Annotated in this window: 80 protein-coding genes, 4 tRNA genes, 3 rRNA genes and 1 riboswitch (1 of these 88 running past the window's edge); of the genes, 63 read left to right on the top strand and 24 right to left on the bottom strand. The window is 43.6% G+C overall.

The window, feature by feature from the left end; all coding sequences use genetic code 11:
* The 9 genes from HXT55_RS00435 to HXT55_RS00395 all read left to right on the top strand — a co-directional run.
* Positions 1-174: the 3' portion of a hemolysin family protein gene (locus HXT55_RS00435; RefSeq protein ID WP_004573593.1), read on the top strand. 1128 nt of this gene lie to the left of the window's left edge; the window shows 174 of its 1302 coding nt (coding positions 1129-1302); its start codon lies beyond the left edge, outside the window; it ends in the stop codon at positions 172-174.
* Between the two features lie 50 nt (positions 175-224).
* Positions 225-704, top strand: a complete 480-nt coding sequence (locus tag HXT55_RS00430) for a Dps family protein (protein ID WP_004573592.1) — start codon at positions 225-227, stop codon at positions 702-704.
* Positions 705-801: 97 nt separating this feature from the next.
* Positions 802-875, top strand: a tRNA-Ile gene (locus HXT55_RS00425).
* Positions 876-907: 32 nt separating this feature from the next.
* Positions 908-980 (top strand) — tRNA-Ala (locus tag HXT55_RS00420).
* A gap of 273 nt (positions 981-1253) precedes the next feature.
* Positions 1254-3596 (top strand): heavy metal translocating P-type ATPase, encoded by a 2343-nt coding sequence (locus HXT55_RS00415; protein WP_285067660.1) that lies wholly within the window; start codon positions 1254-1256, stop codon positions 3594-3596.
* 260 nt (positions 3597-3856) lie between these two features.
* Positions 3857-5338 (top strand): FAD-dependent oxidoreductase, encoded by a 1482-nt coding sequence (locus tag HXT55_RS00410; RefSeq protein WP_285067661.1) that lies wholly within the window; start codon positions 3857-3859, stop codon positions 5336-5338.
* Positions 5339-5514: 176 nt separating this feature from the next.
* Positions 5515-6588: a M48 family metalloprotease gene (locus HXT55_RS00405; protein WP_421792218.1), complete on the top strand. Its 1074-nt coding sequence runs from the start codon at positions 5515-5517 to the stop codon at positions 6586-6588.
* Positions 6589-6662: 74 nt separating this feature from the next.
* Positions 6663-6736, top strand: a tRNA-Gly gene (locus HXT55_RS00400).
* Positions 6737-6919: 183 nt separating this feature from the next.
* Entirely contained in the window at positions 6920-7228 is a 309-nt protein-coding gene (locus tag HXT55_RS00395) for a peptidase A8 (RefSeq protein WP_101891679.1), read from the top strand.
* Between the two features lie 239 nt (positions 7229-7467).
* Here HXT55_RS00395 and HXT55_RS00390 read toward each other — a convergent pair whose 3' ends face one another.
* Together HXT55_RS00390 and HXT55_RS00385 are read right to left on the bottom strand one after the other, a co-directional pair.
* Complete coding sequence (locus HXT55_RS00390; protein WP_004116510.1) at positions 7468-8358, bottom strand: Fic family protein; 891 nt, start codon at positions 8356-8358, stop codon at positions 7468-7470.
* Between the two features lie 744 nt (positions 8359-9102).
* Positions 9103-10293 carry a lipase family protein gene (locus HXT55_RS00385; protein WP_421792216.1) on the bottom strand — a complete coding sequence of 397 codons (1191 nt, stop codon included), beginning with the start codon at positions 10291-10293 and terminating at the stop codon, positions 9103-9105.
* A 583-nt stretch (positions 10294-10876) separates the two neighbouring features.
* On the opposite strand from HXT55_RS00385, the gene HXT55_RS00380 reads away from it, so the two are divergent.
* From HXT55_RS00380 to nagA, 10 genes are all read left to right on the top strand, one after another.
* Positions 10877-11809, top strand: a complete 933-nt coding sequence (locus HXT55_RS00380) for a DUF4862 family protein (RefSeq protein ID WP_421792214.1) — start codon at positions 10877-10879, stop codon at positions 11807-11809.
* Positions 11810-11852: 43 nt separating this feature from the next.
* Positions 11853-12854: an ROK family protein gene (locus HXT55_RS00375; protein WP_421792212.1), complete on the top strand. Its 1002-nt coding sequence runs from the start codon at positions 11853-11855 to the stop codon at positions 12852-12854.
* A gap of 24 nt (positions 12855-12878) precedes the next feature.
* Complete coding sequence (locus HXT55_RS00370) at positions 12879-13547, top strand: N-acetylmannosamine-6-phosphate 2-epimerase (protein WP_004113937.1); 669 nt, start codon at positions 12879-12881, stop codon at positions 13545-13547.
* A 289-nt stretch (positions 13548-13836) separates the two neighbouring features.
* Positions 13837-15402, top strand: a complete 1566-nt coding sequence (locus HXT55_RS00365; RefSeq protein WP_004116517.1) for an ABC transporter substrate-binding protein — start codon at positions 13837-13839, stop codon at positions 15400-15402.
* Between the two features lie 198 nt (positions 15403-15600).
* A complete protein-coding gene (locus HXT55_RS00360; protein WP_004113928.1) occupies positions 15601-16506 on the top strand; it encodes an ABC transporter permease in 906 nt (301 codons plus the stop codon).
* Position 16507: 1 nt separating this feature from the next.
* Positions 16508-18532, top strand: coding sequence for a dipeptide/oligopeptide/nickel ABC transporter permease/ATP-binding protein (locus tag HXT55_RS00355; protein WP_004116521.1), 2025 nt, complete (start codon positions 16508-16510; stop codon positions 18530-18532).
* Positions 18529-19389, top strand: a complete 861-nt coding sequence (locus tag HXT55_RS00350; RefSeq protein ID WP_004116524.1) for an ABC transporter ATP-binding protein — start codon at positions 18529-18531, stop codon at positions 19387-19389. Before HXT55_RS00355 ends, HXT55_RS00350 begins: the two co-directional genes overlap by 4 nt.
* A 171-nt stretch (positions 19390-19560) precedes the next feature.
* Positions 19561-20520 carry a dihydrodipicolinate synthase family protein gene (locus HXT55_RS00345; RefSeq protein ID WP_116439746.1) on the top strand — a complete coding sequence of 320 codons (960 nt, stop codon included), beginning with the start codon at positions 19561-19563 and terminating at the stop codon, positions 20518-20520.
* Between the two features lie 171 nt (positions 20521-20691).
* Complete coding sequence (gene nagB, locus HXT55_RS00340) at positions 20692-21504, top strand: glucosamine-6-phosphate deaminase (RefSeq protein WP_004116530.1); 813 nt, start codon at positions 20692-20694, stop codon at positions 21502-21504.
* 75 nt (positions 21505-21579) lie between these two features.
* The gene (gene nagA / locus HXT55_RS00335) at positions 21580-22839 is read left to right on the top strand and encodes an N-acetylglucosamine-6-phosphate deacetylase (RefSeq protein ID WP_421792209.1); all 1260 of its coding nucleotides are present in this window, start codon (positions 21580-21582) and stop codon (positions 22837-22839) included.
* A 509-nt stretch (positions 22840-23348) separates the two neighbouring features.
* Here the strand turns inward: nagA and HXT55_RS00330 are convergent.
* The 4 genes from HXT55_RS00330 to tgt all read right to left on the bottom strand — a co-directional run bounded on the left by HXT55_RS00330 (position 23349) and on the right by tgt (position 28812).
* Positions 23349-24146, bottom strand: a complete 798-nt coding sequence (locus HXT55_RS00330) for a FadR/GntR family transcriptional regulator (protein ID WP_004137759.1) — start codon at positions 24144-24146, stop codon at positions 23349-23351.
* The gene (locus HXT55_RS00325) at positions 24130-26853 is read right to left on the bottom strand and encodes an exo-alpha-sialidase (RefSeq protein ID WP_421792207.1); all 2724 of its coding nucleotides are present in this window, start codon (positions 26851-26853) and stop codon (positions 24130-24132) included. Before HXT55_RS00325 ends, HXT55_RS00330 begins: the two co-directional genes overlap by 17 nt.
* A gap of 169 nt (positions 26854-27022) precedes the next feature.
* A tRNA-Leu gene (locus HXT55_RS00320) sits at positions 27023-27105 on the bottom strand.
* A gap of 384 nt (positions 27106-27489) precedes the next feature.
* On the bottom strand, positions 27490-28812 hold the full coding sequence (gene tgt, locus HXT55_RS00315; protein WP_004137640.1) for a tRNA guanosine(34) transglycosylase Tgt: 1323 nt from the start codon (positions 28810-28812) through the stop codon (positions 27490-27492).
* A gap of 341 nt (positions 28813-29153) precedes the next feature.
* Between tgt and HXT55_RS00310 the strand changes: the two genes are divergently transcribed.
* Together HXT55_RS00310 and HXT55_RS00305 are read left to right on the top strand one after the other, a co-directional pair.
* Positions 29154-30992, top strand: a complete 1839-nt coding sequence (locus HXT55_RS00310) for a S1C family serine protease (protein WP_421792204.1) — start codon at positions 29154-29156, stop codon at positions 30990-30992.
* Between the two features lie 9 nt (positions 30993-31001).
* Entirely contained in the window at positions 31002-31712 is a 711-nt protein-coding gene (locus tag HXT55_RS00305) for a nitroreductase family protein (protein ID WP_421792202.1), read from the top strand.
* A 24-nt stretch (positions 31713-31736) separates the two neighbouring features.
* On the opposite strand, the gene HXT55_RS00300 is transcribed toward HXT55_RS00305, so the two are convergent.
* Both HXT55_RS00300 and rlmB read right to left on the bottom strand, forming a co-directional pair.
* A complete protein-coding gene (locus HXT55_RS00300) occupies positions 31737-33446 on the bottom strand; it encodes an ABC transporter ATP-binding protein (RefSeq protein WP_285085068.1) in 1710 nt (569 codons plus the stop codon).
* Positions 33447-33478: 32 nt separating this feature from the next.
* Positions 33479-34474, bottom strand: coding sequence for a 23S rRNA (guanosine(2251)-2'-O)-methyltransferase RlmB (rlmB, locus tag HXT55_RS00295; RefSeq protein ID WP_019261477.1), 996 nt, complete (start codon positions 34472-34474; stop codon positions 33479-33481).
* A gap of 213 nt (positions 34475-34687) precedes the next feature.
* Here rlmB and HXT55_RS00290 point away from each other — a divergent pair, with 213 nt between their 5' ends.
* The 12 genes from HXT55_RS00290 (at position 34688) to HXT55_RS00235 (ending at position 50890) form a co-directional block, all read left to right on the top strand.
* Entirely contained in the window at positions 34688-37645 is a 2958-nt protein-coding gene (locus HXT55_RS00290; protein ID WP_421792200.1) for a cation-translocating P-type ATPase, read from the top strand.
* Positions 37646-37735: 90 nt separating this feature from the next.
* Positions 37736-38317 (top strand): dCTP deaminase, encoded by a 582-nt coding sequence (gene dcd / locus HXT55_RS00285; protein WP_014554278.1) that lies wholly within the window; start codon positions 37736-37738, stop codon positions 38315-38317.
* A 326-nt stretch (positions 38318-38643) separates the two neighbouring features.
* Positions 38644-39465 (top strand): alpha/beta hydrolase, encoded by an 822-nt coding sequence (locus HXT55_RS00280; RefSeq protein WP_020759756.1) that lies wholly within the window; start codon positions 38644-38646, stop codon positions 39463-39465.
* Positions 39466-39494: 29 nt separating this feature from the next.
* Positions 39495-39926: a nucleoside deaminase gene (locus tag HXT55_RS00275; protein ID WP_042711297.1), complete on the top strand. Its 432-nt coding sequence runs from the start codon at positions 39495-39497 to the stop codon at positions 39924-39926.
* 485 nt (positions 39927-40411) lie between these two features.
* Complete coding sequence (locus HXT55_RS00270) at positions 40412-41422, top strand: substrate-binding domain-containing protein (protein WP_032836323.1); 1011 nt, start codon at positions 40412-40414, stop codon at positions 41420-41422.
* Between the two features lie 262 nt (positions 41423-41684).
* Positions 41685-43178 carry a sugar ABC transporter ATP-binding protein gene (locus HXT55_RS00265; RefSeq protein WP_004137724.1) on the top strand — a complete coding sequence of 498 codons (1494 nt, stop codon included), beginning with the start codon at positions 41685-41687 and terminating at the stop codon, positions 43176-43178.
* 162 nt (positions 43179-43340) lie between these two features.
* Positions 43341-44342, top strand: coding sequence for an ABC transporter permease (locus HXT55_RS00260; RefSeq protein ID WP_004116562.1), 1002 nt, complete (start codon positions 43341-43343; stop codon positions 44340-44342).
* Positions 44343-44641: 299 nt separating this feature from the next.
* Positions 44642-45580 carry a D-ribose ABC transporter substrate-binding protein gene (locus tag HXT55_RS00255; protein WP_004116565.1) on the top strand — a complete coding sequence of 313 codons (939 nt, stop codon included), beginning with the start codon at positions 44642-44644 and terminating at the stop codon, positions 45578-45580.
* Between the two features lie 389 nt (positions 45581-45969).
* Entirely contained in the window at positions 45970-46365 is a 396-nt protein-coding gene (gene rbsD / locus HXT55_RS00250) for a D-ribose pyranase (RefSeq protein WP_004116568.1), read from the top strand.
* A 68-nt stretch (positions 46366-46433) separates the two neighbouring features.
* Positions 46434-47498, top strand: a complete 1065-nt coding sequence (locus tag HXT55_RS00245; RefSeq protein WP_004116570.1) for a ribokinase — start codon at positions 46434-46436, stop codon at positions 47496-47498.
* 257 nt (positions 47499-47755) lie between these two features.
* Positions 47756-48724, top strand: a complete 969-nt coding sequence (locus HXT55_RS00240) for a ketopantoate reductase family protein (protein WP_004113883.1) — start codon at positions 47756-47758, stop codon at positions 48722-48724.
* A gap of 213 nt (positions 48725-48937) precedes the next feature.
* The gene (locus HXT55_RS00235; protein WP_064623157.1) at positions 48938-50890 is read left to right on the top strand and encodes an alpha-glucosidase; all 1953 of its coding nucleotides are present in this window, start codon (positions 48938-48940) and stop codon (positions 50888-50890) included.
* A gap of 28 nt (positions 50891-50918) precedes the next feature.
* Here HXT55_RS00235 and HXT55_RS00230 read toward each other — a convergent pair whose 3' ends face one another.
* The gene (locus HXT55_RS00230; protein ID WP_009994495.1) at positions 50919-51701 is read right to left on the bottom strand and encodes an SIR2 family NAD-dependent protein deacylase; all 783 of its coding nucleotides are present in this window, start codon (positions 51699-51701) and stop codon (positions 50919-50921) included.
* Positions 51702-51739: 38 nt separating this feature from the next.
* Between HXT55_RS00230 and HXT55_RS00225 the strand changes: the two genes are divergently transcribed.
* The 7 genes from HXT55_RS00225 (at position 51740) to HXT55_RS00195 (ending at position 62195) form a co-directional block, all read left to right on the top strand.
* A complete protein-coding gene (locus HXT55_RS00225; protein ID WP_116285251.1) occupies positions 51740-52081 on the top strand; it encodes a hypothetical protein in 342 nt (113 codons plus the stop codon).
* A gap of 190 nt (positions 52082-52271) precedes the next feature.
* A 16S ribosomal RNA gene (locus tag HXT55_RS00220) occupies positions 52272-53799 on the top strand.
* Positions 53800-54172: 373 nt separating this feature from the next.
* A 23S ribosomal RNA gene (locus HXT55_RS00215) occupies positions 54173-57232 on the top strand.
* Between the two features lie 164 nt (positions 57233-57396).
* Positions 57397-57513 (top strand): 5S ribosomal RNA (gene rrf / locus HXT55_RS00210).
* Together the 16S, 23S and 5S rRNA genes form the textbook arrangement of a ribosomal RNA operon.
* A gap of 376 nt (positions 57514-57889) precedes the next feature.
* Positions 57890-57982, top strand: a riboswitch (TPP riboswitch).
* The gene (gene thiM / locus HXT55_RS00205) at positions 57970-59487 is read left to right on the top strand and encodes a hydroxyethylthiazole kinase (RefSeq protein WP_064623153.1); all 1518 of its coding nucleotides are present in this window, start codon (positions 57970-57972) and stop codon (positions 59485-59487) included. Its footprint overlaps the riboswitch before it by 13 nt.
* Positions 59488-59492: 5 nt before the next feature.
* Positions 59493-61190, top strand: a complete 1698-nt coding sequence (locus HXT55_RS00200; RefSeq protein WP_013399395.1) for a bifunctional hydroxymethylpyrimidine kinase/phosphomethylpyrimidine kinase — start codon at positions 59493-59495, stop codon at positions 61188-61190.
* Positions 61191-61781: 591 nt separating this feature from the next.
* On the top strand, positions 61782-62195 hold the full coding sequence (locus tag HXT55_RS00195; protein ID WP_004113737.1) for a transcriptional regulator: 414 nt from the start codon (positions 61782-61784) through the stop codon (positions 62193-62195).
* A gap of 180 nt (positions 62196-62375) precedes the next feature.
* Here HXT55_RS00195 and HXT55_RS00190 read toward each other — a convergent pair whose 3' ends face one another.
* The 3 genes from HXT55_RS00190 to HXT55_RS00180 form a co-directional block, all read right to left on the bottom strand.
* Positions 62376-62747 (bottom strand): hypothetical protein, encoded by a 372-nt coding sequence (locus HXT55_RS00190; RefSeq protein WP_004112863.1) that lies wholly within the window; start codon positions 62745-62747, stop codon positions 62376-62378.
* Between the two features lie 161 nt (positions 62748-62908).
* Positions 62909-64069, bottom strand: coding sequence for a hypothetical protein (locus tag HXT55_RS00185; protein WP_004113739.1), 1161 nt, complete (start codon positions 64067-64069; stop codon positions 62909-62911).
* Positions 64066-64737, bottom strand: a complete 672-nt coding sequence (locus HXT55_RS00180) for a response regulator transcription factor (protein ID WP_004113741.1) — start codon at positions 64735-64737, stop codon at positions 64066-64068. Before HXT55_RS00180 ends, HXT55_RS00185 begins: the two co-directional genes overlap by 4 nt.
* 476 nt (positions 64738-65213) lie before the next feature.
* Between HXT55_RS00180 and HXT55_RS00175 the strand changes: the two genes are divergently transcribed.
* From HXT55_RS00175 to HXT55_RS00160, 4 genes are read left to right on the top strand one after another with little or no spacing between them, the layout of a single operon-like run.
* The gene (locus HXT55_RS00175; protein WP_064623616.1) at positions 65214-66116 is read left to right on the top strand and encodes an efflux RND transporter periplasmic adaptor subunit; all 903 of its coding nucleotides are present in this window, start codon (positions 65214-65216) and stop codon (positions 66114-66116) included.
* Entirely contained in the window at positions 66113-66823 is a 711-nt protein-coding gene (locus HXT55_RS00170) for an ABC transporter ATP-binding protein (RefSeq protein WP_020761632.1), read from the top strand. Before HXT55_RS00175 ends, HXT55_RS00170 begins: the two co-directional genes overlap by 4 nt.
* Complete coding sequence (locus HXT55_RS00165; protein ID WP_004118109.1) at positions 66807-68018, top strand: ABC transporter permease; 1212 nt, start codon at positions 66807-66809, stop codon at positions 68016-68018. Before HXT55_RS00170 ends, HXT55_RS00165 begins: the two co-directional genes overlap by 17 nt.
* Before the next feature lie 27 nt (positions 68019-68045).
* On the top strand, positions 68046-68570 hold the full coding sequence (locus tag HXT55_RS00160; RefSeq protein WP_004118111.1) for a hypothetical protein: 525 nt from the start codon (positions 68046-68048) through the stop codon (positions 68568-68570).
* A 44-nt stretch (positions 68571-68614) separates the two neighbouring features.
* Here the strand turns inward: HXT55_RS00160 and HXT55_RS00155 are convergent, their stop codons facing one another.
* On the bottom strand, positions 68615-69877 hold the full coding sequence (locus tag HXT55_RS00155; protein ID WP_009994082.1) for an MFS transporter: 1263 nt from the start codon (positions 69875-69877) through the stop codon (positions 68615-68617).
* Positions 69878-70340: 463 nt separating this feature from the next.
* Between HXT55_RS00155 and HXT55_RS00150 the strand changes: the two genes are divergently transcribed.
* The 6 genes from HXT55_RS00150 (at position 70341) to HXT55_RS00125 (ending at position 76256) form a co-directional block, all read left to right on the top strand.
* On the top strand, positions 70341-70466 hold the full coding sequence (locus HXT55_RS00150) for a hypothetical protein (RefSeq protein WP_004113751.1): 126 nt from the start codon (positions 70341-70343) through the stop codon (positions 70464-70466).
* A 207-nt stretch (positions 70467-70673) separates the two neighbouring features.
* Positions 70674-71945 carry an ABC transporter substrate-binding protein gene (locus HXT55_RS00145; protein ID WP_004113753.1) on the top strand — a complete coding sequence of 424 codons (1272 nt, stop codon included), beginning with the start codon at positions 70674-70676 and terminating at the stop codon, positions 71943-71945.
* 84 nt (positions 71946-72029) lie between these two features.
* Positions 72030-72935 (top strand): carbohydrate ABC transporter permease, encoded by a 906-nt coding sequence (locus HXT55_RS00140; protein WP_004118115.1) that lies wholly within the window; start codon positions 72030-72032, stop codon positions 72933-72935.
* Positions 72935-73756: a carbohydrate ABC transporter permease gene (locus tag HXT55_RS00135; RefSeq protein ID WP_004112888.1), complete on the top strand. Its 822-nt coding sequence runs from the start codon at positions 72935-72937 to the stop codon at positions 73754-73756. Before HXT55_RS00140 ends, HXT55_RS00135 begins: the two co-directional genes overlap by 1 nt.
* A gap of 32 nt (positions 73757-73788) precedes the next feature.
* A complete protein-coding gene (locus tag HXT55_RS00130; protein ID WP_421792193.1) occupies positions 73789-75168 on the top strand; it encodes a glycoside hydrolase family 13 protein in 1380 nt (459 codons plus the stop codon).
* A gap of 29 nt (positions 75169-75197) precedes the next feature.
* Positions 75198-76256, top strand: coding sequence for a LacI family DNA-binding transcriptional regulator (locus tag HXT55_RS00125; protein WP_004113759.1), 1059 nt, complete (start codon positions 75198-75200; stop codon positions 76254-76256).
* 142 nt (positions 76257-76398) lie between these two features.
* Here the strand turns inward: HXT55_RS00125 and HXT55_RS00120 are convergent, their stop codons facing one another.
* Positions 76399-77928: an aminotransferase class I/II-fold pyridoxal phosphate-dependent enzyme gene (locus HXT55_RS00120; RefSeq protein ID WP_080968790.1), complete on the bottom strand. Its 1530-nt coding sequence runs from the start codon at positions 77926-77928 to the stop codon at positions 76399-76401.
* 471 nt (positions 77929-78399) lie between these two features.
* On the opposite strand from HXT55_RS00120, the gene HXT55_RS00115 reads away from it, so the two are divergent.
* The gene (locus HXT55_RS00115; RefSeq protein ID WP_103013388.1) at positions 78400-78666 is read left to right on the top strand and encodes a hypothetical protein; all 267 of its coding nucleotides are present in this window, start codon (positions 78400-78402) and stop codon (positions 78664-78666) included.
* Positions 78667-78690: 24 nt separating this feature from the next.
* On the opposite strand, the gene HXT55_RS00110 is transcribed toward HXT55_RS00115, so the two are convergent.
* A complete protein-coding gene (locus HXT55_RS00110) occupies positions 78691-79521 on the bottom strand; it encodes a nitroreductase family protein (RefSeq protein ID WP_421792190.1) in 831 nt (276 codons plus the stop codon).
* Positions 79522-79594: 73 nt separating this feature from the next.
* A complete protein-coding gene (locus tag HXT55_RS00105) occupies positions 79595-80179 on the bottom strand; it encodes a hypothetical protein (RefSeq protein WP_004113769.1) in 585 nt (194 codons plus the stop codon).
* Between the two features lie 183 nt (positions 80180-80362).
* Between HXT55_RS00105 and HXT55_RS00100 the strand changes: the two genes are divergently transcribed.
* The gene (locus HXT55_RS00100) at positions 80363-81121 is read left to right on the top strand and encodes a histidine phosphatase family protein (RefSeq protein WP_004113771.1); all 759 of its coding nucleotides are present in this window, start codon (positions 80363-80365) and stop codon (positions 81119-81121) included.
* A 154-nt stretch (positions 81122-81275) separates the two neighbouring features.
* Complete coding sequence (locus tag HXT55_RS00095; RefSeq protein ID WP_013399402.1) at positions 81276-82619, top strand: ABC transporter substrate-binding protein; 1344 nt, start codon at positions 81276-81278, stop codon at positions 82617-82619.
* A gap of 239 nt (positions 82620-82858) precedes the next feature.
* Here HXT55_RS00095 and HXT55_RS00090 read toward each other — a convergent pair whose 3' ends face one another.
* Positions 82859-83878, bottom strand: a complete 1020-nt coding sequence (locus tag HXT55_RS00090) for a LacI family DNA-binding transcriptional regulator (RefSeq protein WP_014554296.1) — start codon at positions 83876-83878, stop codon at positions 82859-82861.
* 349 nt (positions 83879-84227) lie between these two features.
* Here HXT55_RS00090 and HXT55_RS00085 point away from each other — a divergent pair, with 349 nt between their 5' ends.
* The 3 genes from HXT55_RS00085 (at position 84228) to HXT55_RS00075 (ending at position 86675) form a co-directional block, all read left to right on the top strand.
* Complete coding sequence (locus HXT55_RS00085) at positions 84228-85082, top strand: carbohydrate ABC transporter permease (RefSeq protein WP_014554297.1); 855 nt, start codon at positions 84228-84230, stop codon at positions 85080-85082.
* On the top strand, positions 85079-85912 hold the full coding sequence (locus HXT55_RS00080; protein ID WP_004113778.1) for a carbohydrate ABC transporter permease: 834 nt from the start codon (positions 85079-85081) through the stop codon (positions 85910-85912). Before HXT55_RS00085 ends, HXT55_RS00080 begins: the two co-directional genes overlap by 4 nt.
* Positions 85913-86060: 148 nt before the next feature.
* Positions 86061-86675 carry a YesL family protein gene (locus tag HXT55_RS00075; RefSeq protein ID WP_009994403.1) on the top strand — a complete coding sequence of 205 codons (615 nt, stop codon included), beginning with the start codon at positions 86061-86063 and terminating at the stop codon, positions 86673-86675.
* A gap of 336 nt (positions 86676-87011) precedes the next feature.
* Here HXT55_RS00075 and malQ read toward each other — a convergent pair whose 3' ends face one another.
* From malQ to HXT55_RS00045, 6 genes are all read right to left on the bottom strand, one after another.
* A complete protein-coding gene (gene malQ, locus HXT55_RS00070; protein ID WP_421792187.1) occupies positions 87012-89261 on the bottom strand; it encodes a 4-alpha-glucanotransferase in 2250 nt (749 codons plus the stop codon).
* A gap of 243 nt (positions 89262-89504) precedes the next feature.
* Entirely contained in the window at positions 89505-92297 is a 2793-nt protein-coding gene (locus HXT55_RS00065) for a hypothetical protein (protein ID WP_421792185.1), read from the bottom strand.
* Between the two features lie 445 nt (positions 92298-92742).
* The gene (gene pulA / locus HXT55_RS00060) at positions 92743-94734 is read right to left on the bottom strand and encodes a type I pullulanase (RefSeq protein ID WP_421792183.1); all 1992 of its coding nucleotides are present in this window, start codon (positions 94732-94734) and stop codon (positions 92743-92745) included.
* Positions 94735-94839: 105 nt separating this feature from the next.
* The gene (locus tag HXT55_RS00055) at positions 94840-95760 is read right to left on the bottom strand and encodes a sugar ABC transporter permease (protein WP_004113786.1); all 921 of its coding nucleotides are present in this window, start codon (positions 95758-95760) and stop codon (positions 94840-94842) included.
* On the bottom strand, positions 95757-97160 hold the full coding sequence (locus HXT55_RS00050) for a carbohydrate ABC transporter permease (RefSeq protein ID WP_004113788.1): 1404 nt from the start codon (positions 97158-97160) through the stop codon (positions 95757-95759). Before HXT55_RS00050 ends, HXT55_RS00055 begins: the two co-directional genes overlap by 4 nt.
* 160 nt (positions 97161-97320) lie before the next feature.
* Positions 97321-98550 carry an extracellular solute-binding protein gene (locus tag HXT55_RS00045; RefSeq protein WP_014554834.1) on the bottom strand — a complete coding sequence of 410 codons (1230 nt, stop codon included), beginning with the start codon at positions 98548-98550 and terminating at the stop codon, positions 97321-97323.
* A gap of 544 nt (positions 98551-99094) precedes the next feature.
* Between HXT55_RS00045 and HXT55_RS00040 the strand changes: the two genes are divergently transcribed.
* Positions 99095-100804 (top strand): alpha-amylase family glycosyl hydrolase, encoded by a 1710-nt coding sequence (locus HXT55_RS00040; RefSeq protein ID WP_421792181.1) that lies wholly within the window; start codon positions 99095-99097, stop codon positions 100802-100804.
* Positions 100805-101113: 309 nt separating this feature from the next.
* Positions 101114-101887 carry a TraX family protein gene (locus HXT55_RS00035; RefSeq protein ID WP_004118141.1) on the top strand — a complete coding sequence of 258 codons (774 nt, stop codon included), beginning with the start codon at positions 101114-101116 and terminating at the stop codon, positions 101885-101887.
* Here HXT55_RS00035 and HXT55_RS00030 read toward each other — a convergent pair.
* Positions 101871-102887 (bottom strand): LacI family DNA-binding transcriptional regulator, encoded by a 1017-nt coding sequence (locus tag HXT55_RS00030; protein WP_004118143.1) that lies wholly within the window; start codon positions 102885-102887, stop codon positions 101871-101873. The genes HXT55_RS00035 and HXT55_RS00030 overlap by 17 nt on opposite strands.
* A gap of 258 nt (positions 102888-103145) precedes the next feature.
* Here HXT55_RS00030 and HXT55_RS00025 point away from each other — a divergent pair, with 258 nt between their 5' ends.
* The 5 genes from HXT55_RS00025 to HXT55_RS00005 form a co-directional block, all read left to right on the top strand.
* Positions 103146-104534: an extracellular solute-binding protein gene (locus HXT55_RS00025; RefSeq protein ID WP_004118145.1), complete on the top strand. Its 1389-nt coding sequence runs from the start codon at positions 103146-103148 to the stop codon at positions 104532-104534.
* Between the two features lie 70 nt (positions 104535-104604).
* Positions 104605-105540 carry a carbohydrate ABC transporter permease gene (locus HXT55_RS00020; RefSeq protein ID WP_014554831.1) on the top strand — a complete coding sequence of 312 codons (936 nt, stop codon included), beginning with the start codon at positions 104605-104607 and terminating at the stop codon, positions 105538-105540.
* The gene (locus tag HXT55_RS00015) at positions 105537-106370 is read left to right on the top strand and encodes a carbohydrate ABC transporter permease (protein ID WP_004113800.1); all 834 of its coding nucleotides are present in this window, start codon (positions 105537-105539) and stop codon (positions 106368-106370) included. The genes HXT55_RS00020 and HXT55_RS00015 overlap by 4 nt, the downstream gene beginning before the upstream one ends.
* Positions 106371-106385: 15 nt before the next feature.
* Positions 106386-109181 (top strand): TIM-barrel domain-containing protein, encoded by a 2796-nt coding sequence (locus tag HXT55_RS00010; protein WP_421792179.1) that lies wholly within the window; start codon positions 106386-106388, stop codon positions 109179-109181.
* Positions 109182-110277: 1096 nt separating this feature from the next.
* The coding region (locus tag HXT55_RS00005; protein WP_421792177.1) for a peptidase at positions 110278-115343 on the top strand (5066 nt) is incomplete at its 3' end.

The following is a 115343-nucleotide window of genomic DNA, read 5'->3' as shown; positions in this document are numbered from 1 at the left end:
GAGCTAGAGGATGGACCTTATGAAACTGTTGCAGGCTATTTCCTTGCTCACACTGGCTCAATGGGCAAGGTTGGAGCTATTTTGCACGATGCGGATGGCTACGATATGACAGTTACGGAGGTTGATGGGCGTAGAATAGCTACGATTGAAGTCAGAAAAACCGAAGTAAATTAAAGATTTGAATAAAATTAAACAAAAATAAACAAAAAATGGAGGATACTAATATGGCTTTAACTCATATTGTGCCAGGTCTTGACGAATCGGCTAGTGAGAAAGCAATCGATATTTTGCAGAATCGCTTAAGCCATGAGCAGGAAGCTGCTTTAGTCTTAAAGCATGCACATTGGAATGTTACGGGTCCAGACTTTATTGCGGTTCATGAAATGCTTGATCCTCAGGTTGCAGAAGTTTTAGCTCAAGCCGATGAAACAGCTGAGCGAATTGCAACGCTTGGTGGATCCCCACTTGGTCGCGCAGACGATGTTGTAGCTTCGCGCACTTGGAAGCGTTTTGCTCTTAGTGGTAGAAAGTCCACCAAAGAGTATTTGCAAGCATTAATTGAGTATTACAACGATATGATTGCAGATGATCGTAAGGCAATTTCTCAGCTTGATGATCTTGATATTGTTAGCTCTAATATTATTCAAGATCATGTTCAGCAGCTTGAAAAGTTCCAGTGGTTTATGCGCAGTCATTTAGAATAATTTTGTAGAATAATTTTGCGACACGCTTAGATTTGCTATTTGACATTTTTGTTTCATGTGCTAATCTAACTACTTGTATGTTTTCGACATACAAGTTGGGCCCGTAGCTCAGGTGGTTAGAGCGCATCCCTGATAAGGATGAGGTCGGAGGTTCAAGTCCTCCCGGGCCCACGAAATTGAGCATTTTGTTCTTTTTCTCCAATGGGGCTATGGCGCAGCTGGTAGCGCATCTGCTTTGCAAGCAGAGGGTCAGGAGTTCGAGTCTCCTTAGCTCCACAAATAGGGTTTCTAGCCGATCGCTAGAAACCTTTTTTCATATATTCGTATTATCGTCTTCTTTCGCGTGTTTCTTGTTCTTGCGCGCATTTTGTTATATGAGAATGTTTCTCATCAAGGTGTTTTGCTAAACTGAATACCAATAAATGAATATAGATATCTTTACGCCGTGTATTGCGCATGCTTAAGTGGATGCTCAATGGGTTAACAAGGCGTGAAATCGTGTGTTAGCAGCGTTTAGCGCAGTTAACCTGATCAGCGTAAGGAAAGTGTATGCGTAAACTTTTATCGTATTGCCGTCGTGCTCCTCAATTAGTAATAGTTTTAGTTTTGTTCCCGTTTATTGCGGCGTTTTATTCTAGAAATCTGACTTTTATACTCGATTTTTGCAAAGTTATGAGCAAGACGTTAAATTACCTATTTTCATTGATAAATTTTGATTTTAATGTGCAAATAAGCCTTACAATCGGGCAAAGTATAATAACATGTTTAGTTTTATACACATGTGTTAAGTCGCTTTTAAGTATGATTGATGATTTAATGCATGGCACACTTGGAATTGACTTGCTTGCGTTTGTTGCATTGCTTGCAACGCTTTGCATAGGCGAATTTTGGGCAAGTTATTTGATTGTTGTAATGGTGTTTACAGGCGAAGCAATCGAAGACTTTGCGCAAGATGCAGCGCAGAAAAATCTATCTCTTTTAGTAAATGCGTCTCCTCAAACCGCGCATTTAATGACACTTCCTGGAATAGTGTGTGGTGAATCTTGTGAGCAATGTGCTCTGCTTGATCATAGTCATTTTAGAAAAGTCAGCGATGAATCTTCGCTAGAGGCATTGCAAGAACATAAAGATTTTACTAGTTGTGAATCGTGTAAAAAATGTAACAATAACTCTAAAGAATGCCCAATATTGCAAGAGGTAAAGTCTTCTAGCCAATTGCAAAGATACAAAACAGTTCCAGTTGAAGATCTAAAAATCGGCAATGTAATAGTTGTTCTTCCAGGAGAAACAGTTCCTGTAGACGGTGAGCTTTTAAGCGGTTCTGCTGTTCTAGACACAAGCGCAATAAATGGCGAGTCGCTTCCGCGCGAAGTGTTTGCTGGCGCACAAGTGTTGTCTGGATGCGTAAATGGTGGCGTTGTGTTAATTATGCGCGTAACTAAGTTATCGCAAAATTCGCAATATCAAAAAATCATGAAGTTGGTTGAATCTGCAAGAAGTTCCAAGGCTGCAGTAGTACGATTTGCGGATATGCTTTCCGTTCCTTTTACGGTGATTTCTTTTGTGATTGCAGGCGTTGCTTGGGCTGCATCTGGTCAGGCTTTAAGATTTGCGCAAGTGTTGGTGCTAGCTACTCCTTGCCCACTATTAATCGCTGTTCCAGTGGCGTTTATGGCAGGAACAGGAAGACTTGCAAAACTTGGTATTGTGGTAAAAAGCCAAGATGTTTTAGAGCAGCTAAGCCGAGTAACAGATGTGTTCTTTGACAAAACGGGAACGCTTACTGTTAAACAGCCTCAAGTTGTTAGAGTGGATTTAGCGAATCATCAAAATAGCGAAAATCAGGAAAATCAAGAAAATAGTGGGTTGCAAAATAGGATACTAATGTTTGCTGGTGTTCTGGAAACATACTCACAGCACATTCTTGCAGGAGGAATTGCAAAAGCTGGATCGGATCTTTGGCAAAACACTCATCCATCTGCCGTTCCGCAGCTTCCAAGCGTGCGTGAATACCCAGTTATAAGCGGTGTTAAAGAAACTGCTGGTCAAGGTATATGCGCAAGTGTGGATGGTGTAAACGTTAGAGTAGGTCGCAAAAAATACGTTTTGCAGGCGTCAGCTGGCAATCCCGAGGATAAGTCGCCAGCAACCGAAGATAAAGCCAAACGTGCAAATATAGAAAATATAGAAAGCAATTTTGAAGAGCTTTCTGCCGACGAAATGGCGACATATGTTTCTTTTAATGGCAAACTTGTTGGGCGAATCGTTCTAAAAGACGTGCCTAGAGAAAATGCAAAATCTACGATTCAAAAACTCAGAAAACTTGGTGTTCGTTCAATAAGCATGCTTACTGGAGATGGTCTGCAAGCTGCTCAAACAATAGCAAAAAGCGTTGGTATTGAGCGAGTAAATGCTAATTTGCTGCCACAAGACAAGCTTGAGTGCATAAAACAGCACTATAGTGATTACAAAAGCGAAGAAGATTGCGGCAGATTTGGCAGTTTTGGCATCTTTGGCAGCTTTATGGATAAGAAAAAAGATAAGCGCGTAACAATGATGGTTGGAGATGGCGTAAACGATGCACCAGTTTTGGCTGCAGCAAACATTGGAGTGGCTTTGACTGATGGAACGGATACAGCGGCTTCGGAGTGCGCGCAAGTTGTGATTATGAACAACAACATTTATGCTGTAGCAAACGCAGTTAGTGTAGCCAAACGCACAAAGCGTGTTATGGTTCAGGCTGTTATGTTGGGAATCGGTTTAGCTGTTATAAGCATGATTGCGGCGGCTTTTGGGCTGATTCCTGCAGTTCTTGGAGCTATGATGCAAGAGATGATTGATGTTGTGTCAATTTTATGGGCGCTTACAGCGTTGAAAGGAAAGCGCGCGTAAGAGTAAATGTGCATATGTGCATAAGTCACAAGTTACAAGCACGCATAAGCAAAAATGTATATAAGTGACAATATTCACTTTGGTCTTTTCTTGAATGAGTCAAGGCGCTAGTCTAAGTAGTGGAGCATTTAAGGAAGCGACTTATAAAACAGTTTACAAAAAGAGTTCAAAATGCTTAAGAATGCTCGAAACACGCAAAATGTAATGTTTTAAATAACAACATTGAATAACAAAATTTGAATAACAACATGGGAAAATTTATGGAAACGAATTATGATGCGGATTCGCACGAATTGCGAATCGCAGTTATTGGTGCGGGGCCTGCCGGAATATACTCGTCAGATATTTTTCTTCGTCAGCTTAAAAAATTGGGTGACGAAATGGGATTAGGTACGAGCGCTAGAATCGATTTATTTGAAAAACTACCAGTTCCATTTGGGCTGGTTCGATATGGAGTTGCGCCAGACCATCCGAGCATAAAATTCATTGCAGATGCTTTGGCTAAAACGCTTGATAATCCAAATATTCACTTGTATGCGAATGTTGAATTTGGCAAAGATATTACATTAGACGATTTGTTGCCTCGCTACGATGCAATTCTGTTTGCTACGGGCGCTGTAGAAGATAAGCCGCTTAGTATTCCAGGAGCATCGTTAAACGGCGTGTATGGCGCTGCAAAATTTGTGGAATGGTACGACGGGTATCCTACCAGTGAGCGCACGTGGCCGCTTGATGCAAGCGAAGTGGCTGTTATTGGTGGCGGAAACGTTGCTATGGATGTTGCGCGCGAGCTTTTGCGAGACGCGAATTATCTTAGAGAACACACGGACATTTCCGACGACGTTTACAATGGTTTGCTTAAAAACCAGGCTAAAACATTGCACTTGTTTATTCGACGAGGCGTTGCTCAAGCTAAATTCTCTGTGCAAGAATTGCGCGAGATGGAAAAGCTTTCTGGCGTGCAAATAGTTGTAAATGAAAACGATTTTGACTTGGATGACGAAACGATTGATGTTGCTGGAAAAGACAAATTGACTCGTCAAATGGTAGAAGAACTTTTTGCTATACGCGATTTGAGCGAAGATATGGAAGATAGTGGAAACGTTGATTTTGAAGGCAATCCTGCAAATCGACGCTATATTATTCACTTCAATTCTGATCCAGTTGAAATTCTGGGAGAAGATGGGCGAGTGTGCGCTATTCGAGTAGAGCGTACAGTTACAAGCGCGGACGGGAAAATGACTCGTACTGGAGAGTTTGAAGAATACCCTGTTCAAGCGGTTTACCATGCGATTGGATATAAGCCTGCTAAGGTTTCTGGCGTTGCTTACGATGAGAACAAAGCTCTTCTTGCGAATAAAGATGGTCGCATAGTAACTGATCCAGATGGTGATGTTGTGCGTCCACGCTTGTATGCAACTGGCTGGGCTAAGCGAGGACCTGTTGGATTAATTGGTTCCACAAAGTCAGACGCTTTGCAAATAGTGGCAAATATGTTGGAAGATTTAGCAAAAAGCTCGCTCGAAGAATGTGAATCCGCACTTCCTGGCAGATTGGCAATAGATAGAGAGCCTAAATCTATCGAAAATCTTCTCGCTTCCAGAGGCGTGGATGTAGTTGATTTTGATGGGTGGAAAAGAGTTGACGATTTTGAAGTTGAATCTGGTATGGCAGAAAATCGCGCTCGCAAAAAAGTTGTATCTAAGCAAATGCTTATAGATATAGCGAATCATCAACAATAGTTTGTTAATTTTTAGTGGTCGCTTACGTTATGCACATTTGCAAAACGTTTAGTGACCACTTGTTAACAGATTATAAATCTTAAATACACTAATTAGCATTAATCTTAAACATATTAATTATAAATATACAGTTTTCATTCAGCAAAATTACAGTTCCGATTATTAGAATCGTAAACATGTTCAGCAATATAGGAATGCGATGCAGCAATTATATGAAAACAGCAGCACTGTTCTCAGTAATCTGGTTGATTCTTGCCTTAATTTGGGCTTCCTGTGGATTGCGCTTACCTATGCTGATTTGGTTTGTAGTTTTAGGAATAATTCTCAGTGTGTGCGCATATTGGCTTTCTGGCAAGCTCGCAATTCGCATGGTGAATGCTATAGAAGTCAGTGAAGATGAAGAGCCAATCTTGTATGGTATTGTTCGCGAGATTTCTGCGAGAATCGAAAGACCGATGCCGCATCTTTACGTTGCTCCAATGGATAGTCCTAATGTTTTTGCAATTGGTCGCAGTGAAAGACATGCTGTTATTTGTTGTACGCGTGGACTCTTAAACATTCTGAACGAGCGTGAGTTGCGTGGAGTTGTAAGTCATGAGCTGATTCATATTTATAATCATGATATTTTGAATTCCACTATTGCTTCAGCTATTGCGACAATTATGACTTATGTTGGCTATGTTCTTACGTATTCCAAAAAGAAGCATACTGCTGATAGTGAGTTTGCTGTTAGATCAGAATCTTCTAAAAGCCGTTGCCCAGTGTTAAAGATTGTTGGTCAAGTTTTAAATGTGATTTTTGTGCCAGTTGGAGCATTGATGATTAAGCTGGTGGTTTCTAGAAGCCGCGAATTTGACGCAGATAAAAGCGCTGGAATGCTTACGGGAGATCCTGCAGCTTTGGCTTCTGCTCTAAATAAAATTTCTTACGGTGCAAAAATACATGAGATGAGTAGAGCCGATGGATTGCAGGCAATGTCTTCGCTGATGATTGTAAATCCATTTGAAGATGATAAATCAAAATTATTGAAGATGTTTTCTCATCAGTCAGCTGTTAAAGAGCGAGTTAACTTCTTGAGACTAATGGCTAAGTCGCAAGAGGATAATGCTGAGTATTCTGGGTATGCGGAAATGTCTTATGAAAATGAAGCTGCTGCAAGACCAGATGAATTTGATAAGTCTGAATCTGTATTCAACATCCGATATGGGAGAAGATTTCCTAGTGGAGTTGTAGCCGTAAGCGGAGCATGATATCCTTATATGGTTTGTTGTCTAGATTGATTAATCGAGTCATTTGAAGGTATTAATCGCCAGCAGCCGAACATGCGGACATAGTTCATCGGTAGAATGGAAGCTTCCCAAGCTTCAGAGGCGGGTTCGATTCCCGTTGTCCGCTCCATGTGGGGAGATCTGATATATCAACGTTCTTCGCCTGTTATTGCACCTTAAAAATAGTCTAAATGTGAAAATAATGTGCGAAATTCTGTAATTTTTTTTTTTAATATTGACACGAAAATCTTAGTTAAATTAAAATTATATTGAATCCGCTATGGAAGAGGATTTAATTGGGCAGGAGGGTTTTATGTTAGATATGTTGTTTGCACTTGTTGCTGTTGCATCAATGTTAATAGGCTTGGTTCTATCTGTAATTTTATGGGTTAAAAGCAGCAAATCAGCTAAAGAGTTGTATAAAGATGCGTACTCATATGCAATTATTGATGTTGTATTAGGCGTATTGTCGTATATTTCTTATGCTGCGACTATCAATTCCGTAGATGTTGATGTGCGTGAATTCTACACAAATTATTTCACGGCGCCATTGATTGTTCTTGCTGTTCTTGTTGTAAGTATTGCTGCTATAACTTTTGCTAAGTCTAGAAAAATCGCATAAATCGTATTTTTTGTACATTGGATGTATAAAAAATTGTACATTGAATGTACAAAAAATATGTTTTTTGTGTATACAAATTTTATAATCGCGCGCTTACAACGCAATGCATTTGAGTTATAGGTCAAACAGAATCTGTGACCAAGTCGGAGATTCGACCACAGTACTGTCAATAATTCAGTCAACTATCTGAGAGAATAACAGTAAAGACAATTGCGCGTAGCTTTAATTAAAAATGACCATTACTCTAAAATAGACAAATACAAATCAAGTCTTTGATTTAAATATCTTGCAAACAAGTTTGCCATGGCAGACACGTTATGCTTTGCGTGATACTCATCAAAAGCTTCATAATATTTCAAGCGATCAGTAAATTTTATATCTATTGGTGGGTACCCTGCTTTCATCAACTCCAAATTGACCAGCAGTCTTCCTGTTCTTCCATTTCCATCAATAAAAGGATGAATGCTTTCGAATTCTATATGAAAACGAGCAAGTTTAGTAACAATATCTTCATCGCTGTTTTTGTATTTTTTCAATAATTCTTCCATTTTTGAAGCGATTAAATATGGTTGTGGTGGCTCATGTGTAGATCCCATAATTCGAACGGGAACTTTTCTATAAACGCCTCTATCTTTTCTCTTATTGGCTAAAACTAAATAATGTATGTCTTTTATAACTTTTTCATTTATCTGCTTATTTTCGCTAACAAGCTGCTTTACGTAATCAAAGGCTTCTTTGTGTCCAATAACTTCTAGGTGCTCTTTTAATGATTTTTGATCAACAGTAAGCCCTCTAAGAACCATGTCTGTTTCGCGCAGTGTTAAAGTATTTCCCTCAATTGCATTTGAGTTATATGTATATTCTATTAGAAATTCTTCATTAAGTCTTTCTAATTCTCCCTCAGTTAAGGGTCTTCTTGTTTTAAGGGTTTCTAATTTAGTTTTTATGATTGGAATTAGAGATTCACTAATTTTATATCTTCCGTCGGTTGGCTTTGATGCGTCATGTGGTATTTTCCAGGATCTTCCTTCCCGATATGCTCCTGGAATTTTTCCTTCGGAGCATAGAATTCTTACTCTTCTATCTGATATGCCCCATTTTTCAGCAGCTTGGTTTACTGTTATATACATAAAATACCCTTAATCATTGTTGCATTTTATTATATTTTAACGTTTTATCGGAATAACATAAACAGTAGCGGAATAACATATTTAATTTATCGGAACAATAGTGATTGATAAAACCAGTAACGTGAAGCTGTGTTAAATATTGGGATATCTTTGTTTAGAATGATTTTGCAAGTAAAGAATAAGCACATTTGATACGCTATAAGCCTCACTGCAACAAGGGCTATGAGTTTATTTTTTTTTACACACTTTTGGCGTTTTGGACCCTTGATTTCAGTCTGAATTCTGTGTGTGATATTTAGACAAAAGATGTGTAAGTCGTATTTTTTGTACATTGGGTGTATAAAAAATTGTACATTGAATGTACAAAAAATACGTTTTTGTGTATACAAGTTCTTATAAGCATGCTGTGGGAATGCGATGCGTTTGAGTGAATATTGCATAAGTTTTATATTGAAGAAAGTTTTAGTTTGGTCTTATCTGGATGCTGGAATACTAGACAATAGTTCAGCTCGCCTGAGTCTTCTCGGTGTGGGATGATTTTCTTTCTCCACTAGGATGTTCTTGTGCCAGATAAAATCTTTGTGAAATAACCCAGAATAGTTGGATTAATCAATATAAAAAGCGCTGACTTATTTATGCGTTAATACACATTTTGTAAGTCAGCGTTTAGTTTATTGTTAGTAAATTACACGAACCAGTTACCTATTGCTAATTACAAATCACTAATTAACAATTAGCAATAAATTAGAACGTGCGAACATTGTAGAAATTATTAAGCTCTTCCATCCAACGCCCAGTACCAGATATATCTCCTCTAGTTCCTACGGTAAACCCTGGGAAATTGTTCATTCGTGGTTCAAAGTAGCTTCGAGAGCCATGCCCTTCTGCAGAATTGCCAACACTTATAGCTCCTGCAAAATTGCCGACAGAACGAATAACTCTGTCGTTGTCTACTTTGTAATGAACAGCATAACCTTCGCGAGTCAGACGATTCCCTGCGTTTGCTGCAGTGCGAAGCCAACGGTTGAAGATATTTCCCCAAATTTGAGGAGCATTGAAAGTGTAGATTTTCTTAAGCCAAGAATATCCTTTACCGTCTGCACGAATCAAAGCTCGTTGAGCCAAATAGCCTCCAAGAGAATGACCAGTAATATATAGATTATTTACAGTGTGTTCTCTGCCATAACGCTCAATAAGTTGTTCAACATCGTAAGCCTGATCTGGATTGCGACCTACAGCTATTGCAAGATCATCGTCATAATCATTAAATTGAGAAGTTCCACGAATTGCAAGAACTTGAACAGTTCCTTGCTCTAAGAACGGATAAGGACTTACATTTTCAAACAAGACAGCGTCAAAACCACCCCTATTGTGGTAGGTTTCTTTAACTTTCCAGAACGGGGCTATCTCATTGTGCATAAGATGATATTCATTGCGGTTCTTATAAATGTCATGAAGTGGTTTAGTGTAATCAAGAACCTTGTTTATATAACTATCATCGCGATAAGAAAGTTCAGAAAATAGCGTCATATCTCGTGGGCTTATATCCCATCTGCGAGGATTACTGTCTTGATTATCTGGAATACCATCGCCATCGGTGTCATTCATCATAGGGTGAGAATTGTACCCATAATAAGTTTTACCGTTTTTAGTATAAGTGTAAATTTCTTGTCTATTAGTTAAGCCGTCGCCATCTAAATCAGCATTTGGGTCTAAAGGCTTTTTATGATACAAAGCCATGTCTAAAGCTCCGGGAAGCTCCAGCTTTATATCTCCATTTGAAATCTGTTTAGCTGTTTTCTCTGTAATAGGAGTGTGTCTTTCTGTAAGCTGCTCGTTTTGAGTATATGCCATCGCTGGTGTAGTGATGCTTAACATGCTTAGCATAAGACACAGGCTTGCAGATAAGCCTATTAGTTTGAAGCTTTTCTTCATGATTCCTCCTACTTTTGTCATTTATTTTGGGAATTAACCCGAATTAACTCGTTTTGTGAATTAATCCTTTGTTTTTTTACTATCTTGTTAGCGCGTTTTACGCTTAAAAGCTACAAATAGCAAGTTATGTAAACTGCACCTTCGCTTAATTACAATTACAGTAATGCTTAATTTTCTTCAATAACTCTCTGCAATCAACTTTGACGATATGAGTTCGATTAAGAAAATCCTAGATGCTGCTAAGTGTTCTTATATGCTCAAATCCGCGCTTGATGTGCACAAATCTACGCTTGTATTGGTGTAGCTTATATGACCATGCTACAGCATTAATCAATTAAATACATCATTAATTAGCATAAAATAAGTGAAAATTGTTGCGTTAATGTTGTTATGACTTTATTACATTAAGCTGCTTTAGTTTGAAAACAATTTAGTCGCAAGTACAAAGATTTATCAGACGTCTGACGAATTGTAGTGATATTGGTGTAATCTACAAATCAAAAGACGAATCAAAAGACGAGTCGAAATGCAAGTTAAAAGATAAGTCAAAAGATAAATCAGCTACGATTTCAAGGAGGATATCATGCTGAAAGCTAAATTCGTTGTAGGTGCATACGCATCGTTGCCAAAAACTCGCGAAGATCAAGAAAAATACTACGATTTGCTGGGTAAACAAAGCTGGATTGCTGGAACAGAGATCCCGTACCCAGGAGATTTGGCAGATTCACAAAATCGCACGTGGCTAGCATCTGCAATACCTGCGCATTGGCATGCTAACACTATAACCGCAATACCTGGGACAATGAGGCACATAAACTTTGACCCAGATCCAGAATTTGGACTAGCAAGCCCAAGCGAAGAGGGCAGACATCGTGCGCTCGCATTCTTTAAGGATATTCGCGAAGCCATAGCTGATGTTGCAGATAAACGAGATAGTTGTGATATATCGCACGTGGAAATACACACAGCGCCAACTCGAATAGCACAAGCAGACGCAATGAAAAAGTCGTTGGAAGAACTAGCACAACTAGATTGGTGTGGAGCAAAGTTGGTGATTGAGCATTGCGACCGATATATCGAAGGACAGAATCCAGAAAAAGGATTCTTATCACTAGAAGAAGAGATTCAAATTGCTAAAAATGCTGGGATTGGAATCACAATAAACTGGGGAAGAAGCGTTGTAGAAGAGCGAAATGCTCAAGCTGCTATAGAACATGTGCGTGCGTCAAGGCAGGCGGGAGTATTGCAAGGATTAATGTTTTCGGGAGCTGGACCAGAAGCAACGCAATACGGATATGAGTGGATTGATGGTCATTTGCCAATGAACCCAGATGAGCCAACGTCATTAATGACGTCTAAAGAAATTCAAGAAACTACTCGCGAGGCGCTAAAAGACGATTATGCAATCGACTATTTGGGTGCAAAAGTGTGCGTTCCGCAAGACGCGAGCGTTGAAGAGCGCTTGGGGTACCTATCGCGTATTCATGACGCTGTGAGCGCTGTCCAGGGTGAGTAAATAGGCAAAGTCGCAAACGCAAGAAAGAAAACGGAAATTACTTATGAATGAAACAAAAGATTCTCGCTCTACATATCTTGCTTTTGACATAGGCGGAACAAAAATCGCCTATGGATTAGTGACTTTGCCGGATTCTAATATTCGCCAAGAAAGTGCAGATTACATTTCTCCAACAGTGCAAGAGCATGGTTCAATGCCAACAGAAGCTGCAAAAGGTGGAGAAAATATAAAGAATCGCCTAGTGAAAAAAGCGTCGCAAATCATAGAAGAAGCGCAGAAAAATGGCAAAACTATTAGCGGAATTGGAATAGCGGCTGCGGGAGTGCCAAATAGCAAAACTGGCGAAATTGTAGCTGCTACAGACATTCTGCCAGGTTGGCGAGGGCAGCAAATTTATGACGCATTTAAGAGCGTAACTGACTTGCCAGTTTATATGATTGGCGATGTTGGTGGACACGGTTTAGGCGAAGCAATTTACGGCGCGGGTCTCGGAAAGTCGATTGTATTTTCTGTTGGCATAGGCACTGGAATTGGTGGGGCGATTATTATAAACGGCAAGCTGTTTACAGGGGCACACGGAGTTGCTGGTCATGCTGGTCACGTTGTTAGTGACTTAGGAGTAGGTTTTGACTGCTCGTGCGGAGCGCGTGCGGGCCACATTGAGCCAGTGGCTTCTGGAACGGGGCTTGCGACTCTTTACAATCGAAATCTTCCAGCTGGTACTCAAGAAGCCCAAAATGGTTATGATGTTTGCGTAAGAGCAAATTCTGGTGAGGAATATGCAAAAGAAATTCTTGCTAGAAGCGGTAAGGCTTTGGGTGAGTGCGTAGCTGGAATGGCTAATCTTATAGATCCAGATGTGATTGTGCTTTCTGGGTCTGTTGTAGAAGCTGGTGATATTTGGTGGAATGCTATGCGAAGTGGATTTGAAGATTCTGCTTTGACATTGATTAAGAACACCCCAATTTTAAAGGGTCAACTTGGAGGATCTGCTCCTCTGATTGGCGCTGCTTGGGCTGTTCATTTAAGTTTGAACCATTTTTAATCATTTTAAAAAGGAGGAATCTATATGAATCCTGTAATTGAAAAAATTAAAGGTGGCTTAGTCGTTAGCTGCCAAGCTTATCCTGGAGAGCCGCTAAGACACCCAGAAACAATGGCACAAATGGCAATGGCTGCCGTAGAAGGTGGTGCTGTTGGCATTAGATGCCAAGGATTGTCGGATATTTCAGCGATTAAAGGGCAGGTAGATGTGCCTGTAATCGGAATCTGGAAAGACGGTCATGAAGGAGTTTATATTACGCCAACTTTGCGCCATGCACGCTGCTGTGCTGCTGCTGGGGCAGATATTATTGCGATTGATGCTACGGATAGACCGCGTCCAGATGGTTTGACTTACGAGCAAACTGTTCGCGCTTTGCATGACGAAGGCATAGTGGTTATGGCTGATTGCGGAAACTTTGATGACGCTAAGCGCGCGGCGGATTGTGGAACAGATATTATATCTACCACTTTGGCTGGCACTTCTCCCGGAAGGCCAAAGACTGATGGTCCTGATTTTGAGCTTTTAGGTCAGATTTTGCAAGCTTTCCCAAACTATCCGATTATTTGCGAAGGTCGTATCCACACTCCTGATCAGTTGCATAAGGTTATGCAAATGGGAGCTTGGGCTGCGGTGGTTGGAACTGCAATTACACATCCAACGTCGATTACGCGCTGGTTTGCGGCAAAGTTGTAGGCGGTGCATTGTAGGCGGATTGGTCGCCAGTAACCGTACTGGATAAAGTAAACAAATAAATAAAAGTATTGATTATATGTGTGTTGATTTTGTGCGATTTTGTGCTAATTTAATGACTTCAAAAATTAAATCAAAATTTTCACAAATTCGACACACTTATAACTTGACATCAGACATCAGACCTCTTATGTTTAAAGTAACGCGAAAATAACGCACGCGCTATAATTTAAAACGTTTTCGCATTCGAGGATGAAATGCGAAGAAAACAACTCAATGGTGAGGAGAAAATATGGCACGAATTAACTCAAAGCTAACCGCGGTAATCGCTGCAGGTGTAGCCGCATTAATGATGCTTTCTGGCTGTGGTGGAGCAAAATCCCACAAGGCAGCAAAAGCAAAGACTGCTGTTAAAGATACAATCACAGCTCAAGTCGCATACGCAAGCCGTGACTTTGCGCCATCCACTACTTCGGGCGCATTGCCAATGGCAGCAAACTGGCATGTGACAGAGCCGCTCTATGCTCTTGATTACAGCAATTTTAAAGTCTTCAATGCTCTTGCAAAAGGTGAGCCAAAGAAGATTTCCGACACCGAATATGAGGTAACAATTCGCGATGCTGCAAAGTTCTCTGATGGAACTGAAGTAACAGCAGGAGACGTAGTATCTTCCTTCAAGCGCACAACTGCAAAAGGCAGCCTCTATATATCTATGCTCGACTTTATTGATTCAGTTGAAGCAAAAGACAATCGTCATGTAATCTTCAAGCTAAAGAAAGCATTCCCACTGTTCAAGCAGCGTCTTGCTTTAATCCAGATTGTTCCAACAGCAAAGTCTGACGCAGATCTTAAGAACATGCCAATCGGCTCTGGTCCATGGAAGTATGTGTCCATTACAGATAACCAAGTAAAGTTTGAGCGCAACGATCTTTATAACGGCAAGTACAAGGCACAGACCAAGAAGATGGTTTGGAACGTAACCGTTGACGATACTGCTCGCGTAACAGCAATGCAAGGTGGAAAGACAGACGTAATGGAAATGGTTCCAGCACAAGCATTCAACACTTTGAAGGCGTCTGGTTCCGAGCTTAAGACCGCACAGGGCTTCACGCTTCCATTCGTTATGTTCAACACAAAGCAAAAGCCATTTGATGATAAGCGAGTTCGCCAAGCAGCTCTCTACGCGATTGATGTGAACAAGCTCATCACCAACCAAATGAGCGGTCAGGGCGAGCCAGCAACAAGCTTCTTGCCAAAGAACTATGCAAACTACCACAAGGCAAAGAACGTTTACACCAAGAACATTGCTAAGGCAAAGAGCTTGCTTAAGGAAGCTGGTGTAAGCGGTCCACTAAAGTTCACTCTTTACACAACAGACCACACTTGGATTACTCAGCTTGCTCCACAAATCAAGAACGATCTTGCGGAGATTGGTATGGATGTAGAAATCAAGTCCATGAAGTCTTCTGCACTTTACCCACAGATTACCGACCGCGACGACGCAAACTACTCCATGGTTCTTGCTCCAGGCGACCCATCTGTGTTCGGCAACGATCCAGATTTGCTTATGAGCTGGTGGTACGGCGACAATGCTTGGACTCGTCAGCGCACGTTCTGGAAGAACTCCGAAGGATACGCAAAGCTCCACAAGCTTATGGATGAAGCTCTTGAAGCGTCCAAGCCAGCAGATCGCCAGAAGTATTGGAACCAGTGCTTCGATTTAATTAGCGACGAAGTTCCTCTGTACCCACTCTTCCATCGTAAGACTACGACTGCTGTAAAGAAGGGCGCATTGGCTGAGTGGAACGCAATCGGCTCCACTGGCATCAACCTTGTAAAAGCAAAGCTAACAAAGTAGGTGCAAGCTAAAAAATAACAAACTTCATTTTCCCTAACCTCTAACCGCAAAACCGGCCCGGCTGTTTACCTTTCTCGCCTTTGTGCAGATGGGCCGGTTTTGTTATGCCTTAATAACAAATTTCTTCAATGGATGTGTGGATGTCTTATGAGTAATTTTCTTAGACTTTTAGGTAGGCGATTAATCGCACTGCCATTCATGGCATTCGGTGTTACGTTCCTCGTATTCTTCCTTATGTCATTTTCAAAATATGATCCAGCAGTTGCAGCATTAGGTGAAAACTCATCGCCAGCAGCACTTGCCGCATTCCGCCATGAAATGGGTTACGATCGTCCGTGGTGGGAGCAGTTTGGATCTTACATAGTTGGACTATTCCAAGGAAACATGGGTGTTTACGGCGTAAACAAGGATTCTGTAGCTCAGAGAGTGGCAGATGCCTTCCCAATCACCTTGCAGCTAACCTTCATTGGTTTGTTGATAGCAATAATCTTTGCAGTAATCTTCGGCGTTTTTGCAGCTCTTTACCGCGACACTTGGGTTGACCAAACAGTCCGCGTGCTTTCGATTATTGCAATCGCAACTCCATCCTTCTGGCTCGGCGTTCTTTTGATTTACGTCTTGCAAATCAAGCTTGCATGGCTCCCAGGATCTGGCGATTTTGTGCCGTTCTTTGAAGATCCAGAAGCTTACATCGCTAGAATGGCAATGCCTTGCTTTGCATTAGGTCTCCCAGTAGCAGGTCAACTTACGCGAATCATACGAACCTCGATGGTAGAAGAATTGGATAAGGATTATGTGCGAACCGCAATCGGCGCAGGTATTCCAAAGAGTGTGGTGGTTGCTAGAAACGTGTTCCGCAACGCTCTGATTACACCAATCACGACTCTTGGTATGAAGATCGGTTACCTTATGGGTGGTGCAATCGTTATCGAAGTTATTTTTGCACTCCCAGGAATGGGCACTGCAATGTTCGACGGCATTAATGGCAACCAACCAATGCTTGTTCAAGGTGTTGTTTTGGTTGTTGCAATTGCATTCATCTTCATAAACATTATTGTTGATTTGCTTTACGTGTTAATCAACCCAAGAATTAGGACGGTGTGACATGCTATTCGGAAAGAATCAGGTAGTAGATGCCGCATCTAAGCCAGGCATCAAATTTAACAGATTTAAAAGCATGAGCTTAGGTTCTAAAATATCGCTTATTGTGATTGCAATACTGGCATTCTGCGCAGTATTCGCGCGATTCCTAGCTCCATGCGACCCAGTAAAGATTACGCAAAACTATCAGCCGCCAACAGGAGCGCACTGGTTTGGTACCGATAACCTTGGTAGAGACGTGTTCTCGCGCGTTATGTACGGCGCTCGCTACTCGTTGGTAATCGGCTTGTCGTCTGTGCTCTTTGCATTAGTGATGGGCGCAATAATCGGCGCAATCGCAGCTGTAAGCCGCACTTGGATATCTGAGCTTATAATGCGACTGATTGATATAGTAATGTCAATCCCAGGAATCGCATTAGCGGCTGTGTGCCTTGCAATTCTTGGACAATCCATGATTGGTATCATCATTTCCATCGGCGTGCTTTACGTTCCACAAATCGCAAGAATTGTGCGAGCAAACATAATAAGCGAATATGGAAAAGACTACGTTCGTGCAGTAATCGTTTCTGGTGCTCGCGCACCTTGGATTTTACTCAAGCACGTAACGCGTAATATTGCAGCTCCAGTTATGGTGTTCACAACGCTTTCTGTTGCAGACGCAATCGTGTTCGAAGCTTCTCTTAGCTTCATCAACGCTGGTATTCCAGAGCCAACGCCAACATGGGGCAACATTTTGTCTTCCGCTAAAGCAGGCGTTATCTTCGGATACTGGTGGCAGGCATTGTTCCCAGGCTTAGCAATCATGATTACTGTTTTGTGCCTAAACATTCTTTCTGAAGGCATTACGGACGCAATGGTTGCTGCTCCAACTGCTCCAGTAGCTAAGAGCGCTGCAGATGCGGATGCAGCTCGCAAGGAAGATAGGATTCTCACCGACCCAGTGGCAGCTTACAAGGAGCAGCACGACGCTTTGGTTGAGTCTTTGGCAAAGCTTCGCGAGGCTGAGTTAAAGCGCACGGATCGCTTGCAGCCAACGTCTACGGAGCCTCCAGTTATTGAAGTTAAAGACTTGTGCATTCAGTTCCCACGCTACGGCAGCGTAAATGTTGTAGATCACTTGAGCTTCTCTGTTCGTCCAGGCGAAACGATGGGCTTGGTTGGCGAATCTGGTTGCGGTAAGTCAATCACTTCGCTTGCGATTATGGGCTTGCTCGATCCAAAAGCTAAGATTAGCGGACAAATCCTCTTTAATGGCAAGGATCTTGTAAAGCTTAGCCCAAAGGAGCACAATGCTTTGCGCGGACACGAAATCGCAATGGTATACCAAGACGCGTTGTCTTCCTTAAACCCATCAATGCTGATTAAAGCGCAGATGAAGCAGCTAACTTCTAGAGGTGGAACTCGTAGCGCCGAAGAGTTATTGGAGCTTGTAGGCTTGGATCCAAAGCGCACGCTTGAATCCTACCCACACGAGCTTTCTGGTGGTCAGCGTCAACGCGTGTTGATTGCAATGGCACTTACGCGAGATCCAAAGTTGATAATCGCAGATGAGCCAACAACCGCTTTGGATGTTACTGTTCAAAAGCAAGTGATTGACCTTCTTAACGAATTGCGCGAAAAGCTTGGATTCGCAATGGTGTTTGTAAGCCACGATTTGGCTCTTGTTGCAAAGGTTGCACACTCGATTACCGTAATGTACGCAGGCCAGGTTGTTGAGCAAGGCTCCACTAAGGAAATCCTCACTGATCCGCATCATGAGTACACGCGTGGCTTGCTTGGCTCCGTAACTTCCATTGAGGCTGGTGCTCCAAGATTGCATCAGGTTCCAGGAACTGTTCCAAGCCCATCCGACTTCCCTAAGGGAGATCGATTCGCACCGCGTTCTTCTCATCCAGATCAAGGACTTGACGTGCGCCCAGTAATGAAGCGCATTCCAGGAACGTGGCACTTCTACGCTGCGCCTCCAGAGCCAGAATCGGATGTGCCTTCCGCAATTTTGACCAACTCCGATAAAGGAGATGTGCGATGAACATGAATGTTAACGAAACAAACAAAACTCAAAGCGAAAATGGCGATGTTCCAATCATCGAGTTGCGCGACGCCGAAGTGGTGTTCACTACTCGAGCAGGATCTGGCTTATTCCACAAGAACAAGATTACAGCCGTAAACAAGGTGAATCTTAAGCTTATGCCAGGCAAGACGATTGGTATTGTTGGCGAATCTGGTTGCGGAAAGTCTACTACTGCAAACATTATGTGCGGTCTTCAGCAAGTAACAAGCGGCAAGGTTTTGTTCAAAGGTCAAGACGTTACGCATAGAACTGCAAAAGAGCGCATGGATATTGGACGTGTGGTTTCCGTTGTGTTCCAGGATCCAGCAATGGCTTTGAATGCGCGCATGAGTGTGATTGACCAGTTGATTGACCCGCTTGTTGTGCACAAGATTGGAAGCAAAGCTGAGCGCGATGCTAGAGCCAAGGAGCTAATCCGAATGGTTGGTTTGCCTCACTCTGTTCTTGGCGCTTTGCCAGGTCAGCTTTCTGGCGGCCAGCGTCAGCGCGTGGCAATCGCTCGTGCGCTTTCGCTTAACCCAGATGCAATAATCGCAGATGAGCCAACTTCCGCTTTGGATGTTTCTGTGCGTGCTCAGATTTTGAATCTTCTTTCCGACTTAAAGAAGAAGCTGAATCTTTCCATGGTGTTTATTAGCCACGATATTCAAACAATTAGATACATATCCGACGAGGTTGTTGTTATGAATCATGGAACGATTGTTGAGCGTGGCGAAACTCACCAGGTGATTAACAATCCGCAAGATGAGTACACAAAGATTTTGATGGGCGCGGCGCCTTCGCTGTTGCACCCAACGGAAGAAGAGTGCAAGTAGTGCAAGCAGTGCGAGCAAGCGCTAGTCGTTAGTCGCTAGCTTGAATGCGAGGGCGGTCTGTTAAGACCTTGCAGTAAATCCATGCAGGCCGCCCATTAATTCCAAAATCTAAAGTCATAAATCATAAATCAATAAGTCATAAATAATAAAAAATACGAAAGAAGTTTAATCATGGCAGAAAAATTCCACGGCGTTATTCCACCAGTAGTTACGCCATTAACGGCAGACGGCGAAGTAGACGTTGTTAGCTTTGAGCGTTCGCTTAACCGAATGATTGAAGCAGGCGTAGACGGCCTGTTTACGCTTGGATCTTCTGGCGAAGTTGCGTTTAGCACAGATAAGCGCCGTCGTGAAATCATTGAAACCGTAATGCGCATTGTTGATGGTCGCGTGCCAGTGTTGGTTGGGTGCATCGATACGGAAACAAACCGTGTTATTGAGCATGCAAAAGAAGCTAAGGAGCTTGGAGCGGCTGCAATCGTTGCAACAGCGCCATTCTACGCACTCGGCGGCATGGCAGAAGTTGAGCGCCACTTCCGTCTTATTCACGAAGCTGTTCCAGATTTGCCACTGTTCGCTTACGATATTCCAGTTTGCGTACACACAAAGCTACCAGGCGCTTTGCTTGTAAAGCTTGGTAAAGATGGCGTACTTGCAGGCGTTAAGGATTCTTCCAACGATGACGTGTCGTTCAGGTTCCTTGTAGACGACAACAATAAGGCTGGCCACCCATTGACTTTGCTTACGGGTCAAGAGGTTGTTGTTGACGGCGCATACATGGCTGGCGCAGACGGTTCTGTTCCAGGACTTGCAAACGTTGAGGCAACTGGCTACGTGCGCATGTGGAAGGCTGCTCAGGCTGGCGATTGGGCAACAGTTAAGAAGGAGCAGGATTGGCTTGCTGCTTTGATGCGAATCGTTACTGTTCCTAGCGGAGTGGCAGGCTTCGGCGCAGGAGTTGGAGCATTTAAGACCGCAATGGCGTTGCTTGGCGTGTTTGATACAAATCAGATGCCAGACCCAGTTTGCCCACTTGAGGGAGAAAACGTTGAAGCCGTGGCTCGCGTTCTTAAGGAAGTTGGCTTGACTTTGGCAAAGACCCCAGAAGAAGTAAGCGCTTCTACTAAGTGAGTATTTTTATCAGATAATTTAAGCAAATAATTTAAACAAAATCGTTTATTCATGGTGCATAGTAAATAAATGGTATTGCGGCGTACGCTTAAACGTATGCCGCAATGCTAATATTTGCTTGGAGTATTTGCAGAATCAAAAATCACCAAAGCTTTAAAGGAGAAGCTAAAGATGGCTGAAGTTATTATTGTAAAAGATCAGGATGAGGCAGGCGAGCTATACGCCGAATCTGTTGTAGATTTGATTAGTCGCAAGCCAGATGCAGTACTAGGGTTGGCAACAGGATCAAGCCCATTAAAAGCCTACGAGCATCTTGCAAAGCTTGTAAAAGACAAGAATGTTGACGTGAGCCGCGTACGTGGATTTGCGCTTGACGAATACATTGGATTGCCATTAGAGCACGAACAATCTTACCACAGCACAATCCGCAGAACTGTAACAGATCTAATAGGCCTAAACCCAGATTTAGTTCATGTTCCAGGAGATGTTCTTAATGGAGCGCCATTAAGCGAAGGTGATAAGATTGCGCACGCTGGAGCAGACTACGACGCTGCTATTGCTGCCGCTGGCGGAATCGACGTGCAAATCTTGGGAATCGGCTCCGACGGTCACGTTGGATTCAACGAGCCAGGATCTTCTCTTGCATCTGGTACTCGCGTTAAAACACTAACCGAGCAGACTCGCGTAGACAACCGCAGATTCTTTGACGGTGATATTAACCAAGTTCCAACTCACTGCATAACACAAGGAATTGGAACGATTTTGCGCGCTCGTCATCTCGTGCTTCTTGCGTTTGGTGAAAATAAGGCAGATGCGGTAGCTGCAACAGTAGAAGGTGGAGTAAGCTCGCTATGCCCGGCTTCTGCGCTTCAAATGCATCCTCATGCAACAGTGATTATAGATGAGGCTGCTGCAAGCAAACTTAAGCTTGCTGACTACTATCGTTGGGTGTATGCAAATAAGCCATCTTGGCAGGGGATCTGATACACAAGTCTGAAATTTAAGATAATAAATTTAAGATAATAAGATATCAAATAAGCACAAGCATAGGTGAATGAAATGTCAAAAGATGTGTATTTAGATGCCGTAAAGAAGATTGATGATTCACTAAAATCAAACGAAGAGCGCAATTTTGTAGTGCGCAACGTGAACGTTGTAGACGCTCGAGGAATTGTACCCAATTCGTGGATTTTGGTTAGTGACGGCGTAATTCTAGAGACTGGCATTTTAGACGAAGACCTTGCTTTAGCTATTAGCACTCGCGGCTTAAGCGCATCTGATTTAAGTGTTGTGGATGGGTGTGGCTGTTTTGCTACGCCAGGGTATATTGATCTGCACGCTCATGGAGCCTGGGAGCATTCGTTTGACGATGGTGCCGAAGGTATTGCTATAGCGCGCGCGTATCACATGCTTCATGGAACAACTAGGCAAGTTCTTAGCTTGATTACAAACCCTCTTGACGTAATGCAAGAGAATTTGCGTACTGTTAAGCGTGTTATGCAAACGCGTCCAGATGTGCTTGGGTCGCATTTAGAGGGTCCGTTCTTGGCGTTGTCTAGAAAAGGCGCGCACGACCCTAATTGCCTAGTGGACCCTACTCCAGAGCGCGTTGAGGCGTTGCTTGAGGCGGCAGATGGAACTTTGCGCCAAATTACTTTGGCTCCAGAGCGAGAACACGGCATGGAAGCGATTAAGCGTTTTGTAGAAGCTGGCGTGATCCCAGCAGTGGGGCATTGTGATGCAGATTATAAAACCGCGCGCGCGGCTTTTAATGCTGGCTCTACGCTTATGACTCACATGTTTAACGCTATGAACGGCATTCATCACCGTAAGCCAGGTCCAATTCCTGCTGCTTTGGAGGATTCACGCGTAACTATTGAGCTTATTAACGATGGTTTCCACGTTGAAAACCCAGTTTTGCGAATGGCTTTTGATGCTGCTCCTAATCGCATTGCGTTTGTAACGGATGCTATGGCTGCAACAGGTTGTGCGGATGGTGCTTACAAGCTTGGTGCTCTAGACGTTACTGTTACAGACGGTCACGCAAGGCTTGTTTCTAATGGAGCTATTGCAGGATCTACCCTGATCTTGGAAGTGGCAGTTGAGCGCGCTGTTAAGGAACTTGGCATTGGTTTGCCGGCAGCTATTGCGGCTGCAACTCTTATTCCTGCCCGCGCACTTGGAGTAGATAAGCCGAATGCTATAACTAGCGCTCCTTTGGGCTTAGTTGAAAAGGGGTACGCAGCCGATTTGCTTTTGCTTAATCCAGGAACTTTGGCAGTTGAGCATGTTTGGTGCGACGGTCATAAAATTTCGTAACGTAAATCGTATCGTTGCGATTAATCGTGATGCTGTAGTACTCAGGCATCACCATTGAAGATGAAAGAACCGCTCCCTAAACTAGAGCGGTTCTTTCATCTTATGCACACCAAGCTAGGTGGAGATTCGAGATTTTTCGCAGCGGATGAAGCGAACCTCAGCATGAAATGGTGATTCGCTGAAGCAGCAAGAAAAATCGAGAATCTCGGTGATTAAGTAATACGCAATTGTTCAAGCACGTAAGAGGGCTGGGTGATTCTTGGTCGAACAGTATAAGAGCGGCAGCCGATACCAAATAATCCAAATGATCAACCACTACAAATAAACTTCAACCAAAAAACGAAATCAAAGCCAAAACGGAACAACCGCAACAACAGACTACGCGTAAGAGGCAGAGCGTTGTGAGACAAGAAACACCCAGCCCTCAGCAACTCTAAATAGGAAAATCGCGCAAGACCAAGCTAAGTCACAGCGCTCATGCAAGTCGATTCGTAAGAAAATTATGCGATTTAGTGCTTATGCAGTCTATTAAGCAAAATAGACTGAATTGGCTCGTAATGGTCGTTTACAGCCTGTCTGTATCCATCTGCGTCTCCCGCAATAGCCGTTTTTAGCATAAGCTCGTGCGCTCTAGCGGTTTTTTCAAGCTCGTCCGAAACTTCCAACCCCAATTGTGGCAAAACCGCCATATGCACAAGCCACAAGCATCGCACGAATTGCTCTGCAATCGTATTGTTTACCGCGCGCAAAATACCAGTGTGGAAAGCAATGTCTTGTTCCAAGAACGTTTTTCCAGCATGTGCTTCTTTGGTCATTATTTCCGAAAGCGCCTCCAATTCTGGCTGCTGTGTTCCTTTAAGTGACTCAACCACCTTATCCGCGCATCCAAGGTCTAGGAATTTTCGCATTTCTACAACATCGCTTAAATCTTCAAAATTCTTATTAATGGATATTAAGGAGCGAAAAGCGAGTGTTTCCACCATTGGATCAAGCGATAATGAGCCAACAAACATGCCTTTTCCTTGCTTAACTTCCACAATATTAAGCGCTTCCAGCTTGCGAATCGCCTCGCGCACCGATGACCTTGATGCACCAATCAAGTTGCAAAGCATTGGTTCTGTTGGCAGCATATCTTTTGGCTGCAAGCGTTCTCTTAATATGAGCGACCTGATTGCATCCATTGTTTCATCGCAGCGTTTTCTAGCTGTGATTGGAGCGGAGTTTGAGTTTGAGCTTGCCTGTAAGAAAGATAAACGATCTAGTGTTGTCATCTCGTCGTCTTCATGGCTGCTAAATGTCTCTTCCATGTTGGCTCCTTTCAGTTCGCGTAAGGATTCCTTCTTCTAAATCTTTCATTTTTTCACTTGTGTTTATTTTATTTTTTATACAATCTAAGTCTGTATTGTTTAAACTTTTTGCATTGCTTTTAAAATCTATTTGTAAATTATCCTGCTTCCAAAGATTGGAATCTATTGCTGTTATATAAATTCCAGTAGTCTCTCTTTCCCACAGTAGTTGCAAAGTTCGTTTATTGCTAGAGCTAAGGCATTGATAAACGTGGTGGAATGGGTTTATGCACACGTTTTTTGCCCATGTTTTTCCGCCGTCGTAGCTAAATCTCACAACTCCGCGACCGCGATAAGGCATCATTTGGCTTGCGTTTGCAAACGCTATGCAGTCTGCGTTGTCTGCATTTTCGCTGTTAAAACAGGTTGCGCTCGGCTGGCTGAATATCTCTGGCAAACTTGTGTCAAAAATTAGCTCGCTCCAAGTTTCTCCGCAATCATGACTAATGGCTTTGCCTACACATCCCGAGCGATTTTGATTGCGGAAGAAAGCCAGAATATCGCCATTTTTGCGCTCAACAAACACGGTTTCGGAGCTTGTTGCATCGTCGTCTTGCATTGTTACAGGATCCACGATTTTTCCGTTGATCAATCGCCCTTCGTTAATCATTTTGCCTCGGCTCCATGTTTTGCCCTCGTCGTCCGAAATAAGCGCTCCCGAAGAATAGTGCGATTTGCTTTGGCCGCTGCAATAGAATGGCGCGAGTATTCTGCCGTAATGTTTCTCGCTTTGTCTAATAACTATTCCGTTCCCTGGGCATACTCCAGCGAAGCTCATCCATGGCTCCTTAACAATGTGGTCGATTAAGCGTGGCACACTCCATGTTTTGCCGTCGTCGTCCGAGTAGATTTGAGCTATATAACACGTTTTTTCGGCAAATAATGGCTGACTTTCGCTTGCAATTTCTTGCGATTTCCATATGTTCCACGTGGAACTGTCGCAAGTTTGTTTACTGTGCGAGTTATTGCGTAAGTCATTGTGCGAATCGCAATTTTTTATACTTCCGTCTGGGAAAACTAGCCACTTTGTTGCGCATTCTTTTTCGCTAGAATCGCATGGCAATTTTACGGCCGCGCTTCCATCCATTGCTGCCGCGTAGTTGCCGCCTAAGCGGTCTATAAGCTTGATTCTTCCGCACGCGTCTACGCCTACAGCGGTTTTGCAATTTGTTAGCCCAATTCCGCTAGGATTAAGGTCTATTAATACGTTAATTCTTTCGCTTTTTCCCGCTGGATCTAAAATGGGGCAGGAGTCGATTGCGCTCGCGCCTAGTTTTCCAAGGTTTTTGCCAGGCATGTTGATTACGGTTTGCAAAGGACCCCACGTTTTTCCGCCGTCCGCAGACCTGCGAATTACAAAGTTTATGTGGTTTGGAGCGTCGTTTGAAACGCTTGTTCGCTGGTCTGCTCCTGCGATTAGCGTTCCCATGCGCGTTTTTACAAGAGACGGTATTCTGTAGCTGCGCGAGCCAGCATATCCCGTATCGAATAATGCGGTTGTTACAAGCGGCTTTACTCTTGATATTCTTTGGATTTGTCCTTCGGTTAGCGCGCTAAAGTAGATTCCGCCTGTTCTGGCTTCTCCCATTAATCGCACTCCGCGCAAGTCTTCGCCTATACTCACTGCGTTTAATTCTGGTATGTTTGCAAACCAGAATTGTCCTATGTTGTGCGACTGGCTGTATCCGTCTACGTAAATGTCGGTTGCTCCGCGATTTGCGCGAATAATCAAGTCGTGCCATTCGCCGTCGTCAACGCTTGCGGCTGCTTCGATTACGCTTTTTACGCACGTTTCGCTGTCGATTAGCGTGATTTTTATGCCTTCTGGTCCTGCGTACACGCTTATTTTTCCGCTAGATTCTAGATTAGTTTTTGTTCCAACAGTTCCAGCAGCAAAAAGCACTCCATGTTGGCCAGGTCCGCGCAATCTAAATTGAATGTGCAAAGTTCCGCTTGAGTTGCAAGATACGCGTTTTATGTCTCTTGCACAAATCGTAGGTCCTGCAAACCATATGTCTGGCTGTGCTTGAGTGGCCGAATTTGCGATTTCTTCTGGATTTGGCAAGTGACTTGAGTAGTAAAAGTCGTAGATTTGCGAAGATTCTGCCTGCGCTGCACACACTTCGGCCGCTTTTCCGCTCACTCTTTGCGGCCCAAGATTCGTTGCGCTCGCAAAGCATTGGTATCCGTCTAAATAGAATCGGCTTCCAAAACTTCCGTACGTTATTGCAAAATCGTGTTCGCGCCCGTCGCATGCGCCTAGCGCATCTTCCATTTGTAGTGCAATTTCTTTCGCACCGTTTGCGTCGGCGCTATCTTCTAAAAGATTTTGTGCACTAAGCAGGGGAGCGTCTTCTTTAATACTTATTTTTATTATTGGAGTTGTGTGCTCTTGTTGTGCAGAAGCTTCCGACTTTTGCGCGGGCTTAATATCTAATAAATCACAATCCGAATTTGCTACAAATTTAAACCCTATTATTCCTTCGTTCTGATTTATTTCCTCGTTTTTATCTTTGCGATTGATTCCCGATTCGTTTTCGCTATATTTTTTGATTTCACTAGATGGTGTAATTTTTATTGTGGCATGGTTGAATCGCGTGTGCTCCGAACCTTTGATATCCGCGATATCTTCAATAAGGCTCGTCGTCTTCGTTGAACGACGTTCCATTTTAGTCCTCCATGACCAGAAAAATTAAAACCACTATGTTTTAACACGTCTGACGTCTTACGACATCTACTTATTTAGTCTATCACATATTTTTAAGCAAACGCGCAACTGTTGTAAGATGATGCTACAAAATAAAAAAGAACGTCGAAAAATCAACGTTCTTAAAGAGTGCGAACGGCGGGACTTGAACCCGCACGAGTATACACTCACTGCCACCTGAAGACAGCGCGTCTACCATTCCGCCACGTTCGCATACAGACCACAAAGCTACCATATTTGCAGACGTTTAGCAAATACGCTTCTAGTGTGTTGTTACAAATTTGCTCAAATAGCGTCACCAAGTGTGGTAGAGATTCGAGTTTTTTCGCCGCGAGCGAGGTGAGCCTCAGCGCCGAAGGTGGTGACTCGCCGAGAGAGCAAGAAAAATCGAGAATCTCGGTGATGAAAAACACGCAAAAGTTCTAGATATCCAGAAGGTTTGATGTATTTCTCTACGAGCAATAAATAGCGCCATACTGAGGCCTTGGAATATTAACGTTCATAAGACCACCGTAAAGGAGCGCGTCACTTGCGAGGAGAGAAATACTCAAACCTCGCGCAATACCAAGCAAGGAGCGCGCAACACCAGATAAATTATCAGCGCGATCCATTTTCGTAGTAGTGCGCAAGCGATTCATCGCGGAACTCTTCAAAATATCCGCCGTCAATCGACGCGCGAATGTCGTCTAGAAGCTTAACAAAGAATCGCTCGTTGTGAATCGTAGCAAGCGTGTATCCGTTCATCTCTTTAGCGCGCAGTAAATGGCTAACATACATGCGCGAATAATGCGTGCAAGTGTAGCAATCGCATCCAGCTTCAAGCGGTCCCTGATCGTGCTTAAATTCGGCGCGCTTTACGTTGTATCGTCCGTGGCGAGTAAAAATCGCGCCGTTTCGGCCGCATCGCGCAGGGGCAACGCAATCAAACGTATCTCCGCCGTTTTCTACGCAAGCAAAAATGTCGTCAACTGCAGCAATTCCAAGCACGTGGCGAGGGCGATTTTCTGGCATAGCATCGCAGATCCAAGCGCAAGTGTCTCCAATAATGCGCTTTTCAATTGCTCCACCAATTCCGACGCCATCAAAGTCGAGCGAAGCAATCTGCTCTGCCGCGTGCCTACGCAAATCCTCGTAATTCGCTCCCTGAACAACGCCATACAACGCCTGATACGGCTTTCCTAATCGCGCCTCGGTTAATCGCTTGTGTTCGGCAACACAACGCTTAGCCCAGCGGAAAGTGCGCTCAACGGACTCTTCTTGATATCGACGAGTATTCATCAAAGTTGTAAGCTCATCGAAAGCAAACATAATATCTGCGCCAAGCTTGTGTTGAATACCCATTGAGATTTCTGCGCTAAATCGGTGAATTGAGCCGTTTAGAGGGGACTTAAACGTTACGCCATCCTCGTCAACGAATGCCATACGCTCTTTACCTTCTGCAATAACATCGTCGGACTTCATGCCTGTAACGTCCATTGCAAGAGTTTTCTTAAAACCAGCGCCAAGCGAAAGCACTTGGAATCCGCCAGAATCCGTAAAAGTTGGGCCATCCCAGTTCATAAACTTTGCAAGACCGCCAGCTTCGTCTAAAATGTCTTCACCAGGGCGCTCATATAAGTGGAATGCGTTAGAAAGCATGCATTGGCCGCCCAAGTCTTTTATTGACTCTGGCAGCACGGCCTTCATTGCGGCTTGAGTTGCAACAGGCACAAAAGCAGGCGTATGAATATCCCCGTGAGGCGTGCGAATCACGCCTGTACGCCCGTATCTAGCTCCATCTTTTCCCTTGCCGTCCGCCGTATTTTCCAAACGCGTTTTTGTTGTAAACGAGAATTCATTGCGATCTCCAGGCTTACCAGGCTCTGCTCCGCGTGGGTGTTCAATAAGATTAGTCATACCTTTTACTCTATTAGAAGGCATGACGATATGCGCATAAGTTGTGGCATTGTAAGCGGAAAAGTCGTCAGCAACCGTTCGTTAAATTTTACGTGTTTATGTATTTTCTATAAAAACCGCTAGCTAATTTTACGGTATTCATACGGTAACTATATGGTATTTATACGGCATTATATGGCTAAATATTCAGGTAATTTTAAGAGCAAAACGTTTAACTCATATTGTAAGAAAATTAAATCTTAGATTTTAACTTACGCTTTATTTGCGTGTAGAAAGATTAAAGCGCGTAAAAATCTCATATTAACTTGTATGAATGCGTGTAATCAGATTAGAGTATGTTGTGTTAAAAGATTTAAGGAGGATTAATGGCTGACGATATTTATGATTCTAAGGCCTATGATTCTAGTGAAGTGCAATCTGAGCAGTCTTCACAAGGACAGTCACAGACGGAGGAGACTAAGCAGACTAGTCAGGGTGAACCTCAGATTTATCGTCCTGCTCCGGAATATGGTGCATATGGTCCTGTTAATACTGGCGACGGAAGCGATGAGAATAATTCTGCAAACTCTTCGGTTGCTGGCGACTCTTCTGCTAATGATGGTGAAGAATCGCCAAGAAACACAGTTAACGGAGATTATGCGCGTTCGGATGACAATTTGGATAATCCATTCTTGCCTTATGGTGATCCCTATAGCGGCAATATTAAAAATTCTAGATTTGGGAATCCTTATGATTTGAGTGATGATGCTGCTGATGGCGATGCTGCTGATAGCGATGCTGGTGATAATCAGGATGATGCAGTTCATGGCGAAGTACAGGTCGTAAATCAGGGTTCAAATCAGAATCCAAATCAGGGTCCACATGTAGTGTACAAAAAGCGTGGCGCTAGAAAAGAGTCCAGAGAAAACTCAAATATAACAGTGGCGATTGTGTCGTCAATTATTTCTGCAGTGGTATGCGTTGTTGTAATGTCATTCGCTATCACTCAAGGACTAATTTCTATTCCAGGTTCGGGAACGCTTGCAGATGTAGGTACACAATCATCTTCAAAAGGAACAGCAGTAGTAAAAGGTGGTCAATCTCCAGATTGGCGTTCGGTTGCTAAAAACGTTTCTGGCGGAGTTGTGTCTATTCAGGCGCGCAATGACAAGAATATGAGCAAAGGCTCTGGGGCAATAATCGACAAGCAAGGTCATGTTGTTACAAACAATCACGTTATTGCTGGAATGCAACAGCTGCAAGTAACGCTATCTAATGGCCAGATTTACAAGGCAAAGCTTGTTGGAACCGATAAAACTACCGATTTGGCTGTGCTTAAAGTAGACGGTTTACCAAGTAACGTAAAGCCAGTTGAGTTTGCTGATTCTGATGCTCTTGCTGTTGGAGAACCTGTGATGGCAATTGGAAATCCTCTTGGTTACGACGATACTGCTACAACAGGCATTGTTTCCGCGCTTAATCGCCCAGTTTCCGTTATGGATGATCAGAGTCGTTCGGAAATCGTAACAAATGCTGTGCAAATTGACGCTGCAATCAATCCTGGTAATTCTGGCGGACCAACTTTTGATGCTGCTGGAAAAGTAATCGGTATTAATTCTTCTATTGCCGCAACTTCTGCTAGAGGCGGCACAGCAGGGTCTATTGGAATTGGATTTGCTATTCCGTCTAATCTTGTTAAGCGCGTAGTAAACGAGATTATTAAGAATGGTTCTGTAAAACACGTTGCTCTTGGAATTATGGTTAAAAGCGTGAACGTAACGCAAAATAACATTACGCGCGGCGGCGCTCAAGTGGCGTCTGTAACTCCTGGCGCTCCTGCAGCAAAAGGCGGAATGCGTGCTGGAGATACAATCGTGGCGTTTAATGGAAAGCCTGTGACAAGCAATTATTCGCTTTTGGGATTTGTGCGCGCTACCGCTTTGGGAGATAAGGCAACAATAACGGTTGTTCGTGGTAACGGAACTGTCAATCTAACAGTCAAGTTTAACCAAGAAGAAGCTGCTGTTAATGGCGCAACTCGTCAAGACCCTCGATCCTTGAGGAAGCGCGGAAGTAAAAAGCCTGATTCTTCCGATAAGAAGAGCCAGAACAACAATGGAGGCGATTCTTCAGATGGAGATGATGATCCTTTGGATCAGCTCCCTCGAGGCGGAGACGACGATTCTGACGATGGTGGCATTTTTGACCCATTCGGTTTCTGGTAAACTGATAGCATGACTTACAAAGATTTTGGCCAACTTGCATCGGAGCGGTTTTCTGCACGCGACTTTTTAAACAAGCCGATTGAGCAAAACATTTTAGAGTCAATATTGCACACCGCTTCTCTTGCGCCAAGCTGGAGCAACACAAGAGCTTATGCGCTTGCGATTGCACAAGGTGGCAAAAAAGATCGCATTGTGAAAGCTTATTTAGATAAGTGCAATGCAATGCTTAAAGCCAAAGATAAGAGTTTGAGCGAATCTGAGCGCGCTCAGTTTGCTCAAGAATCAGCGCCTAATGGCGACGTTCCTGTTGCAAAGCCGTACCCCGACGATTTAAAGCAGCGAAGCGCTAAACTCGGTCTAGCGTTATATTCGCATTTAGGAATCGAAAGGCACGATTTTGCAGCTAGGAACGCCCATACGCGCAGAAATTTCGAGGCTTTTGGAGCACCCGTTATTGGCTTTGTTTTAGCTAGACGCGATTTTATGCCATTTGCTGCAATGGATGCAGGTCTTATGCTACAAACGCTGTTTCTTGCTGCTAAAGATTTAGGCGTTGACTCTTGTCCGCTTGGAGTTTTGGCTACTTGGCGAGATCCGCTAGACGCGGAGTTTGATGTTCCAGAAAACATGGAGCTTTTAACTGGATTTGCGCTTAGGTATGCTAGCGATTCGCACGCAAACGAGTTTAGAGCAGAGCATCCAAAGATTGAGCTGCTTTAGCGATTGCGAAACAATCGTTTTTGCCTATTTTATATGCGCCTTGCGCTCGTAAATAGTGGCAGTGCTTTCCCAAACAAGAGCCTTCCAAGACGTTTTAACGTTGGAAACAGCGTGCGCATTGTAATGCGAAATGTTGTAGTTTAAAGCCAAGAAGTAGTACCACGGCTGGCTGGATTCGCTAACAAGAAATTCTGGCTCGCCCTTTGCAGCGCAATCCGTCAACTCTTGTGCTTGCTGGCTTGCAGTAGGGCTTTCATTCGTTATAAAAGTCTTGTTTTCGTAAGCGCAATCTATAAGATTTTTAGAAAAATAAGGGTTTGCGCCTATTAAAAGCCACGAATATTGGTGAGTGTCGTTTTCTTCGTGAGAAATAACTTTTCCACTTTCGTCAACCTGCTCGTAATTATGGAGCCAAGATGCTACAAAACGCTTATTTTGCAAGTGATTACTAGATATGTATTGTGCTACAGCTCTAGAAGGCGAATAGTCAAACAGAATATCGTTTACGCAAGCAAACGCGTTCCAAATTAGGCTTGGTGCAAGGATTATTGATATTAGTAGGTTGATTTTAAAAGCTTTGTTTTTTATAAATCTGAATTTAGTAGGGGCGATTTTAACAAAAATCGCAGGAATATCCTTGCTGCTAAGCGGCTCTTTTATGTGACTAATCCAAAGCACACTAAGCAAAAACACAAATATTAGACCTGCGTGGTGAAGCGTAAAATAGCGAACAGCTACGATTGTAAGGACAAGATAAGGGATTACAAGAGCTGTAAGGAGTTTTCTGCGCTTGGCGATTCTAATGGCAAACGCCCAAATCGCAAGGCTAAACAGTGTGCATATTGTAATCGGCAAAAAGTCAAAAGGCATTCTTCGCATTGAAATATCGCCATAAAAGCTTGTAAACATGCTTTCGGAAGGCATTACGAATATAAAAGCGAAGCATTTTGCAATTGTTGAATTGCCATCAATCGTTGCGCGAGTGGCGAATGCGTTTTTTGCTGGCCATGCAAGAGCAAGGTTTGCAGCGCCAAAAATGGCGATTAATCCCCAAGATATAAGTCGCGCCCAATTTGATGCGATTGTTGCTTTAATCGCGTGAAGAATGGAGCTAAAATTAAGAGTTTTGCTAATATTCTTGCTAAAAACTCGCCAAATCCAAGCAATTGTAAAGCCTGCAGCAAACGCAATCCCGTACACGCTAAGCAAGCACATAAACATAAGACTAATCGCAAGTTTCCAAGCGCTAGAAGTCTTAGAATCCGCACTATTCCAATAATGTGCCGCTACTAGCAAGCTTAAGCAAAGCAAAGCGTATGGTCGCGATGTAACACCGTACTGGAAGCAAGCAAAATAAGTAAACGGAATAAGAAAAGTTGCAAGGCTGCTTGCGCTTTTAAAAGGCGACTTAAAAATAAGCCACGCACCCAGTAGGCTTGCGCAAACCAGTTGAATACCCTTAATTCCAAACTCGTATGGAACGCTATTTTTAGCTGCAATCGCAAGCAAAAGATTCCAAAAAGGAGGGTGACCCTCGTAATGGGGTCTAACGCTAATAATGTCTGTAAGCGACGAATCGCGCGCAATCAGCCAGCTTTGAGCTTCGTCAAACCAAGGTTCGTGGAAACACATTACGATTGCAATAATCGCAATGTATAAAACAAAAGCTAATAATAAAGCCAATGTGCGCGCGTTATGTGAATCTTGTAAATTGCGTGGCTTAAAAATCCGCATGAGTGTTAACTCTTAATTCGCAATGCTAATTACTAATTTTGACTCAAGGCGGCAAGCCTACGAGCGTTAGCAACAGCATACAAGCTGATTCCAGCTGCAACGGATGCGTTAAGCGATTCAACAGCGCTAGAGATTGGGATTCCAGCAATAGCATCGCAAGCTTCACGCGTTAGGCGACTCATGCCCTTGCCTTCGCTTCCAAGAACTACAACAAGCGGATCTGTTTCAAAACCAGTTTCGCCAACAAGCTTGTCGCCGCCGCCATCAAGACCAATCGCGTACCATCCGCGTTCGCGCAAACCTTGAATCGCCTTGTTTAAATTCACAACTCTAGCAACAGGCAAATGTGCTGCTGCGCCTGCAGAAACCTTCCAAGCGGCAGCTGTAACAGATGCGCTTCTGCGCTCAGGCAAGATTACGCCATTTGCGCCAAAAGCGGCTGCGGATCGAATAACAGCACCAAGATTTTGTGGATCGGTAACTCCATCTAGTGCTATAAACAATGGGCGTGCGTTAATGCGAGCGGCTGCAGAATCCGCCGCCTCCATAGCGCGAGACTTCTTTTCTGCGCGGTCAACAAGCTCTTGCAGCGAATAATATTGATAAGGCTGCACTTTTAATATAATGCCTTGATGATTGGTGCTGTGAGCAATGCGATCCATTTCCAAGCGATCCGCTTCCAAAAGTCGCAATCCTTGCATGCCAGCAAGCTTAACGATTTCGCGCGTGCGATCGTCATGCTCAATGCGATTTGCAACATAAAGCTGCGTGCTAGGAACGCCTACGCGCAAAGCTTCAAGAGCTGCATTTCGCCCAATTACCAACTCGTCGCTATCTGTGCCCAACTTATCTACTCTGCGTCTAGCTGCCAAACGTGGATCTGCAAACGTGCGCTTAATCGCAGCCTTTTTAGCGAAATAAGCCTTATGATACACGCGGTCCTCTGCTTTAGGAGTAGGTCCCTTGCCGCGCAATGCATTACGATGTTTTCCACCCGACCCCTTGGTCGGTCCTTTTTTCATAGCCATATTCTTATTTTCACATGCCCCCGAGGCATTGACGATGCTTTGGTGCTGCATTAGCGAGGCATTAGTATTTGGCGCTTTATGTGGCATAATAGAACGGTACTTAATTATTGTTATTGCAATAATCCACAACCGCGCAATAATCAAGATTTTGAGTCAACTTTGCGTAAAAATTTTGATTATTGACTACTCCGCGGCGCTCCCAAGGGGGAAAATATGGTTGATCAAAGCGATCAATCCAAAGATCCGTCATTGCAAGACGTGCAAAATGTTGCAAATTCGCTTAATGTAAACGTTTCTACGGGTTTAAGTAGTGATGAGGCGGCTAAAAGGCTCGCGCAATTTGGCTCGAACGTTTTAGCTAGCGCTCCTAAAACACCAGCGTGGAAGAGGTTCCTCGAACAGTTTAAAGATCCGCTTGTTTACTTGCTTATAGCGGCTACTATTATTTCCGCAATCGCATGGTTTGTTGAGCGCGCACAACATGGTGGCGAAAGTGGCGGCGAAGTTCTGCCGTTTGACTCAATAGTTATAATCGTGATTCTTATAGCAAACGCAGTTTTGGGCTATATTCAAGAGTCGCGCGCGCAAGAAGCAGTTGAAGCGCTGGCAAAAATGAGCGCTCCACAAACGTCTGTTCTTAGAGATGGGCGAGTTATGCGCATAGATACGGCAGATGTTGTGCCTGGAGATATTTTGGTTCTTGGCGAAGGCGATGCTGTTTCTGCAGATGCAAGGCTTATTGCAGCCGCTTCTTTGCGCGTTGCGGAAGCAAGCCTTACGGGAGAATCTGTTGCTGTTAGCAAGCGTCCAGAAACTCTAGCTTCGCCAAAATCTTTAGCAGACCGCACAAACATGGTGTTTAATGGCACTGCCGTAACGCAAGGCACTGGTCGCGCAATCGTCACGTCTACTGGCATGAAAACTCAGGTTGGAAAAATCGCGGATATGCTTTCTAGTGCGCAAGAAGAAGCCACTCCTCTCGAGAAGGAGATGGTTCGCGTATCTAAGGTTCTTGGAATCGCAGTGTGTATTATTGCAGCCGTTGTGCTTGCGTCTATGTGGGCGCTTGAAGGATTCCGCACTATTGAAGATGTTATAGATTCTTTGCTTCTTTCGGTATCTCTTGCTGTTGCTGCTGTTCCAGAAGGCTTGGCTGCTATTTTAACGGTTGTTCTTGCGCTTGGCGTGCAGCGCATGGTAAAGCATCATGCTGTTGTAAAAAAGCTTTCGTCTGTAGAAACGCTTGGCTCCGCATCTGTTATTTGCTCCGACAAAACGGGTACTTTAACTCGAAACGAGATGACTGTTGAGCGTGTTATAACGCCTAGCGGCCAAGTACAGCTTACGGGTAGTGGGTATAAGCCAGAGGGACGAATGGTTTTGCTGGATTCTTTAGATGCGGATTTGGCGGTTCATCCAGCTCTAGCTACAGAGGTGATTGGAGCGCTCGGCTCTGGGTATTTAGCAAACGATGGCGATTTGAACCATAATGAATCATCTGGCGCATGGCAGCCAGTTGGCGATCCTACCGAGGTTTCGCTTATTGTTGCGGCGCGCAAAACCAAGGCGGACAAGCGTTACGCGCATCTTAGTCGCGTTGCGGAAGTGCCGTTTACTTCTGAGCGCAAGCGCATGTCTGTTGTTGTTAAAGACAATTCGGATTCTGGAAATCTTATTGTTTGCGCTAAAGGCGCTCCAGATGTTTTGCTTTCTTATTGCACGCGAATCGCAGTTGCTGGCGCTGTTCGTCATCTTACAGACGGAGATCGCGAAGAGATTCTTGCAAACGTGGAAAAGCTCTCTGGCGAAGCGTATCGCACTCTTGCAATGGCGTATAGGCCGCTTGGCGTAGATAGTTTAGCTAAAGTTGACGGCATGGTTTCTAACGCTGCCGGCCAAATCGCAGACGTTGCTGAACAAAGTGATGTTTTGGAGTCTGATTTGATTTGGAACGGCATGGTTGCGATTATTGATCCTCCTAGAATCGAAGTTCGAGATAGCGTTGCTCAAGCGCATCGTGCTGGAATCAGAACTGTTATGATTACTGGCGATCATCCACTTACTGCCGCTCGAATCGCTCGTGACCTTGGCATTATTGGAAAAGATGAGCATGCGCTTACAGGCGATGAGCTTGACGAGTTGCTTTCTAGGGATGACGACAACATTGCTTTCGACGATGCGATTAGCAAAGTGAGCGTGTACGCGCGCGTTGCTCCAGAACACAAGCTTGCGATTGTTTCCTCGCTTCAAAGGCAAGGCAATATTGTTGCTATGACTGGCGATGGCGTAAACGATGCTCCTGCTGTAAAGTCGGCAGATATTGGCGTTGCAATGGGCATTACGGGTACGGAAGTCACTAAAGAATCTGCCAAGATGATTTTGGCAGACGATAACTTCTCTACAATCGTTGCAGCAGTGCGCGAAGGACGCGGAATTTTCGACAATATTCGTAAATTCTTGAGATATTTGCTTAGTTCCAACGTTGGCGAAGTGTTCACGGTGTTTGGTGGTGTTGTTTTCGCTGGCGCTTTGGGAATTACGCAGCCAAACTCTGTAGGTGTAACTTTGCCTTTGCTGGCAACTCAGCTTTTGTGGATTAATTTGCTTACGGACGCTGCTCCTGCGCTCGCAATGGGTGTTGATCCGCAAACGGATGATGTTATGAATAGGCGTCCGCGAAGGCTTACGGATAGCGTTATTGATAAGCCAATGTGGGGAGACATTGTGTTTATTGGCGTGATTATGGCAGCTATAACGCTGATTGGCATGGACATGCATTTGGCTGGCGGATTGTTTACAGACCGCTCCACAACTGTTTTAACTCATGCAGCTCAAATGACTCACGCGCGCACAATGGGCTTCACTATTCTTGTGTTTGCTCAAATGCTTAATGCTCTTGCATCTCGCTCGCATTTGCAAAGCGTGTTTGTTGGCTTGTTCGCAAATCGTTGGCTTTGGGGTGCAATCGCAGTTTCCGTAGTGTTGCAGCTTGCTGTAATTTATATACCATTCCTTAATGGCCCGTTTGGCACAGTTCCGCTCGACTTTATGGAGTGGGTGGAGTGCCTTGGGCTTTCAATGGTTGTGCTTATTGCTTCGGAGTTAAGAAAGTGCGTTTTGCGATTTATTGCTAAGCGCAAAGGCGCATCTTCTGTTGCAATTTCTGCCTAATATTTTCGACCGCGGCACGCGCTACACTTGGCATATTAGTGTATTTAAGTGTTTGTTTTACGCGGTTTTATCGCAAGGAGATTTGACGTTATGCTGTTGTCTGATCGCGACATTCTCAAAGCTCATGACGAGGGTCATATTGATTTGACCCCATGGACCCCACAAATGGTGCAGCCTGCGTCGATTGATGTGCGGCTCGACCGATTCTTCCGATTGTTCAATAATCACGCTTACACCTACGTGGATCCTGCAGAAAATCAGGGGGAGTTGACTGAGCAGTTTGCGGTTGCCCCTGATGAACCTTGGATTTTGCATCCTGGCGAGTTTGCGCTTGGCTCCACTTGGGAGTATGTGAAGTTGGATTCCACAATTGCTGCGCGCTTAGAAGGCAAAAGTTCGCTTGGCCGTCTTGGAATTTTAACTCATTCCACGGCTGGCTTTATTGACCCGGGTTTTGAAGGCCACATTACTTTGGAGCTTTCAAACGTTAGCACTCTGCCAGTTAAATTGTGGCCAGGCATGAAGATTGGTCAAATGTGCTTCTTCAAGCTGAGTTCTCCTTGCGAAAATCCTTACGGGTCTTCTGTTAATGGATCTCACTATCAAGGTCAGCGTGGTCCAACACCATCTAGGTCTTATGAGAACTTCTATCGCGCAAATTTGGAAGATTAAATTTATAAGATTAGAGTTGAAAATCTAGATTTGAAAGTCTAAATTTGTAAGATTAGCAACGAATATCAAGAAAAATCAGGGGAAAAGTAGTAAACTTTCAGGAACTTATCAGCTAACGTACTAGCAGCACTAAGGATTATGTGTTTTCATAATATTAGTGAAAAACTTAAAAAGTAATTCACGAAAGCTTATTCATATTTTTTCCTTTAATTTAAACCCCGACTTAAACGGTCGGGGTTTAAATTTTTATGTAGCGTTTAGGCGTTTAGCGCAGTGTTCGGATTACAAGGGTTATAAATGCCAAAGCTGTGCCGTATGCTGTAGATATGACTAATCATAACGGTGTGATCTCAGATGAGTTCGACAACGGCGAGTTTGACAATAACGACAATAATGGCGATTTTGGCAGTGAGGATTCTGCTGCAAGCGCTTCAAATGGTCTACATGCTGGTCGCGAATCTAGTGTTGTTCCAGGCAGATTCGGCGAAGATTTACATGTAAACGCTGCTAAGTATTCTCGCGGAGAAGCGTCGGCTTACGCTACAAGACCTCTTCTTTTGCTTCTGCACGGGTGGGGTTCCAATGAGGATGATTTGCTTGATTTGCTGCGCGTTGTTGCCCCTTATAATGATGCGATTTCTTTGCGCGCTCCGCTTCGATTAGATCAAGGCGCTTACAGCTGGTTCCATGATGCTGTTCCTCAGGGAGATGACTTAGATCGAGATATGTATGCTGCAGCTGCTGCAATTGACGAGTGGGTTGCTGCGAACGTTCCTGAAGATCGCGCTGTTGTGCCATTTGGTTTTTCGCAGGGTGCGGCGCTTGCTGTTCATATTCTCAGGCTTAACCCTGAACGTTATCGTGCAGCCGTTGCGCTTTCTGGCTTTGTAGCTCCTAATATTGCCAAGGATATTTCTCTTAATGATGATGTTCTTGCAGATCTTAATACGCCTGTTTTCTTTGGTTATGGTTTGGATGATGCTGTTATTCCTCCTTACGAGTTTTCGGCGGCTGCAGCCTGGCTTGAGGAACATACGTGGTTGGAAGAGAAGCGTTACCGCGGACTTGACCATGCCGTTCATATGGAAGAACTTGGCGATATTCGCTCTTGGTTTGCTTTGCACAATATTTCTTCGGGGTTAATGTGACTTTGTGCGCGCGCGAATATGTTCCGCTAATGCAAGAGGCATTGCGACTTGCGCAAGTTGCTTCCGATTGTGGAGAGGTTCCAGTTGGAGCTGTTGTTGTAGATGGTTCTGGTGTGATTATTGGCCGCGGCTCTAATCTTCGTGAGCGAGACTCTGACCCTCTTTCTCACGCAGAAGTTCTTGCGATTAAGCAAGCAGCAGAGAGTAAAAAGTCTTGGAATCTTAGTGATTGCACGCTTGTTGTTACTTTAGAACCTTGTCCTATGTGCGCTGGTGCGATTTTACAAACACATATAAAGCGTGTTGTTTTTGGCGCATGGGATTCAAAACTTGGCGCATGTGGATCTGTTTGGGATATTCTGCGAGATCCTCATGTTGGCTCGCATCCGCAAGTTTTTGGTTCTGTTTGTGAATCGGAGTGTGTTCAGATTCTAAGCGATTTTTTTAAGAATTGCAGGTAGGTTTGATTTACTCAAGTCTTTTCTAGCTTTGTTTAGCCTTGTTCAATATAGTCTAGTTTTGTCTTCTTTTATTGTGTCTTATTTAATCTTATCTACTCGTATTTTTAAATTATTTTATTTTACTAATAATTATTTTAATAATATAAATTTCTTAATATTTTTATCTTGCAATTGCGCTTTTTAAATGTTATAGTTGCGGTAACGTTACCGCACAAGGTTTGCTACGGAAGCGAGAAGAGTGTGAAAACGTTATCTCATAGGTGACTTTGGTCAGCGCTGATGAAGCTACTTAGTGAGATTGAGGTTAGTAAAAACATCATATGCATAGATGCATAGTGTGATTCTCTCAAAAGAGAGGAGTATATGAAAAAACGTAATTTAGAATATAGAATACAAGAGAAAATCAGAGCATATAAATTGCAATGTAAATAATCTTAAATGCTGTACTTGTATAGTTTTGTATAGTGTTACCGATGGGAGGTGCTATGACGTATATTACGATTCGCGATGTTGCACAACATGCTGGAATATCAGTGTCAACTGTGTCTCGTGCATTAAACAACACGGGTCGTATATCGGCAAACACCAAGGCAAAAGTTGAGCGTGCGGTTGCTCAATTAGGTTATATCCCAGATTCGCGCGCGCAAGCAATGCGATCGTTACGCACAAAAACAGTAGGACTGCTTGTGCCAGACATTCGTAACGCATATTTTGCCGAACTCGCTTACACTGTTCAAGACTCATTGTTTGAGGCAGGCTATTGTGCATTTATAGGAACATCATCTGAAAGTGCATCTCGTCAAGATTCATTTATAACCAGTATTCTTTCGCAACGTATTGATGGGGCGATTATAGTTCCTCAAGGTGAAGTTACTGAAGCTATGAGAAAGCTGATTGAGCAGCGACTCCCTATGTTGTTTATGGATCGCCACGTAGAACCGCAAGCTGGCGGCTTAGAACACGTGCCAGTAGTTGATTCAGACCCAACAAAGGGCATTCGTGATGCGCTGTTAGATGTTCTGCAACATGGTTTTCACTCAGTTGGCTATATTTCTGGCCCAATTATTGCTTCGCCCTCGTTGCAAGAACGTGAGCAAGCATTTAGAACCGTGGCTTCAGAGATATTTGGCGAAGAGCATGTATTCGTAGAATCAACAGGATTTGACCAGTCGTCGTGTGCAAGCGTAATGCATCGCATGATTAATGTTGGAGTGAAAGCTCTTATTATTGGCTATTCGCCAGATGCGTTGCGAGTAATGCAAGTGATGGCTCAAGAAGGATTAGTAATAGGCAAAGATATATCATTGATTTCTTTCGATGATGTAGAAGTGTTTCGCCTAGCAACTCCACGTATTTCTGTGATTTCACAGCAAGTTCAACGCATTGGTCACATAAGTGCTGCACTGTTTTTAGATATGCTTGAGAATAATGGTGACGTTAAATCGCAGCGTGTAGAAACTGTGTATATCCCTCGCGAATCGCTAGGGCGATCATAGATTCGTAAAAAGCTGCAAAATATCGTCATTATTTAATGGTTTATCTATCAGTATTTCAACTGATTATTGCACTGTAACTTTGTTGTACGTGTATTAATTGTTTGAGTGAACATTGTTCGTACTCTGTACTCTGCGCATTGTACTTAATGTTGTATTCGCAATTTGCAAGTCAATATAAACGTAATTAAACAAACAATAACTTGACGTAATCAATGGTAATTTCGCGATCGCATTGTTGCTATAGCGAAGGAAGAGGCTAAACATGACGGAGCTGTCATTAGTAGGAGTATCGAAAATATTCGGTAATTCTACTGTAGTTGACAATGTGTCAGTAAAAGTAAAGCCAGGTGAAGTTCATGTTCTACTTGGTGAAAATGGTGCTGGCAAGTCAACTGTTATTAAAATGATGAGTGGCATTTATCAGCCAGATAAAGGTCATATTGAGATTAACGGCAAAACGGTGCGTATTCCTAATGTAGATGCTGCGCGCAAATTAGGTATTGCTGTAATACACCAAGAGTTAAATTTAGTACCTGAACTTTCCATTATGGAAAATCTGTTTCTTGGCATGCTACCGACCAAAGCTGGTTTTGTTGATCGCGCAACTATGCGATCTAAAGCAAAAGAGGCATTGCAAGTTATTGGCTTAGAAGAAGATGTAGATAAGCCAATGGGAGAGCTTGGAGTGGCTCGTCAGCAAATGGTAGAAATTGCTAAAGCGCTTATGCAACATGCATCTATTCTTATTCTTGACGAACCAACGGCAGCACTTACAAAGCGTGAGTGTGAACAATTATTCAGCATTATTGCAGATCTGAAATCTAAAAATGTTGGAATGGTATTTATTTCTCACCATTTGGACGAGATTGCGCGAGTTGGAGATGTAGTAACCGTACTTCGAGATGGAAAATACGTTGACACTGTTAGTGCAGATGTTCCAGAAAAAGAACTTGTAAGGTTAATGGTTGGACGCGATATAACTAATCAGTTCCCGCATGGAAACAGGCATCAAGGCAAGGAATTGCTAAAAGTAGAAGGATTAACGCGAAAAGGTGCTATTGAGGATGTGTCTTTTAGCGTTCATGCTGGAGAAGTCGTTGGACTTGCAGGCTTAGTTGGTGCTGGTAGGACTGAGGTTCTTCGTGCAATATTTGGAGCGGATACTTACGATTCGGGATCTGTTTCAGTAGACGGAAAAGCGATTCCTAAAGCAAATATTGCTGGCAGCATTGCTGCAGGTCTTGGATTAGTGCCAGAAGATCGTCGCGTGCAAGGTCTTATTTTGGAGGCATCTGTTGCAGATAATCTTGGAATCTCTACGTTAATTCCTACATCTCATGCTGGTTTTGCAGATTTGAAAGGTCAGCGTGCGCATGAAGAAGAAACCGCAGAGAAATTGCGTATTCGCATGGCAAATATTGATCAGCTTGCTGGTTCACTTTCTGGTGGAAATCAGCAAAAAATCGTATTTGGCAAGTGGTCTATGGCAAACGTAAAAGTGCTGCTTTTGGATGAGCCTACTCGTGGCGTTGATGTTGGCGCTCGCGTTGAAATCTATGAGCTTATTAACAATATCGTTGAAAACGGTGGAGCAGTACTTATGGCTTCGTCAGATTTACCTGAAGTTCTAGGAATGTCTGATCGTATTCTCGTAATGTCAAACGGCAAGATCAGTGGAGAGCTTGCTGCAAGCGAAGCTACGCAGGAAAAGGTTATGGAACTTGCCGTAACGCATCTTAGTGAATCAGATAAATAGGAATAAATAGCAATAAATAACAATAAACAACATGGCGTGAAGTCATATTGAAAAATTAAAAATTGAAAGATTACTTGTAAAACGTAAAACTTGCGTTCTGCAGTTTGTAAAGCGCAAATAGGTGCTGTGAACTGTTGGAAACTCGTTAAAGGAGTATTTGTTATGAGTGCTACAAAGAGCGAAAAATCTCACCGTTTAGGGTATGGTGCAGACGACAAAGGCTTTTTGCCAACGTTAAAAAAGTTTGCATCTCGTAATGGTGCACTTATTGGTTTGATTATTTTGTGTGCAGCGCTTTCTTGTGCTACGCCTGCATTTTTAACAAGTGTAAATATTCTCAACGTTGGAATTCAAGCAGCTACGGTAGCAATTTTGGCATTTGGCCAAACTTTCGTAATCGTTTCAGCTGGAATTGATTTGTCGGTTGGTGCAGTTGCTGCAATTTCTAGCATGCTTGTTGCTTACACCGGCGCTTCTATGGGCTTGCCTCCAATATTGACTATTATTATTGGCATTGCTACAGGCGCAGTTTTTGGCTTAATTTCTGGCGTTGCTAATGCTTTTCTTAAGCTGCCGTCCTTTATTGCCACGTTGGCAATGATGTCTGTGGCTCGTGGACTTACGCTGGTTGTTTCGGATGGTCGTCCTATTTCCACTTCGGGCATGGTGAATTTCTTCGGAGCAACAATATGCGGAATCCCTATGCCAATAGTGATGATGATTATTATGGGCGTTATTTCCGCAATAATCTTGAACTTCACTACTACAGGTCGTTCAATGTATGCTGTTGGCGGAAATATGGAAGCATCTCGTCTTTCTGGCATAAACATTCATAAAACTCAAATTATGGTGTTTATTCTTTCTGGCGTTTTTGCTGCTGTAGCTGGTTTAGTGATTGCAGGGCGTTTGCATTCTGCTCAGCCTCAAGCAGCTACCGGTTACGAGATGGATGCTATAGCGTCTGTGGTTATTGGTGGCGCATCGCTTTCTGGTGGCAAAGGTAAGATCTCAGGCACATTCGTAGGCGCAATACTTTTGGCTGTTATTCGTAATGGCTTGAACATTTTGAACGTTTCTTCCTTCTGGCAGCAAGTTGTTATTGGCTTGGTGATTGCGTTTGCTGTAAGCCTCGATACTTTGCGACGCAAGGAAGATACTCACTGAAATAAGGCATATTAAGCATATTAATAGACATATTAATAATCCGTAGAAACTTGATCTCCTTGCTTAGAAGGGGGGTGTTTATAAAGGTATTGACTTAATGGTGGCAAGCATCAATGCCTAAATGCAGCAAAAATATAATAAGAAATCTAACAAAAATCTAATAAAAATAATTTAAATTATAACTGAAAACAATTTAACAATATGGTAAATAAATGGCAAAAACATCAGCCTTATTTATGCAAATAATGTTTTAAATATTGTGATTTGCGATTAATAAGGCAATAGTCAAAGGAGATATGATGAATTATCTAGTTATGCGCCGTGGTATGAAGCTCGCTTGTGCTGTTGCAGCAGCATCGGCTCTTGTTTTCAGCATGAGTGCGTGTGGAAATGCAAGCTCTAGCGACAAGGTTGCGCTGTTAGTGTCTACGCTAAATAATCCATTCTTTGTGGATTTGCGTGATGGTGCGCAAGCGGAAGCCAAGAAGCTGGGAGTTGATTTACAGGTTTCAGATGCTCAGAACGATTCTTCTAAGCAGCAAGATCAAGCTCAAAACGCGCAATCTCAAGGTGCTAAAGCAGTAATTATAAATCCTGTGGATTCCGATGCTGCTGGTCCAGCCGTTGCGCCACTTCTTAGCTCTGGTATGCCTGTGATTTCTGTGGATCGTTCCGTAACTGGCGAAAAAGTTACTTCTCACATTGCCTCCGATAACGTGGCAGGAGGTGCTCAAGCTGCCGATGCGCTCGCTAAGAGCATGGGAGAAAAGGGCGAAGTTCTAATTTTGCAAGGCATCCCAGGTGCTGCTTCTACGCGAGATCGTGGCAAAGGTTTTAAGGATCGCATTAAGAAGTATCCAAATATTAAGGTTGTTGCGGAGCAGACTGCTAACTTTGATCGTGCTGAGGCGTTGAACGTTGCAACCAACTTGTTGCAATCTCATCCGAACGCAGCTGGCATTTACGCCGAGAATGACGAGATGGCATTAGGTGCAATCCAATCATTAGGTGCTAAAGCTGGTAAAGATGTTAAAGTAGTTGGCTTCGATGGTACTGCCGATGGCATGAAGGCTATTAAAGCTGGAACAATGGCTGGCACTATTGCTCAGCAACCAAAGGAGCTTGGGCGTTCTGCCGTTGCTGCAGCTGTAAAAGCTATTAAGAAGCAAACTGTTCCAAAGACTGAGCCAATTACTGTGAAAACAGTTACAGCAAAGAATGTAGCTGATTTCGAGTAATAGTAAATCAAGTAGTACAAAAAAGTAGTAAACCAAATAGTGTGAAAAGTGTACAAAAAGTAGTACAACATTTATATGGCGTTGAAATCGTTGACTTGTATGCTAAGCGTAACAATTAATACGATTTTATTGCATATGCAACGTGTATGTTGTCATCGTTTTCAACGCCGCACTATTTGTTGTTTTTAATATCACATTATTTTGGATGCATTATTTGTAAATATATAAAAAGTAAATATTTAAAATAAGTAAATATAAATAAGTAGATATTTAGTCTTATAACAATCATTACAGCAAGCATTTAAGCTTGATGAGCGTTTGCTATTATGCGATTATCACTGTTGATAGTCACTAATGCAAGGTAAAAATTTAATATCATAAGGAGAAAAATGTTAACTCATGGCATCTTGAACTCGCAATTAGCGGCTGCTCTTGCAAAGCTTAGGCATAAGGATCAATTTGTTATTTCTGATTGCGGATTACCAGTTCCACAAGGCGTAGAAGTAATAGATTTAGCTTTAGTGTTTGGAATTCCACGATTTAGCGATGTGCTGAATGCAATCAAAGCTGATTTGGTACTTGAATCAGGCATAATGGCTAAAGAAGCATGCAATAAAAAGCCAGAAGAGTGGGTAAAAGAATCCTTAGGCGTGCCGCTAACATACGTTCCACACGATGGCGATGAAGGTTTTAAAGCTTTAGTTTCACAAGCAAAATTTGTGATTCGTACAGGCGAAACTACGCCATATTCCAACGTTTTATTGCGCTGTGGCGTTCCTTTCTAAATTTCTAAATTGTGGTGTTCTTTTATAAATTTTTAATATTAAAGATTAGTTGCTGATTTAGGAGAAAAATGCATTGTTATAGTAAGCTTGATTCGTTAAGTGGATTAGAAAATATTGCGTCGCTCCGCTTAAACGATTTAAAAGTTACGCAAGAGAATATGCAAGAATCACATAAAGCGGATTCAAACGCTATTGCAATAGTCGGCTCTATGAATGCGGATTACACTATTGTGGCAGATCGTCTTCCTAACCCAGGAGAAACCATTAATGGAAACGAGATTCGCGTGTTGCCAGGTGGAAAATCTGGTAATCAAGCTGTATCGGCTGCAAAACTCGGTGCACACGTTAAAATGTTTGGTGCAGTTGGCAATGATTCCAATGCTGATTTTCTCCTAAATTCTTTGCAATCTTCCGGAGTTGATACAACTTGTGTTCGTCGCGTAGAAAATAAAAAGAGTGGCGCAACTGTGATTACTGTAGATGCGCATAGTGGGGAAAATACTATTGTGTATGCTCCAGGATCTAATTCTTTAGTAGATTGTGAGTATATTCAATCGCCGTTAGTAAAATCCGCTCTTACTAGCGCAAAAGTTCTTGGTCTTTGTTTAGAAAGTCCTTTAGAAACTGTAACTATGTGCGCACAACTAGCGCATGAAAATGGTGTAAAAGTGCTTCTTAACGATTCGCCATTTTTAAACAAGTTGCCTAAAGATTTGATTGATTCTGCGGATATTTTGCTTGTTAACGAGCATGAGATGGCGCAACTTTTGAATATTGAAGAGCCAGATGATGGCGATTGGTATTCTTTTGATTGGAATCATGTAGCTCACGCTATGCGTGATTTTGGCTTTGATGAAGCTGTAGTTACTCTTGGCTCTAAAGGCTCTGTAGTGTTGGATTATTCAAAAGAGGATTGCGTATGCATGATTTCCCCTCAGAGCGTTAAAGCTGTTGATACAACTGGCTGCGGTGATGCTTTTATGGGCACAATATTAGCTTGTTTGTCTGTAGATATGCGTTTAGACGAAGCTGCCGCGTTAGCGTCTTATGTTTCTGCGTATGCAGCTACTGGTTTTGGCGCTCAAGCTTCTTATGGCACAGTTGAACAAATTCGTCAATTTTTTAATGTTTAAGTGACTGAGTTGTAGGTGATTGCGATATACGCATATTTGTGAGCATTATTAGTTGGTAATTGCATTTTAAATAATACAAAATTTTGACATTCTCAAAAAACTGTGTAATATGCTATAAAAACCAAAAAGCAGTTGGCTGATTTTAGTCACTACAATCAGCTTTACTGCTTTTTACTATATTCATAGTCGCTTCGACGAATTTCCATGTATGTACGAATTTCGCCTAAGCACATTTTTACCTAAAAGGAGGTGTCACTATGAGTGGCATGAAATATGCAATGATCGGTTCTGGAGCTATGGGGTATCGCTATGGCGTTTTGTTGCAGGAAACGGCTGGCATTCATGTTGATTTCATTGATGCCTGGGATGAAAATGTGAATAAAGTTCGCGAGCAAGGCGGCGTAATGGTGAGCCGAGATCATGAAAATCGTCATCTTGTGCCAATCAATATGTATACCCCTGAGGATTATGACGGCGATCCAGATGTGTGGATTGTGTTTATGAAGCAGATGCAACTTGCTCAAATGTTGGAGCGTTGCAAGCATTTGTTTAAGGATCATCAAGTTGTTTTTGCTGCAATGAATGGTTGGGGTCATTTCGAAAAGCTTCAGCAGTATTTCTCGGATGATCGTATTTACGGTGGTACTGCAATGATTGCAACCGTGCTGAATGGCCCGGGCGACGTTGATTTTATTGGTAAAGTCGGCGTTGGCACAATGAATATGTGCGCGTTGAATGAGCAGGTGAGCGATGTTGAGCTTGCTATGCGAGATGATTTTAAAGCTGCTGGCTTGAATCCTACTATTACGGAAGATTTCAAGGGTACTTGCATGGCGAAGGTAGTTTTTAATTCCGTAGTTAACACTTTGTGCACAATGTATCAGATTCAAATGGGTCAGTTTATTTCTTACCCAGGAGCTATGGATATGGCTCGCCAACTTATTGACGAGGCGTACGACGTGTGCGATCGTGCAGGAATTCGTATGGTTAATACGCGTCAGCAGGAGTTGGAGGCTATTGATTACGTGAGCCGAGTGGCAAATCCTTTGCACTATCCTTCTATGTATCAAGATATGAGTCGTGGACGAAAAACAGAGGTTGATTATATCAATGGCTATATTGCGAAGCTTGGTCGAGAAAATGATTACGTGTGCCGCACGCACGAGTTCTTAACGCACGGAGTTCATTTGGCGGAGCTTGCATTTAAATTGCATAATCAGCAGTGATTTGGAGAGCATTCTACAATTCGTACAATGAATGAGAAGGAGACACGGCTCGTGGTTTTTACTACGGGCCGCTTTTTATTATCCGCGCGTAACATCTAATATGCTGATAAAATTTAGAGTCTAAAATCATAAATACTATTAAATAAATAAAATTATTTGTAATAAATAAAACTGTAATAAAAATACTTATTGACGTAAATTAATGGGGAATGTATGACTACTTTTGACAGATCGAATTTGCCAGAATCCGTGCGCACAAACGGTGCTACGCCAAACCCTTGGTGGGCGAATGCAGTTGTGTATCAGATTTATCCGCGAAGCTTCCAAGATACTAACGGCGACGGAATCGGTGATTTGAAGGGCATTACTTCGCGTCTTGATTATTTGGCTGATTTAGGTGTTGACGTGCTTTGGCTTAGTCCTGTTTACAAGTCTCCGCAAGACGATAACGGCTACGATATTTCCGATTATCAAGATATTGATCCGCTTTTTGGCACTCTAGAAGATATGGACGAGCTTTTGGCAGAAGCGCACAAGCGCGGGCTTAAGATTGTGATGGATTTAGTAGTAAATCACACTTCCGACGAGCACGCTTGGTTCCAGGCTTCAAGAGATGCTTCTAGCGACTACGCGGATTGGTATTGGTGGAGACCAGCGCGCAAAGGTTGCGTTCCTGGGGAGCCAGGTGCTGAGCCAAATAAGTGGGGCTCGTATTTTGGCGGTTCTGCGTGGACTTACGATCCAAAGCGCGGCGAATATTACTTCCACCAGTATTCGCCAAAGCAGCCAGATTTGAATTGGGAAAATCCTGCGGTTCGTGCTGCCGTGTACAAGATGATGAATTGGTGGATGGATCGCGGAATTGACGGCTTCCGTATGGATGTGATTACGCAAATTTCTAAGCGCGTAGATAGCGAAGGACGTTTGCCAGGGGAATACGGTTCGCAGATTGAAGATGCGCCAGCAGGCGACGACGGCTACTCTTCGCCGTATTTCTTCTGCTCCGATGGCCCTCGTTTAGACGAGTTTTTGCGCGAGATGCGCGAGGCGGTTTTCAAAGGTCGTGAAGGTTTCTTAACTGTTGGCGAGGCTCCTGGAATTTCCGCGCATCGAAACACTTATATTACAAATCCTGCTAATGGTGAGCTAGACATGCTCTTCTTGTTCGATCAAGTTAATGTTGATTGCGCAAATGGCACTAAGTGGAATCCTATTCCTCTTAAGTTGACGGCATTAAAACGCGCAATGGCAGATCAGCAGCAGGCAGTTAGCGATGCTGGTTGGGCGAGCTTGTTCTTTAATAATCACGATCAGCCGCGTGCGCTTTCTCGCTGGGGTAGTGAGGCTAGCGATGAGATGCGCGTGCTTTCTGCTAAGGCGATTGCAATGCTTCTTCACATGCATCGCGGCACTCCGTACGTGTATCAGGGTGAAGAAATTGGCATGACAAACGCGCACTTTACGCGTCTTGAGCAGTATCGCGATTTGGAAGCGTTGAATATGTTTAAGCAGCGCGTAGAAGAAGCGCATATTCAGTCTGCGGAGTCTATGATGGATGCGCTCGCAAAGCGCGGTCGCGATAATTCTCGAACTCCAATGCAGTGGAATGCGTCTAAATATGCGGGATTCATGCCTTTTAATGTTCCGTCGCAAAATAATGCGCAGCCTTGGATTAGCGTGAATCCTAATTATGTAGATATTAATGCGGCGGAGCAAATGGAAGATTCGGATTCCGTTTACTCGTTCTACAAGCGTTTGATTGAGTTGCGCCATTCGCAGCCTGTTGTTTCGGCTGGTTCTTGGAATTTGGTTGATGCGGATGACGAGTGCGTTTACGCGTTTGTTAGGCAGGTTGAGCAGACTTGTGATAATGCTAAGGCAGATGTGGCAGATGAGGCAGGTCTTGAGCATGGTGTGAGTTCTTCAAGCGCGGTTGCTTGCGATTCGCCTTGTGCTTATGTAAAGAAGTTGCTCGTAATGGTAAATATGACGGATTCATCTGTAGCAATACCTGCTCAAAGTGCCGAATTGTTGCGTAATATCGCCGCTAACGGCGTATCGTATGATGATGTGATGATTTCTACCTACAGCGCGGATCATGCTCTTAAATCACTTAAAAATGGCACGCTTGCGCCTTGGGAGGGAATCGCTGTTAGCTTGCAATAATTATTTTGTAATAGTCACTTTGCAATATTCACTTTGCAATAGTTTCGTCTACTAATTTTGGCAGAGCTTTCGCAATATCTTCGCGTATTATGCGCTCTGCCAAATAATCGTATTGCGTAGCGCCCAGGTTCATTATTGTAATCGGCACTCCTGCGCGAGCGGCTAGCGGCACAAGGCTTGCAGCTGGAAACACTTCTAGCGTGGAGCCAATAACCCACAACTCGCTTGCGTGCATAATCGCCTGCGCGCTGCGTTCCATTGCGCCTTCGGGAAGTGCTTCTCCAAAATATACAACGTCTGTTTTTATAAGACCGTTGCAAGGCATGTTTCCGCGGTACGGCAGCGCGCGCCTGCAATGTGGGTCTGGGTGTGCGTCTAAGTCGCGCATAATGTCGGCTGTATTGTAGCTAGCGTGGCAGCTCATGCAGTGTGATGTTCCAATGCTTCCGTGCAAGTTCACTACAATATCTGGGCTGTTTCCAGCTTTTTCGTGAAGCGCATCAAAGTTTTGAGTGGCGATTAAGTCCAGCATCCCAGCTTTCTCAAGTTTTACTAGCGATTTGTGTGCTGTTCCTGGCTGAGCGTTCCAAACTGGCGACTCTTTTTGCCAGCGCCAAGAGTAAATGCGTTCCTCTTCACTGCTTAAAAACGCGTCTATATCGTAAACACTCATTTGCTCTGGGTGTTTAGTCCAAACTCCATCTGGGCCTCGAAAGTCTGGAATGCCAGCGCTTGTAGATATTCCGGCGCCTGTTAGAGCCACAATGTGATTGTGTGAGTTGTTCTTGCTGTTTTTCTCGCTATTTCTCATATACCTATATATAGCACGCGAACGCATAGCACGTACACATGTTGTATGCATATATTTTGTTTACGTTGTTTGCGTTGTGTATTTTGATTATTTTGCTCGATTGCTTTGCGCGACACTCCCGGGTTTTGTGTTTTTTATGGTTTTTTGTTTGTTTTTTGGGTTGTTTTTGGTTTTGTGTTGGTGGTTGTGGTGGTTTGTTGTGGTTTTTTGCGTGTTTTCGACACGCCGATGTTTTGGCTTGTTTTCAATGGTTTTGTGGTGTTTGTTTGGTGTTGGTTTGCGTTTTGGTGGGGTTTGGTGTAAGTTTATCTCTTGCTGCTCAGCGCGGCTGGTTCTCCTCGGTTGAGGTTGATGGGCCGGCTGGTGTGGTGGTGGTTTGAGAACTCAAGAGCGTGTCTGTACTACTTATTAGTTAATTATTGCCAGTTCATTGTCAGCCTCACGGATTGTGGGGTGCCTGAGAGATGGTTAAATGATGGTGAGGTTTTTTGTTGGGATGTTCTTTCCTTAAAGAATGTCTCGTCTTTTTCTTTTATATTGGAGCCTTTTGTTGGCTCTTCATTGAAGTTTTTCGTGGAGGGTTCGATTCTGGCTCAGGATGAACGCTGGCGGCGTGCTTAACACATGCAAGTCGAACGGGATCTGACCAGCTTGCTGGTTGGTGAGAGTGGCGAACGGGTGAGTAATGCGTGACCAACCTGCCCCATGCTCCAGAATAGCTCTTGGAAACGGGTGGTAATGCTGGATGCTCCAACTTGACGCATGTCTTGTTGGGAAAGTGTTTAGTGGCATGGGATGGGGTCGCGTCCTATCAGCTTGTAGGCGGGGTAATGGCCCACCTAGGCTTCGACGGGTAGCCGGCCTGAGAGGGCGGACGGCCACATTGGGACTGAGATACGGCCCAGACTCCTACGGGAGGCAGCAGTGGGGAATATTGCGCAATGGGGGGAACCCTGACGCAGCGACGCCGCGTGCGGGATGAAGGCCTTCGGGTTGTAAACCGCTTTTGATTGGGAGCAAGCCTTTTGGGTGAGTGTACCTTTCGAATAAGCGCCGGCTAACTACGTGCCAGCAGCCGCGGTAATACGTAGGGCGCAAGCGTTATCCGGAATTATTGGGCGTAAAGAGCTTGTAGGCGGTTCGTCGCGTCTGGTGTGAAAGCCCATCGCTTAACGGTGGGTTTGCGCCGGGTACGGGCGGGCTAGAGTGCAGTAGGGGAGACTGGAATTCTCGGTGTAACGGTGGAATGTGTAGATATCGGGAAGAACACCAATGGCGAAGGCAGGTCTCTGGGCTGTTACTGACGCTGAGAAGCGAAAGCGTGGGGAGCGAACAGGATTAGATACCCTGGTAGTCCACGCCGTAAACGGTGGACGCTGGATGTGGGGCCCATTCCACGGGTTCTGTGTCGGAGCTAACGCGTTAAGCGTCCCGCCTGGGGAGTACGGCCGCAAGGCTAAAACTCAAAGAAATTGACGGGGGCCCGCACAAGCGGCGGAGCATGCGGATTAATTCGATGCAACGCGAAGAACCTTACCTGGGCTTGACATGTGCCTGACGACTGCAGAGATGTGGTTTCCTTTCGGGGCAGGTTCACAGGTGGTGCATGGTCGTCGTCAGCTCGTGTCGTGAGATGTTGGGTTAAGTCCCGCAACGAGCGCAACCCTCGCCCTGTGTTGCCAGCGGGTTATGCCGGGAACTCACGGGGGACCGCCGGGGTTAACTCGGAGGAAGGTGGGGATGACGTCAGATCATCATGCCCCTTACGTCCAGGGCTTCACGCATGCTACAATGGCCAGTACAACGGGTTGCTTCATGGTGACATGGTGCTAATCCCTTAAAACTGGTCTCAGTTCGGATCGTAGTCTGCAACTCGACTACGTGAAGGCGGAGTCGCTAGTAATCGCGAATCAGCAACGTCGCGGTGAATGCGTTCCCGGGCCTTGTACACACCGCCCGTCAAGTCATGAAAGTGGGCAGCACCCGAAGCCGGTGGCCTAACCCTTTTGGGATGGAGCCGTCTAAGGTGAGGCTCGTGATTGGGACTAAGTCGTAACAAGGTAGCCGTACCGGAAGGTGCGGCTGGATCACCTCCTTTCTACGGAGTTTTTGTGCACGCTCGGTTGAGTGTGGTTACTGGTGTGGAAAACAATAGTTAATGTTTTTAGATGAGTATGTTGGGCATGCTTTTGGGTTCCCGGATTGCCACCCCCCTTGTTTTGGGGTTGCGGTCCTGGCCCTTGGATTACAGGTTGAGGCTTTTTGGTTTTTGGCTTGTGTTCTTGGTGTTTGGTGGTTTGAGAACTGGATAGTGGACGCGAGTAAGAATAGTGAGACTATTTTTGGTTTTGCTTGTTTTTACTTTTATCAATTTCAACCGGCTCCATTTTGGTGGAGTCGCTTGATCGTTTTGTGATCGTTTAGTGTGATGATTTATTGTCTAGAGAGTTAAGCGATAGGCTTTTTACTGGTGTATCACTGGTAAGGGCGTATGGTGGATGCCTTGGTAGACAGGACCGATGAAGGACGTGACGGGCTGCGATATGCCTCGGGGAGCTGCCGAGTGGGCTTTGATCCGAGGATTTCCGAATGGGGAGACCCGGCCACTGTTATGGGTGGTCACCACAGTTTTTGTGGGGGGTACGCAGGGAAGTGAAACATCTCAGTACCTGCAGGAAAGGATACTCCGTGAGTAGTGGCGAGCGAAAGCGGATCAGGCTAAACCGAGTACGTGTGATAACCGTCAGGTGTTGCGTATTCGGGGTCGTGGGATTGACTGTTCAGCCTCTGACGGGGTTGAGAAGAGTGATAAAATGTCGTGTTATGTGAATGGGATTGAATTCCCAGCCGTAGAGGGTGATGGCCCCGTAGCAGGTTGCGCGATGTCTTTTTATGTTTATTCCCAAGTAGCGCGGGCCTCGTGGAATCCCGCGTGAATCTGCCCAGACCGTTGGGTAAGCCTAAGTATTCCTGTCTGACCGATAGTGTACTAGTACCGTGAGGGAAAGGTGAAAAGCACCCCGGGAGGGGAGTGAAATAGTTCCTGAAACCGTGCGCTTACAATCCGTCGGAGCCTTCTTTGTGGGGTGACGGCGTGCCTATCGAAAAATGAGTCTGCGAGTCAGTGGTATGTGGCGAGGCTAACCCGGGTGGGGGAGCCGTAGCGAAAGCGAGTTTTAAAAGGCGTTTTAGTCGCATGTCCTGGACCCGAAGCGGGATGATCTAGCCCTGAGCAGGTTGAAGCGCGGGTAAGACCGTGTGGAGGACCGAACCCACCTAGGTTGAAAACTGGGGGGATGACTTGGGGTTAGGGGTGAAAGGCCAATCAAATTCCGTGATAGCTGGTTCTCTCCGAAATGCATTTAGGTGCAGCGTCATGTTATTGCTTGCAGGGGGTAGAGCTACTGGATGCTTGCGGGCCCATACCGGGTACTAATAGCAGCCAAACTCCGAATACCTGTTAGGTTTATCATGGCAGTGAGTCGGCGGGGGATAAGCTCCGTCGTCAAAAGGGAAACAGCCCTGATCGTCGTCTAAGGTCCCGAAGCGCGTGCTAAGTGGGAAAGGATGTGGAGTCGCATAGACAGCCAGGAGGTTGGCTCAGAAGCAGCCATCCTTGAAAGAGTGCGTAACAGCTCACTGGTCTAGTGGTTCCGCGCCGACAATGTAGCGGGGCTTAAGCACGCCACCGAAGACGCGACTGCATGATTTAGTTCATGTGGGGTAGGAGAGCGTCCTGTATGGGGTGAAGCGGCAGTGTGAACTTGTCGTGGACTATACGGGAGTGAGAATGCAGACATGAGTAGCGAGAGACAGGTGTGAATCCTGTCCGCTGAATGACTAAGGGTTCCGGGGCCACGTTCGTCGTCCCCGGGTGAGTCGAGTCCTAAGGCGAGGCCGACAGGCGTAGTCGAATGGATGAACGGGTTGATATTCCCGTACCGGTGTTACACCGTTCGAACTGAATCTGAGAGTACTAACCTTCGTTATTCTGGTTGATTATCTTTCGGGGTTTTCTTCTGGTTTAGTGTTGGGAGCGTATCGGTAGTAGGTTAGCGTGGGAGTGACGCGGGTAGGTAGCCGGCTGCGGAGGTGGTTTTCCGTGGCTAAGCGTGTGGGCTGTCCTCTAGGTAAATCCGGGGGATGTTAAGCTGAGGCGTGATGGGTAGGCTGTAAGGCTGATTCCGGTGATCCTGCTTGCCGAGAAAAGCTTCAACGTGAGGTGTGATTCCGCTCGTACCCTAAACCGACACTGGTGGTCTGGTAGAGTATACCAAAGCGATCGGGCGAATCCTGGCCAAGGAACTCGGCAAATTACTCCCGTGCCTTCGGCATAAGGGAGACCCCTGATGGTGATGTTTTTTACAAGCGGAGCTGTTGGGGGTGGCACAAGCTAGGGGGTAGCGACTGTTTACCAAAAACACAGGAGCGTGCGAAGGCGTAAGCCGCTGTATACGCTCTGACGCCTGCCCGGTGCCGGAAGGTTAAGAGGATCCGTTAGCTTCGGTGAAGCGGTGAATTTAAGCCCCGGTAAACGGCGGTGGTAACTATAACCATCCTAAGGTAGCGAAATTCCTTGTCGGGTAAGTTCCGACCTGCACGAATGGCGTAACGACTTCCCCACTGTCTCGGCCAGGAGCCCGGCGAAATTGCAGTACGAGTAAAGATGCTCGTTAAGCGCAGAAGGACGAAAAGACCCCGGGACCTTTACTATACCTTGGTATTGTCGTTAGGTGTGGATCGTGTAGCATAGGCGGGAGGCTGTGAAGCGTGGGCGCTAGCTTGCGTGGAGTCGATCAGTGAAATACCGCTCTTTCCATATCTGGCGTCTAACCTCGACACGTTATCCGTGTTAGGGACAGTGCCTGGCGGGTAGTTTAACTGGGGCGGTTGCCTCCTAAAGAGTAACGGAGGCGCTCAATGGTCCGCTCAGCCCGGTTGGCAATCGGGTGTTGAGTGTAATCGCACAAGCGGGCTTGACTGTGAGACTGACGGGTCGAGCAGGGACGAAAGTCGGAGATAGTGATCCGGTGCCGGCGTACGGACGTGGCATCGCTCAACGGATAAAAGGTACCCCGGGGATAACAGGCTGATCATTCCCAAGAGTCCATATCGACGGGATGGTTTGGCACCTCGATGTCGGCTCGTCGCATCCTGGGGCTGGAGCAGGTCCCAAGGGTTCGGCTGTTCGCCGATTAAAGCGGCACGCGAGCTGGGTTCAGAACGTCGTGAGACAGTTTGGTCTCTATCCTCTGCGCTCGTTGGAATGTTGAGGAGACCTGCCCATAGTACGAGAGGACCTGGGTGGACGAACCTCTGGTATGCCGGTCGTCACGCCAGTGGCGCTGCCGGTTAGCTACGTTTGGAAGGGATAACCGCTGAAAGCATCTAAGCGGGAAGCCTGCTCCAAGATTAGCATTCCTTGCACTTTGTGTGTGAGCCCCCATGTAGAACACGTGGTTGATAGGCTGGATGTGGAAGCCCTGTAAGGGGTGGAGCTGACCAGTACTAATGGGCGATTGTGATACTACTTGTATTGCTTATCGTTTAATTCTCTTAACTTTGAGGAGTGTTAGGCGGTCATTTTATGGTTGAGTTGTTGATTTTGATGATTGTTTTTCTGTTGCTCGCGTTCATGTCCGGTTCCCAAACCGCCAATTTGCCGCTCGTTTAAAGCGAGTGTATAATCTAGTTTTGCGGTGGTCATGGCTCAGGTGAGACGCCCGGTCCCATTCCGAACCCGGAAGCTAAGGCCTGACACGGTGAGGGTACTGCACTCGATAGGGTGTGGGAGACTAGCACGCTGCCGCATTATTCTTTCTAGCGGGGAACTTGATTGTTCCCCGCTATTTTATTATTTAAAACAGGTCGTCGCGCAAGTGAGGTAGAGATTCGAGATTTTTTGCAGCGAATGAAGCGAACCTCAGCATGAAATGGTGATTCGCTGAAGCAGCAAGAAAAATCGAGAATCTCGGCGATGCAGGATACGCAAAAGTTCTAGATATTCAGAAGGTTTGATGTATTTCTATACGAGCAATAAAAGAGGAGCGTAGCGACGGGACTTGCGAGGAGAGAAATACTCAAACCTCGCGCAACAATAAGTAAGGAAATATCGTTCGCGCTACGCTCTAAGCGAAAAGGCAGGTCGGAGCGCATATAAATAACGTCATAACGAACATATATAGTCAAACATAGGTTCGGGGTGCGCATAAGCGCTGAGATTATACCCGTTGAACCTGATCTAGTTAGTACTAGCGAAGGGAAAATCATGACTACTGTGTCGTGTTCTAAAAATAGTGAATTCTCAACTAATGCTCGTTGCAAGCAATTCATGCAAGATGTGCGAGAATGCATTGAAACTTTACGCGCAAAAAATCCGCTAACGCATTGCGTAACGAATAATGTTGTTCAAGAAATAACAGTAAACGTTCTGCTGGCTGCTGGAGCATCGCCAGCAATGGTCGTAGATGCAGAAGAAGCTGAAGTATTTGCTCAAATCGCATCTGGTGTATTAGTAAACATTGGAACGTATAGGCCAGTAGACAAAGAATCTATGGATGCTGCGATTCGCGGAGCTGTAAAAGCACACACTCCATGGGTTCTTGACCCAGTTGCAGTTGGCGGTTTAGCTCCACGCACGCAATACGCGCGCGAAATTGTTAAAAGTCATCCTGCTGTAATTCGTGCCAACGCTTCCGAAATCTTAGGCTTAGCTGGAGAAGAAAGCGGCGGTAAAGGCGTAGACGCTGGAGATTCCGTTGATTCGGCAGTTGCAGCAGCTAAGAAGCTAGTTAAACGCTACGGCTCGGTAGTGGCTATTTCTGGCGAAAAAGACGCTATTTATGGGCACGGATGCTCGGCACGAGTTTCTGGCGGCCACGAAATAATGACGAAAGTAGTCGGCACGGGCTGCTCTCTTGGCGCGTTGGTGGCAGCATACGTTGGAGCAAATCGAAATCGACCTTTTGCAGCAACAGTTGCCGCGCACGTACACGCTGCTGCAGCAGGAACTTGGGCAGCGCAACGTTCAACATTGCCAGGGTCATTTAGAAAATTATGGATGGATGCGCTTATGGATTTGAGCGCAGACGAGATGCTGAAATTAGCGAATATTGAATTTGAACTCGATCCTGTTGATTGGTCTCTATACTTTATAACAGACCCAAAGATGAGTGATCGAGCAGAAGAAGATATTGCAGTTGATTGCGTTAAAGGCGGAGCAAGCGTAGTCCAATTGCGCGATAAGTACGCAAATAGCGAAACTTTTAACAATAAAGCTCAAAGCCTGCGAGACAAAATGCTTGCTAATGGTTGCGGAGACGTGCCGATTTTTGTTGACGATCGTATAGATTGCGCTAAAAACTTAGGGTTCAACTTGCATGTTGGGCAAACAGACACGCCTTATATTGAAGCGCGTAAGTCTATTCCTGCAGAGTGGATGGTTGGACTTTCTATAGAAAAGTTAGAACAGTTAGATTACGTTTATAACGAATGTGCTAAAGAAAATGTGGCATTACCAGATGTTATTGGAATAGGTCCGATTTGGCCTACTGCCACTAAGCCAGACGCTGCTCCTGCTTTAGGAGTTGAAGGAGTAGAAAAGATTGCTAAACGCGCTAAAGAACTCGGCATTAGCACTCTAGGAATCGGCGGAGTTAATGAAAATACCGTGTTTCCTATTAAAAGCACTTCAATAGATGGTTTATGCGTAGTATCTGCTCTAATGCTTGCGCAAAATCCTTGCGAAGAAGCACACAAATTACGCGATGCCATTACAAAGGAATAAAAATAATGAATAATCAATTTTCGCAAACTCAAGCACCTTTGCAATCAATTTCTAAATTATATGATTCAAGTCTAAGGCCATCTTCCCTACCTTCTTTAGAAGAGCCAATTATTCCGCGAGTGCTAAGCATTGCTGGAACTGATCCAACAGGCGGAGCTGGAATTCAAGCTGATCTAAAATCAATCACAGCATCTCATGGATTTGCAATGTGTGTAACAACTAATTTGGTTGCTCAAAACACTTGCGGTGTGCGCGAAGTTTATACTCCTCCAACCGACTTTTTGCAAGCGCAACTAGAAGCAGTATTTGATGACGTAACTATTGATGCTGTAAAAATCGGCATGCTTGGAGACAAATCATATATTAGCCTAGTTCAAGATTGGCTTAAGAATCATCCTGTTCCTGTTGTTGTGTTAGACCCAGTGATGGTAGCAACTTCGGGAGATAGGTTGCTTGAAAAGTCTGCAGAAGATGCAATGCGTGAGTTTGCACCTCTTGCGGATGTGATTACGCCAAACATACCTGAACTCGCAGTATTATGCGATAAACAGCCTGCATCTAATTTTGAAGAAGCTTATGCTCAAGCAAGCGAGTGGTGTGCAAAAAACAATACTATTGTTATTGTTAAAGGCGGCCACTTAACAAGCGAAGATGCTGGTAATACTGTTGTGTTCCCAGATGGCCACAGAGTGCACGTTCCTTGCCCTAGGGTTGATACAACAACAACGCATGGCACAGGCTGCTCGTTATCTTCCTCGCTTGCTACGCGCATAGGATTAGCGTTGCGAGAAGGCAAGAAGCTAAGCGATTACAGTACAGTAGCGGATGCTCTAGCATGGTCGTCAAGATGGCTTAACGAAGCTATTGCTTGCGGTAAAGATTTGCATGTTGGCAAAGGTCATGGGCCTGTGAACCATGCTGCTCGTAATTATCGTTTGGAATTAGATTCTTCGTCAACTCCTTGGGAACATATGCAAACTAGTGGCTTAGACGGATTAACTGCGCAAAGCGTAGTCGTAAAAGCTCATAGCAAGGCTAGAAAGCCAAATGTGGAGCCTTGTGGCCCTTGGACTCAAGCTTTATGGGATGCTAGTGCAGATGTCGATAACAACATTATGAAAATGCCATTTATTAAGGCTTTAGGTAATGGAACGCTTGACTCCGACTTGTTTGCTTTCTACATAAGTCAAGATTCTGAATACTTGAAGCGTTACTCGCGCGCGCTAGCTGCTGTTGGAGCTAAAACGCCAGATAATGAAGCTAGAGTGCATTGGGCTACGGGTGCAGCTATGTGCATAGAAGCGGAATCGCAGTTGCACAGAGATTGGCTTGGAAGCAGAAATATAAGCATTGATGCGTCTTGCTCGCCAGTAACGTTAGCTTACGTAAATCACTTACTTGCTTCTACAATGGCAGAAGATTACGTGATTGGAGCTGCATCCATATTGCCATGCTATTGGCTTTATGAAGAAGTGGGGCAAATTTTAGTCAAAAATAATACTCCTGAAAACCCATATCATGATTGGATTTCAATGTATTCTTCTAATGATTTTGAGTCAGGAGTAAGAATGGCAGTTAAATTTGTTGAGAGAGCTTTTGAAGAGGCTGGCCCACAGGCTCGAATTCTTGCTGCTCAAGCATATATGACTTCATGCATTTACGAGTATGAGTTCTTTAATCAAGCTCATAGAGCATTGAGGTAGATGGTTTGATAGCTTGATAGCGCTGATGCATTGACTTCGTCTTTATTAACAAAATCTAGAAGATTTGAAGATGAGTAAAAGCGTCAGCGCATTTTTATAATACGCATGTCTCTTATTTATTGTTGATTTTCTGAGCAGCGCAGATGCACAAGTGACTTGCTTAAGACCTTGCTTAAGACTTAAATCGTGAGTAGTAAAAGTTACCTAAATTCGCTAGTCAATTTTCCTATCTGCATATTTTCCCATTTTCATATCTCCCTATCTTCCTATCTTGCAAAACTCAAAGTACTTTGGAAAATATCAAATAGAATTGCATTCAATGACGGTTATGCATTTGCGATGATTTTGTATGCAATGCCTATTTACTGAATTGATAAATAGGCATATACTTATATGTGTGAAGCGAAAAGAGTTGGAGAAAAAACTCAATCAGCTTGCAAGAAGTACTAATAGACAAATAACTTGGTCTGAGGGCGGTAATCATAGCAAAGTTTGCATTGGCGAATTGGCTACTACTGTTCCGAGGCATAATGAAATAAATGAGCTTACTGCTAGAAGCATTATTAGATATTTTGAAAGGAACCTGCAGGCATGATAGGAGCAATGAGTGTTACTGAGCATGATAATGCAACAAATTGTTTGCAAAAGGTGACTGCTATAGCTCGCAGATGCGATGACTGGTGGGCTATAGAAGTGCCAGAAATACCAGGATTATTTACTCAAGTACGTAGGCTTGATAAGGTTGCAGCAATGGTAAAAGATGCTGCTGCAACTTTAAATGTTAAAGTCAATTGCGTGGAAGTAACTCCGAAACTTAGTGAGCAAGATGAGCTTATGCTTCAGCGCATGTTAGATGCAAAATCTGCAGCTATAAAAACTCAAGAAGAAGCGTCTATACTTATGCGTGAAACAGTTCGTATACTAAGGAATCAGGGATTGACGGTTCGTGATGTTGCAGAGCTTACGGGGGTTACTCCGCAGCGAATAAGCTCGCTTAAATCTTAGTGATTTAATGCAATGCGGTTGGGGCTATGCACAAGCAAGTTGCTCAGTAGTGTATAAACTCTATGCAAAACAAATCAATAGCGGATAAATAAGTAAAGGTCAAGTCGTAGGATGTGTGGCTACAACTTGACCTTTGAAAATTGCGATATGTTTTTAAGTTAAAATCGCAGTCTAATGCTTTTATTTATTCTTGGCAATTCCAAGAGCTTTTGAACTTTCATCCTTGTCAAGGCCTATAAATAAAAGCACGATTATGCCAATAATCAGCGGAACATAACCGTATCCAGATCCGTGGATTATGCCGAATATTTCCATAAGTCCATTTGCTATTACGGCTAGTGAAGATACTATAAAATATAGTTGAGCGCACCACGGTTTTTTAATGAGAAACATGGTTGCAAGACCAAATAATCCAGCGATAATTTGAGGCACTCCCCATAGATAATCATTACGCATTACAATCAGCGCAATTCCGCTAGCAAGAAATACACCATTGGCTATTGTCCAAAATACGGATGGAATTTGTGCTTTTGTATCTTCTAAATTACTCATATTCTTCTCCTTCTAATACAAGAAAATAATTGTGTATATCAAACCTTTACAACTTATAAATTAATGGCGTGCTAAAAGGTAAACAACATCTTGTCTAGGAAAACCTTTACAAATAATTACTATCTAAAACTGCTTAAGATTCATTAATCTTTTAAACTGAATCAGTAAGCCATACTATCTATACAGTTATGTTCATTTTTGAAAGGAATAACTGCATTACATTCCCAATACTTACCAAAGGCTCGAAAATAGAGTGAACCGCCTAAATGCTTTATGGTATCGCGATGAAGCAAAAGTCCTTTTTGAGATACTGAGCGAATTGCATCTTTACTTTTCCCGCCCAAAAATCGAACATTGAACTGTTTTATAACAATTTGTTTTTCGCGTATCGAAATTCTGATGTAATAAACTAAAGAAGCATATTTTCGCATGTTCAAATATAGTTCTTCGATTAATTCAATAACTTCACAGATGATTTCATTGCTAATGTCTTCAGGAATATCGTTACTAGATATGTTGCATATTGATCTTCCTTTTAATCCACAAGATGTATTGATTGAGTCGTTCATTTGTAGTGTATCTTCAATGTGCTGAATGAACTCGCTTCGAGCATCTTGCTTAGCAGTATTTCCACGTAGAATGTCGATAATATTATGTCCTTCTTCAAAAGCCTGATCTGCCAAATCATTTATTGCCTCAATAGCACTTCGCTGTTTTTTAGAAATAGACTTGTCAAGTAATGCTATTTTACTTTGTAGTGCAATATCTGCAATCTTATTAGTTAATCTATCGTGCATTCGCACAGCCAGATGAAGATTATTAATTGTTTGCTTATCTTTTTCATAAAGAACCATTTTTTGGTGAGAAATGCGCAAAATAATACCAGTGCAAACGCAAAATATATTTATTAAAAGGTAAGCAATAAGATACTTGAAAGACAAAGTTGATAGGTATCGGTATGCAACGTAGTGTAATGCATCTATTACTAAGAATAAAGGTAGTGTAAATTGAATCGGATATAAATACGAAATAAAAACAAATGATATGATGAGCCCGAAAGTTACTGGTGGAAGATTCAGACTAGGAATAACAAGAATGCTGAGATGTACAAAAATATAGCACATGCTCATAAAATGCGGGAGCAAGCAAAGAAACAGATTTATAGCAGCAAGAATCATGTAAACTATGACAAGTTGTATTGTGCTATTGTCGCTATTTGAGTAAATATATGCATCCATTGCGCTCGACAAACATCCCAATAGTAAAAATGTTTTATTGTCAATAAGCTTTTCTCGTAAACGACGCATTAAGAAAATAATCATTGTGTATCATTTCCTAAATATTCATCATGCAGCCATGTAGTAATAAGTTGTGAACGATTTGTCACATTCAATTTTTTGAACACGCGACGAAGGATAGTTTCCACAGTACAAGTTTCAACAAATAAACGTTTGGCGATTTGCGCATTAGTCATGCCTTTACTGCACAACTTTATAATTTCAGTCTCATGATTCGTTAAAGCAAGGCGTCCATTTTTTGGCTTATTTTGCAAACGCTGAAATGCTGTCGTCGTGTCGTCAAAATGAAGATCTCCTATTATTTGTGGCTTGAACGTGCCATTGGCAATACTGCTAAGCATGGCGCAAATAGTTTCTGGGTGGTTCTTTCCAACAATGCCTTGCGCGCCTGCTGTTGATGCTTTTAAAGCATAATCGTTTATAGGGAATGAAGTTATAGCAATTATTATTGGGAGTGAGTATCTTCTTCGCAATTCGTATAATATTTTAATTCCCGAAACCCCAGACATATACATGTCAATTAGCAGCACGTCTGGGCATTGATTTTGACAAAATTGAATTGCTTGATCGGCGTACGCGGATAACCAGCAAATACTGCAGGACGGAACAACCTGTTCAATATATGTTTTTAGGCCGTGTAGACAAAAACAATCATCATCAACAATGCCAACAGTAATATGCTTTGCTATCATATTGCTCCTTCAGAAAAGCATTATTTAAGTAATAATAGTACTTGAATTTGTATGATGAATATCTTGTCTAGGAAAACCTTTACAAAGGTAATCTTATAAAGGTAGGCACTGAGAGCTTACGGGGGTTACTCCGCAGCGAATAAGTTCGCTTAAAGTTTAGTGATTCAATCACAATGTGGTTGAGGTTATAAGCAAATAAATTGTTCAGTAACATATAAACTCTATGCAAAACAAATCATTCTCTGGTATTACGCAAGCTCCAAAAATCATAAATAAAATCATCATTTAGTGTGATGCAAACTCTTTACGGCGATTATAGGCTATTAAGCAAAAGCTGAAATCCTCAATAAAGTGTCAATCATAAAAGCATTAATTGTAGCATTATCAAGCACTTTATTTATTTTGGATCAGTTTGAGAGGCTTGTTTCGACGCATACTATGTGTCTACGAGTTTGGCGAGTAAGGAGATTTGTGTTATGAGTAAGTTTACGAAAGTACTCTTGTTAGCTGCTCTGCCAGCGTGTTTGCTTACTGCATGCGCTGGTAGAGCAGTTGATAATAGTCAGCAGCAGGCATCACATGATTCAGTTCCACTTGTTTCAGTCAAAAAACAGCCTTTAACACAAGTTGTGTCGGGTAAAGCAACAATAGAACAATCGTCTACCTTTGTTATCACTGCTGTAAGTAGGGGGAATTTTTCTCCATCGGTAAAAGCAGGCAGTACTGTAAAAGCTGGAAGTATTTTAGGCTACAATGCTGGTAACAAAATTATTGCTCCCGTAGACGCTAAAGTTGTGTCAGTAGCTGAATCATCTGCGGACGTGCCTAAATCTTTCCCGCTATTCACTCTTAAATATGAAGGTTTTTCAATAAGCCTTAATGCAAAAGCTTTACTTCGTTCTGCGGATATTACAGATGTTAAAGGTCGCTTCCAAGTTGAAGACGGTGTTGGACCAACCAATTGTTTGCAAATAGTACAAAGCGGTGGAACTTCTACCGATGTTGCAGCCTCGGGTAGTAGCAAGAATGATAATGCTGATTCAACTCAAACAGATGAGTCGAGTGCGCAAAGTAAACCCAGTGTATCGTCAAAAGTTTTAACGTGTTTAATAGATAAAAGCGCAGAAGTAGAATCAGGTCAAAATGCGACGCTTGTTTTTAATGGCAAGCATAAACAATCCGTTCTAACTCTGCCTGTTAGTGCGATTGCTGGAAGAGTTCAAAAAGGCTTAGTCTCATACAAGAAAGGCGATAATTGGGAGCGTAAAGAAGTTGGTCTTGGAATCAGTGACGGCGCTAATATTGAAATTACGTCTGGTTTGCATGAGGGTGATGTTGTAGCAGGTGTTTCTCCTGATCTCATTCCAGGAGTGCAATGATTATGGAGAACAATCCTGTTCCACTGGTTGAACTACAAGACGTGTCAGCGCGTGTAAAACTAGGCAATGGAGAATGGCTTACCACTGTTAACTCTGCTTCTATGTTACTTAATCAAGGTGAAACATACGCGGTAGTTGGCAGGTCTGGATCTGGCAAAACGAGTCTTATTTCTATTATTGGATTTTTGAATAAAAATTTTACTGGAAAATACTATTATTCTGGCAAGTCAATCCAAAAGTGTAGTGATAGTACAGTATCGCATATGCGCGCTCGAAATATTGGTTTTGTTTTTCAAAACTATTCTCTCATTAAGCATTTAAGTATTAGAGAAAATGTTGAGTTGCCGCTTTTATACGCGGGACTACAACAAAGCAAGCAGACAAGAAGAAAAACTATAGAAGAAGCATTATGTGATGTTGGATTGCAAGATAAACTAAACGAATACCCTGGAAGGCTATCAGGCGGTGAACAGCAGAGAGTCGCGATAGCGCGTGCTCTCGTCACTAATCCCGAATTACTTATTTGCGATGAGCCAACTGGTGCGCTCGATAGTAGTACGGGAGAAAAAGTGCTTCAAGTGTTGCATGATCGTGTTCAAGAATCTGGAACAACATTACTATTAGTCACTCATGATATGAAAGTGGCTCGTTCTTGCTCTCACATTTTTACTATGGAAGGCGGTGTTCTTTATGATCATGCTGCTTAAAGATTTGCGCCTGTCTCCTATGAGATCCTTCCTCACAGGTTTTTCAATGTTTATCGGCATCATTGCCGTTATTGCGTCAGTGCTTATCGGCACGGTTGGTAAGGACTATCTTATTGCAACTAACGAACAGCTAAACGGTCGTAGACCAACATACGAGATTACTTTTTCAGCACAAAATTTTGACGAATATTCAGTATTTAACAAATTCTTAAATCGCATTGAATCCGCAAACCGTAACGCTAACGTTATGCTACAAACAAACACTGGACTACTGTTTAGCGCTTCTATGCCAGCCTCGAAGAGTGTAAAAATAAGCAAAGAATATAAGACTGGCAATCTTCAATATGCTGACGCTGTTTACACTACGGCAGGATACAACAAAGTTTATAACTTACCTATTGTAAGTGGAAGATGGTTTAGTAATAGCGCTAAAAGCAACGCATTAGAAATGGTAGTAAACCAATCTGCTAGCAAAAGATACAAGATTGGTGAAGTAGCATTTATTACTTCTCGCAAAACAACACAAATGAGTCCTATAAGGATTGTTGGAGTTGTGAACGATGGCGTAGACTCAGCAAAAGTATACGTGAATATTCTAGGATTATTACGTTATGCTCCAACTCTTTGGGAATATTCTGGAAAAGAAGCTCAAGGCTCAATCTACTGGTTGAATAAAGAAAATCGTTCTCAAAAATCAATTAAATCTTATGTTTCAGATGCTCTTTACGACTGTTGTGGTGGACAAGTAAACGAAATTAGAAGACATGATAATAGTGATGATTACGAGAATGTTATAACAGTATTGCAATTAAGTTTTGCTATCGTAGCAGCATTATTGCTTTTTGTTTCCGCGCTAGGTTTAATCAATATTGGTTTAGCATCGTTGGAGCAGCGCACACATGAACTGCTTATACGCAGAGCCTTGGGTGCTACTAGATGGTCTATTGCTTCACTCGTGTTAGGAAGTGCGATTATTTTAGCGCTGATAGTTTCGATTGCTGCTGTCGCTGTTTCTTTTGGACTTGTGTCTATAGCATCAAGTTTTTGGGATGCAGCAAGCCCAGTTAGTCCGCCAGTTTACCCATATGAAGCCGCTATTGGAGCTGTTATTGCGGCTTTTATTACAGCGCTTGCTGGAAGTGTGGTGCCGGCAATAAAAGCATCACGTTTACAACCAGCATTAGCATTGCGTTAATTTTCAAAAAATAAGAAAGAAGGAATAATGAATAATCATACTATTGGTAAAGCAACTCTTATTGTTGGTGTGCTTAGTGCGCTTCTTATGTTTAATGCGTGTGGAGGAATAGGCAACAATAATGCGAGTGGTATGGGTGGCGCGCGCTCGCAAAATAGTTCGCCTAGAGAGACTGTTGATTTTGCTCATATAGAGAAGGAATATCAGGAATCTGTGGCAAAGCTTAGTTGGCCTGAAAAATATAAAGCTCCTGCAAACTTGGTTGGAGAAGAAAAAGACGCTCAGTTCCAGAGTGGATATGGTGATACGCAAGCATCTAATTATTATCAGTGTGCTTGGGAACGGCAATGGTTAGACACGTATGCTAGTGATGAACAAGCGGCAAGTAAAGCTTTGCATGAGCTTGAAAAAGTGCCTAGCATGCCGTTTATGGGTCCAGATCGTTGTGATGATGCAACGCGAAACTTTTTCAAAGAGCACATGCGTAAAGCAAAACTAGGAGATCCGTCAGGATTCCAACAGGATGTGCAAACTAATTGTCCTGTGATGTAATTGCATTTGTATAGCTTTATTGTGCTTACGCGCTAAATAGCTTGTTATATGCTTCTTTTTACCCATGTTGATGGTGTCCAATAATCTTTGGTAAGCATTGATGGGTATGTTTGTTTACGAGCTTGAATAATCCATAAGGCTATACCTGTTGAAACAAGTATTACGCCAGCTGCAATCATTATGAATAATGATGAATTTAGATTTCCCCATGCTAGTACGCTTGCATACCCTACGATAATGCCGCATTGCTCCATAATAGAAGTAAAAGTAGTAGTTGCGCCGAGAATGTGTGTCGGTATGCCATCGAGAAGAGCTGTTTGCCCATAGACAATAGTTGCGTCAAAAATAATACCTGCAATGAAAGCAGAGCAAAGAAAAAGAGCAATCCAATTATTAAGTGCGAAAATAAGTAAAGGAATAGAAAGGAATCCAGGTAATAAAATAGAGTATAAAATCTCATAATGCAGCACAATATATTTGCATAATAGCGAACCTACAATCATGCCAATGTTAAATATGCTGACTATTGATCCCCACGTGGATGCCGAATGAAAAAGCGTGAGACAATGGTGTGCTCCCATTAGTCTGAATGCAGCAAGCCATGAGCCTGATTGTAATGCTGATACTACTCCTAAGACTATTAACCATGGTGTAGATTTCATATAGTGTAAAGAAGCTGCAAAACCAGCAGTTTTATTGCTTCCTGTCTTCGTATTGTTTGAGCTATTTTGTGCTTGCTGGTTTAGATTAACTAACAGTAGAGGTAACGCCGCTAATATCATCACAATAGCAATGCTCGTAAAGAAAATGAGCGGATTACATATATCAACAAATATGCCAGTAATCGCTGGTGCAGCAAGCCTGCTGAGATTAATCCACATACGCATGCTTGCTAAAAATTTGGTTTTTTCGCCAGTTGGCGCGCTATATGCCATTAATACTTTTTGATTAGGCGAAGAAAATGCAGTAAAGAATCCGAATATTATGCCGAGTAGTGTAACCGTAATAGCAATAAGATTATGCTGTGCTACTAAAGCGAAACCGTATCCAGTACACAACAAGGCAAAACAAAACGTTAGCGCTATAAACAATCTAGTTGGTGGATATTTATCTGCGATAATGCCGCCAAGCGGTGCTGCTATGCAGGTCATAAGTGCTACGGACACCGCGTTAAGTGCTGCGTGAGATAAGTCGACATGTATTAAAAGATATAGGCTTACGCCAAATCTACAGCTCGTTAAAAGAAAAGCATTAAGCGATAAAACGGCAATAATAAGAGTCGTGCGAATCCGTGCCGCAGCGTTCATTTCCTTCTCTTTTTTCTTTCTTTCATGTTATGAATGTCTTTCATATTCTGAATGATATATGCCTCTTGATATACACCTTTTTCTGGACTGTGAGTGAAATGAGTGTTTTATTGCAGTGTTTTACTCTTAACTACTCTTAACTGTGCTGAGCCCTACTCTCGTATGGCTTTGTTGGGTTTTCTTTGTGTTTATTGTGGTGTTTCATTCCGAAATACTCCGAAATGTATTTACTTTTGCGCTTTGTTGTTTGTGTCGTGATTCGAATTGCTGCAGTTTGCAAACAAGATATATAACTACTGGCGATAGTAGGAGAGGAAGCTGGAGAGTTTGCCCATTGCATCGCGAAGCGTTTGCAAGCGCGGTAAGTAGATAACGTGTAATTATTTTAAGGTATTGACGTTTGTTTAACAATGTAGTAAATTGATTTACAAGAGTTTAGCATTGCAGTTCAAAGGAGACTGAAATGGAGAGAATGCCTAAAGGTAAAAAGTTCCAATTTAAGGCATTGCTTGATGACAAACAGTGGGTATCTAAAGATAATGTCTTCGGAGTTGGAGGGGAGGAGGTAGAAACAAGCGTGCATTTTTGATTTGGTGTCTGTGTGAACATGACATGTAGATTTATATGAGCCAGTGTTTGCGGCAATTAAAAAACTGTTTGCTTGTTATGTAGTCATACAACAAAGAATAAAAAAATTACTAGTTTGTTTTCTGATGCTTTAGAGAATAGTTCGTCACCCATTTTCTAAATGCAAAATGAGTGCAAGTTAACATATGCAGATAAAAAGAAGGTTACAATGAAGAAACTTACAAAAATATGTGCATTAATCGGTGCTGCTGCAATGATTATTAGCGCAGGTGCGTGTGGTAGTGCAAAATCATCCGACGCTAATGGTTCAACACAGCTTACCATTTGGCATTATTGGGATGGCGCTAATGCCGATACCTTTGATGCAATGGTGAAGGATTTTAATGCTTCGCATAAAAATATTAAGATTAAGACTGCGAGCGTCCCGAACTCTGATTTTATGACGAAGCTTCGTGCATCGGCTTCGTCGAAGAGCTTGCCAGATATTTCTATAAGTGATTTGGTATGGGTGCCACAGATTGCAAAAATGGGCAATTTGACTGATCTTTCTAAGGTTATTAGCTCGAAAACGCTCGATGATGTGACTCCTGCATTGATTGACTATGGTCATATTGACGGCAAACAAGTTTCTGTGCCAGTTACTGCCAATAATCTTGCGTACATGTACAACAAGGACGTTTATAAAGCAGCTGGGTTAGATCCTAACAAACCACCACAAACATGGGATGAGTTGAAGAAAGTTGCAAAGACGATCAAGGAAAAGACAGGCAAGCCAGGGTATGATTTGCTTACTCAAGCAGGAGATAACGGCGAAGGTTTAACTTGGAACTTCCAGGTCAACTTGTGGCAAGCTGGCGGCGAATTCTTGACAAAGGATAATTCTAAGGCTGCATTCAATACGCCAGAAGGCAAGAAGGCTATGAACTTCTGGGTGGATCTTATCAAGAGCGGCGTGAGCCCATATGCTAAGTGGGGCGAATTTGAAAAGGGCAAGGGTGGTTCTGCTCAGGAAGGTAGCTGGATGGTTGGCATCTGGGCGCCAGATCCACCATTTGATTTCGGTGTAGCGAAAGCCCCTCATCCAAAGGATGGCAAGGAAGCAACTAATCTCGGTGGTGAACAAGCAATCGTCTTCCATAATTCTGACGCTCGTGCTAAAGCTGCTGGCGAATTCTTGAACTGGTTCTTGCAGCCAGAACAGGTGATCAAGTGGTCGCAAAAGACTGGCATGCTTCCTGTAACGAAGAGTGTTGCAAAGTCTGATAAGTATTTGGATTGGGTTAAGAAGGAACAGCCTCGTTTAATTCCGTTTGTGGAACAAATGGAGATTGCTCATACACGTCCAAATACGCCATTGTATCCAAAAATTTCCTTTGAATTTGCAAAGGCTGTGGAGAAGGCTTTCGCTGGAGAGCAGAGTGTTGACGAAGCGCTTGCGAATGCTGAAAAGGCAGTTAACGACGTGATTGCCAAAGGCTGATTGCATAAATACTGCGCCGATAGCTGGGTCAAAGGAAATGAAGTTGACTCAGCTATCGGGGTTCTTTGCATCAAGGAGTATGTAATGAAAAAACGTCATTTTCTCAAGTCTGCGCACAGGCACTACCAGAAAGATCAAGTAATATGTGCTGCGGTATTCTTGTTGCCAGCAGTGCTTATTATTGGTGGTTTCGTGCTGTACCCTGTGTTGTCTGCTGTATATATTTCACTAACATCGTGGGATGGATTCTCTCCAGAAAAGAAATTTATTGGCTTGGGAAACTATGTTCGTCTTTTCCAAGATCCTGAGTTTTTCAATAGCTTAATGGTAACGGTTATTTATGCTGCTGGTGTATGTGTATTAAGTGTGCTGACTGGATTGTTGCTCGCGCTTTTGCTTGATGCGCCTATACGAGGTAGGAGTATTTATCGTAGTATTTACTTCCTTCCAGTGGTTACATCTTCTGTGGCTGCAGCCATTGTGTGGAAATATATGCTCGATCCTTCTGGATTCGTGAACAGTGTGTTGATGAAATTCAATATACACGGACCAGATTGGTTACAAAATCGTTGGCTTGCGCTTATTGCATTAATTCTTTTGACCGTGTGGAAAAATATTGGTTTTAACGCTATTTTGTATTTAACTGCGTTACAAGCATTGCCAAAAAGCGTGTATGAAGCGGCTGCATTAGATGGAGCTACTGGGTGGCAAAAATTATGGAAGATTACTTTCCCATTGCTATCTCCAATGACGTTTTTTGTAGTAGTTCAGGCATTAGTAACGAGCTTCCAATCCTTCGACCTTGCATACATGCTCACTGGTGGCGGTCCTCGCGGAGGCACGGAAGTGCTTGGCATGATGATGTATCGTGATGCGTTCAAGCTCGGTGATTTTGGCTATGGAACAGCAATAGCGTTCATTACGCTTGCGCTAGTGCTAGGCGTGACGATGATTCAATGGAAAGTTTCTGGAGCACAAGGAGAAGAATAATGAAGTCATCATTATGGTCGCGTTTGGCGCGTCATGCGATTCTGATTTTAGGTTCAGCAACAGTAATCATTCCATTTTTGTGGATGTTCACTACTTCTTTGCAAATGCGTGCTGAAACATACACGAATACTTCAATTTTTCCTACATCATGGCATTGGGAAAACTATATTCACGCTTGGCAAGCGGCGCCGTTTGCGCAATATTATTGGAATACGCTATTGATGACGGTAGGAATTGTTGTAGGACATTTAATATTTGATGCCTTTGCCGCCTACGCTTTTGCGCGATTAGAATTTCCTTTGAAGAAAACAATATTCATTCTGCTGCTTTCTGCATTGATGATTCCTAATTTTGTGATTGTTATTCCGTCTTATGAGATAGTCGCTAATTTGGGATGGGTTGATACGCTGTATGCTTTGATTGTTCCTAGACTTGCAGATGTGTTTGGCATTATTTTACTTCGCCAATATTTTGCAACAATTCCTCGAGAGCTTGATGAGGCAGCGCGCATTGACGGTTGTGGCAGGTTTGGAATATTCTTCAAAGTAATCGTTCCATTGTCGTCCCCAGCGTTTGCGACGCTTGGTATTTTTAGTTTTCTCTTTGCGTGGAATGATTTCCTTTGGCCGTTATTGGTTACGAATACGGATGAAACTCGTACAATTCAGATTGGTTTAGCATCCTTCGTAGGGCGTTACGGAACCTCTTGGAATTATTTGATGGCAGGAACTTTGACTGCAACAATACCAAGTATTATTGTGTTCCTTTTCTTCCAACGTGCGCTTGTTAGAGGAATTGCCAATACTGGTATGAAAGATTAGAAATTGTAGAAAAATTAAGGATGGGGTTTATTATGTCTATACCACAGTGGTTGCCTGATGCAAGATTTTATCAGATTTTTCCTGATCGTTTCTATCGTTGTGAAGGCTACGGTATGCTAACTGAAGGTCATGTGCCGCTTGATCCATGGGATGCTGAGCCTACGCGTGAGAATTTCTTAGGTGGTAATATTGCTGGAATTACAGAAAAACTTGATTATATTCATGATTTAGGTTGCAATGCGCTCTATTTGAATCCAATTTTTTCTGCTGCAACAAATCATCGTTATGACGCAAACGATTATTTTAAAATCGATCCACTTTTAGGAACTCTTGAAGATTTCCATACATTGGTAGATGAAGCGCATAAGCGGAATATACGTATAGTACTAGATGCAGTTTTAAATCATTGTGGTAAAACTCATTGGATGTTTCAAGATGTTGTTACAAATGAAGAGAATTCAGAATATGTTAATTATTTTTCAGTGAAAAACTTTCCAGTTAAGTCATTGCCTGTGCCTAATTATAAAACCTGTTCTGGTTGTGAATATCTACCGAAGTGGAATGTGTTTAATCCAAAGGTGCGTGAGCATCATTTTAATGTTGCGAAATATTGGATTGATCAAGGTATCGACGGTTATCGTCTTGATGTTCCATATTTTATTTATCCAGAATTTTGGCAGGATTTTAGGCAAGTTGTTAAATCAAAAAATTCAGAATTATGTTTGATAGCTGAAGAATGGAGAGACCCTGCTCAATGGTTGCAAGGAGACACTACCGATAGCACAATGAATTATACTCTGCGTGATTTAGTTTTAGGTTTTACTGCAACAAAGCGATTCAATGCATACGATTTTGTTAATGGTATTAACCGTCTTCAGGAGCGCATACCGTATGGATATCACCATGGGATGATGAATTTGTTGGGTAGTCACGATACTGAGCGTGTTTTAACTGCGCATCAAAATAATACTGAGGATTGCATAACTGCCTACTGTTGCATGTTTGCCTGCGAAGGTGCTCCGATGATTTATTACGGTGATGAACTTGGTATGGTTGGCGATAATGATCCAGGGTGCCGTTCTGGCATGCAGTGGGATAGTCTTGATACAAATGCTGAAATATTCCGTACAATTGTTCAATTAAATGCATTGCGACGTGATCATATTGCGTTGCGAAGGGGTACGCAAAGTTGTTACGCTGTTGATGGAGATACTGTCATTATTTCGCGAGAGCATAAGGAAGAATCTCTTTTGATGATTATTTCACGTAGTAGTTTATTAGAGTATAATTCATCGAAGCTACCTCAACAATTGCAAAATAATAATTGGCGAATTATAAATGGTGTAACTGTTGGAGATAGTTGGCGCCCTAATAAAGATAATTCTATGATCGTATTGCAGGCTCAACAGTAAAAATAATGTAGAAGTAAGAAGTGTGAAGCATGGGAAAGAAAATTACAATGCAGGATATTGCTGATGCAGCGCGTGTCTCTAAATCTGCTGTCTCCTTTGCGTATAATACTCCTGATCGCTTATCGTCAGAAACTGTAGAACACATATTTTCAGTTGCAAAGGAACTAGGATATGTGCGTAATCCTGTTGCTTATATGCTGCGAACTCAAAAGACAAATAGTTTGGGATTGTTACTACCACAGCAATTAGGGCGAGTGCTAGAAAACCCATACTATTCGGAATTTATTCAGGGTATTGGGCAAATCTGTGAGCGAGAGGGATTGACGCTTCTTTTAGTGCCTCCACTTCGTAATTCTATGTTAAAAGCAATTCCTTATGCTGCCGTTGACGGTTTTATAGTAACTGGTTTAGAAGAAGATCGTGGTGAAGTTGAAGCGCTTATGCAGCAAGGAAAGCCATTTGTGATTGTTGACAGTGAAGTACATAGCCAGGCTCCGAGTATCAATATTGATGAGACGCGCGCTATGAAAGAATTAACTGAGCATCTTATTTCATTGGGTCATCGCAATTTTGTGGTGATTTCTCCAGAATCAGGTAATGATGATGGGTATCTTTCTTGGCATGGAACAATTCGTCGCCGTATTGATGGTGTGGTTTCTGCTTTAGAAGAGAATGGAATAGCTCCACTGGTCGATAAGAAAAATGTTATTGAAGTGCCATGTACTCGTACTGGAGGAGAAGAAGCTTTTGCACAAATAAAACAAAATAATTCTGTATTACCAACTGCATTCATCTGTTTTAGTGATGTTATTGCGTTTGGAGTAATGGACGCTGCTAGACAGTCTGGTTTGCAAATCCCACGCGATATTTCTGTTACAGGCTTTGATGATATAGATGAGTCTGCATGTAGTAATCCACCGTTGACAACAGTTAAACAACCTGTCACAACTAAAGGACGTTTAGCTGCTGAATATATAGTAGAGACTTTGAATGCTGGGTATGAACGAGCATCATCCCGTCACGTATGCCTACCTATTACTGTGCTGCTGCGTGAGTCAATTGGCCCAGCAGCATCTATAAGAGAATAGGCTGCGTAGTAAATACTTGATTCCTTCCTCCTATGAAAATATAGTGCCACGTTAAGTTTTTTTAGCGTGGCACTATATGCATAATTTCTTGAATAGGGTCAGAATTAATCGTAATTTTTTGTTTATGCAAAAATTATGATTTCTACTGGCGATAGTAGGAGAGGAAGCTGGAGAGTTTGCCCATTGCATCGCGAAGCGTTTGTAAGCGTGGCAAGTAGACTACGCGGAAGTAGCCTGGAGTCTGCCAATTAAAGCCTTTTCCGTGCACAATCAGCAACTTCTGATCGCGTAGCAGATCAAGCGCAAACTGTTCGTCGTCGTGAATGTTGTAGCGAGCAGGATCGAGTTTTACAAACATGTAGAAAGCAGCATCTGGTCGCTCAACGCTTACGCCATCCATCTCCTGAAGTGCGTTATAGCAATACTCGCGCTGCTCATACACGCGTCCGCCCGGCTCCAAATACTTCTCAACGCTTTGGTATCCGCCTAAAGCAGTCTGAATAATAGATTGCGCAGGAACGTTCGAGCACAAGCGCATATTAGACAGCATGTTAAGCCCCATAATGTAGTCGCGAGCTTTGGATTTATCTCCCGAAAGGCTCATCCAACCAATACGGAAGCCAGCAATCATATGCGACTTAGAAAGTCCGCTAAAAGTTACGCAGAACACGTCTGGAGCAAGAGAAGCAATCGAAACATGTTTTTTGCCGTCCATAACAAGACGATCGTAAATCTCGTCCGCAAAAATAATCAGATTAAACTCGCGCGCAATCTTAACAATCTCTTCCAAAACTTCGCGACTATACAGCACGCCTGTAGGATTATTCGGGTTAATAATCACGATTGCTTTAGTACGAGGTGTGATTTTAGAGCGAATATCGGCAATATCTGGGTACCAATGCGACTTTTCGTCACACATGTAGTGCACAGGAGTGCCGCCAGCCAAGCTCGCGCACGCAGTCCACAACGGGTAGTCTGGGCTTGGTATAAGAATCTCGTCGCCGCAATCAAGCAACGCTTGCATAGAAAGATTAATCAGCTCGGAAACGCCGTTTCCAGTGTAAATATCTTCCATTTGCACGCCTGGAATGCCCTTAAGTTGATCGTATTGCATAATCGCCTTGCGTGCGGAGAAAAGTCCGCGACTATCCGAGTAGCCTTCGCAGTCAATAAGCTGCTGTTGCATGTCGTAAATCACTTCGTCTGGAGCGCGGAATCCAAAAGGCGCAGGATTCCCAATGTTGAGCTTTAAAATATGCGTTCCGTTTGCTTCCATGCGGTTTGCTTCTTCTACAACAGGGCCTCGAACGTCGTAAAGCACGTGCTCAAGTTTGGTGGATTTGTTGAAGTTTCTATGTTTGAGTGTTTCGGAAAGCTCATCTTCTGTTAATGGGTGATTTTCCTCGTGCTGCTCGCTGCAGTCTGCTTGCGCCTTTTGCGCGGTTTTTGCGCAAGAATGCCCACCTTTGATTCCGTAGTCGCTAATTTCAAGAATTTGTGCAAGCATATCTCGCACGTCTTTGCGTGGCTCAGTTTTACCGCTTAAATACTGGCTTAACTGGCTTTTGCCAAGCTTATGGCCGCTTTTTGCTGCAAGATCGATTACATCAATCTGCTTATATCCTTTGATTTTCATGGCCTTTTTAAGGTCGTTTGCAAAATTCTGTGCCATAATCCGTCTTTCTTATAGAAGCTTATAAAATCAGCATTCTTAAATTGAACAAACTTACAACAAAGTTCAAAATAGAAGCTATAAATTGAACTTTGAGGCGATTAAAAGACAATTTTACGCATAAAAAAGCATTTTGCAAGCCTAGAATTGAATTTATTTTGAATTTTGACCAAATTCTGGCTGAGTAATAATTAAGAATTGAACTAAAAAGACATTAAATTGAACTTATTTTGATTTGCTGGAATACGATTTTGCGCAAGCTTCAATCTTGTAGTGTGTTTGTAGCACTGCTCGAACGGATAATCCGCGAGAGCACTCCTCCCGCGTTTGTTTTCCGAATTGGCTATTACGACAACAAATGCGGGAAGAAGCTGCTGACTTTGTGCCAAAAATGGGTCAAATTTGATATATTTTTGGTACATTTTTGATATATTTTCCACAAATAATTGCGCAGTTTGTTGCGGTGATACTATGGGTTACATGTATTTCTTTACTCCGCGCAGATGTGAATCTACTCAAAAAATAATGTACGCCAACAAAGGGCAGGCTCTTATTGCAGCGGATAAAAGTTTTACGGAACGCGGAGCAAAGCTGTGGGTTTATAAATGCGATTATTGCGGAAGTTGGCATTTAACGCATTCAAATCCTGCAATTCGTAAGTATTGCGATATGCGCTCGCGATTTGAAACAACCAAACCTAAGTCTAGAAAACGCGGATATAAGCCGCGTCTTCGTTAAATAATTAACGTTAAATAATTAACGCTAAAAAATCAATAAATCAATACTTAAAAGTAAATCCTTGCGCATTAAGCTGCGATTCGCAACTATGGTTTTGGCTCCAGAATCTACAGCAAGCTTTGTGATTTGTGCGCTGAACGCGTCTACTGGTTTGCTGGCATTTCGCAAATCGTAGTATTTATGCACTCTTTCATCGAATTCTGCAAGTTTTTCAAGCAAAACATCATCGCTGCTAGGGTATTCATTTTCAAAGAATTGCATGCTCGAATCCATGCGCGGCTTTAGTTCTGGGGACTGGTCTGGCATTCCAATCGCAAGCCCAAGTACTGGATACGTGTATTTTGGCAACTTCAAAAGTTCAATTAAATCGGGTATATTGTTCAAAATTGAACCAAGAATTACGCATCCAAGTCCAAGCGATTCTGCGGCTGTTTCCATAGCGTGTAGTGCAAGAATTGCGTCATTTTGTGATTGTGAGAACCTGTATCCTGTTTTAAGCGTAAAGTCGTTCCCGTCTGCATCAATGCCATTTTTGCGCGCTATAGCAGCATTTCTGTGCTGGTCAATAATAAAAACATACAAAAGTGGTGCTGTGGCTATATAAGTTTGATTTCCAAGTTCGGAAAGCTTTTTCTTAAGGCTTACGCTTGTGATTTTAATCGCGGACCAGTCGTTTAAAAACTGACTACAAGCTGCACGCTGTGCTGCTGCTTCCAACGTTTTTACAATATTTTCGCTAATCGGCTCGTTTTTAAAAGCGCGTATAGATCTGCGATTAAGAAGTGTTTGAATTGTTTTATTTTCTTCAATCTGTTTATTGTTGTTTTGATCGTTATTTTGTTGCAACTCTGTCATTTTATTTCCTTAAAATTATGCTATTTAAAAATATTTATGCTATTTAGACTACTTAAAATGCTTGTTTTTCTTGTTATTTTCTGCGACTTTGCCTTTTCTTAATTGCAGATAGTACCGCGCGATTTGTGTATCTACCTGCAACTGTTGTTAAGATTGCGCTAAAAACCGCAAGCCCGATGTTCATGAGCAAAGAATCTTCTTGTTTATTGTCTTTACTGATTTTTTTATAGTCTTCTCTATTTACGTCTTTATTTTTGCTACTTTTATTTTTTCTGTATTTCTCAAATTGTTTATTTTGCGCGATTTTGTGCATTTTATTGTTTTTTACGTAATGCTTCCATACGATTTCTGCGACTTTACCTACGACCATTGTAACGATTGCAGGGATTGCAGATTTTGCAATCATATCTAACAAAGTGTCAGGATTTTTAAGTCTTTTTTGTCTTAATGCAATAGCTTTATCGTTAACCTTGTTTAAACGCTTAATTGTAAGATTTGAAGCGCTGCGGGTTGCGCTGCGAGACGCATTATGAGTCGCACTATAATCTGCATGCGCGTTGGAAGATTCGGTATAAAATTGACCAGAAGAGTCTTGTCGTGAATCGTGCTGCGAATCATATCGTGAATCATATCGTGAATCATTTTGGGTTAACGTCATATTTTTATGTTAATGGTAGCGAAATACCAATTAGTAATTGACATGTAAAAGTGTTATAAAAGTGTTATAAAAGCGAGCGAACATGGCAGTGGAGCCAGTTTGTATGTAATGGGTTTAGATTTGCGCTAAGGCACCAAGCGCAGATTTTCGACTTGTTGGCGGTGCTTAAGGCGGAGTGGATTTATGCTGAACAGTATTGACGTTGACGTTAATGGTGGTTCATTTAGCGGAGATTCGTATGAGATTCAAGATGTTCCAGCAACTTGTGGCGGAGCTCCAGAGGGAAGACTTGTTCTTTTGCGTCACGGACAAACTGTTTGGAGCGAATCAGGTCAGCATACAGGTAGAACGGATATACCGCTTACTCAAATTGGTTGTTCGCAAGCAGTTTATGCTGGTGAGCGCATTCGACAAGCATTTCCTAAGGGTTTTGATGCAGACTGCCAGTTTGTAAGCCCTCTTGTTCGCGCTCGGCAAACAGCTCAACTAGCAGGTTTTACGCATTGCACGCCGCTAGAATACGCAGCTGAATGGGATTATGGGTGTGCAGAAGGGCGAACTAGAAAAGATGTCTCCGCGTTAAGTGGAGTAGAATCGTGGGATGTTTGGCGAGATGGTCCTAAGGCTCTTCCAGAGTTTATGTCGGATTCTTGTGAAGAGTCTCTTCCGAGTGGTGAAACGGTGAAAGTAGTACGCTGCAATGGGGAAAGTCTGCAGGATGTTTCTGATAGAACGCAAAAAATAATCGACTCTGTTTTGCCAAAGCTTAAAAGCGGCAAGGATGTGATTATTGTTGCGCACGCGCATGTTCTTAGAATTTTAGCTATGAGATGGTTAGGCGTTGATGCGTCTCAAGCGCGGTTGCTGCGACTAGACACCGCCCACTACAGCGCTCTTGGAACTTATAAGGGAGATCGTGTAATCGTTCGCTGGAATTGTTGATTTGTGATTGTTGCAGATTGTGCGACACGCCATCATATCAACACTGCTATCGTTTGCAATATCTTTGCATTTGAGGCATAATAAAAATTGTCGAAAAGGGCACCTAGGGGTGCGGCGGCTCATAGTAGGGTCGACGGCATAGGAGAAAGGTTCGATGATGAATCGTACAATTAAGTCAACAATTGCGCTTGTAGCTTGCTCCGCGATGGCATTTGGTGCGCTCGCTGCATGTGGTTCCAGCTCTTCGGATTCTTCCGACAAGGGTAAGGTTTACTTCCTTAACTTCAAGCCAGAATCTGCTGATCAGTGGAAGGAAGTCGCTAAGGAATATACCAAGAAGACTGGTATTCCTGTAAAGGTCCAGAACGCTGCTTCTGGTACATATGAGCAGTCTCTTAAGAGTGAAATCAGCAAGGGTGATGAAGCCCCTACACTCTTCCAGGTGAATGGTCCTGTTGGATATGCGTCTTGGAAGGATTACACTGCAGATCTTAAGGATACGGAGCTTTACAAGCAGCTTCAGAACAAGGATATTGCTCTTAAGGACGGAGATAAGGTTGTTGGTGTTCCATACGCAATGGAAACTTACGGCTTGATTTACAACAAGTCTTTGTTAAAGAAGTACACTGAGCTTAAGGATGCAAAGGTAAAGTCTGCTGAAGAGATTAATTCCTTCGATAAGCTTAAGGCTGTTGCTGACGACATTCAGGCTCGTAAGAGTGAACTTGGTGTTGATGGTGCTTTCACTTCTGCTGGTTTCGATTCCAGCTCTGATTGGCGCTTTAAGACTCACCTTGCAAACATTCCTCTGTACTATGAGTTCAAGGCAGACAAGGTAACTAAGCAGCCAGCAAAGATCAAGGGCACGTTCCTTGACGGATACAAGAAGATCTTTGATCTTTACATTACTGATTCCACCACTCCTGCAACTCAGCTCAGCTCTAAGACTGGTGAGGATGCAAACTCTGAGTTCTCGCTTGGCAAGGCTGTGTTCTATCAGAATGGTACTTGGGCTTGGACCGACCTGCAGAAGGCTGGCATGAAGGCTGAAGACCTTGGCATGCTCCCAATCTACATTGGTGCTAAGGGCGAAGAAAAGCAGGGCTTGGCTACTGGCTCCGAGAACTACTGGTGCATTAACGATAAGACTTCGGATGCAAACAAGAAGGCAACTAAGGACTTCTTGAAGTGGGTTCTTACCTCTGATTATGGCAAGGAAGCTATGTCTAAGAAGATGGGCTTCACCACTCCATTCAAGAGCTTTGCTGATATGAAGTCTGAGAATCCTTTGACTGCTGCTGCTGTTGAAGATGCTCAGTCTGGTAAGACTCCTGTAAGCTGGAACTTCACTATGATGCCATCTGACAACTGGAAGAACGATCTTGGCTCCGCTTTGCTTGAGTATGCTCAGGGCACTGGCAAGTGGGATAAGGTTAAGAGCGCCTTCGTTGACAATTGGGCTAAGGAAGTTGCTCAGACTCACGAAGATCAGGATTAATCTGAATATTGATTATTCGGCTTAAACTTGATTGCAAATTAAAGTCATAATTTAAGAACATAATTTAAAACGATAATTTAAGATTGGGCTGTTGATGTAATTGCATTAGCACAGTGCATTAATAGCCTACCAAAAGAGCTTCAAGCCTTAGGGGTTTGAAGCTCTTTTGTTTGAATTTAGGCTGACTTAGTCTGATATTTAAATAGTATTTTAAGATTGCATTTAAAATGGTACTTGAACTAAGCTGCGTCAAGTTGAGATGTACTCGAGCGCACAATTAGCTGTGCTGGAATCGTAATGTATCTGCGACTTTCATCTAAATAATCTCCATTAATTAAAGATAAAGTCATTTTTGCAGTATCTACTGCCATGCTTACAGGGTCTTGTCTAATAGTTGTAAGTCCTGTTTCTCTAGCGTAGAAGCTGTCGTCAAAACCAATAATTGAAAGATCTCCTGGAGTATTGTATCCACTCCTAGAAAGCTGGAACATTAAAGGTATTGCTATTCCATCTTCTTGGCATGCAATTGCAGTAGGCATACTACTGTTGCTTAAAAGCGATGAAACTATTGAACTTATGCGGTCTAAACCTTCTGGAGCTACGATTTCGGTAGGCGTAATATTGTTAATCTTGCATTCGTCAATAAACGAATGATAACGTTGTAAAACGCTGAAATGCAGGGAAACATCGCGATTTGTGCGAATATAAGCTATGTTTTTATGACCTAATCCAATAAGATGGCGAGCCATAAGCCTCGCGCCCTGATTGTCGTCAATATTAATTGTTGCGTCAAAATCGCAGTCCATAGGATATAAGCAATTTATGCCTAAAACCGGTACGCCAGTTGCCTTTAATGAAGCAACTTCCGACTTATTTACGTCAAATGAGCAAACTATTACAGCATCCGCATTTCTTCGAGTTGGTAGCATATCAAAGAATTCTGCGCGTTCTTGGCTGCTTGATATTTGGAAAATTGATAGATCGTATCCTGCTGGGTGAAGAACCTGATTCAATCCTTGTATTATGGATGCGCTAAACCACAGGCGAATGCTGTCGCTCATTAGTAGTGCGACTCTTAGAGTTTTGCCAGATTTTAAAGCGGCTGCAGAACGAGATATTGAGAAGTTTAGTTTTTCTGCAATAGCCAACACTTTGTCGCGAGTTATTGCGGAAACTAAGTCTGGTCGTGTAAATGAGCGTGAAACAGTAGATACTGATACGTGAGCTTCGTTGGCAACATCTTGAATATTAGCCGGCATGTGAACTCCTTTATTCGCACAACATCAATATCTTCATCAATATTTTTATTAATGTCTTCATTAATATCATTCAATCATCTTCAACGATAGTATATGAGCAGCGCATACATCAATGTTCATTGCGCCTCTTATACACAAACGTTTGCAATAAAAATAATAATAGCAGATTTTGCTGCAAAATCGCCAAAAATAGGGATTTTCTTCACATTTAATTTTGATTTCATCGCGTAACGACATGCAAAAAATGACAACGTTTGACATTGCTGTTGCATGTAGTAATATAAAAGTATTGGTTCGGGCGTCGACGCTCGTACAAGCGTTGTACTCAAGGAGGAGAAAGTGACGAGTCATGATTAATATGAGTGGAAAAGCAATACGCAAATGGTGGGCGTTATTCGCTTTGCCAACGTTTGCTGCTTTTGTAATCGGCTTTTTAGTGCCGTTCGTGATGGGTGTGTATCTTAGCTTTACTAAGTTCCATACTGTTACGGATGGAAAGTTTGTGGGTATTCGCAATTATCGCAAGGCTTTGCGCGATCCTCATTTTATTCATTCGTTGATTTTCACAACTGCTTTTACTGTGGTAACAACAGTTGTTATTAACGTTATTGCTTTTGCAATTGCGTATATGCTTACAAAGAAGTTCAAAGGTTCAAACTTATTCCGTACAGTGTTCTTTATGCCAAATCTTATTGGTGGCATTGTTTTGGGATATGTTTGGCAAGTAGTGCTTAATGGTATTTTAGGCTACTTTGGTCGTGCTATTACGTATTCTGCGACGTACGGATTCTGGGGCATGGTTCTTTTGATATGCTGGCAGCAAATCGGATATATGATGATTATTTACATTGCTGGTTTGCAGGCGCTTCCAGGAGATGTTATTGAGGCGGCAGCTGTTGATGGCGCAAGCCCAACGCAAACGCTGTTTAAGATTACGATTCCTCTTATGATGCCGTCCATTACAGTGTGCACATTCTTGACTGTTACAAACGGATTCAAGCTGTTCGATCAGAACTTGGCGTTGACTAATGGTGCTCCTTCCAGAAAGTCGGAGATGTTGGCGTTGAACATTTTCAACACATTCTATGGAAGAATCAATGGTGAAGGCGTCGGTCAGGCAAAGGCAGTCATATTCTTCATCATTGTGGCTGTAATTGCTTTGATTCAGAACAGGTTGACAACGTCTAAGGAGGTGGCAGCATGAACGAGAAAACTAAGCATCCTGTGCTTTGGACCACGCTTTTTGCTGTAGTGAGTTTGTTGTGGATTTTCCCAATCGCGTTAGTGTTTATGAATTCCTTTAAGTCAAAGGTGTATATTGCTAGCGAGCCATTCTCACTTACTCCAAAGTCGTTTATTGGTTTTGATAATTACGTTCTTGGCATTAACCGCACGAATTTGTTGATGAGCTTCTGGTGGACAATTGTTGTAACGATTGGCGCTGTGGTTCTGATTCTTTTGTGCACTTCGATGTGTGCATGGTGGATTGTGCGAGTAAACAATTGGGCTGCAAGGCTGCTTTACGTATTGTTCTTGTTCAATATGATTGTGCCGTTCCAGATGGTTATGTTCACTCTTTCCAACATCACTACAAAGCTTGGATTGAACACCCCTTGGGGATTGTGGATTATCTACCTTGGTTTTGGCGCAGGTTTGGCTGTGTTTATTTTCACGGGCGTTGTGAAGGGTATTCCTCAGGAATTGGAAGAGTCCGCAATGATTGATGGTGCTTCAGTGCCTCGCATATTCTTCCAGATTATTGTTCCGATTATGAGACCTGCTATTATATCTGTGTCGATTTTGCAAACAATGTGGATTTGGAATGACTTCCTTCTTCCTTACCTCACTTTGGATTTGAACAAGTATAAGACTGTTTCGATTGCAGTTCAATATTTGAAGGGTGGTTATGGCTCCGTTGAAATGGGTGCCATGATGGGCTGCTTGGTTCTTGCCATTCTTCCAATTATTATCTTCTACCTCATCTGCCAGAAGTATATTATCAAAGGCGTTATGGCTGGTGCGGTAAAAGGCTGAGGTCTTTTCTCCTTCGGACCTCGGTTGCATGATGATGGTGGTTGCAAAACTTTGCTTCCACCATCATTTGTGTTTAAGTGTATTTTTTTAGTGTATTGTTATTTTAGATTTGTTTTAGATTGCGTTTAACTATGCAGGAGTGGTTGTAATGATTTCTTTTGGAAGCCCCGATTCAAAGTTTGCTCAAGGAATGGAATCGTTTGCAGACGCAGTATGGCTTACCATTTTAATGATTATTACGAGTGTTCCGATTATAACGATTGGCGCATCAATTACAGCTGCTCATGAAACTGCTAGAAGGATTGAGCGCGGAGAAGCACACACAACTTCAATCTATTTTAAATCTTTTAAAAATAATTTTGTTAAATCTACTATTATTTGGATAATCTTGCTTCCGATTCTTGTGGCAATTGTAGGGTCTTGGATTTTTCTGCAGCTTACGCCACTTTTAATAATAAAGTTTGCAATCAGTATTTTATGGATTTTGGTTGCTCAATGGGTGTTTGCTCTTCAAGCAAGATTTGAAAATTCTGTTGGTAGAACTTTGATTAATTCGTTGATTTTTAGCGTATCTTACATTGCAACCACTTTTATGATGGTTTTGCTTGATTTTGTATTTTTTGCGCTTGTCTATTTATCTTTAAAGTATTTTTTGCAGGGATTACCGCTGTTGATTTTGCTTGGATGGGGGTCTTTGATTATGCTCCATACTCCGCTGCTTGAGCGTGTGTTTGCAAAATACGTTAAAACAAGTGGTAAGTGATTTGTGAATTGACATTAGTAACCCGAGAATTATATTTAATTGGGTATTTGGGTAACTAAATAACCGTGGTAACCAAATAAGGGCAATCGGCAAAATAATTAATGAGGCGAACACCATCACGGATGTTCGCCTCATTTGGGACATCATTACAAGGTGCTTTAAATGTGCAACTATGCGCAAATCCTAACACCATGTCGGGGAAGGAAACAAGTTACTCTTAACAGATAACCATGCCCTTTCATTATACTCTAAATAGCTTTATTTATAAAGGTTTTCACCCTTTCTTTTTTGTTGTTTTTATTGTTGTTTTTATTGTTATTTTGGCTTAAATTCTAATTATTTTTTGCCGTTCATAACAGCTGCCATAGAAAGCACTCTAGGTGACTTAAACACTTCGTCGGTATGAACAACATTGCCATCTTTATCAGTAAGAGGAATACGCCAATTTGGATATTCTGTACTGGTTCCAGGCTGATTCTGCGAACGCTTTTCTCCAACTGCGTCAACAAGCGCCACTTGCAAAAGCAAAGATGGGGAAGTGCGCATAATCGCATGCATAGCCTCCACAATCTCTTGCACATGGTCTTCTACATGTTCGGCAGCATCCTTGCTAATCCATCCGCCTTCCAAAAGCATCTTCATCATGGCGTCTCGCTCGGCGCTAGCAGCCTTCTGGAAGCTTTCTACAGAATCGGTAAGCAAATGAAGCTCCTCGCGAAGCTTAACATGCTCAAAAGCAAGGTATCCAGCTGTAGGTGGCATGTCGTGAGTTGTAACAGATGCCAAAGCGTATTCGCGGTATGTAGAAGGGTTTGCAAATATAATCTGCTTTTTACCAGCCTTCTTAGCGGCTTTTTCTGCATCGTCGTTGTGAGTGAACCATTCAACAACAGTTCCAAGAATTCCATGCGAGGCAAGAACCTTAGAAACATATGCTGGAACAGTGCCCAAATCTTCGCCAATCACCAATCCGCCTGCGCGAGTTGCCTCAATGCTAAGCACAGCAAGCATAGCGTCCACGTTGTAGTACACGTAAGCACCGTTTTTAGCTCCTTGACCTTGCGGAATCCACCATAAGCGGAAAAGCCCGAGCACGTGGTCAATTCGAACCGCGCCAGCATGCAAGAACACGTTGTGAACCATGTCTCGGTATGCAATGTAACCAGTTTCGTCTAGATAATTAGGGTCAAATGGAGGCTGACCCCAATCCTGACCTTGCTGGTTGTAGAAGTCTGGAGGTGCACCAACACTAACGCCGTTAGCAAATCGCTCTGGGCTCCACCACACATCTGCGCCATAACCGTGAACACCAACAGCCATGTCTTGCATAAGACCAATCGCCATTCCAGCGGCTTTAGCTTCGGCATGGGCAGCTGCAACCTGCTCGTCTGCAATCCACTGCAGCCAGCGGTGGAACTCCAACAAATCAGCGTGCTCGCGCTTAAGCGCGTCAATCTGAGGAGTGCCCTTGCCAGTGGTATCAAACCAAAGGTTATCTCCCCAAGGAGCGCCCCAAACCTCGAAGGCTACGCACCAAGTCGCAAAAGCGTCTAAGTCTTCTCCAGAACGCGCCTTAAAGTCTGCGAAATCCTGCTCACGCTCTGCGCTTCTAGGCTGCTCAAAAATCATCTTTAGTGCTGGTAGCTTTGCGCTCCAAGCAGCGTTAATATCCATAGGATTTGGATCGTTGTTTTGCGCTTCAACCGACTCGTGCAGAGCTTCCACTTGTTCTCTCTGGCTATCGCTTAATTGCGTGTATTCTGGAATATCCTGTGGGCGAATATAAGTTACGTTTAAGAATCTGCGCGACTCAGGCAAATAAGGCGAAGGCTCTAAAGGCGCCACTGGTGCGCAGGCGTGAATTGGGTTTATAAGCATAAAGTCGGCTTTGCCAATGCTACCCGCGTCTTTAAGAAGTCTACGCAAGTCGCCATAATCGCCAACTCCCCAAGATTCTTTTGATCGCACGGAGTAGAGCTGAGTCATGTAACCCCAGCGATGGCGTTCCTGAACGCTTTGTGGAAGAGGGATTCTTGCTGGAGCAGAAATCAGTGTAACCTGAGCATGCAAGGCGCATTCGTCATCTACAGTTGCTTTCAGAGTGTGGTAACCCATTGGCAAATCTTCTGGAAGTTCCAGCAATAAGTCGCCCTCTTTGCTTGTCTTAAAGTTATTAAGCGGCTTATCAGGCGTATCCTCGTATTCTGTTCCGTCTTCTAAAGTCAGTGTTACGTGGATCTTGCTTGGGTTGATTGCACTGCCGCCAGTGTGCACAGGCACTATTGTTTTTGTGCCATTAAAGCATACAACTGTTGGTGGCAGAAGTTCGCTATCTCGCTTTTCTTGCACTCGTTTTAGTGAGTTTGCAATATTTTCCTCTGTATCTGCTTGCCAACCTAGTGCATCTAGCACGCCAACAAGAGCTTCATCGGTAATTTCCGTATAGTCGCCTAGTTGGTCGATGTAGAAAGTTGCAACTCCGCAGGCTTTTGCTAACTGAATTAGTGGACGATTGAGTCGTTCTGCGCTTTCTTCTACGGGCACAGGCGTGGCAGCCTTTGTTTTGGCGTTGTCTGTTGTGCTCATGATGCTCCTTTGTTAATCAGTGGCACATGTAATCTCGTCGCATCGATGTTGGTTTGCAAACGATGTCGAAGAGTGCGATTTCTCAACACCTCACTGGATTGAGGCACGCTCTAGCTAACCATTATATTAAGTATTGATATCGTTTGCAATATTGGCGATTTTAGTGGGTTTTAACAAAAACCGCAGAAAGCTAAATGCCAACTGCGGTTTTGTTATTTGTTATTTGCGCATATTTGCTGCTACTTACTTGCGACGGATTCGCATAAAGTGCCATCCTGCGCCGATTGCTGCGATTCCAGCAGTTATGCTGCCAGCAACAGCTGCGATTAACGTTGTGCTGTTGCCAGCGGCGTGCTCACCGTTGTTTGCGCCAGATGCCTGAGCGCTCTTATCGCTGCTATTGTCTTCGCTCTTTGAGTCTTCGTTCTTGGACTCTTCGGATTCCTTCTGATTTTCATCTTTTGCAGAATCGTTAGATGTGTTCTTGGACTCTTCGCTCTTTGTTGTGTTTGCGGAGCTTGCTGTAGGAGCAGCAGGAGCAGCAGATGCTGCAGCACGAGGCGTGCGTGCAGGAGTCTCTGCGGTTGCTGGCGACTTAGCAGTAGCATTTTCTACGAGTTCTTCTGCAGCTTTTGCGGTATGCGTGGACTCCGTTTGGTTCGCTGGAACAGCACTGTGCTTAGGTGCAGCCTGTGGTGCAGACTGTGATACAGACTGTGATACAGAAGGAGCCGAAGCCTGTGGCGCACTTGGTGCAGCATTGTTCTGTGGCGCATTCTGTGGAGTGCTTGGAGCTGGAGCTGGCTGTTTTGCGCTTGGTGGCGCAGAAGGAGCCGGTTCCAGCACCTGTGGATTTGAAGCCGCTGGAGGTGCTGGTGGATTAAGCGGAGCTTGTGGCTGCACCTGTGGAGTCTCTTGCGGAGTCTCTTGCGGAGTCTCTTGCGGAGTCTCTTGCGGAGTGCTTGGAGCTGGAGCAGGAGCTGGTGTAGAAGGAGCTGGCTTCTGAACCTGTGGATTCAAAGATTCCTCAGCCTGCTGCTTTGCTGCAGTGAGACTCTTTTCCACATTGTTCAACGTTTGTGTTGATTTATCAAGTTCTTTAGATCGATTAGCAACCTCTTTTATCATTAAATCAAAAGCGAATTCGATGGTTTGGGAACTTGCAGCATACTTTGAAATAAGTGTACGCTTGGTCTCTTCAATTGAAGCTTTTAGCTCTAAGATCTTTGCTTTAGTTGCTTCAACATTAGTTTTCGCTTCATTTAGTTTTTGCTTTGCTGTTTCAGCAAGTTGTTTAGTCGCCTCGACATTAGTTTTAGCTTCGGATATTTCTTTATCGATTCGCTTCAAGTCTTCTTTAAGTTGATTAAGATTCTTTTCGGCGGTATCCTTATCTATTTTAGCGTTTTCAAGATTAGCAGTTTCGTCTTGAACTTTTTTCTCTGCTTTTTGTGCTTCTTCTGTTATTGCCAGTAAGTTTTGAGCAGCTTTTTCTGCCTCCTCTTTAGCTTTTTCTGCATCTCTGCTAGCGACATTTAGATCTTTTTCAGCATCTTGTTTAGATTCTTTTAGCTCTTTTATAGTATTCTCAAGCTCAGCTAGTTCGGATTCTTTATCTGAAACTTTTTTAGCTAAAGAATTAGATTCAGACTTCTTCTCATTGGCAGCTTTTCGAGCATCTTTTGCATTATCAGAAATTCTTGTTAAAGAATTTATCTCAGAAGTCAATTCAGAAATTGTATCTAATAGATCTCTTATTTGACTACTTTTATCTGCTTTGGCAAGTTCTTCTTCTGCTTTTTTTGCTTCAGTACTTAGTTTTTCGCTATTTTCTTTTGCGGTACTAGCTTCGTTTTTTAATTGCTCTTCAATATCTTGCGCCTCTGTCTTTTTAGTTTGCGCGTTAGTTAATTTTTCTATGTGTGAAGGATCACCAAGTTTTGATCTATCGGATTCTAATTTTTGTAATTCTCTCTCATATTCGGCAACTTTTTCTTTTTGTTTCGTATATGCAAGTTGTTTTTGGGCAGCAGTTTTTTCTGCTTCTTCAGCTTGTTTTTTAGTCGAAGCAACTTTTTCTTTTAACTGATTAATTTTGTTTTGATCATTGTCAGCATCAAGAGTTTTTAGATTTTCTTCTGCAGTTTTAATTTGCTTAGTAATGTTCTCAATCTTATTATCGACGCCTTCAGCAGCTGCTTCCTTTTGCTGTGCTTCCTTTTCAAGCTTTTCAGCTTCTACCTTAGTGGATTCAGACTTTTGCTTAGCTTCAGCTAACTCTGCTTCAAGCTTAGATTTAGCCTCTTCTTCATTTGCTAAATCTTCTGCAGTTTCTTCGTTGTCATCTTTTGCGTCCTCAGCAAGTTCATCTTTTGCAGCTTTTTCTTCAGACCTAATTTTGTTTACTTGATCAGCATTTTGCTTAGCCTCGTCAGTCACTTTCTTGTCTTTTTCTGCCTCTTTTACGGCTTTACTCTTCTCTTCAATGCGCTGCTCGGCATTTGCTATATTCTGAGTCTCTGTTTCTATTTTCTTATTGGTCTCAGCAATGCTATTTTCTGCATTATTTTTCTTTTCTACAGCTTCATTAATTTTTCTTGCAGTATCTTCAGCTTCTTGTTTTGCTTCTTCTACAGCTTTATTTGCTTCATTATGCTTATTCTGAGCTTCTTTTTGTAGATTCTTTGATTCTTCGACTTTTTGGAGTATTTCTGCATTTGCTGGAGTGTTATTCTTAGATGTGCCTGAACCTTGAACCGTTCCAGGATTTTCTTTCTCTTGCTTGCCAGCACCAGCGTCGCCAGTAACAGGCGAGTTAACGGTTTGTGGTGTAGAGTTTTGCGGATCTATAGTTACAACATTGCTAACAGCATTAAAACCAGTGTCGGATATTGTCTTAACCTGTGCTGCTGGATGATTGGACGTATCTGTTGTAGTCGCGTCGGCTGCGTTGGCAGCGTTTGCAATGCTTATGCTTCCAATAAGAGCCAAAGAGCTTGCTCCCAAAGAGATAGCGGCTGCAATCTTAGCGTTCATATTTACCTCATTCTTCAAATCATTTAGGTTTGGGTGTGGGGGTATTTGTTTAATTATCAAGTTGTAAGATCAAAGCGCTGGCATACAATCCGTGTCTGTATTGCGTCTCTGTCTTGTTTCTAGACTTTCTACTCTTCTCTACTCTGCATATTTCTCCACTTTGCATATACACAATAGGGGTATAAAGTATAAAAGTTATTCTAACAGAATCACAGGAATAATTCGCTCACTTTGGCAAGTTATAAGGAACAATTAAGGAAATTACAAGGATTCGCCTTGAAATATTAGTATCCGACTCAGTATTCGAAAATATTGGGTTATTCCCCAAAATATTAATATTCAATCATAAGCCAAAAAATAATCCCGACTTTGTTCCCAAATCACAGGAATAAGAGAACAAAATCGGGATAAATTGCGAGCCGAGCGCGCTCAAGAACTCAAGCAATCAAGCGCACTTGCGACTCAACACAACGAATGTACGCGGCGGCACATGAACCGCACGCTGAGAGCCATTATCATCGCACAGCATAGAAACGCAGCTGCCAGAGTCGTGCCCCGTCCACTTAGCAAAATACTCAGTCGAATCCAACACGCAGCGCCACAGGCTTGCAGATTTAGCAGGCAAATCAATTGTTGCAGACGCATCATTCATAGGGTTCACACACACAATCAAGTCGCTTCCAATCTGCTCCGCAAGAACAGTATTATCAGACGCAGTAAGGTGAGTGCGCTGAGCATCATAAAAGTCAGCATTCTTAGCGCGAAGTTTTATAAGCGCACTATACCATTCTACAAGCGGTTGGAATCGCTCAGCTCTAGACCAATCAAGCTGGTTCATAAGAACGCCGCGATTATAAGAATTATCGCAACCATGCTTAGTGCGACCAAACTCCTCGCCTCCAAGCATAAACGGCATACCAGCAGAACACAAAATCAATCCAGCACTGAGAATATTAGCGCTAAAAATGTCTGCAACGCTGTTTGGATCACTTGCGTCAAAATCGCAGCTAGACGCATTATCGCGCATAGAAATACACAGCTTATCCCACAAAGTCAAATCGTCGTGAGCAGAAACATACTGCACAATTTGACCAACACTTTTACCAGCACAAGGCATACCACGCCAGCCATTAAACGCGTTTCGCACAGGATCCGCCGTCCAAAACTCATTGCCATTTACATATCCGCGGTCATGATGATCCATAACATTGCCCTTAAGCGTGTCACGAGACTCATCACTAAACCAGCCGATTCTAGAATCAAGGAATCCTCGCCCATCTTTATCTCCCATAGGGCAATCATCAGGTACAGCTGCAGCATCCGCGCCCCACGGCTCGCCATACATAAGAATATCTTTGCCGCCATCAAGCTTATCTAATTCTGCGCGAATCATGTTCAACGTTTCCGCGTCCGTTAATCCCATAAGGTCAAATCTAAAACCATCCACATGGTAGCAGCGCGCCCAATGCAAAATAGACTCAATCATAAAACGCCTAAACATTGGGTGATCGGAAGCCATTTCGTTACCGCAGTCAGAACCGTTTGCAAAAGACCCATCAGACTTACGTCTGCAGAAATAGCCTGGGGCGACACTTTCAAACACATTCGACGCAGCCTCAAACATGTGGTTATAAACAACATCCATAACTACGCGCATGCCATTCTTGTGCAAAGCGCCAATCATCGCCTTGCACTCGCGTATTCTTGCCGTACCGTCGTATGGATTGCTAGAGTAAGCACCCTCCGGCACATTGTACGCATGTGGATCGTAGCCCCAATTGTAAAGCGAATCCACGCTCTCACCGTTTTTGCGAGCAGACGAAATCGCAACCTCATCCACAGTCGCAAAATCGTAGATTGGCATTAGTTGAACGTGAGTTACGCCAAGTTTTTTAAGATAGTCGATTCCAGTAGGGAAGTTGTTATCTGAATCTAAAGTCGTATGCGAATCTGTAAAAGCAAGATACTGACCACTATGTTCTGGCTTAAATCCGCCATTAGGATTGCTGCTAAAGTCTTCAACATGCGTTTCCCAAACAACCGTCGCATGGCGTACAAACTCTGGCGACTTATCTTTGTGCCAGTCAGCTGGGCTAACGCGTTCCTCACTTACAACCATGCTGCGCTCGCCATTTACGCCACTAGCAACACCCCAAGGGTCACTTGTACGATTCACTTTTCCATCAGCAAAAGTCACCAGAAAATCGTAATAAACGCCATCTAGCCTTTGCAATATTGAAGTTCTCCATGCGCCGTCGCGCAATGGCTTTAAATTACGTGTTTTGAAAGGTTCGCTGTTGTTTCCTGTTTCAAAAAGTCTTAGCGTCACGCATGATGCGGTTGGCGCCCAAACTGTGAATGTTGTTGATTTTTCATTAAGCGAGCATCCAAGCTGACCCGAGTACACTGGCCATTGTGTTGAAGACGTGAACGTCATGTAATATATCCTTCTTTTAATTATTCAGAAGAAAATGAAGGCCGAAACGCTTTAAAACGCTCGACCCCCATTTTCAATTAAACCCCACAATTGATGTAGAGGTTACTATCCCTTAACAGAGCCAGACATCGACTCTTCATAGAATCGCTGCATAACAATAAACAGGATTGCAATCGGAATGGAAACGCACACAGCTCCAGCGGAGAATCGTGCGAACCAGTGATTGATGTATTCTCTCTGCAACATCTGGTACAAGCCCAAAGCCACAGTGTAATTATCTTGAGTACGGGCAATAGTCTTAACCAAAACGAAGTCAAGCCATGGACCCAAGAAGCTAACAATAGCCTGGAACACAATCATAGGCTTGCATATTGGAAGAATAATCTTCCAGAACACTTGCCAAGTTGTGCATCCGTCCAAATAAGCGGCTTCATCCAAAGACTTTGGAATCGTGTCCATATAGCCCTTCATAACGTAGAAGCCCATGCCGCTACCAGCAGAGTAAACGATTATAAGGGAAATAAGAACAACAGAACCATTCGTCAAGCCAAAAGCCTTCAAAATGAAGTAGATAGCAATAACTGCCATGATGCCTGGGAACATACCAAGAATCAAAGCAATGTTCATAAATGTCTTACGACCGCGGAAACGCAAACGAGACATGCAGAACGCTACTACAAGCACGAAGAACAGAGAGATAATGCACACGAAAATAGACACAATCAAGGTGTTTAAGAACATTCGTGGGAAGTCAAGAACTTCTCGCTCAGTAAACAGCTGAATGTAATTATTAAACGTGTACTTAGTTGGGAAGAACGTTGTCTGATATGGTGCAGTGTTCTGGTTAAAGCTTTCCAAGAACACCCAAACGATTGGCGCAAGCCAAATCACAGCCATAACAATCAGGAACAGATGAGCTACAATGTCTCCGAATATGCGGCGTATACGCTGATCGCGCCAGAACGGGACGCTACGTACACTATGCACAGTCTGTTCGCCTTGCATAAGATCCTTCTTATTACTCACCGGAATCCCTCCTCATTCTTGTAGGAGCCAGAGTTGCGGTATGTTATCAAAGCAACAATCGCAAGCACAATGAATGTCATAATGCCGATTACCGCGCCCATGCTGTAGTTATCTTTATCAACCGTAAGCTTGTACAGCCAGGTGATGAGCAAATCAGTCTTACCTGCAGAAGAACCAATTGGTGTTGGTTCGCCGCCAGACAACAGGTAAATAACGTTGAAGTTATTAACGTTTCCAGTGAAGGTGGTGATCAGGTATGGAGTCATAACGAAGAAGATGTATGGCATAGTGACGTTCATGAAACGCTGCCACCAGCTTGCACCGTCAAGCTCTGCTGCTTCGTAAAGTTCAGCTGGAACGTTCTGCAAAATACCAGTGATCTGCATGATGGTGTAAGGAATACCAACCCAAAGGTTGATGAGAATAACCGTAACCCTTGCCCAAGTAGCATCTTGGAAGAACGGTAGTGGAGAATGAATCCAGCCAGAAGATATAAGAAGACGGTTAATAGCGCCATCTCTTTGCAACATGCTGTGCATAACAAGCAAGGACACAAACTGTGGGACAGCAATGGTCAAAGAGAAGCAGATACGCCACAAGCTCTTAAGACGAGTGGTGCGCCTGTTAATAATCATTGCCATAAACATGCCGAAGAAGAAGTTCAAGAATGTAGCGAAGAAAGCCCAAACAAGGGTCCAAATCAAAACATCAAAGAAGATTCCAGCATTAATGGTTCCAGTTGTATTTCCAAGAATCTTAAAGAAGTTGTTTAAACCAACCCAATGGAACAGCAATGTGTGGTCACGATCATAGTTTGTGAATGCCATCGAAATCATGAACACCAATGGCAAAACCGTGAACAAAACAATTCCAGCGGTTGGAAGAGTCATAAAACCAACGTGCGCATGGCGGTCGAGCAAAGACTCAACATCTTTAACAAAAGTAATAGGCTTTTCTCCGCGTGCTACAAAAGCCTGAGCTTTGTATGCGCTACGCAAAGACAAAGTAGCTAAATAAATTAAAACAACAATTGCTGCAATGCTCATAACGCCATACAGCAAAATTTCAACAGAATTATCTCCAGCCACATAGTGCCAGAAGCCGTTAATCTTTACTCTACCCTGCTTCTTAGTACCAAGAGTACCGAATTTTGGTAGATATTCAGCGCCAGTTGTGGCCAAGAAGGCAAGAACTCCAGCCTCGCATAGAATGAATACGAGACCTTTCACGTACTGTTTGCGAACGAAGTTACCAAAACCGAAGATAATTATCGAAACCCAAGACAGTACGTCTGCGTGCTTTGCAGCCTCCTGTAATGAGTATTGCGAAGGGGCAATGTATTCATCGGCAGCAGGTGCCTTCTTACGCTTCCCTCGCTTGGTGGATGTCGTGCCAGTCATGACATGCCTTTCGTAAAATTGTGGGGCTTTTTACAAGCAAAAGACGCCCCGCCCCGATTTTAAAATCCTTAGGGGAGCGGGGCGTCCTTGCCGTGTGTTCTCTAAATATTATTTTCTTTTAAAAGAATTTAATATTTAGAAAACAGTCGTAAGTTAATACTTACTTCTTGAGAGCTTCCTCGAAGCCCTTCTGGAAGTCTGCAATCTTTGCAGCAGCGTTACCATCATTGACTTCCTTATTTGCCAATGCAGTACCGAAGGTCTTCATTGGATCCCAGAAGGCACCCATTTCTGGAACGGTTGGCTGCAAGACAGAAGTCTTAGCAATGGTGTTCATCTGAGCCACAGCGGCTGGGTTGTCCTTAACGAGATCAGCCAAAGACTTAGCAACTGGGATATCGCCGTGAAGCTTGTACATCTGCTCCTGGGATTCCTTAGAACCGAGGAATGCAGCGAACTTAGCGGCCATCTCTGGAGCCTTGGAGTTAGGGTTGTAAGCAACAGCCTTAGAACCAGCGAAGGACTTCATCTGGTGTTCGCCATCTTCAGACTTGAACTTTGGAAGCTGAGCAGCAGCGTAGTTGTCGCCCAAAGCCTTCTTTACGTCGCCAGCATCCCAAGAGCCAGAGAAGTAAGCGTCAACAGTGTGGTTCTTAATGCCAGCTAAGCCAGCGCCATCGCCATCCATTACGAAGTTCTTGTTCTGAATGAGCTTTGCAACATACTTGGTGATTTCGGCAGCCTTGTCACCAATCTTGATGCCAGCCTTGCCATCGTTGCTCTTCTCGCCGAAGAGGGTCATGTTGCCATCGAGGTAGAAGCCTGGAAGGTACCAAGCGTTGCTGATATCGAAAGCAACCTTGCCCTTTTCGAGCATCTTATCGAGGGACTTAACGTCTTCGTCGGAGAACTTGGACTTATCGTAGTACATGAACCAAGTGTTGCCCATGTATGGAACGCCATAAAGCTTGCCATCCTGAGCGGTTACAGACTGGATGATGGTATCATCGTTGTCTTCCTTAACCTGCTTGGCAGCGTCGTCGCTCAACTCGCCAATTGCATTTGCTTTTACCAAGTCGCCGAGCTGATCGTTAGGGAACAGGTAAACGTCGGCAGCAGCCTTAGCGTCCTGCTTAACGGTCTTAGCAGCATCTGGTGGAGCAACAACAGCGTTCTTAAAAGTAACCTCTGGGTGATCCTTCTTGAAGGCTTTCTCCATAGCCTGAATCCAGCCGCCAGCCTTCTGATCTTCGGAAGAAGACCACACGGTGAGCTTTACTGGGTTTGCCTTGTTGCTGGAGCCAGCGTTGGTGCTAGAACCGCATGCAGCAAATCCAAACATTGTAGCGATTGCGAGGCCTGCGCCCAGCACTTTCTTCATATTCGTCATCCTTGACCTCCTATATCATGCCAGCTTGGCATGTTCTTTGGTGGCATAGTAACAGATCCCATGCGACGCACCATCGCATTTTGCTGCGTTGAGCAACGTCACATTTTTATTGAAATCCGTGTATAAGCAATGTGTAGTATACACGGATATAAAAGTGTTAGCAAATCATGTCGCAAGTGATTAGAAAAATTGTTTGTAAAGTGACTTTTTAGCTTTAGAAAATCGTATTTTATTCCATAACTCAGTAAATTTAACGGAATTTTATTTTGATTGCGCTCCAACCTGTCTTCGCGCTTGTAGCGTAGCGCGAAGACAATTTGGAGCGCTGAGCTTGCTCAAAGTTGAAAGCACAGTGTGCTTTCAACGCAAGCGAAGACGTTCGCGCGCTTAGACCGCGCGAACGATGTGACGCATTTTGTAGCTCAAAACGGCGCGTCGAGCAACAAAAAGCGGAAAAGTAAGAAAGTGAATAGTAAAATAAAGTCGGACAAGTCAAAAGTTAATATACGCAAAAGTTAATATACGCCAACAAAACGGGGTAAACATGCAAAACGAACATGCACAATGGCTGCGCGACGCCGTGTTCTACGAAATCTATCCACAAAGCTTCTACGATTCAAACGGCGACGGAATCGGCGATATTCCAGGCATAATCGAAAAACTCGACTACGTAAAATCGCTTGGATGCAATGCGATCTGGCTAAATCCTTGCTACGATTCGCCATTTAAAGACGCGGGTTACGACGTGCGCGACTACAAAAAAGTGGCAGCGCGCTACGGCACAAACGAGGATTTGCAACGTCTTTTTAGCGAAGCGCACAATCGCGGAATGCACATTCTGCTAGACCTGGTTCCAGGGCACACAAGCGAAGAGCACGAGTGGTTTAAGCAAAGCTCGCGTGCGCAAGAAAACGAGTTTAGCAAGCGATATATATGGACAGACAGCGCGTTTAGTGGCTATTCCATGCCGTTTATTGGCGGCGAAAGCGAGCGAGATGCCACGTATATTCTTAACTTCTTTAAATGCCAGCCAGCGCTAAATTACGGCTTTGCGCAAAGGGATCGCGCGTGGCAATCCGCGCCAGATTCTAATGAGGCTGCGCAAACGCGTGCCGCGATGGTTGATGTTATGCGATTCTGGCTTGCGCTTGGAGCAGACGGCTTCCGCGTAGACATGGCGGATTCGCTTGTAAAAAACGACGACAACAATGGCGAAGGAAGCCTTGGCAAAGACAATACGATTCGTGCATGGCAAGAAATGCTGGGCGCTGTAAAAGCCGAGTATCCGCAGGCTGCGTTCGTTTCGGAGTGGGGCAGGCCGCGTCAGGCGCTGGCTGCTGGATTCGACATGGACTTCTATTTGAATTGGCGCTGGGATGGGCAACCAAACGGATATGCGCACCTAGCTAGAGATGTGGATAATGCGCTAGACGGCAATCCTGAGCGCGACCACAGCTACTTTAATGCGCGCGGTGGCGGCAGTATTTGCCCATTTTTAGACGATTATTGCCCACAGTATGAGGCCACTTGCAATGAGGGCTACTTTAGTTTTATAACGTGCAATCACGATACTCCGCGCCTGGCTCCGCGATTAAGCGATCGCGAAAGGCGGATTGCGTTTGGCATGATTCTTACAATGCCAGGCGTGCCGTTTGTGTATTACGGCGACGAAATCGGCATGAAATACCGCGATATTCCTACAAAAGAGGGTGGTTATGCGCGCACGGGTACGCGTACGCCAATGCAGTGGGATGATTCTAAGAATTTTGGATTCTCCACTGCCGCAAAGTCGAAGTTGTACTTGCCTGTTGAGGCGCGCGCGGATGGGAGGACTTGCGTAAACTCGCGCAAGCAGGCCGTGCAAAGTGGCGAAATTCCAACGGTTTTGGGGCAGGAGCAGGATGGCGATTCGCTGCTTAACTGGGTGCGCGCGCTGATTGCTTTGCGTCATGAGTGCGCGGCATTGCACGCGGATGCCACTTGGCGAGTGTTGCACGCTCCTGTGGATGGTCGCAGTTTTGCGTACGAGCGATGTGCGGCTGAGTCGAATGTGTCGGATGGCGAATCCTCTACAGATAGATGCATTGTGGTTATGAATCCTGGGTTAAACGAGGAGACGATTGCGCTTAGCGCGCTTGCAGGGCTTACGCCAGAGGCGATTTTGCAGCCGCGGATTTCGGTTGGAGCGGTTGCTTGCGATTCTTCCGCGCTTAAACTCGGCGCGCAGTCCTTCGCTGCGTTCCGACTTGCATGAGCGCTTAAAGGGTAGCGCGCGAATGCAATTCGGAGCGCTGAGCTTGCTTAAGGTTGAAAGCACGGTGTGCTTTCAACGCAAGCGAAGACGTGAGCGCGCTGTAACGCGCGAACGGTTTTTCCGCACTTTGTAGCTCAACACGCCGATTAGAGCTACAAACGCGGGAAACCGTGCACTACATAGATAATGCATAGATTTAAGGCGGAGTTTGATACAATTGCAATGTTGTCAACGCTGTTGTCAATAACGTTGCAATGACGGCAAAAGCTTATACGCACTCAACGCACGCATGCGAGCAAGAGGTGAATTATGGACGCGCTAAAACCAAAGATTCGCGCAGACAAGAACATAAAAATGGGTATTACGCTCAAAAAGTTCAAGCTGCTCGGCGCTGTAATGATAATGCTCAGCGCATTTGGCACAACCGTGATTCCGCACCTTTTTGGCGGCCTTTCCAACTCCAACATGTGGAGCCTCACGGCTGCCGTAGTTTGCGAAGTTATAAGCTGGTCGGCTCTGCCGTGGTATGCGTGGCTGCTCGTTCGCGGATATCAAAACACGCATAACCTCAACCTTTACACGCTCCGCCTTCTTGTGCTTGCGCTTATTTGCGAGGTGCCGTACGACTTTACAACCTTTGGCTGCGCTTTCGATATGCGCTCGCAAAATCCAGTGTTTGGGCTTGTTATTGCGCTTTTTGTGCTTTCGGGAATCGACATGGTTCGCGCGCGTTTTAAAGGCGCTCAAAAAGTTGCGTCAATCGCAGTAATCCTGGTTGCAGGAATATTGTGGAATCTTTTCGGCAAAGTCGGCTTTAGGCAGAATATTTTTTGGGGTGGAGCTTTACTTTTAGGATTTGTTCTTATCTTTAGATTCCTAGAAAACCACGAGATTCGCATGGAGCTGATTGCTGGCGCGTTTGGCGGTATGTCGCTTTTGGCGCCAGGTGTTGGCGTGGCTGTGCTGCACTATCGCAGTCCGTATGGCGACGGACCTAAGCAAACTAAGCAATTCCGCTGGCTTATGTATGCGTGGTATCCGCTTATGCTTGTAATCGCAAGCTTGTTTACGATTCTGCTTTAGGTGCAGCCGTAGAATTTCTTATAATAAGTTGCACTGGAGCTGTAAGATGTCTTCGCGCTACAGCTTTACCTTCTATAAGAGATATCGCAATGTTCCCAGCTTGTTCTGCCATTGTTTTAGGATTTTGGCGGATTGTGGTTAGTCCAGCCTCTTTTGCATAAGTGCCATTGTCGAATCCTATAATCGATAAATCTTCAGGCACGCGAATTCCTAATTTTTGTAATCTAAACAAGAACGGCATTGCTGTTGAATCCTGGTGGAAGCATATTGCAGTAGGGGGATTTTCTTGTGTAAAAAGCTCAGAAAGAGTGGCATCTATAGGGTCATCTTTTATGTCTATTGGCAGTACTTTCCCTTGCATTCCATCAATATTGCTGCACACGTTTTCAAAGCTTGTGATTCTTCTTGACGAGCTAAAGCGGAAAGATGAACAAAAATGCTCATACACGTATAAAAGACGCTTATGCCCTAATGTCGCTAAGTGTTGAATCGCAAGTTTTATGCCCAGAGCATCGTCGATTCCGATTGATGCAGAAAGCACTTTAGAAGCTGTGCAGTTTATTCCGACAATTGGTACGTTTATGCGTTGTAATTGTTCGGCCTCATTGCTGCTTATGTCAAATGACGATACGATTATTGCGTCTGTGTTTGCGCGTAAGGGCAGTTCTTTAAAGAAGTTTTTTCTTTGTTCAACTCCCTCTAAAAGGTGTATTACAAGGTCGTAGCCATTTTTGTTCAGTACGCTATTTAATCCTTCTATAATTGCTGAGCTAAACCATTCGATTTTACTGCTTCCAATTAGTAGTGTTATGCGATACGATTTGCCTGTTTTAAGCTCTCCAGCGGTTCTAGAAACAGTGAAATCCATTTGTTCGGCTGCGCGCATGACTTTGGCGCGTGTAGATGCGGAGACTTTTTCTGGATGTGCGAATGTTCTGGAGACGGTTGCAATCGATACTCCTGCCAGTGTTGCTACATCGCAAATACTAGTTTTTGACAAGTCGCACCTCTTTTAAGTGTTTTAGCTGCAGAGTTTTTAACTGCATCTCTTTTAATCACCCTGCTTCTAGTTATCATAAATGAAAAGGTTTACATTTTTAGACACGCCGCCTAAAAAGTATTTATTCGTGCAAAACTAGCTTAGTATTAAGGATTCAAAATGAAAACCTTTACATTTACATTTTTAATGTTTGACCGAGTCAAACTTAAAGCAATATTATAAAATTACCCATCAATTTCACGAGGAAGTGGAGTAACAATGAAGATTAGAAAAATATGCATATCCTGTATAGCAGTTTTGGGCATGATTTCTACGCTTGCCGCATGTGGGAATAATGGTGCAGCAGGAGTAACAGATACAAAGAAAGACAAAGGCCTAGCTGTTATGGGTCAAGCTTTAAAGTATGACCCAAATCATTTAGTAAATCAAGGAAAGCCAATCCAGCTTGAGTATTGGAGCTGGGGAGACGCGTCCACTGATCCAATTTACGACATGATTAAGGATTATCAAAAGATTTATCCAAATGTAAAGTTTAAGACTAAGAACGTTGCTTGGGATGATTACTGGACAAAGCTTCCACTTGCTCTAAAGGGAACAAAGGGCCCAGCTTTGTTCAATATTCACAACTCCAAAGATGAGCTTATTCGCCCATACGCTGCCGATTACAAGATTGACAAGGCTGCTATGGAATCGGATTACGCAACGGCTAGTGCGCATGAAGATGCTAAAGGTAATGTAAAGTACATTGATTCCGTAATCAATACGGGAAACATCTACTACAACAAGAAGCTTTGGAAGGAAGCTGGCTTAACTGAGGCAGATATTCCTGCTACTTGGGATGAGTTGCGCGAAGTGGCGAAGAAACTCACTAAGTGGAACGGTTCCAAGATGGAACAGGCTGGATTTAACGTGAACGGCGATGCTTATGCTGCAATCAATCAAGGATTGAACTATCAGCGTGGTGAACTTGCTTTTGATGAAAGTGGCAAGAAGCCTAATTTTGACAACAAAGTCACGCGTGAAAACATGAAGTTCTTGAAGAATTTGTACGACAAAGACAAGGTCATTTCTACCGACTTTGGCACGGATTACACGCAAAGCTTTGGAAACGGACAATCTGGAATGGTTTATGCCTGGGGATGGCTCGAAGGTGTGCTAAAAGAAAAGTACCCAAATATTGAGTATGGAGTCTTCCCAACTCCAACATTCACAAAAGAAAAGCCATTTGCGTACGATCGCTACAATGGAGAATCCACTCCAGGAATTAACGCTCACCAGTCAAAAGATCAGCAAGAGGTTGCTCAAGACTTTATTAAGTTCATTCTCGCTAACGATGCGTTTATTCGCTCGGCAGTAAAGCATTTGAACTCGTTCCCAGCAAAGAAGTCTTTGCAAAACGATCCTGAGATTCTAAAGGCTCCAGTAATGGCTGCGATTCAGCCGCGTGCAGATCGCCTAATCTGGCCAGGAATCACGCCTTCTACCGTGGAAACAAGTAGCAAGGCTGCTTTCCAGAATGTTATGCAAAATGGTGAGTCTATTGATGATGCAATCAAAGAGGCTCAGGCAACAATGGTTAAAGATATGAAGAATTCTAAGTTTACGTCTGCAGAAAGTAAGTATGAGTTCTTCAAAGAGCACAAGTAAAAACAAAGCAGACTAGTTAGATAGTTGTAAATCGTAATCACTGTGCTCAGTAGGTAAGGCAAGGAAAATCATGAAACAAGTTAATCAGGATTCTCATTTGAGCAAAATGAGAAAACATAATGGTGGTATGTCAAAAATAAGCACTGCTCTTTCTCGAACCTTCTCCTTTCGGAATATAGCAGTAGTGTTTCTGATTGTTTATTTTGTGATTTTTCTTGCCTATCCAATATATAAGGCTTTTGCAGGCAGCTTCCATGAATGGAATCCGCTTGTTGGAACATACAATTGGGTTGGGCTGGATAATTTTAAGCAGATTTTAGTAGATAAGTTATTCTGGAAGTCCATTGCAAACACCGCAATCTTTACGTTTGTATCTGTTGTATTCCGCGTTATTCTTGGCATTGGTTTTGCAATGTTGTTAAGCTCCAAGCTTGTTAAGTGCAAAGATACTCTGCGAGGTCTTTTCTACATGCCAACAATTACGCCGTTGGTGGCAGTGAGCTTTGTGTGGATGTGGATGTTTGACCCGCAGTTTGGCATGATCGATAGGATTACAGGCTTAAATATCAACTGGTTGCACAGTTCCACTTGGGCTATGCCAGCAATCATAATAATGACAATTTGGAAAGACTTTGGCTACGCAACGGTATTATATTTGGCTGGATTAATGAATCTGCCAAAAGATGTTTACGAAGCGGCAGAAATAGACGGCGCTAATAGCGTGCAAAAATTCTTTAGAATAACAGTTCCATTGCTAAAGCCAACAACACTTTTTATAGTAATCACATCTATGATTGGCTATATTCAAGCGTATGTTCAGATTCTTGTTATGACCAATGGCGGCCCAGGAACATCAACGTACACAATCAGCTACCTAATTTTTGATCAAGCGTTCCAAAAGTATAACTTTGGAATTGCATCTGCAATGAGCGTCATTCTGTTTATAATCACTGGAATCCTAACATTCATAATGTTTAAAGCGTCTAAGGATAGTGAGTTAGTATGAAAAAACAAAATCTTAAAAAGAGCATTATTGGATGGTTTCTAACAATATTCCTATTCTTATTGTCTTTCTTAACAATCGTGCCATTTATTTGGATGTTTGTATCTTCCTTTGCTCCAAACAGCGACATTGTGCGCATAGATGGTGGGCTGTTCCCAAAGCCAAGCACATTTGGGAATTACGTTGGGATTCAAGAGAAATTCGACTTTTTGAGGCTATTCTTTAACTCATTGTTTATATCGGTAGTTAAAACGGTAATAGCCATTTACACGAGTGCCGTTCTTGGATACGTATTTGCAAAAATGAGATTCCGTGGCAGAAATCTGCTTTTTGGAATAGTAATAAGCACGATGATGGTACCGTGGGCAGTAACAATCATTCCGCAATACGACATGATGACTAGCTTTGGTTGGCAAGACACGTATCGTGCACTTATAGTTCCAGGCTTAATAAGCGCATTTGGAATCTTCTTATTCCGACAATCAATAAGCGGAATATCCGACGAATTGATTGAAGCAGCAAAACTAGATGGAGCTTCGGATTCTAGAATATTCCACAGAATAATTCTGCCAATGAGCCACAATACTATTGCTGCGCTCGCAATCTTTACGTTCTTGTGGAATTGGGAAGACTATTTGTGGCCATTCCTTATGATTACAGACGAGAAAAAGCAGCTTCTTGCAGTTGGATTGAAGACGTTTAGCGGAAGATTTGGAACTGACTACGGCGGTTTGTTTGCTGCGGCATCGCTTGCTATTATTCCTGTAGTAGTAGTGTACTTGGTGTTCCAGAAGCAGTTTATTGCTGGAATTTCAACCGGCAGCGGTAAGTAGAAAAGGGCGGGTCGAATGACTTTACAAGATGCGCGTGAAGCGCGTGGAACACAGGATGTGCAAGACGCACACATTTTTTACGATTACGCTAAAAATCCGCTGTCTAAAGCCAAAGAGTCGCAGGTTATAAGCGGCAAAAATTGGCGAATCACGTTAATCACGGATTCGCTTGTGCGCCTTGAGTGGAGCGAAAACGGCGAATTTGTAGACGCTCCTACGCAAACAGTTGTAAGACGAAACTTTGAGGCCGGCACGCAGATTGCCGCGGAAAAATCGCAAGCAACCGAAGATGAGGCATCGCGCGCTTTTAATCCAAAATATAGTGTAAAAAACTTGGAAAATGACTGGATAGAAGTCGAAACCGAAAAACTACTGATCACGTACAACCAGCAGCCGTTTAGCAAAGAGGGCTTGAGCATTGTTGTGCGCGGAGTGCCAGGCTCGCAATTCAACACATGGCATTACGGCGACGAGTGCCACGGCAATTTGCTCGGCACAGCGCGAACAGTGGACGAGGCGGATGGAGCCGTTAAGCTTGGAACGGGCGTAATATCTCGCGACGGGTGGGCAGTGTTAGACGATTCGCGCTCGGCAAAAATCGCGTATGCGGCTGCTGTTGATGGAAAAGAAAACCCATACGGGGCATGGGTGGAGCCGCGTGAAAAGGCGGATGGCAGTGTGTCTGGGGAAAACTCTGCCGAATCATCTAAATCAAACTCTAAAGACCTATACTTCTTTGGCTACGGTCACAACTATATAGGCGCAATTCGCGACTTTTACAAGCTTACAGGCGCGCAGCCGCTTCTTCCGCGATTCGCGTTAAGCAACTGGTGGAGTAGGTACTACAGGTACAGTCAAGACGAATATTTGCAGCTGATGAGCCGATTTAAGCGCGAAGGCATACCGTTTTCTACTGCCGTAATCGACATGGATTGGCACGTAACGGATGTGGACCCAAAGTACGGTTCGGGATGGACTGGCTACACGTGGAACCGCGATTTGTTCCCAGATCATCGCGCGTTTTTGCGCCAACTTGCCAGCGAAGGGCTTGCCGTAACGCTTAATTTGCATCCGCGAGACGGCGTGCGCGCGTTTGAAGAAGACTATGCTCAAGTTGCGCGCGATATGGGAATTGACCCTGCAAGCGGCAAGGCAGTTGAGTTTGACCTTACAAATCCGCGCTTTTTGCGAGCATACCTAAACATGCATCGGCGCATGGAGAACGAGGGCGTTGGGTTCTGGTGGATTGATTGGCAGCAGGGCGGAGTTACAAAGCAGGCTGGCTTGGATCCGCTTTGGATGCTTAACCACGTGCACTACCAGGATTCGGGGCGCGGAGGCGCGTGGCCGATAACGTTCTCGCGCTACGCGGGGCCTGGCTCGCACCGCTACCCAGTGGGATTCTCGGGAGATAGCGTAACAACGTGGGATTCGCTGGCTTTCCAAACTTACTTTACTTCTACGGCGTCTAACATTGGCTACGGCTGGTGGAGCCACGATATTGGCGGACACATGCTTGGCGTGCGATGCGATGAGCTGGAGGCGCGCTGGTATGCGTTTGGCGCGTTTAGCCCGATTAATCGCCTTCACTCCAGCTGCTCGCCGTTTGCAGGCAAGGAGCCGTGGAACTTCCCTCGTGAAACTCGTGACGCGATGGTTAAAATGCTGCGACTTCGCGCGCAAATGCTGCCTTATTTATATACGATGAACTATCGCGCGGCGGTTTGCGGAAGGCCGATTGTAGAGCCAATGTATTGGCAATCGCCAGAAACACCTGCAGCGTACGAGATGCCGAATGAGTACCGTTTTGGCAGCCAGCTTGTGGTTGCGCCAATCGTTAGCAAGGGGTGCGCGCAAGTTGAGCGCGGGTGCACTGCCGTGTGGCTTCCAGAAGGCGATTGGTACGATTTCTTTGACGGAAGGCACTACGTTTCGCGCGGCGGTGCTGGGCGCAGATTTGAGGTTTGGCGAGGAATCGACCGCGTGCCGGCGTTTGCGCGCGCTGGGGCTATTGTGCCAATGCAAGTTTTGCCAAGCGAAGCGGATTGCGCAAGTAGAGAGCAGGCGGCGGAGCTTGTTAATAGCATTGAAAATCCGCGATCTTTGTGCGTTCTTGCATTCCCAGGGGATTGCGGCGAGTTTGTGATGCGCGAAGATAACGGACGATTTGAAGACGCGCGCGCTGGGAAAACTGCCGATACGCGCATGGAGCTTATTTGGCGAGATGGGAATGGATCCACACAGTTTGTGATTGATGCAGCAAAAGGATGCGCTAGTGCTGTTTCTTCGCTGCCTTCCAAGCGCGATTGGAGCGTGGTGTTTAGAGGTGTTGCTTGCCCAGACTTTTCGCGCGTTCGCGTTTTTGTTGGGGAAAATCAGCTTGAATCTAAGGCTGTAGAAGTTTCATATGAAGGCGAAGAGGGCGACTTAAGTCTTATTGTTTCTGTGCGCAACGTGCCTGTTGGCGATTGCGTGCGCGTGATTGTGGATGGCGGACTGTGCATTGCGCAAGACCCTAAGGTTGGCGATTGCTACAGGTTGCTTTTACAAGCGCAAATGCCGTACCGGGGCAAGGAGATTTCTTTTGACGCGATTCGCCAAGCTGGTGGTAGCGCGAGTGCTATAAGCGAGCTTTGCGCGCTTGAGTACACTAGCGAGAGCGAGCTTGAGCGCCATCAGCAAAGCGTTGACTTGACTAACGCGCATGCGCCACAGCACCCAGAGGTTGCTAAGTGGGCGCAATGGAAGTGCACGCTGCCTGATTCGGTTAAGCGCGCACTTGAGGAGATTTTACTTCGTAGCGCGCTGTAATGCACTGTAATGCGCGAACGATATTTCCTATTTGGTGTTGTAGGAGGGCTGGCTAATTCTACGCTCGCGCGTTACAGCGCGCTCACGCCCTCGCTTGCGTTGAAAGCACACTGTGCTTTCAACTTTGAGCAAGCTCAGCGAATCGAGGTGACTTCTCGCGCGCTATGCAGCTCGAAGTCATCGATTCGCACAACGCTCTGCCTCTTGCGTGTTGGTTGTTGTTGCGGTTGTTCCGTTTTGGCTTTGATTTTGTTTTTGGGTTGAGGTTTGTTTGTAGTGGTGGCTCATTGGATTGTTTGGTATCGGCTGCCGCTCTTATATTGTTCGACCAAGAATCACCCAGCCCTCTTACATGCTTGAACAATTGCGTATCACTTAATCACCGAGATTCTCGATTTTTCTTGCTCTCTCGGCGAGTCACCACCTTCGGCGCTGAGGCTCACCTCTTTCGCGGCGAAAAATCTCGAATCTCTACCTTGCTTGCGCGACGACCTGCCTTTTCGCTTAGAGCGTAGCGCGAAAAGGCAATTCGGAGCGCTGAGCCGCTCAAACGTAAAGTCCAGTGGACTTTACGTGCGGCGAAGACGTGAGCGCGGCTAATCCGCGCGAGCGATATTCCTTGTTTGGTGTTGCGCGAGGGCTGGGTGTTTCTACGTTCGCGAGGGGTATTCCTGAATTTGTTTATCGAAACGCCAAATATGGGAACAAACGCGGGATAAAAGAGAAAAGCGCGCTGCAGAGGGTCTAAAAATGTGATTTGTATCATATACAAATGTTTAGATGAGTGAGCTAAAAATGGCGGTTGACTCGCCAGAATCGCAAGAATTTTTGAAAAAAATATCTCGCAAAAACCCTTGAAATAAAAGGCTTGGGGGGGGGGGGGTATGTGCCCCCAAAAGCTATAAACATTTGTTAGTTGTCTTCAAAATTTTTTCTAAAATGTTATAATGATTTATCAAAGGGTGACTACATCATTATAGATGTACGCTATAAGACTTTGTAAATCTATTGTTAAAAACTATATGGCTTTGAGGGCCGCGGTCGGCGCGCAAAGCAATATCAAGTAAATCGAATTAAACTCACGAAAGAGGAGAACATGACTACAAAATCTGGTAAACACGCCAACAAGACATCTGGTTCTGCAAAGGATAAGGCTGCAAAGGTTGTTGACATGCGTAAGGTGGCTGCTCTTTCGGCTGGAGCTGCTGGCGTGATTGCTGGCGCGGCGATTGCTTTTGGCGCAACTCCTGCAATGGCTGCGGAGACTGGTGCGGCTGCGCCCGTTAATACGAATGATCCTGCAAAAGAACAGAGTGTAATTGCTAATAAGAATAAGACTGAGGGTGAGAGCGCTGAGGGTTCTAAGGGCAAGACTTCTAATGATGAATTGAAGGAAGAATCTAAGAAGGAGCAGGCTGAGAAGATTGTAGTAAAAACCGAAGGTAAGGCTGACGCTACTAAGACTGAGTCTGGGTCGAAGGTTGAGAGCGATACGGCTGTAGATAATAAGGTTACAAATAGCACTTCTGCTACTGATAAGAATAATGCAGACAGTAGCACCACTGAGGAAACTAGCACTCCTGCGGAAAATGTTGTAAAGAAGCGTACAAGGCGTGCGACGGTTGAGAATAAGCAACCTGAGGCTACTAATGATGCTAAGGATGAAAATCAGAAGCAGGGCGAACCTGTTGTTGGTACAGATCGCGAAGCTAATCCTGCACCAGCTCCAAAAGTTAACAGTGAGATAACACTTTCAAAAGAAACAAAAGACACGCTCCCTAACATGTATGCATGGGGATCTTCTGACAATGTGTATATTGAAAAAGGGCAAAACCAAGAAGTAACATTTAATTTTGCAAAACCTTCTGACGGCAGCACCATTACCAAAGTAGCAATTTTCCCATCTGATGGTAATACTGTTGATAATGCTAAAAGTAGAAAGTTCCTTGAATATTATTCTGCTAATGAAAACGAGCACAAGCCATATTCTGGTAAGTACGAATTTATAGTAAATACAGATGGCTCAGCTAAGCTTACCATGACTAAGCTTTATAGCGAAGCAAACATGGCTGCAGAAAAATACACTGCAAACCGCTGTATTTATGTGTACGGCACCAAAGATGGTAAAGAATCTGTACTGTATAAAACAAATATTGTGCGTGCAGCAACACTTGTTCCGCCTAAAACAGCTGGCTCAATTGTTTTGAAGTATAACGAAGAGCTTACTGCACAGCAAATTCAAGATAAGCTTAAGGCTGCCTTAGATTCTCCTACCGAAGCTACTGGTAAAAAATCAATTCGTGCACAAATTGATGCTGCAAGTAGATCTAACGGCGTTGGTGGTCGCACTGGAGAAAATGGCGCATTCGTTCAGACGCCAGATACCGCTGAAAACAAGGTAATTATTAACGATCAGCGCGCATACAATCCAACTGAGGTTACTCGCTTTAATAGAACAACATCGAAAGAGGGTGCTGCTGAAAAAACGTATATAACTACGGTACAAACCCTTAAAACTCATCTCATAACAGACACAGGTTATACCTCTGATGATTTACCACTTACCGTTGCACGCTACGATACGCGTATCGAAAAGCCGATTGTGGACGACCTGTCCAAGGTTTCCGATGATGTAAAAACCGAAATTAAACGCAAGCTTGCGCACCTTAATCACGTAAGCCAAGATCAGGTGACCATTAACGACCAGGGTGAAGTCACTATCAACTTTGCTGACGTGGATGCTGCGGACGCTCCTAAGATTGCTCTGCGCGACCTTGTGTTGAAGAAGATTGCAGAAAAGGATGTTGTCGTTCCTGAAAACGACAAAGCAGTCTTTGTGGCTAACCCACTTGGCTACTCCAATGCCGAGCTTGACCGAATTAAAACAGCTATTTACGAAGCTAATAAAGACAATAAAGAGCTTGGTCTTACCAGCAAAGATCAGATTACACTTGAGTATCTTAAGGGCGATCTTACTGCATCTGGTGACTCTAATAAGGGAATCTCTAATGGTCAGGCGGAAAACAAGATTACCGTTAAAATCAAGACTGACAAGTCAGTTGCTGAGTTTACGTCTAATGTAAAAGAGAGCAAGCTTACAAAGCTTCCAAATATTCGTACAGATTACACCGTTTCGTGGGACAAGACTAAGATTGATGGTCGCGATACCGACGAAGGTATTTCTTGGAGTAATGATCAGAAGACCACTATCATCTACCGTTACGATCCAACTAAAGCGCAAGAGTTTGATACAACAAAGATTCTTGGCTTGCTGAAGGCTAAACCAAAGGATAGTAGTTCTGGTTTGCGCGACCTTACTGGCGGCGAGCAGCTTTCCTATGAAGGTACAGGGAATAACGCGCGCAAGTCGCACATGAACTATGCGCTTAATAAAGATGGCGAGCCAACAACTGAACTCACGCTTGGCAATATGGGTGGCGCTTATTGGTCTGGGAATCAGAAAGTTTCTAATTCTGACGTAAACCTCGGTGATAATTTATCAATAGCTGGTTCGTATTCATGGGATCCAGAAGCTGGTTCTGTAACGGTAGCTGGCAAAAAGGACAAGATTTTCAAGGCACGTCTGTTTGTTGAGCCGTATGCAATGACGTACTATAAGCATGTTTATATGGAGAAAGATCGTCACCCAGGCAATACGGCAAAGGCAATTAACGTTATCTTTGTGCCGCAGACGAATCATAAGACTGCCGATTTGAAGACGTCGATTGGTGAGCATAAGACCACTAAGGTTGATAATACGGATGTTCCGACTGACTCGAAGTACTACAACGCGTCTGATGCAGTGAAGAAAGACTACGAAGATGCATTGAAGGTTGCTAAGCAAACGCTTGAAAAAGTTGGAACTACACCAGATGATCAGTTAACTGAACAGCTTAAAGCTGAGGTTGATAATGCAACCATTAAGCTGGATAAAGCTCGCAAAGCTCTTGATGGTGACGCTACCAAGAAAGACGAACTGGATAAGTCGATAACAGAAGATGGTACGCCTGCTGAAGGTCAACAAGCTACAACTGGTACAAAGGCTAGCGATAAGTATAAGAACGTAAGCGATCCTGACTTCAAGACGCCTGAAGGCAAGCCTGATGAAACCAGGAACAATGCTGCTAAAGAAGCGAAGAAAGCCTACGACAAGGCTCTTGAAGATGCCAATAAGGTAAAGGCAGACGACAACGCCACGCAAAAGGCTGTTGACGATGCCAAGGCTAAGCTTGATGCTGCGCGCGAAAAGCTTAACGAATTTAGCACTAACAAAGATAAGCTTAACGCCGCTATTGCTGAGCATGGCAAGGTGAAGGATGGTAGGGATGCTCAAGGCGCTCAAACGATTGCAAACGCTGACCCAGCCTATCAAAACGCAACTGATGATGAGCGTAAAGCATACGATGAGGCTGTAAAGAAGGCAAAGAATCTTTCAGCAGATCCAAACGCTTCTCAAAAGGAAGTAAATGCTGCCATTGAAGCACTTAAGAAAGCTAAAGAGGCACTTGACGCTAAAGCAACAGATAAGTCAAAGCTTATAACTGCTGAAAAGCTCAGTTTCGATAATCCTGATAAGGATGATGCAAGCAGGCAGAGTACCTTCTACAAGAATGCGCTTAATAAGCAGACTAACGGTGCAAGCGAGCAAGAAAAACAAGCTGCTAAAACTGCTGTTGAAAACTATGACAATGCGTTAGCTAAGGCACGTGAGGTTCTTAAGAACGATAAGGCAACTCAAAAAGAAGTGGATGCTGCTAAAGATGCATTAACTAAGGCTGAAGATGCACTTCATAAAGATTATGCAACTGACGCTAATGAACTTACGAAAGTTCTTGCAGACAACTTCAGCGGTTATTTGATGCCTGCCTACTTCAACGCCTTTGATAAAGCGCAAGCTGGCGATGCTGACGCCAAGAAAGCATTTAAAGATTACAACGATGCTTATCAAAAAGCCAAGGCTCTGAAGGAAAAGTTTGCTAAAACTAATCCAGCTGAGCAGCCAACTGCTACAGACATCGCCGATGCTAAGACAGCTCTTGAAGAAGCACGTAAAGTCATAGACAAGTATGCAACTAATACCAGCAGGCTTTCGGCAGCAGTATTTAACGATATTGCCATACAACACAGCCCAGCGTATAAGAATGTATCCGCAGATGATGCAAGTCCGGAGGCAAAGGCTGCTAAGGATAAATATGACAAAGCTGTAAAGAAACTACAGCAGGCGCTTGATAAACAGATGCCTAAGGATAAAGCAAATGGTAAGGAGATTCCTGATACAAATACTCCTGCTAAGGACGGCAACCTTGACGATAAGGACTACCTGAAGAATATTCAGGCACATGCGCAAGGCGAGCCTCTGGATAGGGATATTACCAAGATCCTTCAAGAAATGAACGACGCAGCTGCTGAGTTGAACAAGTTTGCAACCAAGACCGACGATTTGCTTAAGTCTGTTAACGAGCATGACAATACTCAGAAGACGCCTGCGTATAAGAATGCTTCGCATCCTGATTTCAAGAATGATGATGGAACAACTGCTGATAAGACTAAGAATGATGCAGCCCAGAAGGCTGTAGATGAGTATGGCGAAGCTCTTAACGTGGCAAAGGAATTGCTCAAGAATCCTGCTGCAACGCAGAAGCAAGTCAATGATGCACTTAATACCTTGAACGAGAAGCGTAAAGCGCTTGACACGTACAAGACTGACACCGCCAAGCTCAAGGATAGTGTTGGCAAGCACGGCTCTACAGATGGCGCTGCACCTACAGAAGGTACACAAACTTCTGATGCATATCGCAACGCGTCTGATCCTCACTTCATGAAGGAAGAGGGCGGCAAGCTTGTTCCTGATACGGATAAGAATGATCAGGCTACTGCAGCCAAGAAGGCGTATGATGAAGCTTTGACAAAAGCTCAGGAGCTTTTGAAGAAGCATGACGAGAAAGATACGCCGCAAGACGCAAAGCCAACTCAAAAAGACATCAACGATGCACTTAAGGCTCTTGACGATGCTCGTACTGAGGTTGAGAAGTATAAGACTGTTACTACTGAACTTGAGAAAGAAATTAATAAGTCTACTGCGGAGGGTGCTCCTGGTGTTACTGAAAATGACTTCGAGAATACGCCAGAGTTCAAGAATGCTAAAGCTAAGACAAGCGATGG

The sequence above is a fragment of the Gardnerella sp. KA00718 genome (assembly GCF_049244285.1).
Lineage (GTDB): Bacteria > Actinomycetota > Actinomycetes > Actinomycetales > Bifidobacteriaceae > Bifidobacterium > Bifidobacterium vaginale.
Note: the sequence above shows the minus strand (reverse complement) of the source record. Positions and strands in the feature narration are given on the sequence as shown.

Bases quoted from the DNA above. Each gene is read 5' to 3' on its own strand.
- HXT55_RS00160 (WP_004118111.1), top strand. From the start codon at position 68,046: ATGAATAATCATACTATTGGTAAAGCAACTCTTATTGTTGGTGTGCTT.
- HXT55_RS00065 (WP_421792185.1), bottom strand. From the start codon at position 92,297: ATGAACGCTAAGATTGCAGCCGCTATCTCTTTGGGAGCAAGCTCTTTG.
- HXT55_RS00235 (WP_064623157.1), top strand. From the start codon at position 48,938: ATGACTACTTTTGACAGATCGAATTTGCCAGAATCCGTGCGCACAAAC.
- HXT55_RS00245 (WP_004116570.1), top strand. From the start codon at position 46,434: ATGCATTGTTATAGTAAGCTTGATTCGTTAAGTGGATTAGAAAATATT.
- HXT55_RS00175 (WP_064623616.1), top strand. From the start codon at position 65,214: ATGAGTAAGTTTACGAAAGTACTCTTGTTAGCTGCTCTGCCAGCGTGT.
- dcd (WP_014554278.1), top strand. From the start codon at position 37,736: ATGCTGTTGTCTGATCGCGACATTCTCAAAGCTCATGACGAGGGTCAT.
- HXT55_RS00100 (WP_004113771.1), top strand. From the start codon at position 80,363: ATGCTGAACAGTATTGACGTTGACGTTAATGGTGGTTCATTTAGCGGA.
- HXT55_RS00105 (WP_004113769.1), bottom strand. From the start codon at position 80,179: ATGACGTTAACCCAAAATGATTCACGATATGATTCACGATATGATTCG.
- HXT55_RS00410 (WP_285067661.1), top strand. From the start codon at position 3,857: ATGGAAACGAATTATGATGCGGATTCGCACGAATTGCGAATCGCAGTT.
- HXT55_RS00280 (WP_020759756.1), top strand. From the start codon at position 38,644: ATGACTAATCATAACGGTGTGATCTCAGATGAGTTCGACAACGGCGAG.
- HXT55_RS00080 (WP_004113778.1), top strand. From the start codon at position 85,079: ATGAACGAGAAAACTAAGCATCCTGTGCTTTGGACCACGCTTTTTGCT.
- HXT55_RS00115 (WP_103013388.1), top strand. From the start codon at position 78,400: ATGGGTTACATGTATTTCTTTACTCCGCGCAGATGTGAATCTACTCAA.
- HXT55_RS00260 (WP_004116562.1), top strand. From the start codon at position 43,341: ATGAGTGCTACAAAGAGCGAAAAATCTCACCGTTTAGGGTATGGTGCA.
- HXT55_RS00430 (WP_004573592.1), top strand. From the start codon at position 225: ATGGCTTTAACTCATATTGTGCCAGGTCTTGACGAATCGGCTAGTGAG.
- HXT55_RS00325 (WP_421792207.1), bottom strand. From the start codon at position 26,853: ATGGAACGTCGTTCAACGAAGACGACGAGCCTTATTGAAGATATCGCG.
- HXT55_RS00405 (WP_421792218.1), top strand. From the start codon at position 5,515: ATGTTCAGCAATATAGGAATGCGATGCAGCAATTATATGAAAACAGCA.
- HXT55_RS00180 (WP_004113741.1), bottom strand. From the start codon at position 64,737: ATGATAGCAAAGCATATTACTGTTGGCATTGTTGATGATGATTGTTTT.
- HXT55_RS00015 (WP_004113800.1), top strand. From the start codon at position 105,537: ATGAAAAAACAAAATCTTAAAAAGAGCATTATTGGATGGTTTCTAACA.
- thiM (WP_064623153.1), top strand. From the start codon at position 57,970: ATGACTACTGTGTCGTGTTCTAAAAATAGTGAATTCTCAACTAATGCT.
- HXT55_RS00165 (WP_004118109.1), top strand. From the start codon at position 66,807: ATGATCATGCTGCTTAAAGATTTGCGCCTGTCTCCTATGAGATCCTTC.
- HXT55_RS00345 (WP_116439746.1), top strand. From the start codon at position 19,561: ATGGCAGAAAAATTCCACGGCGTTATTCCACCAGTAGTTACGCCATTA.
- HXT55_RS00170 (WP_020761632.1), top strand. From the start codon at position 66,113: ATGATTATGGAGAACAATCCTGTTCCACTGGTTGAACTACAAGACGTG.
- pulA (WP_421792183.1), bottom strand. From the start codon at position 94,734: ATGACGTTCACGTCTTCAACACAATGGCCAGTGTACTCGGGTCAGCTT.
- HXT55_RS00310 (WP_421792204.1), top strand. From the start codon at position 29,154: ATGGCTGACGATATTTATGATTCTAAGGCCTATGATTCTAGTGAAGTG.
- HXT55_RS00140 (WP_004118115.1), top strand. From the start codon at position 72,030: ATGAAAAAACGTCATTTTCTCAAGTCTGCGCACAGGCACTACCAGAAA.
- HXT55_RS00130 (WP_421792193.1), top strand. From the start codon at position 73,789: ATGTCTATACCACAGTGGTTGCCTGATGCAAGATTTTATCAGATTTTT.
- HXT55_RS00240 (WP_004113883.1), top strand. From the start codon at position 47,756: ATGAGTGGCATGAAATATGCAATGATCGGTTCTGGAGCTATGGGGTAT.
- HXT55_RS00050 (WP_004113788.1), bottom strand. From the start codon at position 97,160: ATGACTGGCACGACATCCACCAAGCGAGGGAAGCGTAAGAAGGCACCT.
- rbsD (WP_004116568.1), top strand. From the start codon at position 45,970: ATGTTAACTCATGGCATCTTGAACTCGCAATTAGCGGCTGCTCTTGCA.
- HXT55_RS00375 (WP_421792212.1), top strand. From the start codon at position 11,853: ATGAATGAAACAAAAGATTCTCGCTCTACATATCTTGCTTTTGACATA.
- HXT55_RS00045 (WP_014554834.1), bottom strand. From the start codon at position 98,550: ATGACGAATATGAAGAAAGTGCTGGGCGCAGGCCTCGCAATCGCTACA.
- HXT55_RS00355 (WP_004116521.1), top strand. From the start codon at position 16,508: ATGCTATTCGGAAAGAATCAGGTAGTAGATGCCGCATCTAAGCCAGGC.
- HXT55_RS00290 (WP_421792200.1), top strand. From the start codon at position 34,688: ATGGTTGATCAAAGCGATCAATCCAAAGATCCGTCATTGCAAGACGTG.
- HXT55_RS00255 (WP_004116565.1), top strand. From the start codon at position 44,642: ATGAATTATCTAGTTATGCGCCGTGGTATGAAGCTCGCTTGTGCTGTT.
- HXT55_RS00275 (WP_042711297.1), top strand. From the start codon at position 39,495: ATGCAAGAGGCATTGCGACTTGCGCAAGTTGCTTCCGATTGTGGAGAG.
- HXT55_RS00185 (WP_004113739.1), bottom strand. From the start codon at position 64,069: ATGATTATTTTCTTAATGCGTCGTTTACGAGAAAAGCTTATTGACAAT.
- HXT55_RS00305 (WP_421792202.1), top strand. From the start codon at position 31,002: ATGACTTACAAAGATTTTGGCCAACTTGCATCGGAGCGGTTTTCTGCA.
- HXT55_RS00360 (WP_004113928.1), top strand. From the start codon at position 15,601: ATGGCATTCGGTGTTACGTTCCTCGTATTCTTCCTTATGTCATTTTCA.
- HXT55_RS00270 (WP_032836323.1), top strand. From the start codon at position 40,412: ATGACGTATATTACGATTCGCGATGTTGCACAACATGCTGGAATATCA.
- HXT55_RS00085 (WP_014554297.1), top strand. From the start codon at position 84,228: ATGATTAATATGAGTGGAAAAGCAATACGCAAATGGTGGGCGTTATTC.
- tgt (WP_004137640.1), bottom strand. From the start codon at position 28,812: ATGCCTTCTAATAGAGTAAAAGGTATGACTAATCTTATTGAACACCCA.
- HXT55_RS00025 (WP_004118145.1), top strand. From the start codon at position 103,146: ATGAAGATTAGAAAAATATGCATATCCTGTATAGCAGTTTTGGGCATG.
- HXT55_RS00020 (WP_014554831.1), top strand. From the start codon at position 104,605: ATGAAACAAGTTAATCAGGATTCTCATTTGAGCAAAATGAGAAAACAT.
- HXT55_RS00090 (WP_014554296.1), bottom strand. From the start codon at position 83,878: ATGCCGGCTAATATTCAAGATGTTGCCAACGAAGCTCACGTATCAGTA.
- HXT55_RS00300 (WP_285085068.1), bottom strand. From the start codon at position 33,446: ATGCGGATTTTTAAGCCACGCAATTTACAAGATTCACATAACGCGCGC.
- HXT55_RS00150 (WP_004113751.1), top strand. From the start codon at position 70,341: ATGGAGAGAATGCCTAAAGGTAAAAAGTTCCAATTTAAGGCATTGCTT.
- HXT55_RS00040 (WP_421792181.1), top strand. From the start codon at position 99,095: ATGCAAAACGAACATGCACAATGGCTGCGCGACGCCGTGTTCTACGAA.
- HXT55_RS00190 (WP_004112863.1), bottom strand. From the start codon at position 62,747: ATGAGTAATTTAGAAGATACAAAAGCACAAATTCCATCCGTATTTTGG.
- HXT55_RS00195 (WP_004113737.1), top strand. From the start codon at position 61,782: ATGATAGGAGCAATGAGTGTTACTGAGCATGATAATGCAACAAATTGT.
- HXT55_RS00390 (WP_004116510.1), bottom strand. From the start codon at position 8,358: ATGTATATAACAGTAAACCAAGCTGCTGAAAAATGGGGCATATCAGAT.
- HXT55_RS00395 (WP_101891679.1), top strand. From the start codon at position 6,920: ATGTTAGATATGTTGTTTGCACTTGTTGCTGTTGCATCAATGTTAATA.
- HXT55_RS00125 (WP_004113759.1), top strand. From the start codon at position 75,198: ATGGGAAAGAAAATTACAATGCAGGATATTGCTGATGCAGCGCGTGTC.
- HXT55_RS00365 (WP_004116517.1), top strand. From the start codon at position 13,837: ATGGCACGAATTAACTCAAAGCTAACCGCGGTAATCGCTGCAGGTGTA.
- HXT55_RS00010 (WP_421792179.1), top strand. From the start codon at position 106,386: ATGACTTTACAAGATGCGCGTGAAGCGCGTGGAACACAGGATGTGCAA.
- HXT55_RS00230 (WP_009994495.1), bottom strand. From the start codon at position 51,701: ATGAGAAATAGCGAGAAAAACAGCAAGAACAACTCACACAATCACATT.
- HXT55_RS00415 (WP_285067660.1), top strand. From the start codon at position 1,254: ATGCGTAAACTTTTATCGTATTGCCGTCGTGCTCCTCAATTAGTAATA.
- HXT55_RS00200 (WP_013399395.1), top strand. From the start codon at position 59,493: ATGAATAATCAATTTTCGCAAACTCAAGCACCTTTGCAATCAATTTCT.
- HXT55_RS00265 (WP_004137724.1), top strand. From the start codon at position 41,685: ATGACGGAGCTGTCATTAGTAGGAGTATCGAAAATATTCGGTAATTCT.
- HXT55_RS00110 (WP_421792190.1), bottom strand. From the start codon at position 79,521: ATGACAGAGTTGCAACAAAATAACGATCAAAACAACAATAAACAGATT.
- HXT55_RS00385 (WP_421792216.1), bottom strand. From the start codon at position 10,293: ATGAAGAAAAGCTTCAAACTAATAGGCTTATCTGCAAGCCTGTGTCTT.
- HXT55_RS00225 (WP_116285251.1), top strand. From the start codon at position 51,740: ATGTTGTATGCATATATTTTGTTTACGTTGTTTGCGTTGTGTATTTTG.
- HXT55_RS00155 (WP_009994082.1), bottom strand. From the start codon at position 69,877: ATGAACGCTGCGGCACGGATTCGCACGACTCTTATTATTGCCGTTTTA.
- nagB (WP_004116530.1), top strand. From the start codon at position 20,692: ATGGCTGAAGTTATTATTGTAAAAGATCAGGATGAGGCAGGCGAGCTA.
- HXT55_RS00135 (WP_004112888.1), top strand. From the start codon at position 72,935: ATGAAGTCATCATTATGGTCGCGTTTGGCGCGTCATGCGATTCTGATT.
- HXT55_RS00035 (WP_004118141.1), top strand. From the start codon at position 101,114: ATGGACGCGCTAAAACCAAAGATTCGCGCAGACAAGAACATAAAAATG.
- HXT55_RS00380 (WP_421792214.1), top strand. From the start codon at position 10,877: ATGCTGAAAGCTAAATTCGTTGTAGGTGCATACGCATCGTTGCCAAAA.
- malQ (WP_421792187.1), bottom strand. From the start codon at position 89,261: ATGAGCACAACAGACAACGCCAAAACAAAGGCTGCCACGCCTGTGCCC.
- HXT55_RS00330 (WP_004137759.1), bottom strand. From the start codon at position 24,146: ATGGAAGAGACATTTAGCAGCCATGAAGACGACGAGATGACAACACTA.
- HXT55_RS00145 (WP_004113753.1), top strand. From the start codon at position 70,674: ATGAAGAAACTTACAAAAATATGTGCATTAATCGGTGCTGCTGCAATG.
- HXT55_RS00370 (WP_004113937.1), top strand. From the start codon at position 12,879: ATGAATCCTGTAATTGAAAAAATTAAAGGTGGCTTAGTCGTTAGCTGC.
- HXT55_RS00075 (WP_009994403.1), top strand. From the start codon at position 86,061: ATGATTTCTTTTGGAAGCCCCGATTCAAAGTTTGCTCAAGGAATGGAA.
- nagA (WP_421792209.1), top strand. From the start codon at position 21,580: ATGTCAAAAGATGTGTATTTAGATGCCGTAAAGAAGATTGATGATTCA.
- HXT55_RS00095 (WP_013399402.1), top strand. From the start codon at position 81,276: ATGATGAATCGTACAATTAAGTCAACAATTGCGCTTGTAGCTTGCTCC.
- HXT55_RS00120 (WP_080968790.1), bottom strand. From the start codon at position 77,928: ATGGCACAGAATTTTGCAAACGACCTTAAAAAGGCCATGAAAATCAAA.
- HXT55_RS00350 (WP_004116524.1), top strand. From the start codon at position 18,529: ATGAACATGAATGTTAACGAAACAAACAAAACTCAAAGCGAAAATGGC.
- rlmB (WP_019261477.1), bottom strand. From the start codon at position 34,474: ATGGCTATGAAAAAAGGACCGACCAAGGGGTCGGGTGGAAAACATCGT.